Raw genomic sequence first — 115343 nt, forward strand, 5'->3', positions numbered from 1 at the left:
CCAATCTCCTGAATCGGCTTCTTCTTCGCCTCACGCGCAATTTCGATGTCAGATTTATAGCTCATTGGGTTTCGGTCCCTGATTGAATTCCGTGCAAACCCGACGCAGAACGCCGGCGCTGCTCACTCCATACCGTTGTGTACCAAATTGGTGGCTATGGATTCCGACATAATTGCGCCTTGAAACGTCGTAGCGTCACATCGGCGCCTTCCGATCGGAAATTGCGGTCCCTTATGGTGTCCAGGCTCTCTGATCGGGGACAAACAGTGTAAGCTCATCGGCTAGCTTCAGCTCTCCGGGTCTTTCGACCCAAGCCGTGACTCCCCGCCGTCCTTGCGCTGCAGGCTTGAAGGCCGCACCATATCCGGGCAAGTCAGCCTCGATCTCGCGCCCTGGCAGGATACAGGGCCGGTTTTCCATGTCGATCGTCAGCGTCAGGCCATTTTCCACCTGCAAACGAGACGAGGGCGGAATATGGGTGAAATCCGGAATGCCGCGCAAGACAATGCTGACACCCAGATGGGACGGGTCCAGCTTACCCAAGCCCATTTCCTGCGCGATGGCATCAAGTTCTTCTGCGGACAGGATCGATAACTGTCGCACATTGCGAATTTCGGTGCCCACCGGGTACAGGTTTTTGACCCGTACGCAAGAGGTACGATTCACGCCTTCGTGACGCGCGCCTTGATCACCCGAGAAACCCAAATCCAGACTGTCCACGGAATTGGCCCGGAGAGTTTTACCTGCTGGTACGTGGCCCAACCAAACAACTTCGCCCGTGAATTCGGTTTCGCGCAATACCGGCATATTTATCCCTTTTTCAGAACTGACATCTGATGCGGAATAAAGGGCAAACCTTCGCGATTGAAAAGAAAAAAGACCCGGGACAGGCCCGGGTCTTTGAAAGTTTAAGCCGTTGGTTCCGGCTCCATCCCGCCATCGGGCGGAGTTTTCTTAACCTTGGTTTTCGGAATGGCTGTCACGCTGGGGGCGCTGCCCTCATCAGGTTTGTCGCCCTCGTCATCGCTTTCGCTGGGCGGCTCGCCATTCATGACGCGTTTGATCTCGTCACCGGTCAGGGTTTCATATTCCAGCAGCCCTTGGGCCAGACGTTCCCATTGCTCGTTCTGTTCTGACAGGATCTGATGCGCACGCTCATATCCTTGCTGGATCAGGCGCTTGACCTCTTCCTCGATCAGTTCCTTGGTATGGGCCGAGACCGAGAACCCGGCAGTGTTGCCCGAATAGCCATCATGCGCTTCGGCATAGTCGATATTGCCGACCTTGTCCGACATGCCCCAGCGCATCACCATCGCCCGCGACAGTTGGCTGGCCTGCATGATATCGCCCGCCGGACCGTTCGAGACATGGTCCTCGCCATATTTGATCACCTCAGCCGCCTTACCGGCCATGGTCATGGCCAGCTTTTGCTCACACTCATCGCGGTGATAGTTCAGGCGGTCCATTTCTGGCAGTGACACCACCATGCCCAGCGCACCACCACGCGGAATGATCGTTGCCTTATAGACCGGATCACACAACGGCAGCGTCATACCAACTACGGCATGCCCTGATTCGTGATAGGCAGTCTTTTCCTTCTGGTCCTGGGTCAGCACCATCGAGCGGCGCTCGGCACCCATCATCACCTTGTCCTTGGCATTCTCGAAATCTTCCATGGTAACAAAGCGGCGACCGACGCGGGCGGCCATCAGCGCGGCCTCATTCACGAGGTTGGCCAGATCAGCACCCGAGAAGCCCGGAGTCCCGCGCGCGATGATGCGCAGATCGACATCAGGTCCGAGGGGTGTCTTGCGTGCGTGAACGCCCAGGATCTTTTCGCGGCCTTTAATGTCGGGGTTGCCGACAGTCACGTTGCGGTCGAAACGGCCTGGACGCAGCAGCGCAGGGTCCAAAACGTCCTTACGGTTGGTGGCCGCCAGGATAATCACGCCCTCATTGGCCTCGAACCCGTCCATCTCGACGAGCAACTGGTTGAGCGTTTGTTCACGTTCGTCATTACCCCCGCCATAACCGGCACCACGATGGCGGCCAACAGCGTCAATCTCGTCAATAAAGACGATACAGGGAGCGTTTTTCTTGGCCTGTTCGAACATGTCGCGGACACGGGATGCACCGACACCGACGAACATCTCAACAAAGTCCGAACCCGAAATGGTGAAGAAGGGCACACCCGCCTCACCCGCAATGGCGCGGGCCAGCAGCGTTTTACCGGTCCCCGGAGGGCCCACCAACAAAGCGCCTTTTGGAATCTTGCCACCCAGACGACTGAATTTCTGCGGATTGCGCAAGAATTCTACGATCTCTTCCAGTTCTTCCTTGGCCTCGTCGATGCCAGCGACATCATCAAAGGTTACACGGCCATGCTTTTCGGTCAGCATCTTGGCTTTGGACTTGCCAAAGCCCATCGCGCCACCTTTGCCGCCACCCTGCATCCGGTTCATGAAGTAGACCCAGACACCGATCAGCAGCAGGAAAGGAAGAAGAGTGACCAGGAAAGACTGAATGCCCGATTGCTGTTGTTTCACAGCCTGAACCGGGATGCTTTCATCGATCAGCAGTTTGGTCACCTCGGCATCGCCGGGCTTGATCGTGACATAGCTTGCGCCGCTTTGCGTGGTATAGCGAATTTGTTCGCCATCCAATGTCACGTTTTTGACTTCGCCGCCTTCAACAGCGGTCACGAAATCAGAATAGGTTCTTTCATTGCTCTGAAGCGTTCCACCTGGTCCGCTGAACAGATTGAACAGTGCAAGGATCAGCAAAAACAGAACGACCCAAAAGGCGATGTTACGAGCGTTGCCCAAGAAAAATCTCCCAAAAGATTTCGGCAGATGGGGATCTGCCGGGTTGATCTTTAAAATAGAGATGATTCAAGCAGGTTCAATGCGATAAAACCGAAGAGTGAAACTCGGGCTCTTCTGGCGTCAGTTCTGCAAGCCAACCATTTGAGAAACCCACCATAGGTGCAGATACCAAGACCTCTCCACTCCAGACGGACGGAGACGCCAGAAGCGCGGCGCGCGGTTTTCCAAGTGCACGCCAATCTGGCACGGCCTGCAAACCAGCCGCACCTAACGGGTGAACCTGCGCGTCGGGAATCGCCGGGCCAGACAGGATCCACCGTCCATCCCAAATCTGACCGGGTGCGCCGGGTGCGCTCTCAACGGCATTTAGCTCTCTGCAAATCCACATTTTATCGGCTTTTGGGATCAAGAGGCATCCACCAATCGTTGCCGCCTCACCCTGATCAATCGCGAGCAGCGCCCGGTCTGTTGCAGCCTGACGCGGTGGATATCCGCGGCCCGCAATCCAGCGGACACAACCTATAAGAAGACGACGTCGGATTTCCGCAGGCAGAGTGGAAAATCGCGCGCGATTGACACAGATATCGCCGCCATCGACACTCAGGACCTGACGGGCGGATTCCTGCGTAATCTGCTCTAATGCTTCACGGGCTTGAGCAAGGTTTTCAGCAACGCGGGACAGAGAATGCACCGAAATCCCAATTTCGGATAAGCCGGTCAACGCGTTGCGCGCCTTGATACGATCAAACCGCCGGTCGTGATTCGATGGATCCTCGATCCAATCTGCCCCAATCTCGGCAAGATAATCGCGCAGTTGTTGCCGGGTAATCCCCAACATCGGTCGCAGCAGCATGATCCCTTGATAGTTCCGCATTGCGGGCATGCCGGACAATCCCGTCACACCAGCAGCGCGCGCCAATCGCATCAGCATGGTTTCGGCTTGATCATCGGCGGTGTGTCCCAGGGCAATCGCGCCGATCTGCTTGTCACGCGCCCAGTCTGACAGCAACTGGTACCGGGCCTGCCGCGCCCTATCCTGCAGGTTACCTGTCTGGTCCCACCCCTGCCAGTGCAACGTCTCATGTGGAAGGCCCAGACCCTGGGCAAGCTGCGCCACCCAATCTGCCTCCGCCACCGCTTCGGGGCGCAGATTGTGGTTCACCGTGGCGACAAACAGCTCAACCTGTTCCTCTTGGGCGATGTGCTTCAACAAACTCAGCAAAGCAACTGAGTCACCGCCACCGGATACCGCAACACCTAGACGGCGCGGAAGGTTTTCCGGCAATCGCGCGCGGAGTTCGGATTTCAGGAGTGTGCCTTGTGTGGTCAAGTACAACCCAGTGACGTCATTTCCTGCGTGGCGCTGGAGACCAATGCCGAGGCCGGGAACCGGACGCTAACCTCGCTCAGTGTGATACACGCCTGTTCGGTCTGTCCCAGACGGCCCAGCGCAGCACCCAGTTCGAACAAAGCCTCAGGCGCATAGGCGCCTTCGGAATCGCCGGTGAAGCTGGCAAGGAATGCCTTTGCCGCTTCGCGGGTGTCGCCAATGCCCTCCAACGCCTGTCCGCGCTTTAGGTGTGCTTCGGGCGCAAGCGGGCTTCCGGGATATGATGTATCGAATACTGCGAACTGATCCGCGGCGGCCTGGAAGTTTCCATCGGCCAGCGCCTGAGCAGCGGCATTGAAATCCGCTTGCTCGCCTACTGCCAACTCACCCAGGTCGGCATCGGTTGGCGCTGTCGGAGCAGTAGGGGCTGCGGATGTGATGTCCGTTTCTCCGCCCAGAGTTGTTGTATCACCGAGCGTACTCAGGTCGCCGCCTTCCAGTTCGACCAAGCGAAACTCAAGATCACCGATGCGGTTGGTGCCGTCGGTTACAATATTCTGTACACGCTGGTTCAACTGCTCGGTCTGGCGCGTCAGGCGCTGCAACTCGGCCTCTATGGCATCAACGCGTTCAAGTATCGAACTGCCGGACAGGTTCGGGGCCGGAGAGCCGGTTGTTGAAAACTCGCGCTTGAGCCGCTGAATTTCCACATGCAGCACCGTCAGTTCCTGCCGGATATCCGCCAAGGTTTGCTGATCCTGTGCTTGTGCCAAACCGGCGGTCGCCAAAACTGCGGCCAGAACCCATCCTGCTAGTTTCATCGTCTTATCCCAAAGTTGATCCGGTCAGCACCGTGACTGCACGACGGTTTTTCGAATAGCAGTCCTCGGTGCTGCAAATCTCGATCGGACGCTCTTTGCCAAAACTGACAGTTGTCAGCCGGTTGCCCGCTACTCCGCGGGAAATCAGGAACTCGCGGGCGGCATTTGCCCGGCGCGCACCCAGTGCGAGGTTATACTCACGCGTGCCCTGCTCATCCGCATGGCCTTCGATCGTTGCCACAAAGTCGGGGTTGGCCATCAGCCAGTCGGCCTGCCCCTGCAGCACTGACTGCGCCTGCGGAGTAAGCGTCGACTGATCGACTGAAAACAGAACCCGGTCACCAACAGTTTGCTGGAAATATGCAGGCGAGCGCGGATCACTTGGAGAGCCCGCGGCCAGCCCGCCATTTGCGCCATTGCCAAAGCCGCCGCCCAGCGCAGACGGATCGTTATTGGTGCAGGCTGCCAACGCGCCAAACACACCTAGTGCTAGGATTTTGCCCAATACGTTCATCTCAGGTGCCTCGTTGTTTTTTCTCTTTATTGCCGTCTCTGTAGCATAGTGCAGGTTCCTTGTGAACTTTTCCTGCCAGCAGCCGTGATCAATTCTGCAGTGGACCCCATGACGGATCGCTGCCCCCATCCGGGGTGCGGATCGGGCGCAGGTTGCGTCCCGAGATATCAACCGAATACAGCGTCGCCCGGCCACTTGCGCCCTGGGTTTCTCGGGTGAACATGATCACGCGACCATTAGGGGACCATGTCGGTCCTTCGTCCAGAAACGACGAGGTCAGCAAACGCTCTTCGCTGCCATCTGTTCGCATGACACCGATATGAAATCGGCCTTTGTTCTGCTTGGTAAACGCAATCAGATCGCCACGGGGGGACCAGACCGGCGTTCCATAACGGCCCTGACCAAAGCTGATCCGCGTCGCCTCGCCCCCGTTTGCGGGCATGATGTAAAGCTGTGGCGTGCCCGAACGGTCGCTTTCAAACACGATCTGGGAACCGTCTGGCGAATAGCTGGGGGCGGTTTCGATCGCGGGCGTATTGGTCAGCCGCACGCTTTGCCCGGAAGCCAGATCCATTTTCCACAGGTCCGTATTGCCGCCCTGAATAAGCGAATAGACGATCGACCGTCCATCCGGCGAAAACCGGGGCGAAAAGCTCATCGTGCCGCCCTGGGTGTTCAACTCAGTCCGCCTGACCCGCTCGATATCCAGAACATAGATGCGCGGCTGACCGGATTCGTAGCTGGTATAGAGCAGTTGATCACCGGCAGGTGAAAAGCGTGGTGCCAGAACAATGGCGGCGCTGTCGGTCAGGTACTGCACATTCGCACCATCATAATCCATGATCGCCAGCCGTTTCAGGCGCTGGTTTTTGGGGCCGCTTTCCGAGACAAAGGCAACGCGACTGTCGAAATAGGCGCCCTCGCCCGTTACACGGCTATAGACTTGATCCGCCACTTTATGGGCCATGCGCCGCCACCCTTCAGTCGTCCCGGCAAACTGCAGACCGTTGCCCAGCTCCTGCCCAGAAAACACATCCCAGACCCTGAACCGCACCGTCAGGCGATTGCCCGACACATTCACAGCACCTGTCACCAAAGCCTCGGCATTGATGGCTTTCCAATCCGCAAACCGAACGGGATCTTCAAAGCTGGCCACTTGGCTGATGAAAGCATCAGACAGAATTTCGCGAAACAGCCCCGTTCCGGTCAGATCCGCCGCCACAACCCGCGAGATATCCTGGGCGTATTGGGCTGCCGCCGTACTATCGGGAACAAAACTTGGAACCGCAAAGGGCAAGGGTTCGATGATCCCCTGATCCAACTCCAGGCGGAGCGGCCCACTTTGGGCGTGAACGGGTGCCGACACCAGTGTCAGGCCAAGCAACAGGCTGGTCAGAAGTCTCATCATTTGATCCGCATCCTCTCGGGATTGAATGTAATCTCAATATCCTGCCAATGCTCGTATTTATCGGTTGGCAGGTCATATCCTTTGGCTCCACAGCGCAAAATGGCACGTCGAGCGGCCTCATAGGCTTGTCTGGCTGCGCCGTCAGAACCGCCTGAGCTGTCGATCATGCGCAAGCTGCCGCCAACCACCTTGCCATCAGGGGTCAACGAAAATCCGACAACAACAACTGTCTGCAGAGCATCCGTGGACAAGGACCCAACGTTCCAGCATTGGGAAACGGCCAATCGCATCGCGTCCTTTTCGCCGCTGGTCAAGGGCGGACCAGAGGGTTCACTCCCTTGTCCCAACGCCTCGGCCAGCGCATCGTTGATGGCTGTTTCCGTCTGCGCGGGCTCTGTGGGTTCGGGCTCGGGCGTCTCTGCCACTTCGGGCTCGGCCGGTGGCGTCGGGCGGTTGGGGCGGATCCGCGGGCGCGGCGATGTTCGGGGAGCGTTTTCTTTGGGCTCTTCCGCTTCGGTCACAATCTCGTCAGCCTTTTCCTCGGGGGCGGTCTGATCCTGCTGTTCCTGCGGGGTCTCGGCTCCCTCGTCCAAAGATACGGCCGGGGTTTCGATTTCATCAGGCGCGGCCTCGGGCGGAGGAGGCGCAACCGGCACCGGCGCAACATTCTCGGCCGGGCTGGGCTGTGCTTCTGGCCCAGAAGGCACCGTAAGGTCGACGATCTCGGGGGCGGGAGTGTCCAACACCGGTGGCTGTTCAATCACCACCGGCTCTGGCGGCGGCTCAACCGGTTCAGGCTCAGGATCCGGGTCCGGGTCGGATTCAGCAGGTTCCGCCTCTTGCAACGAAGGCTGCTCTTCCACTACCGGTTCCGACGCTGGATCCTCTTCTGTTGGGGCCTCAGGCGGCTGCAGCGCTGTTGGCGTCGGCACTTCGGGCGCATCCCGCTGAGCGGTCATTGCCGCAAATTGCTCAGCCGAAATGACCGAGACATCCTGCACAGCCATAGGTAATGGTTCGGACCGGAAGGTGCCGCCGAAAAATGCCCAACCAATCAGACTGACATGGGCAATCGCCGAGATCTTGGTGCCGGTATCCACCGTGCGGCCTCACTCTCCACCGTCGTCCAGTGTCGGGCCGCCCGTATCGGTCACCAGCCCCACATTGGAGAACCCACCCGCATTAAGCGCGCCCATTACCTGCATCACCTGCGCATAAGGGATCGCACCATCCGCGCGCAAAAACACTCGGTCGCTACTGCGTTCTGCTGCGATGGCGCGCAGTTTGCCAATCAGCTCTTCGCGCAGAATATCCGTGGTTTGGATTTGCACCCTGCCATCCGCGGTCAGCGTGACGGTCAAAGGTTCCTCGTTATCGCCGGGCAGCGCACTGGCCGCCGTTTTAGGCAGATCAACCGGGACACCAACAGTCAGCAAGGGCGCAGCCACCATGAAGATGATAAGCAGCACCAGCATAACGTCCACAAAGGGTGTGACGTTGATCTCAGCCATCGGCTGCGCGCGACCGCGACGCCGACCCCGCCGGCGTCCATTCCCGCCCGAGGATTGCTGTACCGCAGCCCCCATCTCAGCTGTCCAGCTGGCGCGACAGAATGGTGGCGAACTCATCGGCAAAGGCTTCATAGCCTCCAACGATCCGATCACTATCTGCGCTGAGTTTGTTATAGAAAATCACTGCCGGAATCGCGGCCAACAGGCCCAGGCCGGTGGCCAGCAACGCCTCGGCAATACCGGGGGCGACAACAGCCAGGTTGGTGTTCTGCTGCTCGGCAATCTCGATGAACGCATTCATGATACCCCAAACCGTTCCGAACAGACCAATGAAGGGTGCAGTTGAGCCGACCGTGGCCAGAATGGGCAGGCCCTTTTGCAGCGCCTCGGCCTCTTTCGCGATGGCCACATCCATCGACCGATCAATGCGTGCGGTGGCACCAGCTATCAGCCCGCCATCAGTGCGGTGCGAGCGGCGCCATTCGATCATGCCCGAGGCAAATATCTTCTCCGAACTGCCATCGGGTTGGGTACCGATCTGCTCGAACAGTTCATCCAAGGGGTTCCCGGACCAGAAAGCCTCATCAAAAACCTGAGCTTCACGCCTTGCAGCACGGTAATTGATCAGTTTCTGGATGATGATCCCCCAGGACCAGACTGATGCGCCAATCAGCATCAGCATTACCAGTTTAACGATAAAAGTCGCGCGGGCAAAAAGCCCCCACATGGAGAAATCGATCTCCTGCGCCAGCGCCAGCGTTTCAGCTTCCATGAACCTGCTCTTTGTTTTGCCTGACAGCCTTACGGCCTTGTTTTGTCAAACGCTAACGCAGATGGGGGCGAATTGCCAACAGAACCACCCGGGCCCTGCAATTTGTTACAACAATGCGCGAATCTCTGCCGGAAGGCGTACGGGCTTGCCCTGCGCATTCATACAGACGGCGGTAACGATGGCGCGAAAAATCTCCTCTTCGCCCCGTTTGACCACTTGCGCCATGATCAGACGGACACCGGACAGAGACTTGATTTCGGTTTCGATCTCCAGATCGTCGTCAAATTTGGCCGGGGCCAGGTATTCCGCCTCGATCCGGCGCACGACCCAAACGATACCTGCGTCACGCATGGCATTTTGGTCATTGCCCAGGCGCCGCACATAGTCCGACCGGGCGCGTTCGATGTATTTCAAATAGTTAGCGTGATAGACCACGCCGCCCATATCGGTGTCTTCGTAATATACTTTAACGGAATAGACGTGCTTCATTGCGGTAGATCCAATCTGGCAAACAATCTCAGCGCATGAGAGGCATCCTGCGCCGCGCCCGGCAGGACAGGATCGTATGCCGCCCGGATCAACCCGGCAATGTCTGGTCGCAATATCGTCGCGTCACCCGCCACTGCCAAGGGCGACTGGTTGCGAAAAGCGGTATCGGACCAGAGCAGCACCGTTTGCACCACCTGGCTGAGCGCAAGCGTTTCAGCGGGGATTTGCGACAATTCATTGTCCATCCGCAAAAACACAAAGGCCGCACGAATGGCGCCGTCTTCTTCAAAACGGAATATCCGGTACTGGTTGGCATCGGCCGCGATCAACCGATCAACCAACGGCCCCAGATCAGGGACTAAACGGTCCAGATCGGGCACTTCTGTCAGTTCTTTCCAGTCGCGGAAGAAAAAGACCATGCAGTTGGCCCCAAGCTCGGAGTCGGTTTCTGCCATCTGATGCCCTGCCAGTGTTACCACTGCCTCGAACGCGCCTTTGACCGTGGCCAAACTTTCATCTTCGACCCCAAAGACGATCGGCACGATGGGGCGGCCCCACCGCGCAAACAGGAACTCTCCGCTTTCGCGGGTGAACAGGGCTTGAATGTCGTCGGGTGTCACGCGCAATCCTCGGCAATCGGACAATGTTTGGCGAAACCCTTAAAAGCTCACACGCGCGGCTTCAACCAAACAGATCGTTTTGCCCCTTGGGTGCAGCCATGCCTAGATGCGTCCACGCCTTCTGCGCCAGCATCCGGCCACGCGGTGTGCGTTGGATCAGGCCTTGCTGCAAGAGGAAGGGTTCGATCACCTCCTCCAGCGAGTCCCGGCTTTCCGACAGAGCTGCCGACAAGGTTTCGATACCTACCGGCCCGCCCGCGTAATTCTCGGCGATCAGCTTCAGATACCGGCGGTCCGCGCCGTCCAGCCCCAGATGATCGACCCCCAGCCGCGTCAACGCCCCATCAGCCAAATCGCGGGTGATCCGTCCATCGCCTTCGACGATTGCGAAATCCACCACCCGCCGCAGCAGGCGCCCGGCGATCCGAGGCGTTCCGCGTGACCGGCGCGCGATCTCTCGGGCACCACTGTCATCAGCCGGTGCTCCAAGCTTGCGTGCGTTGCGGGTGACAATCTCGTGCAATTCATCAACGGTATAGAACTGCAGGCGTGTCGGGATGCCAAAGCGGTCGCGCAGCGGCGTGGTCAGCAGCCCCATCCGGGTGGTGGCCCCGACCAGAGTAAACGGCTGCAACTCGATCCTCACCGTGCGCGCGGCCGGGCCTTCACCAATCACCAGATCCAGCTCGAAATCCTCCATCGCCGGATACAGGACCTCTTCGACCGCTGGATTCAAGCGATGGATTTCATCAATGAACAGCACATCGCGCGCTTCCAGATTGGTCAGGATCGCCGCCAGATCGCCCGCCTTTGCCAGAACCGGGCCAGATGTCATCCGAAAATTCACCCCCAACTCACGCGCGATAATCTGCGCCAGCGTGGTCTTGCCCAGACCCGGAGGGCCATGGAACAACGTATGATCCATGGCCTCACCCCTTTGGCGAGCTGATTGAATAAAGATACGCAGATTGGCGCGCGCCTCGGCTTGACCGATGAATTCGTCCAGTCCCTGCGGGCGCAAGGCGCGGTCATTGTCTTCCGGCAACGGCTCGGGGCGCAGGGTGGGATCGGCATCTACCATTCAATCACCCTTTCGGAGCCAATAGTTTCAACGCAGCGCGGATCAGGTCCGCCTCACCCGCTTCGGGCAAGCTTGCCGCGGCTTCGGCCACGGCTGACGCGGCCTCGGACGGGCCGTAGCCCAGATTGGAGAGTGCCGACAATGCCCCGGCAGATGCTGCTGCATTACCTGATGCGCTTATGGTGGGCCGTTTTGGCACAGGTGTCGGTTCAGTCAGTTCCACCACATCCAGCGCGGGGCCATCCATTGCCTCGGTCACCGTGCCGCCCATGGCCATAACGCCGGGCGCCTTGTCTTTGAGGTCCAGCACGATCCGCTGCGCGGTTTTGGGGCCCACGCCCTTGGCTGCCTTGACCGCCCCCCAATCGCCCAGAGCAATCGCCCTGCTGACACCATCGGGGCCCAAGGCGCTGAGGATTGCTAGCGAAACCTTGGCCCCGACCCCTTGCACCGAGCACAGCAGGCGATGCCACTCCTTCTCGACCAGCGAAAGGAACCCGTAAAGCTGCATCAAATCCTCGCGCACCACCATGTCGGTGTAGATCGAGATCGCCTCACCCACGCCCGGCAGCGCAGCCATCGTACGGTCCGAGCAATAGACCAGATAGCCGACCCCACGCACGTCGATCAGCACGTGATCCGCCGCGCGGTAATCCAACCGGCCTGTCAGCTTGCCAATCATGCCCGCACCTGTTTCATCCGCGACTGTGGCGTTGCCCCATAAAAGGAATGACAGATCGCTATCGCCAGCGCATCCGCGGCATCCGCGCCCTTGGGCTGACAGCCCGGCAGTTGCAACTTGACCATATGAAGAACCTGTTCCTTTTCGGCATGGCCCACGCCCACAACCGTTTTCTTGACTCGATTGGGCGCATATTCCCCCACCGGCAACCCGGCCTGCGCCAGCGTCAACAGTGCCACACCTCGTGCCTGACCCAGCTTAAGCGTACCGGCTCCGTCCTTGTTCACAAAGGTCTGTTCGATGGCGGCCTGATCGGGCTGATGCTCGGCAATCACTTCGACGATCTGATTATGGAGCGATAGCAACCGCTCTCCCAGATCATCCCCGTCCGATTTACATAACCCATTGGCAACATGACTGAGACGGCTGCCATGTGATTCGATGACGCCCCATCCCAGGGTCCGTAGCCCCGGATCAATGCCCAGAATTCGCATATATAGCCTCGGCCTGCTCGGGTTTGTGTGTTCTTTTTTACCGACTAGCACGAAACAAGAACATTTTCCAAGCGAATTGACTGATGGTCAGATTGCGACACGGTCGTCCTGTCTCCGACAGAATGAGCTGATTGCGACTGAAAAATGTCGGGTTCCGACCAGCTTGATGAAGGCAAAATTGCCAATAAATTAAGGCGTTTCCATGTTTTTCGAGCATTGCAAAAAACGCATAGGACACATGCAATTTCTATGCTTGTGCAGTCAGAAAACCATCCCTAAATGCCCGTCAGATCGCAAGATCAGAGTTTAACACAAACCGGAAGGAAACAGGATATGGCTGCACTGGACACAACCCGCACCACCACTGGCTCATTTGGCCTCGTCGGCCGTATCGGCGCGACTTTCGCAATGGTCGTAAACGCCGTTGTCGAATGGAATGATGCCCGCGTTACACGCAACGCGCTGAGCGGTCTGTCGGACCGCGAGCTGGAAGATATCGGCCTGTGCCGTGGCGACATTGAAATCGTCGTGGAAGGCCGCCGCTAAGGCAAAGCAAACTTACCGTTGATTTTCCCCTTCTCCCTCGGGGCAAAGAAGAACGCCGCGTATCCCCGGATACGCGGCGTTTCTATTCAAAACGGAAGAAACTTAGCGGAGAACTTTGCTGAGTTGAGACGAGAGGGCCTGTGATACCGGGTCGATCTGCATGATCCATGCCCCCGCCTTCTCCACTTCGGTCCCTTGCGCAAGGCTATCGACACGATACTGGTAGGCCGACGACCCCAAGCTGGTCAGCAAAAGCGTTTTGAATGCGAACAGCCCAGCCAAGCAGATCAGCAGAGCCTTTGCAGGCACCGCGGACTGAACCCGCTGTGGTTTCATTACAACCAAGCCATCTTTGCGCATAGTCGCACGATAACCACGGGTCATCTTCGAATGTTTCTTGTTCAGCCGATGAACGCGCTGATCAAATTCAATTTGTTTTCCAGTCATGGCAGCCTCCAAATCAACCGCCCCCCAATTCCACGTCATTGACGGTAAAAACAGATTGCGACAAAAAAGAGGCGAAACTCCACAAAACTCCTGCAAATGGCCCGATTTTAGCCCTGTTTGGTTAAGACTAGCGACGTCCATTCACCAATTTGGTCATTTCTAGAGGCATTGAAACCATTTTGGAGATAAACGGAAACAACATCCTCGGCTTGCTCGTTAAGGATTCCCGATAGAATCGCCTTACCCCCGACCCGCAGATTCGCTGAAATTTCGGGCGCCAGGGCCACCAATGGGCCCTTGAGGATGTTGGCGAATATCAGGTCATAGGGCGCAAGAGATTTCAGCTCCGGATGATCGAACCCCGCAGCCTCGACACATTGAACCTTCCCTGACATGCCGTTTGCCTTCAGGTTGGCTTCAGCAACTTCGACAGCAACCTGATCAATATCGCTGGCGATGATGTCCCCCTCCCAAACACGAGCGGCGGCCATCGCAAGAACGGCGGTGCCGCAACCGATATCTGCAACTTTTGTCGCGGTAAAACCCTGATCGAGCAGAAAATCCAGAGCCTTGAGACACCCAAGGGTGGTGCCGTGATGCCCGGTACCGAAAGCCATTGCAGCCTCAATCAACAAAGGGATACGGCCTTCGGGCAGCTTGTCGGCATCGTGACAGCCATAGACGAAAAAGCGGCCGGCCTCGACAGGCGCCAATTCACGGCGGACATGGGCGACCCAGTCGGTTTCGGGCAGTTCCGAGATTACAAAGGGTTTGGATCCGAACGCAGCCGCCAGAACCGCCAGTGCCGTTTCATCCGGCGCTTCGGTGAAGTAACCGCCAATCTCCCACAGGCCCGAGCCATCTTCGACTTCGAATACGCCCACGCCCGTGGGTTCGGGATCAAGACGCTCCATGGCTTCGCCCAGACCATCGGCGGACTTTTTGCCGGTCAGGGTGGTAAGCGCGGTGAATGTGGGCATGGGAGCCTCCTGTGTCAGCTGACACAGCGCCTAGGGTGCGGGCCCGCGAAGGTCAAGCATTGGCAGCTATACCGCCGGAGCGGGCGCGTATTTCGACAGTATCGTCTCATTCCCAAGCTCTGGGTGGCGCGGGATCAGCAGCGACAGCGATAACGAAATCAACGCCATCGCTGCAGCCACTGCAAAGACCGCTCCGGGCGAGTACACCCAGAGCAGGCCCAGAAGCGCTGGTAGGAATACCGCGGCGATATGGTTGATCGTAAAGGCAACCGCTGCGGTTGGCGCAATATCTGCCGGATCGGCAATTTTCTGGAAATAGGTTTTAAGCGCCAGAGCCAGAGCGAAAAGCACATGGTCAATCACATAGAGAGTAGCCGCCAGAACAACGCCCCAACCGAACCAATAAATGCCGCCATAGGCTGCAAATACAACGGCCAGGCCTGCATATTCGAAAATCAAAGTGCGACGTTCACCGAATACGGACACAGCTTTGCCTAGCATCGGCGCAACCGAAATGTTGATAACCAGGTTGATCAAGAAAAGACCGGTGAGTTCGTGGACCTCAAACCCGAATTTCTCGACCATCATGAAACCGGCGAAAACGACAAAGATCTGACGACGCGCGCCCGCCATGAACTGAAGCGCATAGTACAGCCAGTATCGGCGGCGCAGCACTATTTTTTTGGTTTGCGGAGTCGGCGCGTCGAACTGCGGATAGGCGACCAGACAGAACAACGCCAGCAAAGCCGTCAGCCCGCCCGCAGCCATGAATACAGTGTTATAGGACAGATCGAACCGATCCCACGTCAGGACAATCAGCCCATAGATAACCAATGTCGAAGCTGATCCCATGGCGACCATCCAGCCCAGAAATTGCGGCGCTCGGTCCTTGGGCAACCACTGCAGCTGAAGGGATTGGTTCACGGTTTCATAATAGTGGAACCCGATCGAGCTCAGCAGTGTGACGAACAACAAGCCACCAAGGCTTGGGAACCACGCTGTCACCGCAGTCGCAACACCCAGCATGATCAGCGAGATCATCGCCAGCACCTGCTCCCGAACAAACAAGATCACGGCAATTACGCCTACAGCCAGAAAGCCTGGGATCTCGCGCACGGTATGCAGCAGGCCGATGTCGGCACCGTCGAAATTCGCCACTTCAATAACGAAATTGTTCAACAACGCGCTCCATGCGTTGAAAGCAATGGGCATGGTCAGTGCCATCACGAATAAAAGCGTGATGGGACGGCGCCAGAACGGAAGGCTTTGCGCCTCGGAAAGTGGCATGGGTTTCAGCATGAGAGTCCCTCTACGCCCATTTTCAGGTTTTGGCGAGTGGGAAGAAGGGCACGCACATTGGCTCTGCATGAATGCAGAGGTCAGTAGAAATTTTGCGGGTCAATATCAACGGTCAGCCTGATGTCACCCTTCAGCCGCAGCGGTGCTATCCAACGGGCGATGGCATCCTGAATTGGCGCTCCTTTGGGGGCTTTGACCAGCAGCCGCACCCTGTGTCGCCCGCGGATACGCGCAATGGGCGCAGGCGCAGGACCAAAGACCTGCGCACCGATCTGCCGCAACGGGGCGTCGTTGCGGGCCATGGCGTTGCCGATGTCAAAAACAGGACCGACCTCGAGGCCAGACAGAACGATACCGGCCATGCGTCCATAGGGGGGAACACCGGCGGCCAACCGCCCGGCGGCCTCGGCTTTCCAGAACCCTTCTTCATCGCCCGAAAGGATGGCGCGAATGACGGGATGTTCCGGTTGGAAAGTCTGTAACAGCGCTTGTCCAGGCTTATCCGCGCGCCCGGCGCGGCCAGCCACCTGCCGCATCAGCTGGAATGTGCGTTCGGCGGCGCGCAGGTCCGCCCCATGCAGGCTGAGATCGGCGTCAATGACACCCACCAGTGTCAGTTTCGGAAAATTGTGCCCCTTGGCCACCAGCTGCGTACCAATGACGATATCGGCGTCACCGGCAGCAATCTCTTCGATCTTTGCTTTCAATGCGCGCGCCGATCCGAACAGATCGGATGACAGCATGGCAATATTTGCCTCGGGAAATGTTGCCTCAGCCTCTTCAGCCAGCCGTTCGATCCCCGGCCCGACCGGGGCCAGCTTGCCCTCGACCTGACAGGAGGGGCAGACCTCGGGCATGGGTTTGGTCTCACCGCATTGATGGCACATCAGACGCTTGAGAAACCGGTGTTCAACCATGCGTGCATCGCAGTGATCACAGGCAATCTGCTCGCCACAAGCCCGGCACAGGGTGACCGGCGCATATCCCCGGCGGTTAATAAACAGAAGGGATTGTTCACCCCGCTCGATCCGCTGATGGACGGCCTGCCGCAGCGATGGAGAAATCCACGTCCCCGGCTGCATCTTCTCGGCCCGCATGTCGATGGGCTTCATCTCGGGCAACACCGCATCGCCAAAGCGCGAAGTCAAATCGAGCCGCTCATACTTGCCTGCCTCGGCATTGGCCCAGCTTTCCAGTGACGGCGTCGCACTTGCCAGAATAACGCGCGCGCCGCATATGGCGGACCGCAGCACAGCCATGTCGCGGGCGCTGTAATGCACCCCGTCTTCCTGTTTGTACGAAGTGTCATGTTCTTCATCGACCACGACCATCCCAAGATTGCGAAACGGCAGAAACAGGGCCGAGCGCGCGCCGACAACCAGCTGTGCATCGCCCTGCCCCACCATGCGCCAGACTCGGCGGCGTTCGGTCATCGTCGCGCCCGAATGCCACTCTGCCGGGCGCGCGCCGAAACGTGCCTCAACGCGCGTCAGGAATTCGGCGGTCAGGGCAATCTCGGGCAGCAGAACCAGCGCCTGCCGCCCCTGGCGCAACGCTTCGGCGACGGCCTCAAGATAAACCTCGGTCTTGCCCGACCCGGTGACGCCTTTCAGCAGGGTCGTGCCATAATCACCCGATCGCAGGCCAGATTGCAGGGTTTCCACTGCTGAGGCCTGATCATCGGTCAACGCCTTGCCCGGCAGATCCGGATCCAGATGTGGATAGGGCAGATCGCGCGGGCTGTCTTCTTCGCGAACCGCACCGAGTTTGACCAACCCCTTCACGACTGAAGAGGTCACACCCGCCTGTTCGGCCAGTTCCTTCAGCGTAAAGGCCAACCCGCCGTAGTCGCGCAGCACCTCCAACACACGGGTCCGCGCGTCGGTCACCCTGTCAGGGTCCCTGTCGCCAAGCCGATAGACCTTGCGCATCGAAGGCGGATCGCCCAATCCGGGTGCGCGCGTGGCCAATCGCAACATCGCAGGCATCGGGGTCAGCGTGTAATCGGCGACGCGCCCCAGAAACAGGCGCATCTCTTCGCGCATCGGCGCGACTTCAAGCACCCGGATCACCGAGCGGGCCTTGGCAAGGTCAAAGCCACCCTGCCCCGGCCCCCAGACCACGCCCAAGACCTTGCGCGGGCCCAGCGGCACCTCGACAAAAGCACCCAGAAAGCACCCGCCCTCGGGCGCCTTATAGTCAAGCGTCCGGTCCAGCGGTTGGGCGGTCAGCACCGCCACCAGCTCACCGTGGTCGAAAAACTCCTGAGTGCTCAATGCATATCCTTGGCAAGGGGTTCCAGCATGGGTCTCTTTGAGGTAAAGCCATCCGCGACCAAGGCCAACCCATCAAAGGACTGCCCGCATGAAATTCTTCGTAGACACAGCCGAGATCGACGCAATCGCCGAACTGAACGATCTGGGCATGGTGGACGGTGTGACCACCAACCCTTCGCTGATCCTGAAGTCAGGCCGCGATATTCTGGAAGTGACCAAGGAAATCTGCGATCTGGTCGACGGACCGGTCTCGGCCGAGGTCGTGGCAACCGAAGCCGACGAAATGATCGCCGAAGGTCGCAAGCTGGCCAAGATCGCCCCGAATATCGCTGTCAAAGTGCCGCTGACATGGGCGGGCCTGAAAACCTGCAAAACGCTTAGTGACGAAGGCCAGATGGTCAATGTGACCCTCTGTTTCTCGACCAATCAGGCGATTCTGGCCGCCAAAGCCGGCGCAACTTTCATCTCGCCCTTCATCGGGCGTCTGGATGACATCAACCTAGATGGCATGGACCTGATCGCCGATATCCGTCAGGTCTACGACAATTATGGGTATGAGACCGAAATCCTCGCCGCCTCGATCCGCACGGTGAACCACGTGACCGACAGCGCCCGCATCGGTGCCGACGTGATCACCGCACCACCCGCCGTGATCAAAAAGCTGGCCGATCATCCGCTGACCGATAAAGGCCTTGAAACTTTCCTGTCCGATTGGGCCAAAACGGGTCAGAAAATCCTCTGATTCTGCGCGAACCCGCGCGGCGCCCCTGGCGCCGCGCTCGGCCCAACTGCTTTGAATCTGATCTCGGATCAGATCTCTGCAGACCGGAGTTTTCCCGACCACATTCCCCGCGAAATTCAAATTGACGCTCATTTTTCCCGAGGCAGATCCGGCAAGCCGTGCTATAAGGCCAAAAAATAAAAAAGACCGGACAGGACATGAGCAGCAACACCATACTCAAGGACACCTTGCGCGAGGCGATTCTGGCCGAACCAGATGCCATTCTGGATGACAAGGACCTGATGCAGGCCCTCGTCACCGCAAATGAGCAGGCGCGCGGGAATAACGTCATCGACCTGCGCGGCATAGCCATGCAACGGCTCGAGGCCCGGCTGGACCGGCTGGAGGATACGCACCGCTCGGTCATTGCGGCAGCCTATGAAAATCTGGCCGGCACAAATCAGGTTCATCGGGCCATTCTTCGGCTACTTGAACCGGTCGGATTTGAGGAATTCCTGCATATACTTGGTGCAGATGTGGCTGACATACTGCGTGTCGAACGCATTACGCTGGTTCTTGAAACGACGGCAGTCCAGAAAGACCCGGCAATCTCAAGACTGGCAGGCGTTCTGGCCATCGTCGAACCCGGTTTCGTCGACAACTATCTGACCTTTGACCACAGCGGCCCAGCACGCGAGGTCGTCTTGCGTGAAATCATCCACCCCGCGCACAGGATATTCGGCAGTGATGCGGATCACCTGCGCTCCGAAGCTTGTCTGAGGCTGGATTTGGGCGAAGGCCGCCTGCCTGGCATGATCATCATGAGCGCAAAAGACCCCAGGCACTTTACGCCAAAGCTGGGCACGGATCTTCTGACTTTCTTTGCTGGTGTCTTCGAACGGTCGATGCGCCATTGGCTGTCGTGAGCCTTATTTCTCCGGCTTGTCGTGACGCACTGCGAAACTGGCTTGATGGCCTGGGGGCCTTGTCAGGCCGGTCCGAAAACACGCTGACCGCCTATCGGGGGGATGTGTCCGAATTTCTGTCCTTCATGACACTGCACCATAGCGAAAGTCAGGGGATGGCGGCGATTGCACGGATTACAATCTCGGACATGCGGGCATGGATGGCCGATCAGCGCGCATCCGGCGTTGGCTCGCGCTCGCTTGCGCGCAAACTTTCCGCTGTGAAAACCTTCTACCGTTGGCTTTCCGAGCGTGAAGGGTTTGAGCCGACCGCAGTTCTGTCGACGCGCGCCCCCAAATTTACCCAAAAACTCCCTCGACCCATGGCCGAGGATGCCGCACGTGCGATGATTGAAACGGTCGAGATGCAATCCGCCAGCGACTGGGTTTCTGCCCGCGACGTTGCGGTCGTTACTCTTTTATATGGCTGCGGTTTGCGTATTTCCGAGGCTCTCTCACTGACCGGAGCGGATACTCCTTTGCCCAACTCGCTGCGGATCACCGGCAAGGGAAACAAGGAAAGGGTCGTCCCGGTCCTGCCGGTCGCGCAAACAGCTGTAGATCAATATGTAAAGCTGTGCCCCCATACCCAATCCAGGGAGAAGGCGCTGTTTCGCGGGGTTCGCGGAGGCCCCCTGAACCCCCGAGCCATTCAGGGGGTGATGGCCAAAGCGCGCCAGCAGCTTGGGCTGCCCTCCACTGTAACACCCCATGCCATGCGCCACAGTTTCGCGACCCACCTGCTGTCTGCGGGCGGTGATCTACGCACCATTCAGGAATTGCTGGGCCACGCGTCGCTGTCCACCACCCAAGCATATACTGCGGTCGACACGGCGCGCCTGATGGAAGTTTACAACCGCACCCACCCAAAAGCCTAAGCAAACGCTATCCACATTGACCGGGCTTTTGGTTTGCATCTGGCCCGCGCATCATTCAAGAGACACCATGACACACAGATTCAAAGCTCTTTCCGTACATCTATTCACCGCGACCGGCGCCGTATTTGCAATGCTCGCCATGCTGGCCGCCGTCGAAGAGAAGTGGAGCCTGATGTATCTGTGGCTGGTCGTCTCGTTCATTGTGGACGGTATCGACGGCCCCTTGGCGCGGCACTATCACGTCAAAAAAAACGCCCCGGAATTTGACGGCGTGCTTTTGGATCTGATCATTGATTACCTGACCTATGTGTTCATCCCGGCCTTTGCCCTGTTCAAATCGGGCTTGATGGACGGCTGGACCGGCTGGTTCGCCATCATCGTCATCACCTTTGCCAGCGCCATGTATTTCGCCGACACGCGGATGAAAACGAAGGACAATTCCTTTTCCGGCTTTCCGGGCTGCTGGAACATGTTCGTCATCGTGATCTTCGCGCTCGAGCCCAATTTCTGGGTTATCCTGCTGCTGGTGACGCTGCTTTCGCTGGCGATGTTCCTGCCATTGAAGTTCATCCACCCAGTGCGCACAGAACGTTGGCGCAATGTGTCATTGCCGATGGCATTTGCCTGGACCTTCTTCGCCGGATGGGCTGCCTGGGTCGATTTCCACCCCGAAAGCTGGGCCCATTGGGGTCTGGTGATCACCAGCTTGTATCTGGTGTTCGCAGGAATTGCCCAGCAGGTGATCCCGCCGCGCAAAGCTTAAGGTCACAGGACCTCCTGCACCTCGAACTCGGTTCCGTTATGAGCGAACACATCACCCTGTTGCAGACCTGCCATCGCCAGGTAAATCGGGCTTTGGGTTGAGATGCCCATATAGGTTTTGCCGTCCACTTCGAACCGCGTGGTCGAGACGCAGACCACAAAGCGCCGGTTGTTGAACTTGACCACCGCACCCGGTTGCACCCTGTCGGTCAGATCAAAATCCGTATTCTCGATCACATCGATCTTGGCATGATGAGCATGAACCGGCGCATCGAAGGCTGCTGCCAGATCGGCATTCTCACGCGAGGCCGCGATGTCATCCTTGTCATGCCCTTCCCGGTCATCAAGCTGCGAATCTTTCAGGAAAGCGTCGTAATGCGCCTGCGCGGTCGCAAGCTCTTGCTCTTCAAGTGACATAAGGCGGTCGATGATGGCCTTTTTACGAGCTGCCAGGTCTGGTTGATCGGTCATACCATGCGATCCTTTGAAATCTCTATTTGAAACAAATTGGGCATCAACCAGCGGGATTGCAACAGAATTCCGCTTTCTAGATCAGCAGACCGGCGGCGCGTTCATGGCGCAACAGCGCGATCTTAGTTTCAATCCCGCCATCACCTGAAAACCCGCCCAGCCCATTTGCGGCCAGCACCCGGTGGCAGGGGATAATCACCGGAATGGGATTGGCGCCACAGGCCTGCCCCACCGGTTGCGGGGACTGACCGAGTTCCTTCGCGAGATCACCATAAGTTCTGGTATCGCCCAGCGGAATGGCAAACATCAGGTCGCAAACCTGGCGCAGGAATTCCGATCCCTCGACACGGTAAGGCAGATCGAACCTGTCCAACCGCCCCTGATCATAGGCGCGCAGCTGCGCGGCGGCCTCCTGCAACAGGGGCGTTACTTCGCCCTGATTGCCGCCATTCCAGATCAGGCGCGTCACCGCGCCATCTGTTTCTTCAACACCCAAAGTCCCGAAACGGGTCTCAACCGCAATCATTCCCATGCGAACAGGCTGACAGAAACCGCGCGCATCACAACCCGAATTCTGCGGATCCGGATCTTCATCTGGCCAAAAATACCTCGGAGCGCGAGGCAGAGCCTCGCAAAAGACTCCGCCTCTGCCGCAGAACGTCGACTAGTTCAGCGCGTCGTTACAGCGCCCGCACACGCCGTCATGTGCATGGCGCCCCACATCAGGCAGGGTTTTCCAGCAGCGCTGACATTTCTCGCCCTCAGCCTTTTCGAACACCACGGCCACGCCCTCGATTTCCGGCACGCGGAACGCCTCGGCCGGGGCCGGATCTCCGGTGACGGTCAAACCGGACGTGATGCACATGTCATCGACGTCAAACGTTGCCAGAAGATCGCGGGTTTCACCATCTTCGACATGCACGATCGGTGCGGCCTCAAGGCTGGAACCGATGACCTTATCCTGTCTCTGAACTTCGAGCGCGGCAGTCACAGCGCGGCGGACCCGGCGGATCTTGGCCATGCCAGCCTCAAGCTCGGTATTGCGCCAGTCGGCAGGCGTCTCCGGGAAGTCCACCAGATGGACCGAGCTGTCATCACCCGGGAAACGCTCCAGCCAGACCTCTTCCATAGTGAAGACCAGAACTGGGGCCAGCCATGTGGTCAGACGGTGGAACAGTATATCCAGCACGGTGCGCGCGGCACGACGGCGCAGATTGTCGCCGTCGCAATACAGCGCATCCTTGCGGACGTCGAAATAGAAGGACGACAGATCAACGGTTGCAAAGGTGAACACCGCACTGAACACGCCCTGGAAGTCGAAAGACGCATATCCTTTTCGCACCTGTTCATCCAAATCGGCCAGACGGCTGAGCACCCAGCGTTCCAGGCGCGGCATATCCGCAGGGTCCACCCGGTCGGCCTCAGAAAAATCAGCCAGCGAGCCCAGCATGAACCGCATGGTGTTGCGCAACCGACGATAGCTGTCGGCGGTGCCCTTCAGGATTTCAGGTCCGATCCGCTGGTCAGCGGTGTAATCGGTCTGAGCCACCCACAGGCGCAGGATATCGGCACCGTATTGCTTGATGACCTCTTCGGGCACGATGGTGTTTCCCAGCGATTTGGACATCTTGTTGCCCTTAGCATCCAGCGTAAAGCCATGGGTCACCACGTTGCGATAGGGCGCGCGGCCCTTGGTGCCGCAGGCCTGCAGCATGGACGAATGGAACCACCCACGATGCTGGTCGGTGCCTTCCATATATACATCGGCGATGCCGTCCTCGGTTCCGTCCTCACGGTCGCGCAGCACAAAGGCATGGGTCGAGCCCGAATCGAACCAAACATCCAGAACGTCGAACACCTGATCCCAGTCATCCGGGTTATAGTCATTGCCCAGGAAGCGCTCTTTCGCGCCGTCAAGATACCAGCAATCGGCCCCGTCCTGTTCAAACGCTTCTTTGACGCGCGCATTCACGCCAGGGTCGCGCAGCAGAAAATCGGGATCGGTCGGCAAAGCGCCCTTCTTGGTAAAGCAGGTCAACGGTACGCCCCAGGCGCGCTGGCGCGACAGAACCCAGTCTGGCCGGGCCTCGATCATGGAATACAGGCGGTTGCGGCCGGTCTGCGGGGTCCATTTCACCAACTCGTCGATCGAACGCAGGGCGCGTTCGCGGATGCTATCGCCCATTTCGCCCATGCCGTCGTCCAGTTTGCGGTCGACCGAGGCAAACCATTGCGGCGTGTTGCGATAGATGATCGGAGCCTTCGAGCGCCAGGAATGCGGATAGCTGTGCTTGATCTTTCCGCGCGCCAGCAACCCGCCAACCTCAACCAGCTTATCGATCACGGACTTGTTGGCATCACCCTCACCGCCCTTGCGGGACAGGATGTATTTGCCGCCAAAGAACGGCAGATCAGCGCGGAACGAACCATCGTCCATCACGTTATAAGTGATGACCTGCTCCAGCATGCCAAGATCACGGTAGAGCTCAAATTCCTCCATCCCGTGCGACGGCGCGCAGTGAACAAACCCCGTTCCTTCGGTGTCGGTCACGAACTCAGCCGCGCGGAAGTCACGGATGTCGTCCCATTCGCCATTGCCGCCCTTGGCCCCGGCCAACGGGTGGGCCAGTTGGACAGATGACAGCTCATCTGCTGTGACATCACGGACGCGGCTCCACTGGTCGTCATTCAGTCGGGCGCGGCCCAGCACGTCAGCGGCCAGATTGTCCGCCAGCAGGAACTTGTCGCCAACAGCAGCCCAACATTCCTCTGGCGCATCAGTGACTTCGTACAGCCCGTAGGAGATGTCCTTGCCATAGACCACAGCCTTGTTCGACGGCATGGTCCACGGGGTTGTCGTCCAGATCACAACAAACGCGTCATCCAGATCGCCCGCATTCACAACCTTGAACTTCACCCAGATGGTGAAGCTTTCCTTGTCGTGATACTCGACCTCGGCTTCGGCCAGCGCGGTTTTTTCAACCGGCGACCACATGACTGGCTTGGACCCCTGATAGAGCGTTCCGTTCATCAGGAACTTCATGAACTCATCCGCGATCACAGCCTCGGCGTGATAGTCCATGGTGATGTAGGGATCGGCCCAGTTGCCGGTGATGCCCAGACGCTTGAACTCTTCACGCTGGATGTCGATCCAGCCCTCGGCGAACTTGCGGCATTCCTGACGGAAGTCGACAACGTTCACCTCGTCCTTGTTCTTGCCCTTCTTGCGGTACTGTTCCTCGATCTTCCATTCGATCGGCAGACCGTGACAATCCCATCCTGGCACATAGCGCGCGTCGTGGCCCATCATCTGATGGCTGCGCACGATCATGTCTTTGATCGTCTTGTTCAGCGCGTGACCGATATGAAGGTGACCGTTCGCATACGGAGGGCCATCGTGCAGGGTAAAGGGCGTGCGGCCCTGTTTTTCACGCAGGCGGTCATAGACACCGATCTCTTCCCAGCGTTCCAGCCATGCGGGTTCGCGCTTGGGCAGGCCTGCGCGCATGGGGAAATCGGTTTTCGGCAGGTTCAGCGTGTCTTTGTAATCAGGTGTTTGGGTCGTGTCGGCGCACATTGGGGGCGTCCTTTGGATGATCTGGTCGTATTGGGATCGAAGCGGTCGGTGCGAGTTCTCAAACACCTTTGCCCGGCGTCTCAGTGGTCAGAGCGCCGGGGAAATAATTCGAATAATGATGGCCAGACGGGCATACATGGCCGCGCTTATAGGACGCCCACAGCTAATGGTCCAGAGGTTCCGCCCCTTGTGGCGATTGGCGCAGCTTTGCCCAGCGATTCAGCCACGCCAAACCGGCCAGTGCAAGCCCCAGCACCAGCAGCGAAAAGACCCGGATCAGGCCGCCCAGCCCGGCGATGTCGATCAGAAATACCTTTGCCACGGCCAGTCCGATCACAACCAGCCCCACTTTGCGCAACAGGTCGGACCGACGGGCCAAAGATTGATAAAACAGCGCCGCGCCTGCAATCAAAAGGGCCAAGGTATAGGTGTAAAGCTCTGGTTGGCTGACCCCAGCCTCGGCATACATGCCACCGGGACCCTGCCAGAAATGGCGAATAGAAGCACCCAGCCAATATGCTGCAAGCGCACCCGCAAGACCGAGACAGCCCTGCCGCAACCAAACCGGCATCTGTTCAATGCGCCAGGCTGACATGGCAAGGACCCCGGCAGGAAGAAGGTAGGCTATGGCAAGCGTGTTCATCAGCGCAGGCCCCAACACGGGATCACTGTGCACATAAAGAACGGGATTTGCCTCGGTCAGCGCTTGCGCGAGTCGGAACAGGGCATGGGCGGCAAAGAACGTCGCCAGCCCATAGCGGACATAGTTCAACGGCCCGCCCAAATCGAACCGCCGTATCTGTGCCGCCGCCAACAGCAGCCAGATCACCGCCATCAGGCCCAACCCCCAATGGCTATCCTCCATCCCGCCTTGACCGAACCCTTCCAGCCAGCGCAGCAGCAGCAATGACAGCAATATCCCCGCGGTTGCCCAGGCTGCGCTTTCCAGCAGCAAGATTGCAACGGGGCGGTTCAATCCCCGGATCAGGCCCCAGGCGAGAACATATCCAAGGGTGGCGGCGCCATAGACCAACGTCATTTCACCGACCGGCACCGTATTGGCCCAGTACAGGCCCGGGTTCAGGATTAGCCGCACAGTCACCGTGAAGACCCCGGCCCAGATAAACCAACTGAGCTGAGACAGGTTGAACCGACGATCCAGCGCGGCAGCGGCTACAACGGTCACAACCAGCGCAATCGTCAAGGCGCCAGAACTCAGCACGATGACACAGGCAAATGCAAGACAGGACAGCGCGGATAACGTGGCCAGCGCAGGACGTATACGTTGTTCACCATCCACGCGCGCATAGCGTTCGGCAAAGACCACCATCAAGGCACCCAGAGCCATTGCGTGCAGCCCCCAGAAATACGCGCCCAAAACCTCGGCCGGGCGCCAAGCGATCTCAAGAGCGATGGCAAGTATCGGTGCGGTTATTACCGCCCCAGCCGCCCAGACCACGCCATAGCGCCCCTGCTGCATCGACCGCCACGCCGCCGCAACTGACAGGGCTGCACCCAGTGCCACAAGCAATGTCACGACAAAGGGAAAATCCGCCTCGGGCGTTTCGGCATAGGTCTCAGCAAAACGCTGTGCGACCTTGCCCCGATCCCACCCCTGGAGAAATACGAGCCAGACAAGGCCAACAATCGGGAAAACACTGATATCCTGAAGTGCCCTCGCCCCGCTTGTCCAAACGATCATCGCAAAGGCCAGACCAGCCAAAAGCGTCAGGCTCAACCAGAACTCACCGGCGGAATCCGGCCAGTGCAGCGCCAGGATGGCCGAGCTGACCGCAACCGCACCAAATGCCAGACGCGTCGGAAACTCGGGCCATGCCTCGCCGCTTTGGCGTCGGGTCATTTCGCTGACCATCGGGCCGGTGTGATCAGGCCAAATTCGCCGGACCGGAATTGCAATAGTGATGAGCGCAAAGGCGGTGATGCAGGTCAGATAGCCCGGCTCTGTCATCGGTTCCGACAGGACCAGCAGCAGACACGAAGAATAACCTCCGACCAGTGTCAGAACCGAAATCCACGCCCATCGGCGGACGGTGTCTATGCCCAGGCCCAGAACCGTTATGGTTAGGAAGTAGCCATATAACCAGGTCGGATCATCCGAAGAGCCACCGACCAAGAATGGGGAGGCAAAGGCACCTGTCAGTCCGACAGCTGCCAATAGCGGACCATGGAACCAGCCCAAAACCAGCCCGACAGATGCAACGCCAATCATGGCGACAAGCGCAAATTCAGGGCCGATCAAGCCATATAGTTGCCGCGCCGCCAGAACGCCGCCAAACAGTGTGACCAGCCCCGCGCCTGAGAACACCGAGGGCAAATAGGCGCTCGCGGAGTCCACGCCATCGCCATAGCGCCTGCGAATGACCTCTCCGCTGACAATCAGCGCCGCGCCAAACAGCAATGCGGCAACGACACGTGCCGACGGCGGCAGCAACCCGTTCTCGACGCCGTATTGCACCAAGAAAATCCCCGCAAGTGCCAGCGACAGTGCCGAAACGACATAGAACCAGTTTTCCTGCAGCCATTCCTGCAGCAACGCGAAACGGTCAGAGCTGAAAACCAGTGCTTCTTGAGGAGATTGCGGGGGGATTGGCTGTTCGGTCTCAGGTTGGTCGGCTATCGGCCACACTGGAGGCGCTTTGGTCGGAATATCCTGCGCCTTGGGCTCGGGCTCTGTCGCGGGTTCTGGTTCAGTATTGGTGCCTTGTTTCAGTGACAGGATGTCCGCCTCTAACCGGACGACCCGCCGCCGCAACCGAACCTGACTGACAAGCAGCAGCACAATAGTCAAAGGAATAGCCAGCGCAACCAACGCAAGAAGGACCAGAAGGGATTCCAACCTGTTTCTCCTATCAAATTCTCTGCAGGCTAACCTGATGCATCAGGTAGAAACAGTCCGGAATACCGCGACATGGCCTGAAATCAAAACAGGTCTATCGAAGGGCGGGAAATCATGAGCCAGACTATGACCAAAACGGCCAGAAATGCGGGAATCCCACATGCAAACCAAAGCCGGAACAATATGAAATACGAACGCGGCAGAGCAGTATCGCGATCTGCCGCCTCTTGCGCGAGGTTCCGCATCTTTATCTGCATCCAGACGACCGGCAGCCAGAAGACACCAGTCAGGACATACAGCAATAGTGACAGCAGCACCCACCCTTCGACCAGTGACCAGCCCAATCTGAAGGCCAGCAAGCCACCTGAAATTGGCTGCAAAACAACGGCGGTTGTGGTGAACAGCATATCGGCCAGCACCACGATTGCCGCCGTCTGGGCAATGAAACGCGGGTCGCGTGACCGATGGGACATCAGCATGAAGAATGCGATTCCGGCCCCGGTTCCCAACAAGACGCAGGCCCCGATCACATGAACCCAGCGCAAGATCAAATCCGGGTCCATCATCGGCTTTTCACCATTGGTAGTGCGACCAGCGACAACATGATCGCGGGAATGACTTTAACAAGCGGTCCAAGCGGGTCGAGCCACAAGGCAGGAACCATAAATGAGGCCGCTAATAAGTAGAATACCGCCACACAAAGCTGAGCGATGCAGGCGCGTTCTGCCCATGGTCGCCAAAGGATCGCAAGCCCCAGACCGATATCGACACATGACCAGAACAGCACGCTGGCCACAGCGGCACCACTGGTCCAGCCCGCGACGGTTAGGACTTGCGTGGCTTGCGGCAGGCTCAGCAATCCGAAGACACCTGAAAGAACCCAGAAAAGGCTGAGCACCGCAACCGTCAACGGCATCAGCAACGACATCCGTGCAGCCAACCTGTGTTCGCGGGAACAGGCCATGCTGCGATAAATCTCGGGCATTGAGAGCATGGATTGACCCGTCGCCATGCGATAAGGGACCGGGTCACCAAGAACTCCGCTCGCCATGACTGTCATCGCGTTGCTGCGAAGGGGCGAACGCCACCCCAAGCGCCCAAGTTGATCGGCGCAACCGGCGGCGAATTTAGCAACCACAGCCGGTGCCGTTATCCGAACACGTGCCTTAGGGAACCCCATCCAATGGCGGGTTTCGTCCAGAACCTCGGACAGCGAATGAGCCTGATCCTCGACCAGATCATAGGTTCCCTGTGGCAACGTCTCATCAATGGCCGCCGCCACGGCGCTGCACAAATCGGCCAGTCCAACACATTGAACCAGCGTCTGCGGAAAGGCGATCGGTTGCACAAGCGGAATTGCGGCCAGCATGCGCAACAAGGTCGTTCCACCATAGTCAGTCTGCCCGATCACAAGGCCCGGCCTTAGAATCCACAGCCGCACACCACTGGCCTGCAAGGCGGAATCCCCGGAGGCTTTGGTGCGCATAAATTCCGTGTCGGCCTCTGGGCTGCTTCCGGTTGCAGAAATCTGTATCACGGCAATGCCGCGCGCGGCGCAGGCCTGCCCGAAGGCGGCAATCGCAGTGTGATGCACCGCCTCGAGATCGTCCTTTGGTCCGTCCTGCAACGCCCCGGCGCAGTTCACGATACAATCAAAACCTGACAGAATTTCCCGCCAATCGTGTGGGTGCGTGAGCTGGCGCAAATCTCCCTGAGCCAAAGACATCCCGGGCAGGATTTTCTCACCCAGGTTTGTATCGCGCACAAGGCCGCATACATTGGCACCTCGATCCGAAAGAGACCGCATCATCGCCGCGCCGATAAACCCATAAGCGCCTAGAACAAGTATATTTTTCCCAGAACCTTGCATCGGGCACCTTACCTGCTGAAGTTGCGCCCCAACCTAGCGGGTCGAGCGGCAGCCGTCTGCGGCACCGGGCAAACTGCGACAATTCCGACCGCTAGGGGTGAAACAGTGAACCGACGAAATAGGCGATTGCGGCAGCGGCCCCACCAATCAGCAGCGTTTCGATCCCTGACCGCCACCACGGAGCCAGCGACCAGCGGCTTTTGAGGGCACCAATGGCAAAGAAAACACCCATCGTCATCCAGGCCGAAGCAGCAAATGCCCGGTCCACCGAAAACAGAAACGGCAAAAGCGGTACCATGCCGGCCACAAGAAAAGCAAAAAACGTCGCCACCGCAGCTTTGCGCGGATGCGGATCGACGCTGCCCAGGCCATATTCTCCCTCGATCATCAGGTCGATCCAGTTGTCATGGTTTTCCGTGATCGCATCGGTGGCTTCGTCCAGCACACGGCCCGACAGTCCTTTCTGGGCTAAAATCTCGCGCACCTCGTTCCGTTCACCGTCGGGGTAAAGATGTATATGACGCTCCTCGATCGCGCGAATGCGCCGGATGTTATCCAGTTCAGCCTTGGTGCCCGAGTAATTCCCCGCCGCCATCGAAAACCCGTCAGCCAGCACATTGGCCAGCCCCAGCGCTATGATGATGAACGGTGACAGCCCCGCCCCGGCAACGCCCGCAACGATGGCAAAAGTGGTGACTGATCCATCGATCCCGCCGTAAACCACATCACGCAAAACGCCACGCCCCGGCGGCGCGTTGATACGTGCCGCGATTTCTTGCTGGCTGTGTCCATGGTCTGTCATGGGTGCCTCCTGCTTTGTTATGATGCGCGGCTGGCAGGAACGCTTTGTCTCAGGTCAAGTTTTCGAAAACAGCCCCGCCAGCGCACGCTTGATCATCGACCGGGTCGAGGGCTTGTGACGGTCCGAGAACGGTAAAGGACGGCAGACCTCCATCGCGGCCACGCCGACGCGCGCGCTAAGCGCCCCGTTAACCAGGCCTTCGCCAAACCGCCGCGACAGTTTGCTTAGGACAGAGCCGCCCAGCACCGGTTCCAGCAAGTCGTCGCCCATAGCCACGGCGCCGGTTGCAACCAGATGCACAAAGACCGCCCGGGTCAGGCGCCAACTGCCCAGAAAACCGGCCCGCCCACCATAGATCTCGGCAACGCGGCGGATCATCCGCAGCGAAGCGGCCAAAGCCGTCGCCACATCCGCAAGAGCCAAAGGAACCAGAGCGGTCACCGTCGCGACCTGACGCGCGGCGGCCTCGACTTCTCGACTGGCCGCGGCATCCAGAGGGGCCAGCAGCTCATCCTCGGCCAGAGCCATCAGATCTGAGGCATCGAAAGGCTCAGCGATTCGTTTGGCCAGCCTATCGCGGCCCCATCGAACGTCCTCGCGCCCGTTGTAAAATGCCAACAACCGGTTGGTTACGGCGCGGGCTTGCGTCAGATCCGCCTCTGCCAACGCGGTGTCTGCGGCGCGACGGATTCCATCAACACGCGAAAGCCGCCCGATCGCGGCAAGTTCTCGCAAAGCGATGATCAGGGCAACCAGCAGCAACGCGCCAATCAGGCCAGTTACGACCCATCCCAAAACCGGCGCGCGCAACAGCAAAGCGGTCACAAAATCCCATGCCGCCACCGAGACAACCGCGCCGATGACCGCCGCCGCCAGTCCCCAGAACCAGCGTGACAGGGCCGACGGTTTCCGTGCAGCCAGACGCGCGGCGGCCTGCATCGCCTTCCCCTGTGGTTCGCCCGCATCCGGAACGGGCGGTGCCAAAGCGACATCCGCAACAGGTTCCTCGGGATCAAGATCGATCAGAACCGGACCCTTAGCCATCAGCAGCCCTTTCTCTGTTCCAGACAAATTTGATGTCCGGCAGGTTTTCGTCATTATCGGCCCCGTCACCGCGGGCAATCTCGGCAAATCCGTTGCGCTCGTAGAATCTTCGCGCGCCATGGTTGGCCTGAAAGGCGAACAGGGACAGCTTTTGTCGGCCAGATTTCGCCTGATCCAACAGGCGCTGCCCAATGCCCTGATTGCGCGCTGACGCACGCAGGTAAAGCGAATGGACCTCTGAACCATTCAATGCCAGAAAACCAACTACACCATCCTCGTTTTCAGCAACGGTGATCCAGTCGCGATCAATCATCACGCCGCAAAAGGCGATGGTTTCGGCACAGGAATGCAGCTCTGGCATCCACTCATTTTCACAAGCAAAACCATGCAGGATTTCCCCCGTCGCGCCAGCATCCGTGCTGCGCGCAGGGCGGAGCGTTACGGTCATAGCCGGTCTCCGATCAGGAACTGGGCCGCGCGATCAAGCCGGATATGGGGCGGGCCGTCACCCGATCGCAGGGTCAGGTTCGCAGGCGCAAAACTCATGAACCCATAGTCTTCGCCCAGCCAGCTTTCTGCTCCGCTGCGGGCTGCCCCCAACAAATGAGCTGGGTCTTCGGGCAACTCACCGGGGTAGAAGGCCGCCTGCTTGCCATCAAGCAAAGTGCCCCGCACGCAGGAAAGCGGCACTCCTTCATGGGTTCGCATCTCTTCGGTTGTTGCCCGCAAAGCCGCCAGTGACACAGCCGAGGTCTCGGCCCCGGCAAAACTGGCGCGGTCACGGGCGTCGCGTGTCAACGCCTCCATGATGCTGGTCAGACGCGGATGCTGCAGGTGGTGCAAATGATCGGCCTTGGTGGCGGCAAATAAAATGCGCTCGACCCGTTTGCCCAGAAGATACTGGCTGAGCCACGCGTTGCGCCCCGGACGGAAGGCCGACAGGATATCTCCCATCGCTCGGCGCATATCCTCAACCGCTTTCGGCCCTTTGTGAATCGCACCCAGCGCGTCGACCAGAACAACCTGTCGATCGATCGGGGCAAAATGTTCGCGAAAGAACGGTTTGACCACGCGCAATTTATAGGCCTCATACCGCCGCGCCATTTCGCGGTGCAGGCTGTTACGGGTGGCGACCCCTTCGACTGGCAGCGGCGCGAAGGTCAGAACCGGTGATCCCGCCAGATCACCCGGCAACAGGAACCGTCCCGGCGTACAATCGTAGAACCCGGCATCGCGCGCCATGTTCAGATAGCCCGAGAACGCCTGCGCCAAAGATTGCGCCACCGGCTCATCATGTTTTGCCTCCGGCGCGACCGCTTTGGCCTGCGCCAGAAACTCTTGTGCCTCGGCCCGCTCTGTGATGCGGGTCAGCGTTTCGGTTGACCAGTCGTCATATGATTTGTCCAGCAGGGCCAAGTCCAGCAACCATTCGCCCGGATAATCCACAATATCCAGATGCACGGTTCGCGGCCCCTTCAGGCCAGACAGCAGACCGGCAGGGCGAACCTTGAACGACAGGCGCAGCTCGGACACGGCGCGGGTGCTTTCGGGCCAATGCGGGTTTGGCCCGGTCAGCGCAGCAAGGTGGTTTTCATAGTCGAACCGGGGCACGGTATCATCCGGCTGCGGCTGAAGGTAAGCTGCGTTGATCCGCCCCTCATGCTGCGCAACAAGGCCCGGCATTCGCCCACGGTCCAGCAGGTTTGCAACAAGCGAGGTGATGAACACCGTTTTGCCCGAACGCGCCAACCCGGTGACGCCAAGGCGGATGACCGGCTCGAACAGAGCTTCGGAAACGCTGTCGCCCACGGATTCCATGCCGCGCACAAGACTGTCTGCCATAGATGAGATGACCAAGCCGTCGCCCCGCTTTTATCGTTTCGCTCAAGATAGGTAGCCACCGTCCGACATGCCAGCGCTTTCGGGCCCCTTGCCCGCCGCCGCGCAGCAAGGTACCAGCAGCCCATGCCCAGATACGCGTTGAAAGTCGAATATCACGGAAAGCCGTTTGCCGGGTGGCAGAGGCAGAAAGATCAGCCCTCGGTTCAGGGGGCGATCGAAGAGGCATTGTCGCGGATACAACCCGGGGACCACACGATCGCTGCGGCAGGTCGCACCGATGCCGGTGTCCACGCGCTAGGACAGGTCGCCCATTGCGACCTGATCAAGGAATGGGACCCTTTCCGACTGTCCGAAGCGCTGAACTATCACCTCAAGCCGCAACCAGTGGCCATCGTGAAAGCCGCACGGGTGGACGATGACTGGCATGCGCGGTTCTCGGCGCTTGAACGGCAATATCTGTTTCGCATCCTGATGCGCCGCGCGCCTGCAACCCATGACGCGGGGCAGGTTTGGCAAGTTAGTCACCCGTTGGATATTGATGCGATGCAGGCCGCGGCGGACATGCTGATCGGACGGCATGATTTCACCACGTTCCGGTCCACGATCTGTCAGGCCGCCAGCCCGGTCAAGACGCTGGATGAATTGCGCGTGGAGCAGGTACAGGGCTTTTCAGGCCCCGAGGTTCATTTCCACGTCCGGGCACGGTCATTCCTGCACAATCAGGTGCGAAGCTTTGTTGGCACGCTGGAACGTGTCGGCGCCGGGTCTTGGACGCCCGAAGATGTGCGCGACGCGCTGCAAGCTGAGGATCGTGCCGCCTGCGGGCCGGTTTGCCCGCCACAGGGGCTGTATCTTGCGCGGGTCGGCTATCCGAACCCGGTGTTCGACTAAAGCGCGCGCAGTAAAAGGCCACCAGCTATCACCGCAATCAGCAACCCGGCGACCAGTTCGATGGTTGGGGCCAGCACCTGTGCAAACCGCGTCGCTGAGGCCGAGGCCAGCATCCCCCCGCGCAGACCGAAAGAGGTCCACCCTACCAGAGTGGTGACAGTCGCAGTGCCCAGCGCCATGCAGAACGCCCCGGCGATGCCAACGATGGCGATGCCCATCTGCCAGGTCAGGATCAACACAAACAGCGCCCCGGTACAGGGGCGTGCGGCGATTCCAGCGATCAGCAACGCCGCCTCGCGCAGGCTACCGACCTGCGCCACCTCATCCGCAGACGGACCATGCCGGTGGCCGCAATCCGAACAGGTTTCGTGATCGTGGTGATGATGATCTGCGCCGTGATCCCGGCTGCGTTTGGCAAAGCTCCGCAAGGCGCGAAACACTAGCCAAAGCCCGATCGCAGTGATCGCCCCATAGCTGACTGGGGCCATGATTTGCTCCGTTGTGTCGACCAGTCTTTCCCGAGACATCTGGAACACCAGCACACCGGCATAGACCAGAACAATCGCGGTTACGGCCTGTCCAAGGCTGGACAACACACTGATCGCTGAAAGCCGCCAGAACGCCACACGCCGACCAAGCCCATAGCCACCGATCAGGACTTTGCCATGCCCAGGACCGATGGCGTGGAAGAACCCGTAAGCGAAGCACACCGTCAACAAAGTCATGACCGCCTGAGGTTGTTCGGCGCGGGCAGCGCGCAGAGACCGCGCAATCTGGTTCTGAAATGCACGCTGTTCACCGGCAGCCCATGCCGCAAGTTGGTCAAACCCGCCGCTGAACCAGAACCAGAGCAGAACTCCGACCGCCAGAACAAACGGGACAATTAGGTATTTGGACATGAAATACGGATCTCGGTTGCAAAGTTTTCGCCCACCATCGGGATGTCATTTTCCTCAAGGTCGTAATTGGCATCCAGCGTCAGCAGAAACGCCTGCATTTGGGCAAGCTGTCCGTCGACATCCGGCTCGACGCGGTCAATCTGGCAGGTCTTACTCCCCGAAACCGTCACCGGGCGCGTCAGGTCATATGCGGTGTAATATGTCTCATCAAACGCCTTGGCCGATAAGGCGGTGGCCGGTACAGGCCCCCCTTCGACACTGCGCAGATGCGAGGTCACGATGCGCCCGTCCTCCATCAATGCTTTCGGCTCCAGTGGGCCAGAAAGCGGCAATACCTCAGCCTCGGACCAGACGACCAGATCGCCGTTATAGCCTTGATCCCACTGTGCATCGAACCCGGACAGGAAATCCTGTTCGCTTTCACTTAGAAGACCGTCGCCATCCTGATCCAGCTTCATGTCTTCGAGGACAAGCAATGAGTAGAACTCGTCATAGGCCCAGGTCACACGGACATGGGTCAGCTGCCCGGAATCGTCCACAATGAATTCGAGCCCCGTGTCGATAAAGACATGCGGGTGCGTCATCGCCGGGATCGGCAAACAGCAGGTCACTAGGGTCACAAGCCAGCGCATGGGCGAAAGATAGGGTGTCGGCCTGCGCCCGGCAATCCCATTTGGGCCGGGCGCGCAGAAGCTGGCCGATGGCTCAGGCAGGTGGGAACAACACAAGGGTCTGCAGGGCTGTTCCAACCGGCCCTTCGGTGTCATACAAAACCGATTGCGACATGCCGATACCCGAGGGCTGCCAATGGCAGACAGACTCGGAGGCCAGCCAATCCGAGACCGGCTCGCGGTGCACCTGAACCGTCAAATCGGTATTCATGAACCCCATCTCGGTTGTGGGGGCATTCCACGAAATGCCATTGCCGCAATCAGCCAGTGGACACAGCGCCTGAATCGGAGATTGCACCTCGTCCCCAAGCAACGGAGGCGTGCGCATCCAGATCGTTTTGGGACCGACGCCCTGATTTCCACCCTTGGGATAGAGGACATCGGAATAGGTCGCGAACCCCGGAAGATCGTGCCGAATTTCGCCGATGGGAAATGGGCCGTCCACCGTGTCCGCCAGTTGCGGAGATGAGAGAGCGACATTGGGAACCTGGCCAAGGTCGCGGCGGGCAAGGTGCATAGTTGTGGCTACGGCGCATAAAGTGTTGTCCAGATCGTGCACAGTAACCCGAGTGGTCGCTAGCGTTCTGGTGTGCCGCGTCGTCTCGGCCGCAACCCGCAACCCGGACAGGGGCAGCGGGCGCAGCAGATCGACCGTCAGCCGGGTCAGCATCTTGTCCGGACCAATTTCAGATTCCGCGGCGCGCACGATCAGACCGCTGACCGGACCAGCATGGCAATGTTCGGCAGACCACGGACCCCGCGCCGGGTCATTGCCGACAAAAACCCCATCCGCGCGTAGTCTGAAATAGGGCAACCTGGACATATCAGATTTCAAATCCACTTGGGACCTCAGACCTTTTCCTGTGTATGCTTTTTCAGCTCAGTCCGTGCGACCTGACGACGATGCACCGCGTCCGGCCCATCGGCCAGCCGCAGGGTCCGTACATGCGTCCACGCGGTCGCCAGCGGCGTGTCCTGACTTACCCCTTGCCCGCCATACATCTGCACCGCCTCATCAATCACTTTCAATGCGACCCGCGGTGCCACGACCTTGATCTGGCTGATCCATGGGGCCGCCGCGCGCGCATCGCCCTGATCCATGTACCAAGCAGCCTTGAGGCAAAGTAGCCGGGCCATTTCGATCTCCATCCGGCATTCGGCTATGATATCGAAATTCGCCCCAAGCTGCGCCAGCTTCTTGCCAAATGCTTCGCGTTGCAGCGACCGTTTGCACATCTGCTCCAGGGCCATCTCTGCTTGCCCAATAGCGCGCATACAGTGGTGAATGCGTCCCGGCCCCAATCGACCCTGAGCGATCTCGAACCCGCGCCCTTCGCCCAGCAGGATATTCTCGGCAGGCACCCGGACATTGGTAAAGCGAATATGCATATGCCCGTGCGGCGCATCATCATGGCCGTAGACTTCCATCGGGCGCAGCACCTCGATCCCGGGCGTTCCCGCCGGCACCACGATCATCGACTGGCGTTTGTGAACAGGCAAGTCATCACCGCCAGTCCGGACCATGACGATATAGACCTTGCACCGCGGATCACCGGCGCCTGAGGCCCACCATTTCTCGCCATTCAGAACGTAGGATTCGCCGTCCAGCACACAGGACATCGAAACATTGGTGGCATCAGACGAGGCGACATCCGGTTCGGTCATCAGATAGGCCGAACGGATTTGCCCATCGAGCAGCGGCTTGAGCCACTCTTGCTTCATCTTTTCGGACCCGTACCGCTCGAATACTTCCATGTTGCCCGTATCTGGGGCCGAACAGTTGAAGATTTCGGCACCCAGCGGGGTCTTACCCATTTCTTCAGCAAAAAAGGCGTATTCCACAGTTGTCAAACCCAGCCCTTTTTCACTGTCGGTCAGCCAGAAGTTCCACAATCCCGCCGCCTTGGCCTTGGCCTTCAACCCTTCAAGGATATCCGCCTGCCGGTCGGTATATTGCCAGCGGTCACCTTTGTTGATTTCAGCATGGAACTCTTCTTCCAGCGGCATGACTTCATTTCGGATCATCTCTGTTACGCGGGTCAGCAATTCGCGGTTTTCCTCGCGCAGGCCGAATGACATGTTCATGAGTTTTCTCCTCCGCCCCGACACACGGGCATTACCTTTGGGCCGAGAATGACTTAGCCACCGTCATGATGTCCAGTTGGGTGACGGGACGTCACCCACCCCATATGAGATTAAACGGGTGCAGTAACCGGAGACTGCCGACCGTATAGCCGTCAATAACCTGCGTCGCGCGCGGGTATAGCAACCCAATTAGGGTGCAAAAATCCAGTTACCATTGGCATCCTGGCACCTGCGGGTTCTGATCTCACGGGTCTGCTCGGCACTCGGAGGTCGGATAAAATGCTGCAGATGCACGCAATTATCGCGGACCTCGCGCACACGGACGGTGCCCTTGGCCCCGGTCTCGGTGCTGATCCATTCACTTTCGGCACCAACCTGCGGCAAACCACTGCCCAGCATGGTGTCTGTGGTTGCACTCAGCAATGTGAAATCATCCGGGCTCAACCCCGACTCTGCGATGATGCGCGACAGCGGTTTCGCGCTGCCGGCAACACCAATGCTCAGCACCAGAACACCTGCAACTAATAGTGATCCCCAAATTCTCATACCGCCTCGCAATTCTGCAACCAATTTACATTCAAGGATATACCCGGGAAGGCACAGGGCCAAGCCCTAGTCTGCAACCTTCAAATTATCCCGAAGAAACCTATTGCAACTCTGACGCTAGGCCATACCGAGCGTCCCTCGCATAGTGCACGAAACACGAACCAGAGGCATTTGATGGCACACCCGACTTATTATGCGCCCCATGGCGGACACCCCGGACAGGACACCCTGTTAACAGATCGCGCCATGTTCACCGAGGCCTATGCCGTTATACCCAAGGGTACGATGCGCGACATCGTCACCAGCTATCTGCCCTTCTGGGAAAACACCCGCCTGTGGGTTTTGGCACGCCCCCTTAGCGGGTTCGCCGAAACCTTTTCGCAATACATCATGGAGGTCCAACCCGGTGGCGGTAGCGATACGCCCGAAACGGACCCCGCAGCGCAGGCGGTGTTGTTCGTTGTCGAAGGGGCGGTCACATTGACGCTTGAGGGAAGTGTTCACGTTTTGGAAACTGGTGGATATGCCTATATCCCCGCTGGTTCCAAATGGGCGTTGCGCAACCATACGGAGCAGCCAGCGCGGTTTCATTGGGTTCGAAAGGCTTATGAGGCAGTGCCCGGCCTGCCCAAGCCGGACCCGATCATCACCAATGAGCAAGAGGTCGCCCCGATCGAAATGCCGGGTACCGAGGGTCGCTGGGCCACAACACGTTTCGCGGATCCGCAGGACCTGCGCCACGATATGCATGTGAACATCGTGACTTTCGAACCGGGTGGCGTGATCCCGTTTGCCGAAACCCATGTCATGGAACACGGGCTGTATGTGCTGGAAGGCAAAGCCGTTTACCGGCTGAATCAGGACTGGGTCGAGGTCGAAGCCGGAGACTTTATGTGGCTGCGCGCCTTTTGCCCTCAGGCGTGCTATGCGGGCGGTCCCGGGCGGTTCCGGTATCTGCTGTACAAAGATGTGAACCGCCAGATGCCTCTTTCACCAGGCGGGCGCTAGGATAAATTCGGCCTTGGCGGAACTCGGCAAGCGCGGTAATCTGATGGAATAACAAACGGTTTTAGTTCAGGAGATTGTACGATGGCACTGCGCAATGTAACGCTGGCACTGGCGGCTGCAATCGGCCTGACGGCCCTGGATGTGAACCCTGCAACCGCCAAAGAGACGAATACCGTCAACGTCATGAGCCGCACCTGGGCCATTACCCAGGTTTCGGAAGCTCCGGTCGTATACCGTGCCACACGTGATAACAACAATCTCAACCCATTCGGCCCCCCGCCCCGGCTGCGCACTGTTCAGGCCATCGCGGCTATTCAGCAGGCAACCGGGTGCAAGCCGATTGTGGCCAGCATGTACCAGAACATCTCGGGCCAGTTCTTTTCACAGGTCAGCTGTAACTGACCCGGACAGGAAACTGGCATTGAGGTTAATTCAAGCCCCTGCCATAGCTTGCGCATGAAACTCGCAATTAACGGATTCGGCCGCATCGGCCGCACGATTTTGCGGCAGCTTCTGGCCATGCCGCTCGGTCACGACATCGAACTGGTGCTGATCAACGATATCGCACCGCTAGAGACCTGCGCCTATCTGTTCAAGTACGACAGCACTTTTGGGCCTTATCCGGGCAAAGTGGAACAGGGAACTGCGCAACTGGTTGTCGATGGGCACGCTATTTCTGTTACACACAGCCCCAACCTTAGCCGGGTTGATCTGTCCGGTGTAGATGTCCTGATGGACTGCACCGGCGTTGCCCGGACATCGGATGTTGCCAGTCAGGGCCTGACCGCAGGGGCAAGGAAAGTACTGATTTCCGGCCCCTCGCCCGCGACCGAGGCCACAATCGTTCTGGGCGCAAATGAGGATCATCTGGGCAATGCGCGGATCGTGTCAAATGCCTCTTGCACCACCAACGGGCTGGCTCCGCTGGTCAAGGTTCTGGACGGGATCGCTGGTGTTGGGTCGGGCCATATGACCACCATTCACTGCTACACCAACAGCCAGCCGATGATCGACGCTCCGCGTGGTGATCTGGCACGGTCACGCGCCGGAGCGCTGTCGATGGTCCCGACCACCACCAGCGCTATGCACTTGATAGACGAAGTCCTGCCCCATCTGGCCGGGCGCATCTCGGGCGCGGCAGTCAGGGTGCCGACCGCAAGCGTCTCGGCAATCGATCTGATCGTGACATTGGAACGCGGGATGAGTGCCGAGGGTTTTGAAACCGCCCTGCGTGCAGCCGTTGCAGAGTCTCCCGTTCTGGGTTGGACGGATGAGCCGCTGGTGTCGTCCGATTTGCGGACGCGGCCGGAATCTCTGATCATTGCAGGGCCAGAAACCCGGCAGATCGGCGAAACTCAGGTTCGTGTTTTTGGCTGGTATGACAATGAATGGGGGTTTTCAGCCCGCATGCTGGATGTCGCTCGTATGATGGCCGACACATAGGCGGATCGCGACCTAACGCGATCCGCCGATTTTCATTTGGTTACTTGCCGGGAAGGCTGCCCGACCCGTGCCCCGACATGCCACCCGAAACTTCTTCGGTTGCCTCATCGGCCAACTCATCCGGCAGGATCAGATTCAGCACGATGGCGATCAGAGCCGCAGGCAGCAGCCCGCTTTTCATCAGGATGCCCAGAGTATCGGGCAAGTGTTGCACCGCACCCGGCTCTAGCTGGAGGCCGAACCCGATTGACAGCGCGATGGCAAAGATCACCATGTTGCGCCGATTCCAATCCACATCGGACAACATCGAAACACCCGCGGCAACAACCATCCCGAACATGACGATGACGCCACCGCCCAGTACTTCGATCGGAACGGTGCGGATGATCGCGCCAACCTTGGGCACCAGGCCGCACAGGATCAGAAACAAGGCGCCGATGGTGACGACATTTCGGCTCATGACGCCGGTCATTGCGATCAGCCCGACATTCTGGCTGAACGACGTGTTGGGTAAGCCGCCGAACACGCCCGCCAGGGCCGAACCGAAGCCGTCAGCATAGGTTGCACCGGTGATTTCCTTGTCCGTGGCTTCGCGCCCGGCTCCGCCTTTGGTCACACCCGACACATCCCCCACCGTCTCAACTGCCGAAACAAAGGCCATCAGACAGAACCCGATTATGGCGGCGAATGAGAACTCGAATCCATACTTGAAGGGCACAGGCAGGGCGAAAGTTGCAGCGCGGCTCCAGCTTGTTCCGATTGCCTCAAACGTGATCATGCCAACCATCAGGGCATAGACATACCCAACCGCAAGACCAATCAGAACGGCAGAAACCGAAAGCATTCCGCGCGTAAAGAACTTCAGCCCCAGCGTTACCACAACCACGACCAAAGCAGCCGACCAGTTCAGCGCCGAGCCGTATTCAGGCGTTCCAATGGCCGGAACCCCGCCGGCGGCGTATTGAATGCCGACCTTGACCAACGCCAGACCAATCATTGTCACCACAAGGCCTGTGACCAGAGGTGGCAAGGCAAAACGGATTTTGCCAATCACCGTGCCCAGCAGGGCATGGAACACTCCACCGATAATGACACCGCCAAACAATGCGGCCAGACCATCGACGCCTTTGCCAGCAACCAGCGGGATCATGATCGGCAGAAAGGCAAAGCTGGTGCCTTGAACAATAGGCAAAGCCGCTCCTACCGGGCCAATCGTCACCGTTTGCAGCAAGGTCGCGACGCCGGCAAACAGCATCGACATCTGGATCAGGTACAGCAGTTCGGGAAAATCGGGGGAGTTCGAACCGAACCCGAACCCGGCGGCCCCTGCAACGATGATCGCAGGCGTCACGTTCGAAACGAACATCGCCAGAACATGTTGAATGCCGAGCGGAACTGCCTTGTGCAGCGCCGGGGTATAATTTGGATCCCGAAGCTGTTCGGGTGTCCCTATTGAAGTGTCAGCCATGAGTTACTGTCCTCTCTGTCAGATTCACGGGGGTCTTACCGCTTATGCTGCGGCTTCATTTGGCTACGACACCACCTGATAAGGGGTATCGAACCAGTATTCTTCCAGGTTGGACCCATCGCCGATCCGATCAACAACGGCGAACAATCCAGGGCCATGCAACGGTGTCAAAACGCCGTGCCACGTCCCACGATGATAATTCACCACCTGACCGGGCCGGGTGACAAAGGCACACGGCTCGCCCGGCTGCCCGTCAACATCTCGTGCTACAATGACCAGAAAGGGTTGATGGGTCATGGGCACAAAGGCCTGACTGCCATCAGGATGCCGTTCAACCATATCCAACTGGTACGGCAGGGTTCGGGGGTTGGCGTTGAACAGGCTGATCCCGGCGCGGCCGCCCGCGAAATCAAGGGCCGCCCGGTCATGAAAACGCCCGCACTGGCCCTGGTTGATGATCTTGTCCGGGTCGCCCGATGCCTCGATCACATCTCCGAACGGGGCAAAAGCGTCAGGCGTTAAAGGAACAGTCCGGATCTGTTTCATGAAGGCAGCACATCCCTCAGGCGGAATTCGGCAATACGCTCGACCTGTCGGCAGGCCTCGGCGAATTCTGTGTCCCGGTCCTGATCTATCCGCCGCTGAAACGCCTGCTGGATAGAGGCTTTGTCATGATCGCGCACAGCGATAATGAAGGGAAATCCGAACTTGTCGGTGTAGCGCCTATTCAGATCGGTGAAGGCATCGCGTTCGGCATCCGTCAACGCATCCAGCCCCGCCGAGGATTGTTCCGCCGTGCTTTCCTGCGTCAGTCGCTTGGCCTGTGCCAGCTTGCCTGCCAGATCCGGGTGCGCGGTCAGCACGCCCAACCGCTCCTCATCAGAGGCCGAACGGAACATGCGCGTCAGTGCGTTGTGCAACCCGCCGGCAGTATCGTGAGCCGCGCCGAGTTCCAGCCCATGGGCGCGCTCTGCAATCCACGCCGAATGTTCAAAGATCCCGCCATAAGCGGCTACGAAAGCGTCCCGCGCCATTTCTGACGGCTTTGGACCTGATACAGGCGGGTGCTGCGCTGCCCAATGCTGGGCGATCTCCAGACGGGTCGCGAACCAGACATCCGAGTGCCCACGCGCATAATCCAGAAACCGTTTCAGCGCCATGACCCGACCTGGACGACCGATCAGGCGGCAATGCAGACCAATCGACAACATCTTGGGCGCACCGGCTTCACCCTCGGAATAAAGCGCGTCGAAACTGTCTTTGAGATAGGAATAGAACTGATCGCCCGAATTGAAACCTTGCGGCGTTGCAAAGCGCATATCGTTACAATCGAGCGTATATGGTACGATCAACTGGTCCCGGCCAGAGACCTGCATCCAATAGGGCAGATCATCCGCATAGGTGTCCGCCACATAGGCAAAGCCCCCCTCTTCGGCCACCAGACGCACGGTGTTCTCGGAACACCGGCCGGTATACCAACCATAGGGACGTTCCCCCACGACCTCGGTATGCAGGCGGATAGCCTCTTCTATTTGAGCGCGCTCTTCCGCCTCAGACATATCCTTGTGTTCGACCCATTTCAGGCCGTGACTTGCGATCTCCCAACCTGCGTCTTTCATGGCGGCAACCTGATCGGGCGACCGTGCCAGCGCCGACGCAACACCGTAAACGGTTATGGGCAAGTCCTTCATCAAGCGGTGCAGACGCCAGAACCCTGCCCGCGACCCATATTCATAGATCGATTCCATGTTCCAATGACGCTGGTCTGGCCATTGCGCTGCGCCGACAATCTCGGACAGAAAGGCCTCGGACGCGGCATCACCGTGAAGCACGCAGTTCTCGCCACCCTCTTCGTAGTTCAGCACAATCTGAACGGCCAGATTTGCTCCGCCAGGCCACTGGGCGTTTGGCGGGTTGGCTCCGTATCCGATCATGTCACGGGGATAGCGAGGGGGCTGCATGAATGTTCCGTCTCAGTTGTGTTACACTACCTACGCTTTACCGCAGAATTGGATGCAGTATTATCAAATCAATCCGAACGCTGTTTCCTTTTCTTTCGGCATTCCCAAAGTCTCGGGTTTCGCCCCAGACTGCGTCAATCAATGCTCGATTGCAGTTTGCGGTTTTCAACAGCCACTCGTTGCGGTGATCGGAATATGAGGAGAAACGCGTGGCAGGATACCTGACAACCCATGTTCTGGACACCGCCAAAGGCTGTCCCGCAGAGGGGCTGAAAATTGCTCTGTACGCGATTACCCAAGACGGACGCCACAAACTGGCTGAGATGCTGACCAATGCAGACGGGCGAACAGACAGCCCAATTCTACCTCAAGCAAACTTTGAAACCGGGGAATACGAGCTTGTTTTCAGCGCGGGTGACTATCTGCGCGCCTCTGGCCAAGCGGATGACGAACCGCTGTTCCTGGATGAGATTCCAATCAGGTTTGGTATGTCTGAAGCAGACGCCCACTATCATGTGCCGCTCTTGCTATCGCCATACAGCTACTCCACGTATCGCGGCAGCTAACAGACCGGGCGAACCTTCCGCCCGTCGATCGCCCCTGCCGGGCCTCCTCCTGTTGAGCCGGGCGCAGCACCTGTTGGGCGCGGCGCGGATAGTGACGGTTACAGCCCTTCGAGAAAATTTACGCGCGGCCGGGCGCTGTGGCAAAGCCACTGCGCCCGGCCCAACTGTTTTTTTGCGCCCATTGGGCCCAAAGACAAGCGGGAGCCTTTGCTAACCGTTGATGTCCGAGTTTTGCACAACCTTGCCAATTCGCGCGATCATGAAATCCATGAACAAACGCGCCTTGGGATCCTGGTGACGTCGATGGGTATAGAGACACGCCATCTGAACAGAGACAGGAGGTGTCTCCTTCGCAACCACCACCAGACGTCCTGCCTTGAGATGTTCCGCTGCCTCAAACACAGGTTTCATCGCGATCCCCTGCCCTGACAACGCCCAATCGGTCAAAACATCTCCGTCATCGCATTCAAACCGGCCCGACACGGCATAACGTCTTGGCCCGTCTGGAGTTTCTAGCATCCACTGAAACTCTGCAGCGCCGGGATACCGCAGGTTAAGACACTCGTGCTTGTCGGACACAAGATCGGCTCCGTTTTGCGGCATCCCCCTGCGTTTTACATAGTCCGGTGCAGCACACAGAACCCGTGCGCAATCCGCGATCTTGCGAATACGCAGGGTGCTGTCCTCGGGCTGACCAATGAAAAAGGCCAGATCCAATCCTTCGGTCGTCAGGTCCACTGACCTGTCGGTCAGGCGCAATCGCACATCAATTTCGGGGTATTCCGAGAGAAAATCCGGCACATGTGGGGCTAATAACCTGCGCCCGACGCCCAAAGGCGCGGCTACGAACAGTGACCCGCGGGGGGCTTCGGTCAGGTGAACAACCTGCGCCTCGGCTTCATCTACGGCATCCAGGACCGCAACCGCTCCGGGGTAAAACGCACGTCCCTGCTCGGTCGGGCTGAGGTTACGTGTAGTCCTCTGAAACAGACGCACGCCCAAATGATCCTCAAGCTGTGATATTCGCGCCGAAGTCACCGCCGGTGAAACACGCAAATCCCTCCCGGCAGCAGACATGCTGCCCAGATCATAGACACGAACGAAGGTGCGAATATTGTCGAGATAGGACATCTTATCGTTTTTTTTGATACAGTTTGACAATATACGGGAATACCGAAGAAAAGCCAGTTTGCCTAGGGTGACTATAACCTACTGGAGAGAACTCTCATGTTTGAATTCGCCGTGTTCTGGGATTGGATGGCATTTGCTGTGCGCTGGCTGCACGTAATCACTGCTATCGCCTGGATCGGATCATCCTTTTACTTCATCGCTCTGGACCTTGGCCTGAATCGGGATATCCCCGGCCCCGCAGACGGGGAAGAATGGCAGGTACATGGCGGCGGCTTTTACCATATTCAGAAATACCTAGTCGCACCCGAGCGGATGCCGGATCATCTGACCTGGTTCAAATGGGAAAGTTATGCCACCTGGCTTAGCGGAGCCGCGCTGTTGATGATCGTCTACTGGGTTGGTGGAGAGCTTTATCTGATTGATGCGCAAAAGGCCGATCTGGCGCTGTGGCAGGGCATTCTGATCTCAGCTGCCTCGTTGACTATGGGCTGGCTGATCTACGACTTCCTGTGCAAATCCGGTCTGGGTGAGCGCCCAACATTACTGATGGTGCTGCTGTTTGTCCTGCTGGTGGTGATGGGCTGGGGGTACAACCAGATATTCACCGGGCGCGCGATGATGCTGCATCTGGGCGCATTCACCGCCACGATCATGACAGCGAATGTATTCTTCATCATCATGCCGAACCAGCGCATCGTCGTAGACGACCTTAAGAATGGCCGCACCCCGGACCCGAAATACGGCAAGATCGCCAAGTTGCGTTCGACTCATAACAACTATCTGACCTTGCCAGTGGTTTTCCTGATGCTTTCGAACCACTACCCGCTGGCCTTTGCCACCCAATACAACTGGATCATTGCGGCGCTGGTATTTCTGATGGGTGTCACAATCCGTCACTACTTCAATACACGCCACGCCCGCGCCGGTGATCCGACCTGGACCTGGCTGGTGACCGCTCTGCTATTCATCGCCATCATGTGGCTGTCCACCGCGCCTATGTACAAACCTCTGGAGGAGGCCGAGGCACAGCCGCTCACCGCTTTTGAGCAGAAATACGCAGCAGCAGACGGGTTCGAACAGGCACATGATGTCGTTCTGGGGCGCTGTTCCATGTGCCATGCGCGCGAACCGGTTTGGGACGGCATCCTGTGGGCGCCAAAGGGCATTCTTCTGGAAACCCAAGGTGACATCGCCCGCAATGCGAAACAGATTTACCTGCAGGCCGGTGTCAGTCACGCCATGCCACCCGCAAATGTCACCTATATGGAACCGGAAGATCGCGCGGCGATCATTCGCTGGTTCCGCAATGCTGGCCTTTGAACTGGCACTGAGCCATCACTTGTTCCGTTAATTTTCTTGGCCAAACGATAAACGCTTCCCCTACACGATTACAGATGTTCTAACTATCCTTAAGGGGCCGCCACATCCGAAAAGGCGCCGAAATTAATTTCTAGTTGGGGCAGCTGGAGCCAATAGATGCAGCGAATAAGACAATGCAGCTTTGTGAGAAATTGTCTGTTCGGAATAGTCGTCGCCACATTGCCCACATCGCTGGCCGCATTGGAAACCGTCCTCACGGCACCGGGCGCTCCGAAAGCGCTGGTTGAACGGATCGAAGATACCGCATCGGTGACAACCGCAGAATCCCGCGGGCTGGACACGCCGCTTGAACTTTTGTCAGCGGCCCTGTCGGACTATACCACCATTGTTCAGATCCTTTATGACGAAGGCTATTTCAGTCCCGTCGTCAGCATTAAACTGGACGGGAAAGAGGCGGCGGAACTCAGCTCACTCAACGTGCCCAATCAGATCAACAAAATCGTGATTGCTGTTAAAACCGGCCCAACCTTCACATTTGGCCAGGCGGTGGTCCGGCCGATCGCGACCGAAACGGTTCTTCCCGAAGACTATGCGACGGGCAAACTGGCCACCACCGGCGCCATTCAGCAAGCCGCGTCAGCAGGCGTGCAGGGATGGCGTGACGCTGGTCATGCCAAGGCCGAGGTCAGCGGCCAGAAAGTCATTGCCCGCCACGCCCAGGCAAAGCTGGATTCCCGCATTGACCTCGCCCCGGGACCGCGTCTGAGCTTTGGAAAAATGTACATCAAAGGCGACAGCGATGTTCGCCACAGGTCCGTCGAACAAATCGCCGGCTTCCCAACCGGAGAGGTGTATTCCCCCCAGCAGGTGCAAAAGGTCGGAACCCGGCTTCGCCGCACCGGCACGTTTAATATTGTCTCGATCGAAGAGCACGACACTCCCAACCCTGATGGCTCCCTGGATTTCGATGTCTATCTTGAAGACATGCCCAAACGCCGCCTGACCTTCGGTTTGGAAGTGGCCTCGCGCGATGGGATGGAGCTGTCGACAACCTGGACGCATCGCAACGTGTTCCGCCGCGCTCAACGCCTGCGGTTTGAGGCATCGTTGCGCAATATTGGCGGGGCCGAGGATCTGGACGGGCGCATCGGGCTGCGGCTGGATCAGCCCGACCGGCTGGGCCCCGATGACAGCACGTTCTGGAGCGCCCTTCTGGAACGTCGCAACACCGACAATTACAACGTGACGGTGACGTCTCTGGCCTATGGTGCAAGACGCACATTTTCAGACCGCCTATACGCCGAAGCATCCGCCGGGTTTCAGTGGTCGGATGCAGATGACGCCTATGGCGACGGGCGTAAGTTCCGCTATTTTATCATGCCGTTCCGATCAGAATGGGATGAAAGGGACAGCAAGGTCAGCGCCACCAATGGCTATTACCTGGATGCCCGTGTGATGCCATTTGTAGGCCTGTCCGACACAGAAACAGGCCTCAGGATGTTTGCGGACGCGCGTGCCTATACCAGTCTGCGGACGCAAGGTCGTCTCGTGCTGGCAGGACGGGTCCAGATTGGGTCAATTGTAGGACCCGCCTTGGACGGGGTCACACCCGATTTCCTGTTCTTTTCGGGCGGTGCGGGCACTGTGCGCGGTCAGCCCTATGAAAGCCTCGGCATCCCTGTTGGCAATGAGGTTGCTGGCGGCAAGTCTTTCCTCGGGCTGTCCGGCGAGGTTCGCGGCAAGATCACCGAGACAATATCGCTGGTCGGGTTTTATGATTATGGTGTTGTAGACACGTCCTCTTTTGTCAGCAGCGCCGCTGAGAGCCATTCCGGCGCCGGGCTTGGGATCAGATACGACCTTGGCGGCTTTGGCCCCCTGCGTCTGGATCTGGCCCTTCCCGTTCAGGGCGACACCGGAGATGGTCTGCAGTTTTACATCGGAATTGGTCAGGCATTTTGACACATCGTTTCTCATATCCAGTTGTTGCGGCGGTTCTGCTGTGGGTGCCGTACCCCGTTCTGGCGCAGGACGAAGGCGGCAGTATGCTAGAGCAGTTTCTGCAGGATACCCTGTCCGGTGATGATCAGAACGTAACCGTCAAAGGCTTGCAAGGCGCGCTGAGCGCACGGGCCACAATCGCAGAGATCACGGTATCGGATGATGAGGGCGTCTGGCTGACCATCAAAGATGCCGAACTGGATTGGAACAGACTGGCCCTGATACGGGGGCGGTTCTCGGTCAATGCGCTGACAGCGCAAGAGATCGACGTAGCCCGCGCGCCGGGCACCACAACCAAAGATGCCCCTCCTCCTTCTGCGGAAACCCAGACATTCCAGCTGCCCGAGCTGCCTGTCGCAGTTGAAATCGGCGAAATCCGCGTGGATCAGCTGTCGCTGGGGCAGCCGCTGATTGGGGTAGCCGCCGACTTATCCGTCACCGGAAATCTGTCGCTTGCTGATGGAACGCTGGACACCAATCTCGACGTGGTGCGGTTGGACCGTGCCGGAGATGAGATCACATTGACCGCCGGGTTTGACAACTCGACAAGCGAGATCAATCTGGACCTGAACGTGGCCGAGGCATCCGGCGGGCTTATTTCGACCGCTTTGAACATTCCCGACAGCCCAACGATCGAGCTGACGGCAAAAGGCGCCGGACCGCTGACGGATTTCACCGCCGATATCGGGCTGAGCAGTGACGGGCAGCAGCGTCTGGCTGGGCAGGTTCGGCTTGGTTCGGCCCCTGACGACACTGCGGAAGGCATAGCATTTACCGCCGATCTGAACGGAGACCTGACACCCTTCGTCGGCCCTGCCATCGACCCGTTTTTCGGGGCGGACTCGCGGCTGTTCGTGCAAGGTCAGACCCTGCCCGAAGGGGCTCTGGACCTGTCCGATCTTCAGCTTGCTACGCAGGCGCTGAACCTAGAGGGGGAGTTGGCCCTGGCCGAGGGCGGCACATTGCAGTTTGCCGCCTTGCAGGGACGCATTACCCCGCCGCAGGGACAGGCGGTCACGCTTCCGGTTGGCGGTGGTGACAAAACGATCAAGTCCGCGCAGATCTCGACCTTGTTTGATCAGAAGAACGGCAATCTCTGGGATCTTAGCCTGACAGCAGATAGTTTCAAATCCCCCCAGGCCGAACTTGAGAGCATCCAAATTATCGCGCAAGGCGTGCTCGATCAGACCCTTGGATTTACGGTGAACGGTGATCTGCAGGCCAGCGTCACGGGCATAGATCTGACCGATCCGAACCTGAACACAGCCGTCGGAGACCGCATCACGCTGGACGGGCAATTTGAGTATGGCGATGACCAGTCGCTGACATTGTCCGGTTTCGAACTGGTCGGGTCGGATTACACTCTGGCGCTGGACACGCTGATTAGCGGATTAACCAGCGGATTGGCTGTTGATGGCAAAGCAACGCTGGACGCTACCGACCTGTCCCGGTTCTCTGGCCTTGCCCAGCTGGAACTGGCAGGGTCGGCGTCGGCAGAGGTTCAGGGCAAGGGCTCTCCGCTTGAGGGCAGCTTTGACGGCAAAGTGGTAGTTCAGGGCAACAACCTGTCGACCGGTCGCGACGATATCGACCCCGTGATCGCAGGCCAAACCACCATCACGCTGGACGCCAGCCGTGGAGGGGATGGCATTTCCATCCGCGAGTTTAATCTGGACGGTCAGGCCGCACAGGCGCAGGCCAGTGGCGAAGTGACAACCCCCGATGGCAATCTGACGATCGATGGTCAAGCCAGCCTTAGCGCGCCTGACCTCTCGGTCTTTTCCGGGCTGGCCCAGCGACAGCTGGGCGGGTCACTCAGCGCTCAGATGGACGGCAAAGGCACCCTGCAAACGCAAGATTTTGATGGCACGGCCAGCATTACCGCGCAGGATCTGCAGACAGGTATGTCCGACGTCGACCCTCTGCTGGCAGGCAAGACAGTGATCGCCTGGGATGGTGCGAAAACGGGAGACCTTATCGACATACGCAAAGCCACCATCAACGGACGGGCCCTGACAGCACAGGTGAGCGCGTCGATCAATGACCCAACCGGCAATCTGGTTCTTGATGGTCAGGCACAGGTGACTGTCCCTGATCTTTCGCTATTTTCGGACCTCGCGGGCCGGGATCTTGCCGGGTCGGTTACCGCGGATATCAATGGCAACGGAGCTTTGTCCAGCCAGACCTTCGACATAGCCGGCGATGTCGATGCGCAGGACGTCCAGATTGGCATCAGTCTCGTCGACAAACTGATCGAAGGTCGAACGACGCTGCGTGTCGATGCCGAGAACAGTGATCAGGGTCTGAATGTCCAAAACTTCAAACTGCGGGGCACCGCCTTGACCGCAGACGCTTCGGGTCAGGTCAGCAAAGAGACCGGTGGGCTGAGCTATTCGGTAAAGCTGGACGATCTTGCGCGGATTTCCAAGACGTTGTCAGGACCACTCACATTGGAAGGCAACGCCGCGCCAACAGCTTCAGGCCTTGAAGGAAGAGTCAGCTTGCGTGGGCCGGACAGTTCATACGCGTCGCTGACGGGGTCTGTCGGCTCTGACGGATCGGCAGACTTGGACTTTGACGCCGAGCTAAACAAGGTCGAGCGTTTCGCCCCAGACTTTCCAGGTACAATCACCGCCAATGGGACCGCAAAGCGCAAGGCAGGCGTCTGGACCATCAACTCTTCGGCGCAGGGTCCGGCACAGATCACCGGCGAAATCTCGGGCACGTTCGATGAAACCACAGGAAACGCCGATCTGAATGCGCAAGGCGGGGTTAATATCGGTATCGCAAACCTGTTCATCACCCCCAACCAAATCGACGGGACTGCGCGGTACGACCTTAGCTTGAATGGCCAACCCTCGCTTGAGGCGCTCAGCGGGTCGATCACGACCTCTGGAACCTCGTTGGCGATACCGGGTGCCGGTCAGACCATTACCGGCATCAGCGGCGCGGTCGAGTTGGCCAACAACCGCGCCAACATCTCCCTAAATGGTGGAACCCGCGCCGGGGGTAATTTCACCGTCGCGGGCCCGATTGACCTGACGCCTCCGTTCAATGCGCAAATTACGACCACGCTCAATCGTCTCGTGCTGACGGATCAGCTTTTGTACGAGACGATCCTGAACGGGCAAATCGCAATGACCGGAGCTTTGGCTGGCAACAGCACAATAGTCGGGCAAATTACATTCGAGGAAACCAATATTAACCTCGCCGCCGCCTCGGGTGCGGTTGGCGCTGCGCCCATACCAGAGATCGAACATATCAACGAAAACGCGGCCAGCTATCGGACTCGGGAACGAGCCCGTTTGGTTAAACAGGACGATGCCACCCAAAGCGATTCCCGTATTGCGCTGGACATCGCTCTGCTCGCCCCCAAAGCCGTGTTTGTCCGAGGTCGAGGCGTGAATGCCGAACTCGGCGGACAGCTGTACATAGGCGGTACAACAACCTCGATCATTCCTTCGGGTCAGATCGCTCTAATCCGAGGCAATTTCGACATTCTGGGCCGCAGGCTGGCCCTGACAAAAGGGATCGTGACCCTACAAGGCGACTTGACACCCTATATCGAATTTGAATCCTCAAACAGCACCTCGGACGGGACCGCTACAATCGAAATCGCCGGGCCGCTGGACGCCCCCGAGGTCAACGTGTTCTCGGATCCGGAACGGCCAGCAGAAGAGGCGCTGGCCATGCTGTTGTTTGGCAACCGTTTCTCTGAGCTGTCGCCCTTTGTCATTGCCCAGATGGCGGCTTCGCTGGCGCAGCTCAGCGGTGCAGGAGGGGATGCGACCAAGGGTCTGAGGGAGTCGACCGGTGTCGACACAGTCGATATCGGAGCAACGTCAAGCGGCGGAATTTTGGGCGCCGGGGCGTATCTGGGTGACAATCTCTATACCGACTTTAACGTGAACACCGAAGGAAATACCGAAGTGAACCTCAATCTGGACGTCACCGATAATATCACCATGCGCGGAACCGTTGACGGGCGGGGGGAAACGGGATTGGGTGTCTTTTTCGAGCGCGACTACTAATCCTGCGCGGAACTCTGCATCTGTGGCAACAGTTTCGGGCCAAATCACAGGAAGGCAGGGAATTTCATTAACCCCTTTACTATCAACTTCTTAACATGACAGCGAATGCACAAGTCGCTCTATTCATTTCGTGCGACACGAATTTTCATTGCCGTTCGTTTCGAATTTTTGACGTTTCGTACCAATTTCATTGCCAGGTCCGTGCCTATGCAGGAAAAGAAGGCAGCGCCTGGTTTTGCGGCGTCTTTATCGAGTGACTTGTTGACCAGTACAACCTGATTATAGAGGGGGGAAAACTCAAAATCGGGGAAAGCAAAAGATCAAAATTCAAGTCTTTTCATTACTAAAAATATTGAACTGCCCACCTTCCCATCCACTGCGTATTCTGTACCCAGCAGCGATGGGAAGGTGGATTATCTAAACGAACCGATAAGCCGGATGTTTCTGCCGAACGATGTCAGGTTTGTTGTGGTGAAGCTTTGACTGTTGCCGGGCTTTCCGCTGACGCCATCTCGGACAGCCAATCACGCACGGCGCCGTGCCGGCTACGGGCGATGGCGATCTTTTTGCCGCAGCCCAGAACCAGATATCCGACTTCATTCAGGCTTTTGGCAATATCCACACACCGATTGGCAACCCAAAAGGACCGATGCACCTGTAGGCCGTAGCATTCTGGCATTTGCGATAGGATGCCTTTGAACGTTGAACGCACCAGCACTTCTTTTTCATCTACACGCAGGGTGACATAGTGCTGCTGAGCCTGAACGAACAAGATATCCTTGGCCAAAAAATTTTGCCCATTGGCGGACACTAAACCATTGGCCACAGGAACACAGGATTCTACTCTGCTATCCGGCTCGTCCTCGGGTTGCAGATCGCCGGCGCGCAGGCGGGCCAGATAAGGTGGAAAAACCCAAACGATTACGATCACTTCAATTCCAACGATGAGAAAGTACTGAGGCAGCAAAAGCGGCGAGTTTTCAAAGCTGAAAGACAGAAACGTACTGAAAACCATTGTCGTTGCGAATTGGGCAAACTTCATCGCCCCATACGCAATGGGAAAACATGTCAGCGGGGTGAAAAACCGTTTGATGCCCAGATATCGGCTGCAGACTGCCTCAAAAAGCAACATCAGCACCACCGAACCCATATACCCCAGCAATCCGCACATCCAATAGATCGTGCGCCCCAGCCCGGTTAGCGGTTCAGCAAACAATGACGGCGTCGCACCAATGAGCAGCAGCAGCAAAGCAGGCAGAAACATCAGGAAGTTTCTGGACAGGAAAAAACTAAGGACTTCGCTCAGGATCGCATCAACCGACATACCCGGCAATACGACAAACGAAAGCTCAGCCTGTTTCAAATCGTTATACACGTCTTGCGGTTTCATTCAGCCCTTGTTGCTCTGATCGCACTACTACCATCTATTTCGGCTTCGGCGCCTAGGCCCGACTGCCCACAGGTTCGGGCCCTGCGCAATCGGTTCCCCAATTTCGTTTCCAAACCCAATCAAGACCTAACCTGACGACCGCAAAATGGGCGCTTTGGTGGCGTTTTCTTAGGCTCAAAATTGCTGAAACCAGAGAAATATGGCGCAAATGGCGCAAAGCTGAGTGGGAAATGCCTATTTCCGCGTTGACGTCGCGGAAACCTAAAAGGGCGACCTCGTAAGGCCGCCCTCAAAAATTCTACTCCGACACTCTTACTCAGCCGCGATTGCGTCTTCGATCTTTTCAACGCGAATGGCTGAGAATTTGAACTCAGGGATTTTACCATAAGGGTCGATGGCCGAGTTGGTCAGGATATTCGCCGCCGCCTCAACATAGGCAAAGGGGATGAACACCATGTCCTCTGCAATCGCCCGGTCAGCACGCACCATGATCTCGATCGAGCCGCGACGGGTGGTCAGGCGAATGGTCTCGCCCGGTTCAATTCCCATCAGCTTCAACTGGCGCGGGTTCATCGAGCAGTTGGCCTCTGGTTCAACCGCATCCAGCACCGTGGCCCGGCGGGTCATTGACCCTGTGTGCCAATGTTCAAGCTGACGACCCGTGGTGGCGATCATCGGATACTCCTCATCCGGCGCTTCATCCGGCTGGATCACACTGGCAGGAGTGAACTTGGCCCGCCCATCGGCACGAGGGAAGCCATCACCAAACACAATCGCTTGGCCCGGATCGGTCTCAGACAGCGACGGGTAGGTGATTGTTTCGGTCTCCAGCCGCTCCCAGGTGATGTTGTCGAGAGACTCCATCGTCAGCTTCATCTCGGCAAACACTTCGGACACATCCGAATAAGACCAGTTCAGACCAATGCGCTGCGCAAGTTCGATGGTGATTTTCCAATCCTCGCGCGCCTCGCCCGGAGGCGCCACAGCCGGACGCACTCGTTGTACCTGACGGTTGGTGTTCGACACGGTGCCGTTCTTTTCATACAGCGCCGAGGCAGGCAGGATGATGTCGGCGTAGTTCGCCGTTTCGGTCAGGAAGATGTCCTGCACGATCATCAACTCCAGCTTGGCCAGCGCGTCCCGCGCGTGGCCTACATCGGGGTCGGACATGGCTGGGTTTTCACCCTGAATATACATGCCCTTGATATTGCCCGCATATGCTTGATCGATGATTTCAGTGACGGTCAGGCCTTTTTCGTTCGAGAAATCCTCAGATCCCCAGACCGAGGTGAACTGTGCCCGGATGTTGTCATCGGTCACCGTTTTGTAATCGGGCAGGAACATCGGGATCAGGCCCGCGTCCGACGCGCCCTGCACATTGTTCTGACCGCGCAGCGGGTGCAGGCCCGCGCCGGGTTTACCAACGTTGCCGGTCATCAACGCCAGCGAGATCAGGCATCGCGAGTTATCCGTACCGTGGATGTGCTGACTGACGCCCATACCCCAGAAAATAAGCCCGGCCTTGGCCTGTGCAAAGATGCGCGCCACGCGGCGCAACTGATCGGGTTCGATACCGCAGATCGGGGCCATCGCTTCGGGGGTGAAGGCGCGCAGGTGTTCCTTCTCGGCCTCCCAGTTCTCGGTCCAGCGGTGGATGTACTGGCTGTCATACAGCTCTTCCTCTACGATCACGTTCATGATCGCGTTCAGCATCGAGACATCGGCACCGGGGCGGAATTGCAGCATCTCATCGGCAAATTTACGCATGCCGACACCACGTGGGTCCATCACGATCAGCTTGCCGCCGCGCTTGGTGAACTGCTTGAAATAGGTCGCCGCAACGGGGTGGTTCTCAATCGGGTTGGCCCCGATGATGATGGCCACATCCGCGTTTTCGATCTCGTTAAAGGTTGCGGTCACAGCACCCGAACCGACGTTTTCAATCAGCGCCGCCACCGATGAGGCGTGGCACAGACGCGTGCAGTGGTCGACATTGTTGTGCCCAAATCCCTGACGAATGAACTTCTGGAACAGATATGCTTCTTCGTTGGTGCATTTGGCCGAGCCAAAGCCCGCGACATTGCGTGGGTCCTGATCGCGCAACACCTTCAGTCTGGAGGACGCCAGGTCCATCGCCTCTTCCCAGGTCGCTTCGCGGAAATGGGTCGACAGGTTCGAAGGGTCGACATTCAACCCCTTGGCGGGCGCATCCTCACGCCGGATCAGCGGTTTGGTCAGGCGGTGTGGGTGGTGGATGTAGTCGAAACCAAAGCGGCCTTTGACGCACAAGCGGCCTTCGTTGGCCGGGCCGTTGATGCCTTCGACATACTTGACCTTGCCGTCCTTGACCTTCAGCGAGACCTTGCAGCCGACGCCGCAGAACGGGCAGACGCTTTCGGTCTCGGAATCATAATCCTTGCTGTCGCCCTGCTGCTTTTCGTCCAACACAGTGGCTGGCATCAATGCACCGGTCGGACAGGCCTGAACGCATTCACCACAGGCCACACAAGTTGAATCGCCCATCGGGTCGTTCTGATCGAACACCACTTGCGCGGTGTGACCACGCCCGGCCATCCCGATCACATCATTGACCTGCACATCCCGGCAGGCCCGGACGCAGAGGTTGCAGTTGATGCAAGCATCCAGATTAACCCGCATCGCGATATGGCTGTCATCCAGCAACGGGATTTTCTCGGCCTCTTTGGCAGGGAACCGGCTGTTGCTGACATCGTTCAGTTCGGCCATGTCCCAGAAATGGCTGGATTTATCGTGCGCCTCTTCGGGTTGATCGGCGACCAGCAATTCCATGACCATTGCGCGCGATTTCTCGGCACGGTCGCTGTCGGTTTTCACCACCATGCCGTCCGCCGCAGGGCGAATGCACGAAGCGACAAGAGTGCGCTCGCCTTCCACCTCGACCATGCAGGCGCGGCAGTTGCCGTCGGGTTTATAGCCCGGCTGCGGCTTATGACACAGGTGCGGAATGGTGAACCCCTGCCCCTTGGCGGCTTCCCAGATGGTCCAGCCCTCGGGGACGGTGACGTCATCGCCGTTCAGGTTGAAGGTGACGGTCTTGGTTGGGCTTGCATCAAGCATGGCTCTGTCTCCCTCAGATTTCGTCAGCGAAATGTTTCATGACCAGGCGGATCGGGTTCGGGGCCGCCTGCCCCAGACCGCAGATCGAGGCATCGCCCATGACCTGACACAGGTCTTCCAGTAAATCCTGGTCCCACGTGTCAGCCTGCATCAGCTTAACCGCCTTTTCGCAGCCCGCCCGGCAGGGCGTGCACTGGCCACAGCTTTCATCTTCGAAGAACCGCAGCATGTTCAGCGCCGCATCGCGGGCAGTGTCCTGATCGGACAGAACCACCACAGCGGCGGATCCGATAAAAGTGCCATGTGGCTGCAGCGTGTCAAAATCCAATGGGATATCGTCCATCGACGCAGGCAGCAGACCCGAGGATGGACCGCCGGGCTGATACGCCTTGAAGGTCTGCCCTTCGACCATGCCACCAGCGGCCTCAATCACGTCCAAAATGGTCGAACCCGCCGGCAGCAGGTAAACACCCGGCTTGGCCACCCGCCCCGAGATTGAATAGCTGCGCAGGCCCTTGCGACCATTTTTTTCGACAGAGTTCAGAATCTGCGGCCCTTCGCGGCAGATTTTCGACACCCAATAGAGCGTCTCGACATTGTGCACCAAGGTCGGACGGTTAAAGACCCCAACCTGCGCCACAAACGGAGGCCGGTGACGCGGCAAGCCTTTCTTGCCTTCGATCGACTCGATCATCGCGGATTCTTCGCCGCATATATAGGCACCGGCGCCCCGGCGCAGATCGATATATCCCTTTTCAACCAGGCCAGCTTGTTCCAGCTCGGCAATCTCGCGGCGCAGAATTTCCAGCACCGCCGGATATTCATCGCGCATGTAGATAAAGCAGGTCTCGGCCTCGACCGCCCATGCGGCTATCAGCATGCCTTCAAGGAAGACATGCGGCGAACGTTCAAGGTAATAGCGGTCTTTGAACGTGCCAGGCTCGCCTTCATCGCCATTCACGGCCAGATGACGGGTGCCTTCGTTCATGCGAACGAAGCCCCATTTCTTGCCGGACGGGAAGCCAGCTCCACCCAGACCGCGCAAGCCCGAGGACAGGATGTCTTCCTGTACTTTCTCCCAATCACCGCTCTCGCGCAGCTCTTTCAGCTTGGCATAGCCGCCGTTTGCTTCATATGCCGCAAAGGTTTCATAGGCGGGCAAATGGGCGTGGGTATCATCCGCAGCAATCGCCGCCTGCACCTTTTCAGGAGTGGCATAGTCGATATGGTTATGCCCGATTTCCAGCACCGGCGCAGTATCGCAACGACCCATGCAAGGCGCACGCAGGACACGGACGTTGGAAGGATCAAGACCGTCTTCCAACGCCTTTTGCAACTGCTGGGCACCGGCCATTTCGCAGGACAGGGAATCGCAGACGCGGATGGTCAGCGCGGGCGGCGGGGCTTCATCCTCTTTCACCACATCGAAATGGGCATAGAAGGTGGCGGTCTCATATATCTCGGCCTGACCAATCCGCATCTCGACTGCAAGCGCGGCAATGTGGTCAGCGCTGATATGGCCGTGTTCGTCCTGAACCAGATGCAGAAATTCGATCAAAAGGTCGCGACGGCGGGGGCGATCCCCCAGCAAGCGCGCAATCTCGGCCGCCGCCTCATCCGTGAACTGACGGCCTTTGGGCGTGTGCCGCCCCTTGCCTTTACCTGACTTCCAGACGCCCTTTGGCGCGCCTGATGGCTTGGTATCTAATGGTGCCATGATGCCCTCCGATTCAGGCCCCGTGTCTCATCAGACTAGCATATCGTCAAATCGCATATTTCAATCGCACGATAACGACACCTTATCACCGCAAAGACGTCACCACCGCGCGCAGCGCTCCAACCGTTGGCAGTTCCGGATCGCGTGTCAGGGTCGCCAGACAGATAGGTTTGCTGACCACCGGATCGACCAAAGGCAGAACCTTTGTTCCCTTCAGATCCCCCAACGCCCGTACCAACACGCGTGGCACCACTGTGGCCGCCAATCCCTCACGCGCCATAACCATTGAGGCAGTGAACCCGCTGGTTTCCGCGACCACATGAGGATGCAGGCCCTGTTCGGCGAAAATCCGGTCTAATATGCGGCGGTTCTGCATCTGCGGTTCAAGTAGGCTGACCGGAAATTCGGCGACCCGTGCCCAGGGAATTGGCCCCGTCTCGTCTGTCATATGAGACGGGATCAACAGGACATAGGTTTCTTCATACAGCGACTGTACCTGCCGCAAATCGGTGCCGATACTGTCGCCATATGTGATGCCCGCATCCAGACTGCCTTCGTCCAGCCGATGTTGAATGGCCGTAGCCGACATCGTTTCGATCCGAGTGATGATGCGCGGATGCGCCTGCTGCAGACGCTTGATCAACCGGCCCGTAAAGGCGATTGCAGTCGGGATCACGCCCAGTATCAGAGTCCCCGTGATTTCCCCCTTTGCCGCCTGCACCTGCTGTTCCAAGGCCTTGGTGTCGTCCAGAATGCGCCGCGCCCGCTGGACAATCATCTCGCCCTCTTCGGTCAGGCCCTGAAACCGGTTGGCGCGGCGGACGATGGACACGCCCAACCGATCCTCTAGGTTGCGAATACGCATTGAAAACGCAGGCTGGGAAATCCCGCATTCCTCGGCTGCCTTTGCAAAATGCCGGTGCCGCGCCAAAGCGCTGAGCAGTTGCAGGTCGCGGATTTCGATCATGTGGCGGCATCACTCATATCAGGTCGGTGCCGACACTAGCGGAATTCCTTGGGATGAGGAAAGCAGGAGTTAAACCCGGCCCCTCAACTCCGCATTCAACATCATGCGCCAAACGTTGCCACGCAATGTCTGAAGGACCCCGGCGCTTTGGAGGTGTTCCTCTTTTTGTAGCCCGCTACTGGTGATGCTGTTTGATGTTTCTTCGCTCACCTCTGCGAGAATGAAACCACTGCAGGTCTGTTCGAGGCATACCCCCGGTGAGGCGTTCCTCGAACAGGCTTTTCACGTCGCTACGTGGGATACATCTTTGTCTGGTGAGTATATGTCCAAGATGTTCCAATGTCCGGTCGTTGGTGTCGGATTATTGATCATTGGGACATCAAGAACAGTGGGTTTGCCGCTGGCTATCGCCGCTTCCAATGCGGGCAACAGCTCGTCAGCAGCGCCCAGCCTGTGCCCCTCTGCGCCGTAGGCCCGTGCAATTTCTGCATAACCCGGTCCGTTGGCCGGCGCTTCGGCCGACCCTGGGAAGGTTGTACCATAGGTTAAACCGTAATGCGCCTTCTGAAGACCTGCGATCGTGCCGAAGGCGTTGTTGTTCATAACCAGCCAGATGATACCCAGATCAAGCTCGACCGCAGTCGCAAGCATCGACGGGTTTTGGCCGAAACCACCATCACCAACCAGGCTGATCACCACGTGATCAGGTGCTGCCAGCTTCGCGCCGATCGCGCCCGGAGGGCCAAAACCCATTGTAGCAAAACCACCTGGGGTCAGGATCGAACCGGGTGTCAGGATGTCGAACTGTTGTCCGACGCCGTTCTTGTTCCATCCGACGTCCGTCGTGATGATGGAATCCTCGGGCAGTGCCTTGCGGGTATCTGCCAGAATACGCTCGGGCATCATCGGAAACGCTGATGAGGTGGCCATTTCCACATTGCGCGCTTTGAAGCCCATCCGGAAATCAGCAATCTTTTGTTCAACAGCGGGGCGCTTGAAACCGCCCGGATACATTTTGCGGGCAACCCGGTTGAGGACGCGCAACGCGGCCTTGGCATCCGCAACAACGCCGATCTCGGTGGGATAGTTCCGACCGATCTCCTGCGGCTCAATGTCGATATGAATGACCTTCGATCCGGGAATGTTGAACGTGTAGCCAGGGTACCAACTTGAACAATCAGCCTCTTTGAACCGAGTGCCTACGGCAAAGATGTAGTCCGCGTTCAGGCAAGACTGATTAACCAACTCGGTGCCCCAAAACCCGGTCATTCCCAAAACAAGCGGATGGTCGTCCCGCAGGGCGCCTTTACCCATCAAGGAATGCGCGACGGGCAGTCCCATGTGTTCAACGAACTCGCGCAGTTCCTCGCTGGCCTGTGCCAGTAGGATACCACCTCCTACATAGGCGACCGGATTTCCGGCTTTGGCCAACGCTTCGACAATCTCTCGCGCTGTCTCGTCGTCAATCGACGGTTTCTTGAGCGCGCGCGTGTTGTCGCGGATACGGTCGAAACTGTCCGCGGGGATCACCTCTGAAAAAATGTCCATAGGGACATTGACCAGCACCGGTCCGGGCTGACCACTTTCGGCCAGATGGAACGCCTTCTCCAGTATCTCAGCCATCAGGTCAGCGCGGTCCACCCGCCAGGCGCGTTTGACAAAGGGGCGATAAATCTCCCACTGGGCAGCGTCCGCGTGCAGGTTAACCTCCTGATGCGGATGCTTGCCATAGTAATGCGTAGGAATGTCACCCGCGATCACGACCATGGGGATACAATCCAATGCCGCATTGGCGACCCCGGTGGCGCAATTAGTTAGTCCCGGGGAGAGATGGGACAACACCACCGAAGCCTTGCCCGTCACGCGCGCATAAGCGTCCGCCGCGTGGCTGGCGATCTGTTCGTGCCGTACGGTGACGAAATCGATGGGACTTTCCGCCAGCGCAGCCAGAACCGCGATATTCGTGTGGCCGCACAGGCCGAATACGTGCTTGACCTCACGGCGTTCGAGAAAGTCAACGATGTGTTCGGCAACGGTTTTGCCTTCCAGTTTCGCTCGGTCCATCACGCGACCTCCTGTCCGTAGAATTCACCGAACAAGTCCGCCTCCGAGGGGCGATCCTCAGGGATCGGGCGGCTGACCCAAGTGTAGTTCATCATATGTTTCATGGTGACGTTTTCATTGGTGATATTGCCGCCCCAGATGCCGCAGCCGAGGCTGCTGGTCATAGGCATGCCATTGGTCCAAGCACCAGCGTTGGCCTTGGACTGAGGCTGTCGAACCATCATGCGGCTGACCGGAGCCAGACGCGCCAACCGATCGATGTGATCGTCGTTGTGGCTATAAATCCCGCAAGAATGGCCCTTACCTCCGGTGTTGTAGATCTGGCTGACCGTTTCCAGCGCGTCATCGAAAGTGTCAAAGTGGTAAAGCGCCATCAGCGTGGTCAGTTTCTCCTTCGAGAACTTATGCTGCGGCCCGATTTGCCCCTGATTTTCAACCATCAGGAATTTGCGATCTTCTGGGATCGAGAAACCGGCGACTTTGGCCGTTTGCTGAGGCGGACAGGCGATGGTCGGGAACGTACGGTTTCCTTTCTCATCCCACATGGCTGCTTCAAGCATGGCCTTCTCTACGTCAGAACAAAGATAACCACCTTCGGCTTCAAGCGCCTTAACCATATCATCGTAAACCGAGCGCTGAATGATAATGTTGCCATCTGCCGAACAACCAGACCCAAAGTCAGACGTCTTTGAAATCCGTGTATTCTGGGCAGCGATATCCAGATCCGCAGTTTCATCAATGACTATAGACGAATTGCCTGCGCCGACACCGTAAGCCGGACGCCCTGAACTATAGGCCGCTTTGACCATCGGCTTCCCACCTGTGGCCAGCGTCAGATCACAAATCTCCATCAGGTGCTGGGTAAGAGGGATCGAAGGTTTGCGGATCGATTGGAACAAGTTTTCCGGGGCTCCTGCTGCTCGACAGGCTGCGCGCATAACCTCGACGATTTCATAGGTCGTGACTGCTGTGCGTGGATGCGGGCTGAAGATGACCGCATTACGGGCGTTAGCGGCGGAAACACCGGTCACCGGTGGTGTCATCGCCGGGTTTGTCATTGGGATCAGGGATGCGATCACACCCGCAGGCTTGGCGTATTTCACCAGGCCTTTTTCCTCATCAACCTCGACGATCCCAGTCGACGGGGTGCGCAGGACATCGCGCAGTACCATGTGTATTTTGAACCGCTTTGCAGGGCGTCCTTCGCGGTCACCAATGCCGCTTTCGTCCACCCCCTGCTGAGCCAATCGCGTAAAGGTTTTTTCGTTCCCCGCGTACCACGCTATGGCCTGAGACAGACGGTCCAGCCTGTCCTGTTCCCAATCCTCGATTTTGGCCATGGCCGCGCGGGCACGTTCCAACATATCAGCCGCCAGTCGGCGGTCGTCTTCAGTGAGCTCTTTGCCCATGATGATCCTCTTGGTGTTTTAGAATTGCTGCATTGGGCATACGGCGCTGAGATCGCGCCTCACCGAATGTTCGCTTGGCGTGGCTCAGACAGCGACGCGCGTGCTCTTCGTATCCCAACTCGGCAACGCGGCTTTGGTTGGGCAGTTCAATGGAATAGTCGACAGGGGGCATCCGCTCGATGATGCCGGTGAAATCAATCCAACCTTCACCGGGATAAAGCCGCGCATCGCGGGCCAGTTGGATCATGCCCTCACGCGTATCCGCGATGCCTGGTAGACAGTCAGAGATATGCAGAAAGTGAAACAAGTCCGAGGGGACGTGCAGCAGTTCTCCCAGATCCACCCGGCTTAGGTGCAGATAAAGCGTATCGACCAGGATACCGCCATTCGGCTGATCGGAGGCGCGGACAATATCCAGCGCCTCATCCAGAGTACGCAGGCGTGAAAAGCTGGGGAACTCCAGATCGACCGTCAGCCCGTAGGGCGCGGCCAGTTCGCAGGTCTCGGAATAGACGTCAATCAGGAAGTCGCGATCATCGCGGGTGTTGGTCCACGCGCTCATGATCATACGCTTTGCACCAAGCTCTCCGCCTATTTCCAGAGAGGGTTCAAAACTGCGCGGGTCGACATCTTCGGTGATGCGCGCAAGCTCGACATCAAGAACTTTCAAGCCCGTCGTGGAAAGAGCGGTTTTGGTGGCCTGCACCTGTGCCTTGTCGATCGGGGATTGAGTAAACTCACCGGGCACATGCATCGGAATGAATCGCGGGCTGACGGCATCGTAACCGGCCCGGGCAGCAATGTAGACTAGCTCGGGCGGCGTGCAGCCGATCAGCGTCAGATGCGCCAAGGAATAGAGAGAGAGGCATGAGCCGGCCTCTTCGGGTTTCACCATGAACGACAGCTCCATACGTCTGCGAATCTAATTTTCATCATACTTAGTAAAAAATATCTGATATTTTTTAAAATATCAACTCTTAGCGACGCGGCTTAAAGTGAAACCACCGGACGGGCTCCCGAGCGGGTTTAATTATTTTTTTACAGCGACTTATATGGCAATCCAATCGCTCTAAACTGGCGAGGCCCCACAGAGGCATCGTTAAATCGGACGCGTCTGCGCCGTGATCATCACCGGAATAGGCAGGCCAATCAGCCAGAACCCTGGCGCCATCAAGGCGCGCAGGCTCTGGCGATGCCGTATTGATCGGACTTGGTGCGGTTTTCTAGAAGATCGAGGTTGCCGCAGATCATGACTTTGGCATTGGGAATTTTTGAATGTGGTTTTAGATCGACATCGTTTACACGACCAACGCCAACAGGGCCGGACCGGAAAGATTTCGATGTCTCACATCTCATCATTCCTGTCTTCGTAGAGGGGTAAGTAATTCGGGGGCATAGGGCCTTTGTTCCGACCGCCCTGGTTCATCTGTTCCCAGGCGTGGGCAAGTATTCCAACCGAACGGGACAAGCAAAACAGCCCCCGCGACAGGGGCGCGGGAAAGCCAAGTTCGCAAAAGATCACGGCTGTCGCGCCATCGATGTTCATCGCAATCGGCCGACCGCCCCGTTGACTACCAAGTTCGGCCTGAACCCCTTCTCCGATGTCTGCAAAGCGACCTGAAACGGTGCCTTCATTTGCCGCATTGCGAACGAGCTGCATCAGCCGGGGTGCACGCGGATCGACGGGCTTGTGAAACCGGTGTCCGAAACCTGAAACGATCTTGCCGTAAGTCTCGCGCCAACTGTCCAGACCATTCCGAACAGCATCATTCAGCGATGCCCCGGCATCTATGCGATCGGCGATATCATAATAAAGCTCGGCGCACTGCTCGCCTGCTCCGCCATGTACATCGCCCAGCATATTCACTGCAGTCGCCATCGCATTATTGAGACCTACTCCACAAGTAGCAGCCATGCGCGCAGCCGCAATCGAGGGAGCCTGCGGGCCGTGATCCACACCGGCGACCAGAGCGGCCTCAAACAGGCGCGCCTGAGCATCGCCCGGCAGATCGCCTCGCACCATCATCCAGATCATCTGCGGAAAGGATACATTCCCGATCAGGTCCTCTATGGCGTTGCCACGAAATGCGATGTACCCGGGCTTCATATCGATGATGGAGGTGCGCCACCATTGGCGAACGGCGCGCTCATCACTTGTCATGTTTTCATCCAGTGCGCTCATGGCGTTTGCACCTCTTTCGCCGCCTGAGTTTTCCTTTGCGCGGCGAGGCGAATAGGGGCGTTGCGCGCGCCAAAACCTGCATATCCAGCGCGGCGTTCAACGATTTCAAAGAAAAAGCCGTTGAAAACGGGACGGCTATAGATCTGAAAATACTCTGCTCCCCCCGCGCGATCATAGAGGATATTGCCCCCACGCAGTTGGGTGATCAGGTCGTCACTCACCCCAAAAGTCGCCTGCAGATCTGCATAATAGTTTTCTGGAATAGTCAGGCTGGGGAAACCAGACTTAAGCAGTTGAGCAGAGGTTTCAAAAATATCGTCGGACTGGAAGGCGATATGTTGAACACCTGCCCCAAAGCCTTCTTCAAGGAACGATGCCGCCAGCGTTCGGCGACCGACGGCCCCGTTCAAGTTCAGACGCACTTCGCCTTCGGGGCTTTCGATGGCCTGGCTTTGCACGACGCCCGACGGGTCGGCCACGTTCACGATTGGCGACTTTGCCATGTCGAAGGTCGAGATGTAATACAGCAGCCAGCTTTGCATTTCATCGTGGCGCATTGTCTGTGCCAGATGGTCGATACGGCGCAATCCGGCGGGTTGCATGGCTTTGGTTTTGGCAACCGGCTCGAATTCGATATCCCAAACCCGATGCAGATCGGATTTCTCATCGATGAAATGAACGACGTTGCCACCAACACCACGGATTGCAGGGATATCCAGCTCTCCTGTTCCCACCGGTTGTAAGAAATTCGGGGCGCCCAGCGCGGTTGCACGTTGAACCGTCTGATCCGCATCTTTGACACGCAATCCCATGTCACAGACCGATGGACCATGGCCCAGAAACGCCGAATGGGCAAAGCCTTCTTTTTCGGTATTCACAACGATGTTGATCGCGCCTTGCCGCCACAATTCGACAGACTTGGTGACGTGCTTTCGCTCCATTCGAAAACACATTGCTGACAGCAAGTCTGCCAGTTGTGCCCCGCTTGTTTCATCGGCTGCAAACTCTACGAATTCGAAGCCGGACGCATAAACGCGTTCTGGCAGGTTTGGGGTTCCAAAGTCTGCTTTCGGCTCGGTCCGTGATACCTCGTCCAAAAGGTTGACCAGGGACCTATAGCTGTCCCGGGCCAGTGTTCGGGCACCGGGCTGTGCCGCCGCTTCGTTCACACGGGCGATAGACCAGGGTCCTATGTATCCTGCTCTGGCCAGCACGCGCACAAAGCCAGCAAGGTTAAGTGATCCAAGCCCAGGTAGAAGCCCGAAGTGCCGTTTGAGTCTGCGAATATCCATCTCAAGCCGGGGCGCATCGGACAGTTGCACATGGAACAGTCGCTCTCCTGGAATATCCCTAAGGCGGGCGGGTTTGGAACCGTCAGCGAGCGAGAAGAAAGAGTTTAAAGCCAGTCCAAAGTAAGGGCTGTCAATCGCCTCGACGACGCGCAACGCCTGTTCGTCCGAGCGAATGAGATCGGACCACGGCAAACCCATATAGGCCAAGCGAAGCCCCTTCCCTTTTGCAATCTCGGTCGCTTCGCTGAGGTCTGAGATCACCTGATCCTCGGTGGCAGCAGGGTCCACTTCGAATGCAGAGCCAATTAGCAGCAGATCCGTTCCCAACTCGCTCATCAGATCGAGTTTGCGCTTCAGCCGATCAAAGGCACGTTCCCGCTCGCTGTCGGCCTGGCCTTCAAGGTTATGGAAGGGTTGCAGCAGACAAATCTTCAGTCCGAGATCTGATGCAATGTCCCGAATTCGCGATGGTGGCCCGTCATAAGCGGTCAAATCCGGTTCATGCAACTCGACACCGCTAAAGCCCGCGTCAGCGATTGCACTTAGTTTTTCGGCCAGATCACCGGGGATCGACGTTGTCGAAACCGAGAGACACATTACCCCTGATACCCAAACATACGCGGCAACCACAGAACCAGATCGGGCATCAGCATCATGATCACCAAGGCGAAAATCAACACCGCCAAGAAGGCCCAAATCTCGGAAATGATTTCACGCAGTGGAATATCCGAAACAGCATTAATTACGAACAGCAGAATCCCGTAGGGCGGCGTGATCAGACCGATCATCGAATTCACGACGACCAGCACACCGAAATGCACCAGATCAATACCAAGCGCTTCGCAAGTGGGGATGAACAAGGGCACAATCACCAGAATGATCGTTGTCGCGTCCAAAACGCACCCCAGGGCAAGGATCAGCAAGTTGACGAGGATCAAGAAGACGATCGGACTGACATCCGAACCTTCCAGCAGCGCCGAGATAGACTGTGGGATTTGCTCCTGAATCACGATGAAGTTCAAAATGAACGCGCCACCAATGACAACTCCAACCGCTGCAGAAGAACGGGCGCTGTCAACGAAGACCTGATAAAGGCCACGGAACGACAAGGCGCGATAGAAGAACCCTGCCAGCAGCAGGGCATAGAGTGCGGCCACGGCCGCGGCCTCGGTCGGTGTCGTGACACCCCCGTAGATGCCATAGAGCAGGATGGCGGGCATTAGCAGCGCAGGAAACGCATTGGCGGTTTTGGCGGGCAATTCGCGCAACGGAACAGGTTCTTCCAAGGCAAAGTTCCGCTTTCCGGCCAGATAATAGTTCATCGCCATGAGGACGACGCCCATTATCAGTCCCGGCAGAATACCGGCCAGAAATAACGAACCGATAGAGGCCTTGGAAACAAGCGCGTACAATACCATCGGGATTGAGGGCGGAATGATAGGGCCGATTGTTGCCGAGGCAGCCGTGATTGCGGCTGCATAGCCTCGGCTATAGCGGCCATCTTTGGTCATCATCTCAATGATGATTTTACCAATTCCCGCCGCATCCGCGACAGCAGAGCCGGACATGCCGGAAAAGATCAGAGATGCCACTACGTTTACGTGTCCGAGGCCACCCTTGAAACGCCCGACCGCCGCAACGCAGAAGTTCAGCAGTCGATCCGTGATCGACCCCGCATTCATGATATTGGCGGCGACAATGAACAAAGGCACGGCAAGCAGGATCGTGCTTTTGTAGAAGCCTTGTAGGATCTTCTCGCCCGCTAGGGCGACATCCAGTCCGGCCGTGCCTAAATATACCAATGAGGCTAAGAGGATGGAATACCCAATAGGTGTCCCAATGCCCGCCAGAAGAAAAAGAGCGAGCAGGCAGGAAAGAAGTTCGATACTCATTTATTAGCTTCCTCGTCGTCTACGACGTCGACACGGGGATGATCGTCAACCACGTTGTACCCAACGACCAGTTCCAACTCTGTTTTTGGAGGGCCATTGCGCAAGACGTCGAAGAATAACCACGCGTATCGCGCTGCTACGACCAGCATGAATACCGCATATATCGAAAACACAGTGCGCAACGGTATCTTCTCGCCCGAGAACGGATTGCGGACAGTCGCTGTCTTGCGGATTTTCATCCAGTCGATGTAGTCCCAGGTCGGCAGGAAGCTATAGAGCATCCCGATCACAATCGCTGCGGCCGCCAGCATTGCAAAGATCTGGCGAACGCGCGTCGGCACCGAAAGATAGATGATGTCGAACTTCACATGATCCCGTTCGCGCACGATAAAGGCGCAGCTGAAGAAGATCACCCAGACCCAAAGAATGCCGATCAATTCTAGCGTCCAACCGGCGGGTGTAAAAAAATACCGCAAGAGAATTTGCAGAAGGAAGATCAGGAAGATTGCCGCCAGCATCCCGCCGGCAATCGCTTCGGTCAGTCGGGAGAACCCCTTGATAAAGGCCTTCATTGCGGTTCTCCCTCTCTTGTCTTGCTGGACTTAGTTGCCCAGAGCGTTAATCCGATCCAGAACCCCCTCGGGCCAAGAGTCAGCGAATTCGCTGTCCAGATACATGGACTGTACCTGATTGCGGAACGCAGCGAGATCAGGTTCGTAAATCTCCATCCCTTGCTCTTTCAGGAAGCTGACAAGGTCCTCTTCTTTCTGAAGCTGCTTTTGGCGACCAGATTCCGCGGCTGCGTCTGCGGCTTCCTGAACTTTAGCCTGCTGTTCCGGTGTCAGCCCGTCCCAGACACCCTTGCCAATGGCGATATAGTTAAGGTCCACCAGATGCGACGTTAGAACGATCTGATTGGTCACTTCATAGAACTTGGCGTCCACCACGGTCGGCAGTGGGTTGTCCTGACCGTCAACCGCACCTGTCGATAGAGCGGTGTAAACCTCTGAGAAGGCCATTGGCGTCGGGGCTGCACCCAGAGCCTTGCCTAGAAATTGCCATGCGTCTGTGCCCGGCATCCGAAGATTCACGCCGTCCAAGTCCGCTGGTGTCGTCACGGTCAGTTCATCTTTGGGCTGGCGCAGGTTCACCTGACGTCGGCCCAGATACATAACCGACAGGAGTTTAACACCCAGCTCTTCCTCAGCCTTTTGCTTGAACGCATCCATCAAGGGATCGGTAAAGACAGCCACCTGATGCGCGGCGTCCTGGTGGACATAGCCAGCAGTAAAGATCGAAAACTCGGGGAAGAACTGCGCGAGTTCCTGCGCCGAGGTAATCGACATTTCCAGGTTGCCCCGGCTGATGGCGTCAAGTTCGGTGCCCTGTGCAAAGATTGTGCCGTTATAGCTGGGCTCATAATTTGCGAACTCGGCAACCATTGGCGCGAAGACATCTGCCATGGCGACCGAGCGCTGGTCGGTCTCCGATCCTGATGTTGCGAGGCGAAGTTGCACTTTGTCTTCCGCCAGCGCACCACTTGTTGCGCTAAACAGAACACCGGTTGCGACCAGGGCTGATACTGCAGCCCTACGGGTAAGTTTGGTAATCACTTTGCTCCTCCCTGAGACATCATGAAGCTTCTTTTTTGCGATTCAGAGTTTTGACCTATTTTGGACATTTTGCAAGATTTTTTACAAAATATCAGATATTTTATACTACTGATACATTTGCCTTTGGCGTATTTTGCAGGCTTTTTATCCTGACCTTCTCGCCCATTCTGCAGGAATTCTGTATAGCTTCAATGACTTGAAGTGTTCTGAAGCCTTCCCATCCGGACACAATCGGATCTGCTTCGTGCCGAGCAACTTCAACAAAGTGCCTGAGTTGATTGACCAGCGGATCAGATGCACCCTTCTTCAACACGGTTGATGAGATTGGCGTCCACCAATCCCGATGATCACCTTGGTAGTTCCATAGTCGAAGATCAGGTACGGACAACGACCCATGAGAACCACCGATCATGTAGCTACTCTCCGCTGTCGACGGATAGATTGGATATTCCTGAGACGTCATCTCCCAGCTCCACGGGGCGACGATGCTGTCGGACACGCTTATGGTCCCAATCGCTCCGCTTTCAAACGTCAACAGCGCCCCGGCGACATCTTCGTTGTCATAACCGCGTTGCGATGAAGCCGACTGCGCCTGTACCGTCACGACCTCTCCGGCCAGATACCGCAGAAGGTCTACATCATGGACAAGATTGACCGAAATGGGTCCTGCACCGGGTTTCTTTCGCCAGGGCGCGGCATCAAAATATTCGTCGGGCTTATAGAACCAGCAATTCGCATGGACAGCACGAACATCCCCAATCCTCCCATCAACAATAGCTTCTTTGGCTGACTTGATCAGGGGGTTATGCCGACGATGATGTCCGACCATCAGAGGCACATTGGCCCTCTCCGCTTCCTGGACAAGCTCCAGTGCTGCGGCAGCTTCCACGGCGATCGGTTTTTCGACGAGAACAGGACACCCATGTCCCACACATGTAAGGCCTTGTTCGACATGAAGCGTCGTAGGGGTCGCAAGCACAGCGCCGTCCGGCGTCTGAGTTGCAAACATTTCCTCAAGGGTCTCGTAGCATGCCACCCCGTGCTCAACGGCGTAAGCACGGCCTTCGTCACTGGGATCGACGACCGCAACAAGGTCAACATGGCGCAACGCCCGGATAGCGTCTGCGTGGCGGCGTCCAACAAGGCCAATGCCAACAATGGCAATGCGAAAGTTCTTAGACACTTTTGCTTCCTTCCGGATGGTTCGAAAAATCCCGAAACCGACATTTGCGACTGAGCTGCATTGCTCAATTTGGACATGAAGGTATTGGGGTTTTCGCGATTCCGCAATAATGTATGATATTTTTATTTTTACCATACATCAGTTGGGATTGCTGATGTCTCCGAAAAATGCTAATTGAACGAAGAAACTGAGAATATCGGGTGAAACGCATGGCGAAACAGCCGTCTACGATAGGTGCAAGCACCTATCAGCGCATCAAGCGGGATATCATCTTCGGGGCCCTGCAACCCGGTTCCAAACTGAAGCTGGACGCATTGAAGGAACGCTATGCGGCGAGCCTTTCGACACTTCGTGAAACCCTAAACAGGCTTGCCAGCGATGGGTTTGTCGAAGCTCCCGAACAACGGGGATTCCTGGTTGCGCCGGTCTCCCGAGAAGACCTGACCGAAATATCAGAGCTGCGTGTCCTGTTGGAATGCCACGCGTTGGAGTTGTCCATTGCGAACGGCGACACGGATTGGGAAGGCAACCTCGTTGCCGCACATCACAAACTGCACCTGATAGAACGGCAACTTCTCAAGGGCGACGAATCCGAGAAAGAAACTTGGAAACGTTATGATTGGGAGTTCCACCAAGCGATGATCGCGGCCTGCAACTCCAAGAACCTTCTGTCTCTGCACTCGATCATCTACGACAAATACTTACGTTATCAGATGCTCGTGCTGACCAATCGTGGCGAAGAAGCCATCAAGGAGCATAAGGGTATGTTCGATGCAGCATTGGCCAGAGACGCGAACACGGCAAAGAGGTTATTGGAAGACCACATTCGAAATGGCCTCGCGCATACCTTGGAGGCTATGTGACCTCTCGCCCCCTTTACTGTGACACCGGTACTTTTAAGCTAAGAGCTGAATACGGTGATGCAGTGCTTCCGATGGCGTCTCAGGATCTAGTTAGAAATCTACATCTTCAGCGTGCCCCTGAGCAGCTCTGATCAGCTTTCCATCATCCGATGATGGTAAAGCGCTTCTTCTCGCTCTCTTCGACAATCCTGTGCAGTTCCTCGAACCGATCCTTGTTCCCATTGGTAATGCCAAGTTTGGGCCTTAGCTGTTTGCGCATCTTTTCATTACGCAATAACGGATTGCGCGAAACGGAGCTTGATTGCCGACGCAGCGGTTTGTCAAAGCGAGATAGGTTCCCTCTTACAAAACTGCTGCGTGCTTGGCTGCATCAAAGGCTGTCGGGTCAGCTTGTACGTTGCTTGTAATACGTATCTTTATGGACAATCAGCCCGTCTCGGTAGGTCAGGATGTCAACGCTTAGAAACTCTTCTATTGAACCATCCTTGTGCACGGCTGTACGGCGATATTCGCAATAAGCCTTGTTGCCGGAAATAGCGCAGTCGAGCGTTTCCCAATGCACGTTCGCGACCTTTTCAAACAGGGCTGCAAAAGCACCACGAATGGTTTCGGCTCCTTCCAGACGCACGCCATATTCTTCGGGGCCAACAGCGTGATCAAATGTAGCGTCGGTTGCGAAGTGTCTCATTACAGAATCAATGTCATTGGCGTTAAACGCGTCACCGACAGAGTCGACTAGGTCTCGGGTCAAATCGGTCATGATTTCGGTCCTTTTCCTTGAAGCATATCGCAAGTGTGTTTGAAGAAGGGGCTCGCCGGGTCGACCAGCACATTCAGTTCGTCAAAGTGATCCACATCGGGCACGAAATAGAGACCCATCTTGCGGTCTGCTGTTTCGTATTTTTCGACATACATTCGAGCCTGCCTGTGGAACTCATCGGTTTCCGCGCCGCCGACGACGACCAGCTGAGGGGCATTGGTACCCGGAGGGTGCTTGGTCATCGGGCTTTCGGCCTGGGCTTCTGCCGGATCCATTCGGATGCCCGCATTCAAAGCCTCGGTCAGGCGGACCGGCTCAAGATAGCTGAGCGGTGAGACTGGAATGCCAGATTTAATCAGGTCTGCGGGCAAGTCATCGTCAAATGCCGGCCAATCGGTCGCCATCATCATCTGGGTAATATGGCCGCCAGCGGAATGGCCCATAACGCAGAGACGGTCTGGATTGATGCCCAATGCGCCCGCGTTGCGCCAGACAAAGGACATGGCCTCACGCGCTTCTTCTGAAATTCTCGTGATGGTCACAGACGGGCAAAGATCGTATCCGATGACAACAACATTGAACCCCGCCTCAACAAACGGCGGCGCAATGAAGCTGTAGATCGATTTGTCGCCACGCTGCCAATAGCCGCCGTGGAAATAGACCAATGTCGGTGCGGCGGTGTCCGCGCAGCGGAAGACATCCAGCTTTTGTTTTTCACCTTCTCCATAGCGGATATCTAGGCTGCAATCGGATGTTGCACGCGCGTGCGCGCTGTCGCGGCTCCACCCGGGAATGACGGTCACTTCATAGTCCGGCCGCCCAGCCCGCAAATTGTACTGCGCGTCGAATTCGTCAGGGCTGAACCGAGTGTGGAAAGTCAGGTGATCACTCATGATACTGCCTCCGATTGGGGCGCGGAAAAGAACGCGCCGCGACAAAAGACCAGCGGAGGAACGGGTGCATGGGCATAGTTCACGACACGTCCCAAGAGTATTTCATGATCACCCGCATCAACCCGGTTGTGCACGGTGCATTCCAGATGCGCAGATGCACCGGGGACCAAAGGTGTCTTGGCCCCAGGAGTCCATTCCGTATCGGCAAACCGGTTTTCCACATTGCTGGCAAAATGCAACGCCAAAGCTTTCTGATCCGCGGACAGGATGTTGACCGCGAAATGATCTGACCTGGACAGCGTCGGGAACACGCGACCCGATTTTGCGACACAGACAGAGATCACAGGCGGTTCGAGTGAGACCGAGGTGAAGGAGTTGGCGGTCAGGCCCCATGGCATGCCCTCGGGGTCATAAGCGGCCACGATTGTGACCCCTGTCGGAAAAGCGCCAAGCGCACGGCGAAAGTCACGCAAGTCCATCACAGAACTCCTTCACTGACACAGGCCTTTTCAAGGGCGGCCCACTCATCCGGGTTTGTGCCGAAATGACGCATGACGTGACCCCGGTATGCGGGGCGTTCCGCCAATCGTTCGTACCACGCTTCGACATTGGGCAACGGTGGGCGGTCGACCTCGACATTGAAATAGCGATACGCCACGCAACCCAGCGGAATATCCGCCATGGTAAAGCTGTCGCCACAGACATAGGCCTTATCCGCAAGGTGCTGATCCAGAATGGTCAGCGCTTCATGCGCCTCATCGCGAAGTTTGGCGATCTGTTCCTGGTCCCGTTGGTCGGATTGGGTGCGCACAGTTGCAAAAAACAGGTAAATCACCGGCCCGAAGGCGCGGCTGGCGGACCACTCCATCCATTGATCCGCGATGGCGCGGGTCTGTAGGTCAGAGGGGCTAAACGTTCCCGCGCCGTACCGGTCGCAGAGATACCGCACAATGGCGAGGCTTTCCCAAAGCGCGAAATCCCCATCGCGGATCGCCGGGATCATTTTGTTGGGATTGATCTGCGCGTACATATCAGTGTCGAGCTTGCCAAAGCTGCCCCCGGCCAGTTGCAGCGTATAGTCCAATCCCAACTCATTGGCTGTCCAAATCACCGGAATAACGTTTGACGAATAGGGCCGCCCCCAAATCTCAAGCATGCTCCAACATCCTTTTCTGCGCGATGGATTGTGTCCCGAATTTTGGAACGACATGCTCAAACAGTCGATGCCAACTGGACAGGATTTTCTCGTAGGGAACGCCCGTGTATTGCTGCATCAACATGAGGTGGTCGAGGCCGATGGTTTCCTGCCGCTCGGCAAAACGATCCGCTACATATTCGGCGTCACCAACCACAATGATCCCGCGTTTATTGAGGAAATCGAACCAATCCATCTCTTCGTCCTCAGAAGTCATCTCTTCACCGACATCAAGATAGCCATGTTTTGTCCACTCGCCCTTGGGGCGCGACCCGCCGAGGAATTCGTAATAGGCATTGATCGGGCCACGAATGGTGTTCACCGCCTCCTCCATGCTTTCACCGACATAGAAGGCCGTGCAGACGCCAACGCCTTCCCCTGGTTTCACATTGCGCCCTTCACGTTTGGACAGCGCCTCGCGGTAGGGTTCCCAGCAGGCCAGTGTCGCCTTGGGTCCAGCGGCCATCGAGATCACACCCCACCCTTTTTCACCAGCAAGCTTGAATGTGGGAGGCGCATTCGACATGAGCCAGACCGGCGGGTGCGGATCAGAATACGGGCGTGGATGCACGTATATCGCTTTGTACTCGCCATTCTCGTCGTGATAGCGCGGGTCCAGCGGTTCAAAAAAACGGTTGGTTTCTTTCCAGCCTGGAACTGGGAACTCATAGAACTCACCTTGATGGGTGAAGGCCTCGTTGGTCCACGCCTTAAGAATAATTTCCAGGCTCTCTTGATAGAGGCGCATCACCTTGGCGTTGTCGCGCCGATCCGCATCCGAGTTGAACTGGATGGTCGAGCGCTCATTGATGCCCTTGGCGACACCAAAATCGAACCGGCCCAGCGACATGTTATCCAGCATCGCCGCGTCTTCGGCCACGCGCAATGGGTGCCAGTCCGGCAAAATGATGGGCGCCGTTCCAACCCGCAGTTTTGTGCAATGAGCAGCCACATGCGTACCCATCTGGATCGGGTTGGGCGGCGCGTTCATATAGCCGTTATGGGCAAAGTGATGTTCTGTGAACCAGGCGGTCGTGAATCCAGCCTGCTCTGCCAGCGAACATTGTTCGAGGATCATCTCCAATGTCCGGGTCCAGGGAATCGTCTCACCAGGACTGAAATTGGCAATCAAATCAAAGCGCATAGCGATCTCCCGGACAGATGTGATAAGTTGAATTATTACCCAATTTTCAACTAAGTTGAATTTTACTCGAAAAATCAACAAAAATCTCTTATCCCGAATGCATGAATAGCAACGTTACTGATACTGACACTCAACGGCTTGGCAGCGAAATCCGCGAAGTGCGCAAGGCGCGTGGCCTGACGTTACAAGACCTTTCGGAAACGGTATCCTGCTCGACGGCGTATCTGAGCCGGATCGAGCTGGGATCAGCAAAAGCATCGGCGGAGCTTCTGCGAGAGATCAGCGAAGCGCTCTCGGTCGATCCCAACTGGTTCTTTCCCAAGCAATCGGGTGCCGGACCATTGGAGCGCAAACACGTCGTACGCAAAGAAAATCGCAGGGCGCTTTCCAACATGTACACGCGAACAACCCAAGAGTTGGGATTCGAAGACGAACTGCTATCCAGCACACTATCCGGACAATGCTATCTGATCCTGTCACGGTTCCGCCCAGGAGCCGGTACACCGCCTGAACCCCAGGAAGGTTATTCTTTCGAGGGCGAGCAACATGCGATCGTCTTGAGTGGCGAAGTGGAGCTGCGCCTTGGTGAAGAAATCATAGTTCTTCGCAAAGGCGACAGCTTTTCCTACCCTTCAATGATCGCGCATCGGTTCCGCAACCGGACTGACAAAGAGGCCACAATGGTCTGGGCGATGTCGCCAATACGAATTACTTGGTGATTGTTGGCCAGCTATCACTATTGTGAGAATTGCTTTTGATACAAAGCAACTGATAATGGCATTCGGAAAAGCCCACAGATCTGACCTAACTGCTTGGGCCAAAACCAGTCATTTGGTCAATAGAGACAACAGTTGGCTTTGTCCTGCGACCTGGAAATTCGACCACTAATCGTCGCCACGGTCTGCATGAATGGTTATCCTTTCCGCTGAACAGCGGCACCAGATCCTCCACTCGCGCTGCATTTGAGACGCTGCGTGCGCTTGCAGCTCACCAACGCGATCTCGCTCTCTTCGATATGACCATCGACAGTAAATTGTGCGGCTGTGACTTGGTCACGATTGAAGTCTTTTATGTCCTGGCTTCTGGTCAGCCCCATGAGCAGGCTTCAGACCTGCAAAGCAAGACTCGGAGACCCCTCCATTTCGAGATTCTTGAAGGAACCAGAACCTCAGTCGAGAGGTGAATGGAAGACGAACCTAGGGTCGGGTTTGATTACTTTTTAGCAGGGCGTTTCCATGAGCGTTTGGGCATTTCAATGCGCAGATCGTGCGTGATTGGGCCACGTCTATAGGTTTTTCGAACTCGTTGGTGCTGTCGTGTTGCTCTGCAGCGGAATTTGGTCTCTGTTGCAAGAAAGCCGTCTTATGAGAGGTCACAATGCCCCAAGCATCCGCCACCAATCGTCGTATTGTTCTCGCCAATCGCCCAACCGGACAACCGGACGAGAATACATTGCGCCTGGAAACCACGAGCGTTCCTGAACCTGGACCAGACGAAATGCTGGTACGTACGGTGTACCTGTCGTTGGATCCTTACATGCGTGGCCGAATGAATGACGCAAAATCCTATGCCGAACCCGTTCCGATTGGCGGTGTTATGACGGCGCAGGTCGTCGGGCAGGTGGTCAAATCCAACATCGAAGGATACGAAGTCGGTGAGTATGTGCTCAATACAAGCGGGTGGCAGGATTTTGCTCTCTCAGACGGAACGCAGGTCGTTAAGTTGGGGAAATCCCCGGACAACCCGTCTTGGTCGCTCGGAATTCTCGGAATGCCAGGCTACACGGCTTATGCCGGGCTTCTGAAAATCGGGGAGCCAAAAGCCGGTGAAACAGTTGTTGTGGCTGCCGCAGCCGGCCCGGTAGGCGCAACAGTCGGTCAGATCGCAAAGCTAAAAGGATGTCGCGTAGTGGGCATCGCAGGCGGTTCTGAAAAATGTGCTCATGTAGTCGAAAACCTTGGATTTGACGCGTGTTTGGACCATCGATCTGATGATCTGGCGGCGCAACTGCGCGAGGCTTGTCCAAGTGGAATTGACGTGTATTTCGAAAACGTTGGCGGCAAAGTTCTCTATGCCGTATTGCCGCTCTTGAACCCGTTTGCACGGGTGCCCGTCTGCGGGATTGTATCCTGGTACAACCTGCCCGGCCTACCGGACGGCCCGGATATGGGCCCTGCGATCATGGGCACGATCCTGCGGATGAAAGTCAGAATGCAGGGTTTCATAATCTTCGACAACTTTGGTGCCGACGTGTATCAGGAGTTTGTCCGCGATATGACGGCTTGGCTCAAAAACGGTTCAATAAGCTACAAGGAACATGTGGTTGAGGGGCTTGAAAATGCTCCGGAAGCATTCAATCAACTGCTGGCCGGCGGTAACTTTGGAAAGATGGTCGTAAAAGTTGGTTAGCCGGACACGCAGCCAGACATTGCATCGTTCTTTGGATGGTTCCATCGTCAAAGTAACGGCCCAAAGCTGCAGTTGAGCCAAAGGTTCGATCTTCTCGGCTGATCCCGAAATCTGCCATTCGGGCTACTGGAAGGATGCGCCACTTTCAGAAGTTTAGTCGCACGCCACGGCATTCGGATGACGCTCGACAGGGATTTTGCGTGGGGGCACATTGCTCTGGGAGGCGTGTATGTCGCCAGCGGCGACGCAAATACAGCCGTCGACGCTGTGCATCAGTCACTTATCCTCGAACCTAACGGATACGAGGCTAACCTCTTCATGGGTTTCTATCTCCAGTTTGCGGGGGACGCCGCAAGTGCCGTGGACTATCTGTTGATCGCCAAACGTCTTAGTCCTGTGCAGACTTACGCGTAGACGCTGCCCTATGAATGTTCGCTCCAGCAACCCGGACTCTAGGTTGGTGCATCTCACCTTAGTGCAGACTGGGCTGATCGTGTTGAAAAACTCCGATTTTCGTGAAGATGGGTGAAATACTTGCTTGCAGGAGGCCTTTCCGAGAATTCGTCGAGGGGGAACTCGCGTTGACATTGTCCGGAGCTCTCAGGGCCCCTACCAAGCACAGGGTTTCAATTTAGCCGCCGTAACGGATTCTGGCGGAAAAATGCAGCCGTCAGATACTCGAGTTTTTCAACACAATCGGCTCATAGCGGCCATCGAAGCAAACGCAGCATTCGATGATATTGTAATACGTCAACGTCGGGTTGGCGCTGACGTCAGACATCTCCCATCCCTCTTCAGGCGGAATTTGTCCGGCACCTTGCATGTAAATTTTCTGCTCCGGATCGCCGAAGAAGCCGAGACAGAAGCCTAGTGAAACCGCCTGCGCCACTTCGCGGAGCGCATCCACAAAGGCCGGGTCTGTGTCCTGACTTTTATCGGCAAAGATGACCGGAAAGCCTGCTGTGCGCGTGGGCCTCCGGCTTGTGCGCCAAGGACTCCGCTTGCAGGCCATGGCAGTTCCTGATGACGTGCCGGTCCGCAACGGCCTAGACACAATGGCCGACAACCGAAAGATTGCCCAAAAAAAAGAAAGTGTTGCGCCATACATTCAACTTATGGATAGTTGATCCCACTCGAAATGTTCTACGGGCGGACAAAGGCAAGCAAAGCCTCTCGCTTGGTGCTTGTCTGCGACCAACTCAAGTTTCACTGTTAGCGAATGTGAGGGAGTGACCGATTATGCCAGTTTCGTATTTGAACAGGGCCGTCGCGGCCGGGTTCCTGATTTTAAGCATTGGGATTGCGCCGGCGCTTGCCCAAGAAGGCAGCGCGGGCGGCAAGCCGAACGTTCTCGTCATTTGGGGCGACGACATCGGCCAGTCCAATATCTCCGCATACACAATGGGGTTGATGGGTTATCAAACGCCGAATATCGACCGGGTTGCCAGAGAAGGTATGATCTTCACCGACTACTACGGTGAACAATCCTGCACGGCTGGCCGGTCATCCTTTATCATGGGCCAGTCGGTCTTCCGCACCGGCCTTTCCAAGGTCGGCCTGCCCGGTGCCAAGGAAGGTATGCAGATCGAAGATCCCACCATTGCCGGCCTCCTCAAAGCCGAAGGCTATGCCACCGGTCAATTCGGCAAGAACCATCTGGGAGACCGGGATGAACACCTTCCGACGAACCACGGTTTCGATGTGTTTTTCGGAAATCTCTACCATCTGAACGCCGAAGAAGAGCCGGAAAACGAGGACTACCCGAAGGATATGGTGTTCGCAGACGGCACGACGTTCCTTGAACGGTTCGGTCCGCGTGGTGTTTTGAACGTGACCGCGACCTACGGCGAAAATGAAATCACGCAGAATATCGAGGATACCGGGGCTCTGACCCGGAAGCGGATGGAGATTGTGGACGACGAGACATCAGATGCTGCAATTGCCTGGATGGAGGAACAGACCACCGCCGGCACCCCTTGGTTCCTGTGGTGGAGCGGCACACGGATGCATTTCCGTACCCACGTCAGCGAAGAGAACCGCGCGTTCGCGGATGAGTTATACAATGGGGAAAAAGCTGATGAATACACTGCCGGCATGATCGAACACGACATGGATATCGGCAAGTTCCTCGAAAAGCTTGACGAACTCGGCATCGCCGATAATACCATCGTGTTCTATTCTACTGATAACGGCGTCCATATGAACACATGGCCGGATGCCGGAATGACCCCGTTCTGGGGCGAGAAGAACACCCAGTGGGAAGGCGCCTGGCGGGTGCCTGCTATGGTCCGCTGGCCCAGTAATATCGCGCCCGGAACGATCTCGAACGAGATCGTGCATCACATGGATTGGCTGCCAACATTCCTGGCCGCTGCAGGCAATGAAACCATCAAGGAAGATTTGCTCGAAGGCATCACCGTTCCGGAAATGGCAGGCCGCGAGTATCGCGTCCATCTCGACGGCTACAACCTATTGCCAATGCTCAAGGGTGACACGGACAAGAGCCCGCGTAATGAGATCTTCTACTTCACTGACGACGGCGACCTCGCGGCGATCCGGCTCAACAACTGGAAGATCACCTTCCTCGAGCAGAAGGCCTGGGGAACTCTCCGGGCCTGGATGGAGCCGCTGACGCCGCTGCGCGTGCCGCTGATCTTCAACCTGCGCCGCGACCCTTATGAACGCGGTTACCGGACGTCGAACACCTATTACGACTGGCTGATGGACCACGCCTTCATGCTGGTGCCGGCCCAGGCTTATGTTGGGCAGTTCCTGGCAACCTTCGAAGAATACCCGCCACGGCAGGAGGCGGCTTCGTTCAGCCTCGACAAGGTAATGGAGAAGCTGTCGCAGCCGGGCGGCTCGCAGTAGACTCATCCCACTTCGTCCCGACGGAGTATTCCGTCGGGGCGCCTAATTTTCCGGTTGCCTCGGCATCCCTTTCCCTGCATTTGCGGAGGTTGTCCCTATGCGTGCTCTGCTAATTTCAATTCCTTTGACAATTCTGTTTGCATCAGCTCCGCTCGCTGACCCTTTGCCGTCTTGGACGGATACGGCCACCAAGGATCGGATCATTGCGTTTGTCGAAGGCATAACGGACCCGGATTCACCTGATTATGTCACCCCGGCCGCGCGTATTGCGACCTTCGACAATGACGGCACGCTCTGGGCAGAACAGCCGGTCTACTTTCAACTGCTATTTGCCATCGACCGATTGAAAGAAATGGCTGCCGCTGATCCCGGGGTGCTCACGTCTGACGTGCTGCGGGCCGCAGTCGAAGGCGACATGGAGACAGTGGCCGCCTCGGGCACTGAGGGACTGTTGGAAATCGTCTCCACCACCCACTCCGGCCTGACGGTGGACGAGTTCCAGGCGGTCGTGCGCAGCTGGCTGGACACGGCCAGGCATTCCGGCACAGGCCTGGCCTATGACCAAATGGTCTATCAACCCATGCTGGAGCTCTTGACCTATCTACGCGATGAAGGCTTCCGTACCTACATCGCCTCAGGCGGCGGCCTGCATTTCATCCGGGTGTTCTCTGAAAGCGCCTATAACATTCCGCCCGAGCAGGTCATCGGATCCATCGGAAATGGCAGTTATTCCGCCGGGGACGGACCGCCGCGGGTGATGAAGGACCCCGGTTTATTCTTCATCGACGACAAGGCAGGTAAGCCCGTTGCTATCGAGGCCCGCATCGGGCGCCGGCCGGTGATCGCAGTGGGAAATTCCGATGGAGACTTCCAGATGCTTGAGTGGACTACTGCGGGCGATGGTGCGCGGCTGGGCATCCTGCTGCACCATACTGACAGCGAACGCGAATACGCTTACGGCCGTGAAAGCCATATCGGGCAGCTTGCACGCGGACTTGATGAAGCAGCCAGCCGCGGTTGGCTGGTAATCGACATGGCCCGTGATTGGGAGCGGATCTGGCCGAGCCGCGAATGAAGCCCTGCACCATCCCTGTCCATGAACGACCCAGAAAATCGGATGGCCCTCTGAAAATGCAGATTGTAGTCTTGATCCTTCTCTTGCTGCTGGGTCTGCCAGCGATGGCCCAGAGCCTTGACGGCTACTTGGGGTCGGATCGTTGTACCGGTTGCCATAAGGACAGTGCCGCAGGCTGGGCAGGATCGCATCACGCTCAGGCCTGGACAACGCCGTCGCAGGAGACGGTCGCAGGTGACTTCGGCGGAACGGCCTTTCACCATGACGGTATGACCGCCCGGTTTCAGACAGGAGCTGAGGGCGGATACTACGTCGAGGTGATCGAAAAGGATGGATCGCAGGCGGAATACAAAGTGCATTCGGTTGCGGGGATCGAACCGCTGCAGCAATATCTTCTCGAGACCGAACCGGGGCAGCTGCAGAGTTTTGACGTGGTCTGGGACACCGAAGAGGGGAAGTGGTTCCACCTTTATCCGGACCAGACCCTGCCCCCGTTGGATGGTCTGCATTGGACGGGTCCCTACAAGACCTGGAATGCGCGCTGTGCGGAGTGCCACGCCACCGGGTTCCGCAAAAACTACGACGCACGCCGTTTAAGCTATGCATCAACCCAGGTCGAAATAGGCGTTGGCTGCGAGGCCTGCCACGGACCGGGAAAGGACCACGTTGATTGGGCTGATACGTGGGAAACGACAAGGACACCGCCGCCCGCAAACCATGGATTTCCTGTGGATTTCGCCGATCCTCGGCAGGCAGTCGAACAATGTGCGACGTGCCATTCCAGACGCGAAGCCAACTTGGACGGCAACCCGGTGCCAGGCACGCGTTTTCATGATGCCTACACGCTCGCACTTTTGCGCCCAGGACTTTACCACGCGGACGGGCAGATCCAGGACGAGGTCTATGTCTACGGCTCCTTTCTGCAATCTAAGATGCACGCTCGGGGCGTGACTTGCCTGAATTGCCACGGCGCACACAGTCTGGACCTGAAGGCAGACGGCAACGGCCTTTGCACCCAATGCCACAGCCCAGCGGGTAATCCGGACTTCCCAACACTCACAGCAGCGGACTACGACAGTCCTGCACATCACTTCCACCCGGAAAACAGCGCCGGAGCGAAGTGCCAGTCCTGCCACATGCCAGAACGCGTCTACATGGGCAACGACTGGCGCGCCGATCACTCCTTCCGCATTCCCCGGCCGGACCTTTCGCCAGTGACGGGAGCACCGGATGCCTGCACCGCCTGCCACCGCGGCCAGGACGCAGCCTGGGCAGCTGCACAGATTTCCGCTTGGTATCCAGACGACAGAAACCGTGGCCGGCATTACGGGGAGGTGCTGGCGCGGGGGCGTGCCGATGCGGCAGCGGCCGCTGGCGACTTGACAGCGCTGGCGCAGAATACCAGCCAGCCGGGCATCGTGCGGGCCACTGCGCTCTGGCTTCTGGAGCAGTCCAACGACCCGCTGTTCGCCGCTAGGCTGACGGACCTGCTGCGGGACCCGGATCCGCTTGTCCGCGCTGCCGCGGCCTCTCTGCAGCGCCTCGCACCGCTTCAGGAAAGGGGCAAGCGCCTGGCCGCTGTCTTTGCCGACCCTGCCCGCAATGTGCGCATGGCCGCTGCCCGCGCGATGCTGGGTGATACGGAGAACCGCCTCCAGAATGGAACCGCCAGAGAGCTGCAAGCCGCCATGGCTGAATGGCAGGATGCCATGGCAAACCGGCTCGATTTTCCTGAAACCCACCTCCAACTGGGCGGTGTGGCACTGACCATGCGCAACATGGGCATGGCCACATCCGCGTTCCGCGAGGTGGTGCGGCTGGATCCGCAACGGCTGGATGCATGGATGATGCTGGCCAGGATCACAGCGGCAACCCAAGGACGCGTTGCTGCCGCCGCGGTTGTGGCAGAAGCTCTGTCAGCCAATCCGGAACATCCCGCACTTCTGGCCGCACAGGCAGAGCTGGAAGGAAAACCTGCACTGCAAGGAGATAGCGAGTGACTGCTCTTGCCAGAATCCGGAACCTCAGAGCGGACCGCTGAGCTGCTCAGCTTCTGCTATCTCTGAAGCCACACGGCACACAATGAAATGTTAGCTCAAAAGGCACTGCCTTTTAAAAACGATCTTGACCGCAATCGTGCCGGCAGTTGCCGGCATCCGGGCCCGCGTCTGCTCAGAATACTGACTGGAACTACGAGGCAACGATCTACCTGTTCGCGCCCGAGACCAAAACCGCAATCGATACACCCTCAGGGCAGATCAAGGGCGCACTCATGTTTGGCGACGCGCTTGAGAATCTGGACTTTGCCTTTATGGGAGCCTTTGCCGCCAGTAACGGGAAATGGAGCTTTCTCACCGACTATATGTACACGGACCTGTCCTTCGGCAACGAGATTGTATCTTTGGTACTAGAGATGCGCCGCAACGCGTGCCAGCCCTCATTGGTGGCGGCAGACATCCACGGCATTTCTTCATGTAAAGAAGATACTGTCTCGTCCACCCAGTGCTCGCCTCTCGGCTCCACCAAGCGAACCTCATTCATTAGTGGGCGCAGTCGTTGGATTTCTTTCTCCGAGAGATGCCCAAGACCTGAGGCTTCAGCCCTGTGTTGTGGGATGCGCTGAACTAGATTTTTGATGCGCCGCTTGTCATCTCAAGTTAGCGCGACACTATCCGATAGTTCGCGAGCAACTTTATCGAAATCATCTCCGCCGAGATCGACCGAATGTTCATCGTCTCCGATGAATTCTCTGGCCAGCCGCGTTTTGCGCTATTTCTTCAAATATTCAGTGAATCGATGCGTGAGTGCACGATTTTCAAAGTTGGGATCCGTGGCAAGTAGGAGTTTGATGGTCTTCATAGCAGTTCCCTCATCTATCCAGTGAGACAAACCGACCGAAAACGAGCGCAAAAGAAGATAAATTATCAGCAGCTACCGGTCGGCCCTAACAGGGGCAGATCAGAAAAATCGTATGAGAAAGATATGCTGTGATGTCGTCATAGAATGAAACAGCCCTATTGCCGGACGCACGCTAATACCTTCGTACTATTGATACTGGCTGAGAAAGCATCTGTTAAGAAACATCAAACGCTTTCCCGCCCCTATGATAACAAGGGGATTTTGATACTTGGGCGACAAAGACCTTGTCTTTGGGCGAAAAAATCGCTGATTTGGGTCTCAATTGCTTGGTGTATCAACAACATGTGGCGCTCCATCTGACATTACCTATCCACACATGATAAACCTTTTTAATTCAAATCACTCATATCACAGCGGCACGGTATACTGACCAAAAAATTCGTAATGAACTACCTTCTTTTCATGGAGCGACCGATTGCCTCGTCGCACCCCTTTAAAGGCAAATCCCCACTCGGTTGCTCAAGAGACCGAACCGACAATCTGAATAGAAGCGCCTTATCAATGATCCGGCGAGCCGCCGTTCGACAAAACATTACTAAAAGTCAGCTGCGCGGACAAAGGGTGAATTCGCTGCAGTGGCACCAAGGTATGCAATCTCGAGTAACCGGCCGCATATGCGCGGCCGGTGTTTCGATTTTACCGATCTCTGAGGAGATTTTCAGGTCGGCTCCGCTTCACCGGTGGGTGGGATGTTCAGCCGGCCTCACCAAATCCTTTCGGTACTGGCAGATCAGACAATGTCGCTGCTCGTTTTTGTAGGGCCCGCCCGATGACCACGCGGCTGATTTCTGTCGTCCCGTCCACAATCCGCAGCATTTGTGCAAGACGGGACAAACGATCCAGTCCATAAGGCTGCAACAGCCCCATGCCGCCCAACACTTGCGTGCAGGTGTTCGCAGCCTTCACGGCGGCATCTGGCACAAACCGTTTGGCATGAGCGGCCATCAGAGGGCCTTCGGGTGTGCCAAGGGATTCTGCCGCTTTGCGATAAAGCAGCTTGGAGGCTTCAAGATCGGTTGCAACCTCGCCCAGCATCCACTGGATCCCGTCCAGATCGAGGTTCTTGCCGCCAAACATCTTGCGGTTCTTGGAATAGGACAGAGCCGTATCCAAGGCAGCTTGCATCAATCCACAGCATCCTGACGCAATCGACACACGGGCGATATCGATCGCCATGAGCGAGCCTTGCAAGCCCTGACCGATTGGCAGGATGATGTTGTCTTCGCTCACCACGACCTTGTCCATGTACATCTCGGCCAGAGGCAGGAAGTTGTAGGATGGGGTATCGTAGAGCGGACCAAAGCTGAGGCCCGGAGTGTCGGCCGGGATGGCAATCATCGCCATATCCTTGTGGCCGGGTGTGTCACTGGTTTTGACCACGGTGAAATAGATGTCAGCCTCGGTCGCCAAGCTGACCCATGCCTTCGCACCGCTGATCGTCCAAGTGCCGTCATCATTGATCACGGCGCGCGAATACATGTTTGTTGCGTCCGACCCCGATTGCGGTTCGGTCAGTGCAAAGTTCGCCAGCTTGCGGCCCGAGGTCAGATCCCGCGCCCATGTTTCCTTGAAGGTATCTGTGCCATAGCCGCAGCCCGCGAAGGTACAGATGTTATGCATCGACAGGGCAAAGGCATAGGCGCCATCGCCCAGTCCCAGTTGTTCATAGACCTGAATACCTTCTGACAGCAGCAAGCCCTGACCACCAAACTCCTCGGGGGCGTAGAGCCCCGTCAGGCCAGCGGCTCCGGCCTTGTCAGACGCATCACGGGGCCACTTCTTTGCGGCGTTCCAGGCGTCCACATTGGGCAAGATGACCTGCTCGGCATGGTCACGTGCGGCTTGGAGTATGGTGGCGAGTTTGTCTGACATTGGTCGGTCCTTTTGTGAGCGGCTCTTTTCACATGACGCCACACATCAGCAGCTGCTGAGCAGGCAGCGGGTCAAGCTTCTAGAGGAGAACCAGGTGAGAACGCCATGTATTGCGCAATATTTAGCAGGAGAAACTTCTTCACTCTATCTCGCGTGGTGACAGGGTATTGTCCAAAAGTGACAAAAAGCGCGTCTCAGATATTCGTCCTGCGATACGAACTGGGGGTGCTGCCGGTCCAGCGTTGAAAGGCCCGGTGAAAATTGGCTGCCGAGGAAAATCCGACATCAAGTGCGATGGCCTCAACGCTTTTGCGCCCCGCCTGCAGGTCGCGGATTGCGATGTCGCGCCGCAGGGCATCCTTTATGGCCTGAAACGACGTGCCATCCGCGTGTAGCCTGCGGATCAGGGTGCGCGGGGTCATGTGCATTGCGGATGCTGTCTGTGTCAAGGTCGCCGAATCCCAACCTGTCTGACCCAGATACGTGCGCACCCGCAGCGATTGGGTGTGTTCGCGGGAAGAGGTAAAAATCCAGTCTCGCGGCGCGTTTTGCAAAAACCGGTCAAGATCAGCTGTGCTTCGTGTCTGCACAGGGCCCATTACATTCGGATCAAACGCGATGGCGGTGGCGGGTTGGCCAAACCGCAGTGGTGCAGGAAAGATAATCGCGTAATCCTGATCAAAGTCCGGGCGATCAAACGCGAAATCAACGGCCTTAACCGGAACCTCATGCCCTGCCAGCCAAGACATGAGCCCGTGGGCAAGTTTGAGGATCAGCATATGTCCAAACCGCTGAAGCGGCACTTCGCCTTGTGGTTTCAGGGTAAGCACCAACGCGCCTTCAGCGTCATCCAGAACAAACTGATAATCATCCAACAGCAAGTTCCAGAAGGTCGAAAACCGGTAAAGAGCCGATGACAGAGACGTGGCCTCTCTGACAGTCGTCAGAAGGTGTTGTAGAGCCCTTGGCCGGACGGGTCTGCTCCAAAGCCCCATCATCTCATCACCGGTCTCAACTGCGGCAAGTTGATAGAGGCAAACGATCTGATCCAGCGTGACGCGACCATTCGGCGAGCGCGTATCCGCGTTCAGACCGGACCGGCTAAGCAGCGCCGCCATCTGCGCCTCTGGGCACAGGGCACGCAGCGCCGCCAGCCAGTCATCGACAAACTGGCTGGAAACCGTGGAAAGGATCGTTGGCGTAACATTGGTCATAACACGTCAGGAGGTATCACCAATTCCGGGTGACATGAAATGCGGCACATGCAGATGTCGACCTTCGCAGATGACAGAATGTCAATGTCTCAACCACATAACGCTCTGCTTGAACTCATTTCAGTGGGTTCAGGTGACTTCGAACAACGCTGCGGCCCCCATGCCTCCGCCAACACACATGGACGTAACCACGTATTTTACACCACGACGCCTCCCCTCAAGCAGAGCGTGCCCGACTTGTCTCGCGCCTGTCATACCATAGGGGTGGCCAATCGATATCGCACCGCCGTTCACGTTGTAGATTTCGGGATCGATCCCAAGATGGTCGCGGCAATACAGAACCTGGCAGGCAAAGGCTTCGTTAAGCTCCCAAAGGCCGATGTCTTCGATGCGAAGACCTGCATTCTTCAGCAGCTTTGGAATGGCATAGATCGGGCCGACACCCATCTCTTCCGGTTCGTTTCCTGCAACAGCCATGCCGCGATAAATACCTAGCGGTGTGAGGCCCCGCTGCTCAGCCATTTTGCCTTCCATGAGCACACAAGCCGAGGCACCGTCAGAAAGCTGGCTTGCGTTTCCGGCAGTGATCACGCCTCCTTCGACAACCGGGTTCAGCTGGCCAAGTGTTTCGGCCGTCGTACCCGGCCTGTTGCCTTCGTCTTTTGACAAGGTCACTTCTTCCAGGGTTTCCTCTCCGGTTTCGCGATTCTTGACCCGCTTTATCGCAGTGATCGGGACAATCTCGTCATCAAAGGCGCCAGCAGCCTGAGCCCGGGCCGTCCGACCTTGGGAAAGTGCAGCATATTCATCCTGGGCGTCACGACTGATCCCATATGCCTGCGCCACATTTTCCGCCGTCATCAGCATCGGCATATAAGCATGTTCAGATTGGGCGATAACGTTTGGATCTTTCTCATCGCCCGCCCATTTCAGATAGGCATTCTGCAGGGTGGAAATATTTTCCTGCCCGCCTGCCACGGCGACATTCTGACCATCCACAATGACCTGCTTTGCAGCCGTCGCAATGGCCATCAACCCGGAGGAACATTGCCTGTCGATCGTCTGTCCTGCCACCGTATTGGGAAGGCCCGCCGCCAGCGCCGACAAACGAGCGACATTCATGCCTGCTGTCCCCGCCGTAAGGACCGATCCGATCACGACATCTTCGATCGTACCGGGGTCCACGCCTGCACGTTCAACAGCGTGCTGAATGGCGTGCCCCATCATGGTAGGGGATTTAATGTTGTTCAGCGCACCCTTGAAGGCAACCCCAATCGGGGTTCGGGCGGTTGAGACGACAACGGCTTCTCTCATGATTTTTCCTTTTTGGCATCAAAATACGCGGTAAGTGTCACGCCCGAGGTTGCGAGTTCTTCCAACAAAGGCGCAGGCGTGAACCACATCTCGCCATAGGCGCCAAGCGACTGCCGATAGTGGTTCATGCGCCCCAGAATCTGGCTTAATCCAATCTCGTCGGCATAGTGCATTGGGCCGCCGCGCCAGTTCGGAAAGCCATAGCCATTGGCCCAGATCAGGTCGCAATCACCCGGGCGCGTTGCAATGCCCTCTTCAAGGATCAAGAAGCCCTCGTTGATCAGGGGGAACAGACAACGTTCAAGGATTTCCTGATCGTCGATTTCCCTGCGCTTCACGCCATGCAAGTCCGCCAAATGGGCACTGATTTGAACAATCTCAGGGTCTTCGACCCGTGTCCGCCCCTCGTAGACATAGCTTCCTCGCCCGGTTTTCTGACCCAGTCGGCCTAGTTCAAACAACCTGTCCTGCACAGCCTGGTATGTCGGGTCATGCGCGATTTCACTACGCCGTTCCTGACGCACGCGTGCGCCCACATCGACTCCGGCCAGATCTGCCATCGCATGAATGCCCATGGCCATGCCGAAGCCTTCAAGGACGTTATCCACCTGTTTCGGTGTCGCCCCCTCTAGAAGCAGACGGGATCCTTCGCGGAAGTATGGTTCCAGCATCCGGTTTCCAACAAAGCCGTAGCACACGCCAACCGTGACAGGGAGCTTTCGGATCTTCTTTGCGACCATGATTGCCGTTGCAATGACATCGGGAGCGGTCTTGGCGCCCCGCACCACCTCTAGCAAGCGCATGACGTTCGCCGGGCTGAAGAAATGGAGACCAATCACATCCTCCGGACGGGACGTGACCGCAGCTATTTCATCAAGATCCAACGTCGATGTGTTTGAGGCCAGTATCGCGCCGGGTTTAGCGTGCTGGCCCAACGCTTCGAAAATCTGGCGTTTGACATTCATGCTTTCAAACGCCGCTTCAATGATCAGGTCGGCCTTCGCAAGGTCTGCATAGCTAAGCGTCCCAGTGGCGTTGGCGGCGATTGCCTCTGCCCGATTGGCACTAAGCCGCCCTTTTTGGGCCGCGCGTTGGAAATGCTCCCTGACCTGATCCAGCCCCTGTTCCAGCGCAGTTTGTGTGGTTTCCAGAAGCGTGACCGGATACCCCGCCTGCAGAAAGGCGATGGCAATGCCGCGCCCCATTGTTCCGGCACCGATCACGGCGACCGATGAAATGCTACGTGGTTGGTCAGCACGGGTAACGCCGGGAACCTTGGTGCATTCACGCTCTGCAAAGAACAGATGCCGCCCCGCGCGCGATTGAGGTGTGTCGAGCAGTTCAGCGAAACCCACCTTCTCTTGTGCCGACCCCTCGGCCAGCGGCATTTCGCACGCGGTCTCGATGGACACCAAACATCGTTCAGGGGCGACAAGGTTTTTGGACGTGTGCGCTATCTGGTCTCGGAAACCCGTCAGATATCCCTTCGGATCAGGGTGTGTGACGGTCATATCCGCACAACTGCGTTTTGGATCGCCCTCATGGCTGACACGGGTGGCAAAACCCAAAACATGCGCGCGAAAATCCTGGTTGTTTTCAAACAGTGCGTCGACCAGCCCGCAAGACAGGGCATATTCGCCTTTCACGGGATCACCCGAGAGGATCATTTGCGTTGCCGCTTCCAGCCCGGCAATCCGGGGTAGTCGCTGGGTGCCGCCGGCACCAGGCAGCAGCCCCAGTTTGATCTCAGGTAGGCCCATCACCGCATCCGGCGTGGCGACACGGTAATCACAGGCAAGCGCAATCTCCAGCGCGCCACCCATAGCGGGACCTGCTATCGCGGCGATAATAGGTTTCTTGCTGGTTTCAATCGTTACACACAGGTCTGGCAGGTCCGGCTTGTCCCAGACTGCCCCTGTACGAAACTCAGCGATGTCAGCGCCGCCGCAAAAGAGCGGCAGAGCCGAGCATAGAACGATAGCTTTGACCTGTTCATCGGCGTCCAACTCGTGGATGGCCGAGGAAAGCGCCTGCCGCATCTTCAGGCCAAGAGCGTTCACTGGCGGGGCATTCAGCTCAATGAAAGCGACACCCTCGGTGTGTTTAATGGAAATCATGTTTGGAAACCTCAATTGGACTGTTTGGCAAGATCTTGTTCGATCTCTGCCCAATCGTCGAAGTGGATTACATTGCAGGGTGAATTCACGTTCTCGAGCCAGACAAAGACCGAGATGAACGGCTGGTCATAGACCCGGGTGGCATGGGGCTCGCCAGCTGCGTTCCATATAAGTGATCCAGCCGGATAATCCTGCCAATCGCGAGTGCCAAACCGCCAACCAGATTTCTCGGACAGGTTCAGATAAAGCTCTGGCGCATCGTGGTTGTGGTCCCGATACAGCGTCCGTGGACCCAACATGAAAATGCCAAGGCTGAAATCGGGATGATGATGCCCACATGCGTCCGGCCCAATCAGCAAAGTATGCAGGTTACACTTTGCATATCCTTCGCCCAAATCGGCATCAGGTGGATAGAATTGGGCGTTGTCTTCGCGCCAGGCCAGATCCTCTTTGGCAGCTTTCAGACAACGTGCGATTTCTTGCAATTCGGGGGCGACAATCCCGGCGATGGCGTTCTTCAGAACCTCATCGTGCCGGGTTCCTTGGGGAGGTAAATCAATGAGCCTCTCACCCTTCAGGTCCATGGCTGCCAGCTTGTCCAACGTCAGATCAACGCCGCGCGTGGCAGCTCTGTGAGCCTGCAGATAGGTGACAATGGATTGAATAAGCGCCTGAATACGGCGTTGTTTGTCTGTCATGATTTAAAGTCCGAGCGCGTTGAAATATCTTTCCGCACGAGTTTCTTGTCGAGCTTGCCGACGCTGGTTTTAGGTAGGCGGGCGACAAAGATTATCTCGTCTGGAACTGCCCATTTTGAGATCTCGCCTGCGTCAACCCGCGACTGGATTTCTTCCATGACTCTCAAGCGCACAATATCCGGGTCGGCATCCTTTGCGGCTTGAGCGACCAACACTGGCCTTTCGCCCCATTTCGCGTGCGGCAGCCCGATTGCTGCGACGTCCTCAACGCCGCTGCAAGACGATGCTATGTTTTCCAGTGCCAGTGAAGATATCCATTCGCCGCCGGTCTTGATCACATCCTTGAGGCGGTCAGTAATCTGCAACGATCCATTCTCGCGGATATACCCAACATCCCCGGTATGCAGATACCCAGCGTCCCAAAGCTCATCCGAGGCTTGCGCATTATCCAGATAGCCTTGTGTCAACCAGGGAGCCCGAGCAACAACTTCGCCGGTTGTTTCGCCGTCATGTGGAACGTCCTGCATATCCGGTGTCACAACACGAAGGTCGACAAGCGGGCCGGGAAAGCCGGTTTGCGCCTGCACCTCTGGATCGTCGCTGGACAAATCGGCCACCGTCAGAAACGGACAGGTCTCGGACATCCCATAGGCCGCATGCAAGGATATGCCTGCCGCCGCCGCCCGGTCCTGCAAATTGCGCGGCAAAGCGGCCCCGCCAATGATCACTTTCCATCTGTCCAGGTCAATTTGTGGGCAGCCCGGATGGTCGAGCACCATTGACAGAACCGTGGGCACGCAGTGGGAAAAGGTGACGCCTTCGTCTGCAATCAATCGTAAGATTGTGTCAGGGTCATATCGACCGGGATAGACCTGACGCAGCCCCAGCATCGTTGCGGCATATGGAAATCCCCAGCCGTGGACGTGAAACAAGGGCGTCAGCGGCATGTAGACGTCGCCGCGATGAAATCCGGCGTTTCCGGGCCACGCTCCGAAGCCGGCGATCAGGCCCAACGTGTGAAGGACCAACTGCCGGTGTGAATAGCTCACCCCCTTGGGATTGCCGGTGGTCCCGGTCGTATAAAACAGGGTTGCGGTTTGGTTTTCATCGAAGTCCGGGAAGTCAAAGCTGTCTGGGGCCTCGCCTATCCACTCTTCATATCCTTCTCCGTCTCCAATCGGCACGATGGTGATGTCCCGATCAAAGCCCGATTTGATACCCTCTATGAGCGACATGAAATCGCGGTGCACGATGATCAGATCTGGTTGCCCATGGTTGATCGTATAAAGAACCTGAGCAGGAGATAGTCGCACGTTGATCGTGAAAAGGGACGCGCCCATCATCGGGATCGCGAAAAAACACTCAAGATAACGGTGCGTATCCCAATCCATGACACCGACGCGCATACCCTCATGTATCCCGCTCGCCTTTAAAGAATTGGCAAGTTGGCGCACGCGTTTGCCCAAGTCCGCATAGCTCAACCGCATTTCGGTGCCGCTGACGATCTCTTGGCTGGCTGACGCGAGCTGGGATCCGGCCAGCAAGTGTTTAATCAGCAACGGATAGCCATATGCATTTGGCGAAGGTGAAAGTGGTGGCATGAAGGTGGAATCCCATAACATCTCTATCTGCTAATCTGGCATTTCTCACCCAGTTGAAGAATTGAAAGAAATTTCCTTTCATCAAGAAATTCTAACCGATCACATCGCACCGCGAATTGCGTGCTACCCCCTGACAGGTTATGAAAAAGAGTATCAATACCCTGCTATATTCGCGCCCGTCGTCGGATAACTCTGCTTGAGGGTAAGCAGAATTGATTTCATCGAGGAGATGCAGCAATGACCACTCACATGCCCACGCTGGTTTCACTGCGCGCTTTTGAGGCGGTGGCGCGTCACAAGAGTTTCCGAAAGGCCGCTGACGAGATTTGTGTGACGCATGCGGCAGTCAGCCACCAGGTCAAAGCATTAGAAACAACAATCGGTGTTAAACTACTGGAACGCACAAGCCGTTCGGTCGAGCTAACACCGGCTGGCGAGCAATATTACCCGCCAATACGCGAACACATTCAGGGAATCATCAAAGCCACTCGGCGCATCCAGACACCTGAGGAACCGGACGTGTTGCTCGTTCAGTCCTACGCAAGTTTCAATACAATGTGGTTACAGCCCAGATTGGCAGACTTTCTTCAGGATAATCCGGACACACGCGTGCGCATCGTCTCTACCTTTGAAGACGGTGATTATGACATGCACCGGTTCGATGTGGGCGTGTTCAACGCGCCACCATTTGACAAACGGTTTGACTATAGCCCCTTGTTCGAAACGGATATCTACCCGGTATGTGCTCCGGAGGCCTTGAAAGCCGCAAGCGGTGGAATGCCGCTGGAAGAGCTAAGAAATTTCCTGTTGCTGAGTGTCCCAAACACATGGAATGAGCCGGATGACTGGGACTGCTGGTTGGATGCGGCGGGCTTAGATCGCGAAACGATGAAATTTGGCTCTGTTTTCGACAATTACCCGCTGGTCCGTGAAGCTGTTCTAAAAAATCACGGTATCAGCGTCGCAAGAGCACCGTTTTGCACGCGTGACCTTGAAAGGGAGCGCCTGGTCAAACCGTTTGATATTTCGGTGCCCGAGCCAGGCAGCTGGTATCTGGCGACGCAAAAAGAACGTGCACCCAACCCAAAGCTCGATACGTTTGTTGACTGGCTGTTCGAACAGATCGAAGCCGACCCAACCATGCGGCTATTTCGGGCCTGATCTGATGAATTCCAGCTTTGTCGTCAGCGCGCGTCAGGACTGACGTGCGCCTGCTTCGGATGCGACGCGAGGGACGAGTGCGCGAACCAGTTCAGTCATATCCAGTGAGCCGACTGTCTTCTCCCCATCCTTGACGACATAGGCGTGTGACGTATCCCCGCCGGACCGCGCGATCATGCTTTCGAGCGTGTCGTTCACGTCCACTTCGCCATGGGCATCTTCTGGCACTTGGCCACCGTCCAGCGGGGTCATGATCGAGCGGACCCGCAGAACCCGTGCTCGGTTGATGTCGCTCACGAAGTCTTCGATGTAAGGATCGTTGGGGTTCAACAGAATATGCTGCGGCTCGCCCTGCTGCACGACAAAGCCGTCTTTAAGGATCACAAGGTGATCGGCCAGCTTCAACGCCTCATCTAGATCGTGAGTGATGAAGATGATGGTCTTGTGCAGCTCTTTTTGCAGCTCGAGCAGCAGGTCCTGCATGTCGGTTCGGATCAGTGGGTCAAGAGCCGAGAAAGCCTCGTCCATCAGCATGATCGGTGTGTTCGCGGTCAGCGCCCGGGCAATGCCCACACGCTGTTGCATCCCACCGGACAATTGCGCTGGATAATGGTTCTCGAACCCGCTCAGACCCACGCGATCCAGCCACTTGGCGGCTTCACGGTCGCAAGTCGCCTCGTCCTCGCCGCGCACCGAGAGCGGCATGCCTGCGTTCTTCAGCACGGTCTTGTGCGGCAATAACGCGAACTTCTGGAACACCATCGACATCTTTTCCTGTCGAGCATGGCGCAACCCGTCCTCGGACAGTTGCATCACATCCTCACCCTGCACGATGATCTCGCCCGCAGTGGGTTCGATCAATCGGTTCAGGTGGCGGATCAGCGTGGATTTGCCCGAGCCTGACAGGCCCATGACAACTGTGATTTCGCCCGCCTGCATATCGACGTTGATGTTGTTGAGACCCAATACGTGCCCGTGCCGTGCCAACAATTCTTCCTTGCCCATGCCTCCTTTGACATGCTGCAACACGTCCTTGTCGCGGGTGCCAAAGATTTTATAGAGCCCGGACAGGCTGACCATTGGTTGTGTCATCGAACAGGCTCCTTAGTGTTTGACTTGGGTTTTATCGACCCGTGTGAGAGCTGCTTTGGACACGCGATCAAGGATCACTGCGAGCAGCACGATGCCGATGCCAGCGACGATGCCCACACCCAGTTCAAGGTTCCGGATACCGCGCAACACGTTCACGCCCAGACCGGGTGCCGAAACAAGAGAGGCGATCACGACCATGGCAAGGCTCATCATGATGGTCTGGTTTATTCCGGCCATGATATTGGGCAACGCCAAAGGGAGTTGCACCCGCAACAGTTTCTGGCGATCTGTCATGCCAAAGGCATTGGCCGCCTCAATCACGTCCCTGTCGACAAGCCGGATGCCCAGATCGGTCAGGCGGATCACAGGGACAATCGCGTAAAGGATGATTGCAATCCCGTAGAGTTTGGATTCCGTGACCGAGAACAAGAAAATCAGAGGGATCAGGTACACGAAGGTCGGCAGGGTCTGCAGCAGGTCGAGTAACGGAACCACGCTTTTTTGCAATCGGTCAGATTTCGACATGGCAATGCCAATGGGTACACCGAACAGCACCGATATCGTCGTACATACAAAGATGATCGACAGAGTCTGCATCGCCACATCGTAGTGGTCTACGACGGCCAGCAGCATAATCGAGACGGCGACGAAGATCGTCACAGGGCGCGAACGCGACGCGTACCAGGAAATCGCCACCAGAAGCGGGACCATGATGAACCATGGCGTCGCTTCAAACAGCCAAAGTGCGCCATCCAATATCCAGCTCAATGGCTGTGTGATCGGGTCCAGAACGGTTTTCAGGACCGGTTTGGCTGCCAGAAACCCTTCTTCGATCCCGTTGGTTACATCGCGCGACTGCCATATGCGGTTGCAGCTTTCGTGCAGATTATCAAACGAGGGAATTGGAATGAGCGGCCCAGAGGCCTCTTCTCCTCCTGCTTGCGCCGCAAGGTCCGCCAGCGAAAGAGGCGCTTTATCGTCTGGCGTGCCACACCATTCGCTCAAACCCAATGCGCTGAATAACTTGTCATAGAAGGCCATTTATCCCACTTTCCGATCTTCTTCAGTGCGTTAGGGGCATCACTGAGGATGCCCCTGTTCGTGCAGTTTACTGCAGCAATGCGGAAAGTTTGTCGCGCGCAGCATCGTTAAGCCACGCCCCCCAGACATCCTTGTAGGTCGTCAGAAAGTGCACAGCACCTTCATCGTAGGAGGCATTGTTGTCCTCGACCCATGCCAGCGTTTCGCCCATCTGTGCGTTGGTGAAGGACAGATTTGTCATCAGTTCAGAGATTTCTGCGTTTTCGGCCATGAATTCCTTGGAAAGAACTGTAACCACTTCGCTGCGGGGGAAGGCGCTCATTGCTGGCGTCTCGCATTCCGCCGTGATGTTGCAGGCATGCTTTTCAGGGTCATGGGGGCCCATTTCGACCAGGGTCATCGGGTATTTGCCCAATACCGATGTCGGTGCCCAATAGAAGCCGAACCACGGCTCTTTGTTTTCGTAGGCGGCCGCGATCGAAGCCGCAAGGGTTTCGCCTGATCCATGCACGAAGTTTTCAATGCCTGCATCAATCAGCCCGCCTGCCTTCATCAGGTTGGTGCTGACATTCAGACAGGTCCATCCCTCGGGGCAATTGTGAAAGCGATTTCCGACGAGTTCGGGGTTGGCTGCGATGCCTTCAATTGTTGCCAGTTCCGGATGCTCCTCCACAAGGTAGTTCGGAACAAAGAACCCTTCGACACCGCCATCTGACAGAACTTCGGTCACAGGAATGATTGCACCTGAGTCAACCAGCCCTTGGTAAGCCGGCGCGCCGTTTGTCCAGATTTCAGTCAGAATATCGGGCTCTCCTGTCTCGGAAACGGATGCCAGCGCAGGGTTGCTCGAGAGCGGAACCGTGGTCACTTCGCAACCATAGCCTTGCTCCATCAGAAACTTCGAGACCGCGGTCACAATTTGCGCTGACCCCCAATCGGCCTGCATCAGTGATACTTCACCGCATTCGTTTGCCTGGGCCGCCGAAGCGGTGATTGCCGCAGCAAATACACACCCGAGACCCGCTGATATCTTGAACATTTATTTCCTCCTTGTCATCGGCGAAACAGGGGCAGAGAAACGCTCCAATCCAAAATTCGCCTTATTTGTAGCGATGATTTGTACCGATAGGCCCAAGAGTAAAAAACTGAAAAGAATTTTGAATCATGTACAATTGCTTACAGGTAGAATGTCACAGCCAAGCTCGTGCACAGTGAACATCGTTCCAACGAATACGTGTTAGATGCAATTCTTTGTGTGACATATACAGGTGAGTTCTCAGATCTTTTTTAAGAGACAGAACGAGGTGTCATCACACTCAGGGATGCCCATTCAGGACACGTCACTTTCATTCGAGCGAGATGCAGCATTGAGTCAATGTGGGCGCCCTACGGTCATTTGCTTCTTTTGCGATGAATGTCCGATATGGCCCGCTTCACTAAATTCAGCAGTCAGAACGGATATCATGACCGAACGCTGATTGGGCTTTCTTCACTCCCAGAAAGGTATTTGCCACCGCCCGATAGAGGCGATGGCAAACTTTTAGTGGTCAGAATTGCAATTTAAGCTGGTCAAATTGCAAACTGTTGTTGGTTTTCACAACAACAAACCCACTACTTCAGATCACCCGCATTTAGAGTGACCGCAGCTACGGCAGGTCATGCATCCTTCGATCATCACCATGTCGAACTGACCGCAGGACGGGCAGGCTTTGCCGCGGGGGCCGTCGAGGTTGACCACTTGCGCCTGAGGGTCGGATTTCAGCCCCATCCCTTCGCCCTCAAGGAAGCCTATATTGATCAGGTGCTGCTCGATCACTCCGCCAATCGCGGCCAGGATCGAGGGGATGTATTTGCCTTTCACCCAGGCCCCGCCACGCGGGTCGAACACCGCCTTGAGTTCCTCGACCACAAAGGACACATCACCGCCCCGACGGAACACGGCCGAGATCATGCGGGTCAGCGCAAGCGTCCATGCATAATGCTCCATGTTCTTGGAGTTGATGAATACCTCGAACGGACGACGGCGGCCGCCAATGACAATGTCATTTATGGTCAGGTAAATCGCATGCTCGCTGTCGGGCCATTTCAACTTATATGTTGACCCCTCTAGCGATTGTGGGCGGTCCAGCGGTTCGGACATATAGATGACATCGCCGCCATCAACCTCGTGCGGCGCATCCGCACTTTCTCCAGGAGCTTTGTCGGCACTCTCTGATACGGTCAGAACCGACCCCGTCACATCGTTGGGGCGATAGGTCGTGCACCCTTTGCAGCCCTGATCCCAGGCCTGCATGTAGACATCTTTGAAAGCGTCAAAGCTGATATCCTCGGGGCAGTTGATCGTCTTGGAAATCGAGCTGTCGATCCATTTCTGTGCCGCCGCCTGCATCTTGACATGATCAGACGGAGGCAGCGTCTGCGCGTTGACGAAATAGTCGGGCAGGTCCTTATCACCAAACTTGTCGCGCCACATCTGAACAGCGTAATCCACGACTTCTTCTTCGGTGCGTGAGCCATCTTTTTGCAGGACCTTGCGCGTATACGCATAGGCAAAGACCGGCTCGATCCCCGAAGAGACGTTGCCCGCGTACAGGGAAATCGTCCCCGTCGGGGCAATCGACGTCAGCAGCGCGTTGCGGATGCCGTGTTCGCGGATCGCATCGCGTACGTCGTCATCCATCTGCAGCATTGTGCCGCTGGCCAGGTACTTCTCGGCTTCGAACAAGGGAAACGCCCCCTTTTCCTTTGCCAAATCGACCGACGCCAGATACGCGGCGCGGGCGATTGCGTGCAACCAGCGCTCGGTCTGACGCGCCGCCTCGTCAGAGCCATAGCGTAGACCCAGCATCAACAGTGCATCGGCCAGCCCGGTGACACCCAAACCAATGCGGCGTTTATCTTGCGCCTCGGCCTCTTGTTCGGCCAGCGGGAATTTCGAGGCGTCGACCACATTGTCCATCATGCGAACGGCGGTGGCGACCAGCTCTTGCAGCGCGGCCTCATCGAGATGTGCGGCATCCTCGAACGGTCCGGCCACCAGACGCGCCAGGTTGATCGAGCCCAACAGACAGGCGCCATACGGCGGCAGGGGCTGTTCACCGCAGGGGTTCGTCGCCGCGATGGTCTCGACATAGCTGAGGTTGTTGGCCGCATTGATCCGATCGATGAAGATCACACCTGGCTCGGCATAGTCGTAAGTGGCCTGCATGATCTTGTTCCAAAGATCGCGGGCCTGGATGGTGTGATAGACCTTGCCATCAAACACCAGTTCCCACGGGCCATCGGCCTTGACTGCCTCCATGAACGGATCTGTCACCAGAACCGACATGTTGAACATGCGCAGACGTGCCGGGTCGGATTTGGCGGTGATGAACTGTTCGATATCGGGATGATCGCAGCGCATGGTCGCCATCATCGCCCCGCGGCGCGACCCCGCAGACATGATCGTCCGGCACATCGCGTCCCACACATCCATAAAGCTCAGCGGCCCCGAGGCGTCCGCCGCCACCCCGTGTACATCCGCCCCACGCGGACGAATGGTTGAGAAATCATAGCCGATCCCCCCACCCTGCTGCATGGTCAGGGCGGCCTCTTTCAACATATCGAAAATACCGCCCATGCTGTCTGGTATGGTTCCCATGACAAAACAGTTGAACAGGGTCACCCGGCGCGCAGTGCCCGCACCGGCAGTGATGCGTCCGGCGGGCAGATATTTGAAATCCTCCAACGCCTCAAAGAACTTGTCTTCCCAATGAGCAGGGTCCTGTTCCACGCGGGCCAGATCGCGAGCGATACGGCGCCAGCTGTCTTCAACCGTTTGGTCTATGGGCGTTCCATCCGCCTGTTTAAAGCGGTATTTCATGTCCCAGATCTGCTCGGCGATGGGGGCGGCAAAGCGGCTCATTGGTGATTCCCTGTCTTGAAAGAGGTATCCAGATTAGCCCAATTCGCACCTTCACCACAACACCTTGATGAAGCGGTGCAGAAGGCTACAATATAAAGGTAGCCTTGGGACGACTCTGTGGGAAAGCTGTGGATAAGTACGTAAACCTCATAAAACTGTCCGTCGGATCAGAAAGCGTCGACACGCTGATCGCATGGCAGGAGAGTCGCATGCCTCTTTACGAGGACGGATTGCCGCGCCACGTGACACGCATGTGGCCCAAACGCGAGGCAGAGATTCTGATTGGCGGATCAATCTATTGGGTGATCAAAGGCGTTGTGCAATGCCGTCAGCGCATCCTACGAATGGACGAAGTGATCGGGGATGACGGCATTCGCCGCTGCGCCATTATTCTGGATCCTGAGGTTCATCGCACCCAGAACGCCCTGAAACGCCCCTTTCAGGGGTGGCGTTATCTCAAACCCGAGGACACCCCCGCCGATCTGCCAAAAACCCGCGCGCAGGACGATGCCCTGCCCGATGATCTGAACCGCGCGCTGGCGGATATCGGCGTGCTGTAATCAGGCCAGACGGTCGAGCACCTCAGTCAGAACATCTTTGTCTTCGTCCGTATACTTGGCCACCCGGCTGCGCCATAGGGTTGCCTGCGATTGCAGGATCAGCCCGTCTGTCAGGATTTTCAGGTGGTTGGCGCGCAGGGTTTCCCCCGTTGATGTGATATCGGCAATCGCTTCGGCGGTTTCATTCACTACCGTGCCTTCGGTCGCCCCCTGGCTGTCGACCAGCGTATAATCGGCCACGCCCGCATCTGTCAGAAATTCACGCACCAACCGGTGGTATTTGGTGGCAATCCGCAGGCGGTGGCCGTGGGTCTTGCGAAAAGCCGCCGCCGCCGCGTCAAGGTCATCAAGCGTGTCCACGTCGACCCAGCAGGCTGGCGTAGCGATGATCAGATCGGCCTTGCCAAACCCAAGCGGAGATACTTCTTCGACCTGCTGTTCCCAGCGCGGCAGTTTTTCATGCACCAGATCAATTCCGGTGACGCCCAGATGAATGCGACCAGCAGCCAATTCACGCGGAATTTCCCCCGCCGATAACAGGATCAGCGAGACACCCTCGATCCCTTCCACCTTACCGGCATATTCGCGGTCCGACCCACTGCGAGACAGGGTGATGCCGCGCTTTTCGAACCAAGAGAACGTCTTTTCCATCAACCGGCCTTTTGAAGGCACGCCCAGTTTCAGGCTCATTGCGCGTCCTCCTTAATCTCCAGCATCAGATCCGGGCGGATCACGCCGCCAACGGCCGGAATTTCTGCCCCTTTGCCCAAGTGGCGGGTCAACGCGTCATAGCGGCCCCCGGTGGCAATGGGTGGCAGGTCCGGTCGGCCCTCGGCGTAGAAACCAAAGACAAACCCGTCATAGTATTCCATTGAGGTCCGGCCATAAGCCGCCTCGAAATCCAGCCGATCCACATCAACACCGCGCGCTTGCAAGGCCGCGATCCGCGCCTCAAGCCGGTCCAGTGCCGGGGTGATCTGCGGCAAGTCCACCGCCACATCGCGCAGCTGTTCAAGCGCAAAGGGCATGGTTTCGCGGACGTTCAGCAGGGTTTCCAACCCGGCCAGTTCGTTGTCGGAAATCGGGGGCGTATCGCGATCCTCGCGCAGGGCTTCGATCCGGGCCTTGATCTCGGATGCGCGGCGCTTGCCGATCATCGGCGCGTCGGTTGCCAACGGGTCGGCGGCCTCAAGCAAGGTCTTGCGCCCCTCGGGCCCTGGTTTGCGCCCTGCGAAACGGTCCAGCAAGACGCGAAAACGGCGGGGCCGCCACAGATGGCGCATCAGGGCCGCCTTGCGCCGGTCGGAAGTCCTCAGCCCCTGGACAGCAGCGGTCAGAATACCGATATCCCCGGTTGCCGCCCGCAGGGGCAACCCACGCAGTTGCAACGCAAACAGCGAAAACACTTCGGCATCGGCACTGGCCGGATCGGTGCGATCAAACACCTCATACCCGACCTGGATATATTCATTCGCGCGATCAGGATCGTGTTCCTGCCGTCGAAACACCTCACCCGAATAGGTATAGCGCGCCGGTTCGGCACCGTCGGACATGTGCATCTGCACCACCGGCAGCGTGAAATCCGGGCGCAGCATTTGTTCACCATGCAGCGCATCCGAGGTCACGTAAGCACGGGCGCGAATGTCTTCCCCATAGAGGTCCAGCAACGTTTCAGCCGGTTGCAACAGAGGCGGATCAACAACCCGGGCACCTGCGGTCTCGAAACGCACGCGCATCATCGCGGCGCGCGCCTGTATCTGAGTACGGTTGGCCATGGCTCAGTCCTGACTGTCCAGAATTTCGCGCACCTTGGCGACCAGATCACCGCGCGGCACCTCGAACTGGCTGGGGCGTTCTTTCCATTCCTCAAGCGTGGCGCTTTCGGCGATCTTGGCACCGAGGATCAGGTCCTTGATCTGCAGGATCCCGTTCGCCTTTTCGTCGCCGCCTTCGATCACCGCAATGGGTGAGTTCCGTTTGTCCGCATATTTCAGCTGATTGCCAAAGTTCTTGGGGTTGCCCAGATACACCTCGGCCCGGATGCCCGCATTGCGCAACTCGGCCACCATGGCCTGATAATCCGCCATGCGGTCGCGATCCATGACGGTGACAACCACCGGCCCCTTGTCCTGTGCGCTGATCCGCCCCTTTTCGCGCAGGGCGGCCAGCAGACGGTCAACCCCGATCGAGACGCCGGTCGCGGGCACTTCCTGCCCGGTGAATCGCTTGACCAGATCGTCATAGCGCCCGCCGCCTGCGACAGAGCCGAACTGCCGCTTGCGGCCTTTCTCGTCAAAGATATCAAAGGTCAACTCGGCCTCATAGACCGGACCGGTGTAATAGCCCAACCCACGCACGACCGATGGGTCAATCTCGATCCGATCCGCGCCATAGCCGCCGGCTTCCAGCAAGGTCCCGATCTGTTCCAGTTCGCCAATGCCATCCGCACCGATTTGGCTGTCACCCACGGCGGCACGCAGATTGGCCAGCGTTCCTGCGGTATCTGCAGCTTTGGAGGTCAGGAAGGCGATGACCGGTTCTGCCTGATCATCGCTTAGACCCACGCCGTCGATGAAGGCACCTGACGCGTCCAGACGACCCTTGGTCAGCAATTCGCGCACGCCTGCTTCGCCCACCTTATCGAACTTGTCGATGGTGCGCAGCACGCTGTCACGGGCGGCGGCGTCTTCGCCCAGACCCATCGCCTCGAGCACGCCGTTCAGTACCTTGCGATTATTCACCCGCACCAGATAGTCACCGCGCGGGATGCCCACGGTTTCCAGCGTATCCGACAACATGGCGCAAATCTCGGCATCCGCCGCCATTGATGCGGTACCCACCGTATCCGCATCACATTGATAAAACTGACGATACCGCCCCGGGCCTGGCTTTTCGTTGCGCCAGACCGGACCCATCGCATAGCGGCGATACGGTGTCGGCAGATCGTTGCGGTGCTGCGCATAGACGCGGGCCAATGGCGCGGTCAGGTCATAGCGCAGGGCCATCCAATCGCCCTTGTCGTTCTCATCGAATTCCTGCCAGGCAAAGACGCCTTCGTTCGGACGATCTACGTCAGGCAGGAACTTGCCCAGCGCTTCGACCGTTTCGACCGCGCTGCTCTCCAAAGCATCAAAGCCATAGCGATGATAGACACCCGCGATAGTCCGCAGCATCTCGGTGCGCTGCGTAACTTCCTCGCCAAAATAGTCGCGAAACCCCTTCGGCGTTACGGCCTTAGGGCGGGGCTGTTTCTTGGGCTTGGCCATTTGGGGCGTCCTTGGGCGTTAAGTGTTCCGCGCGCGGTCTATCCCATGGCCCGTTTCGGGGCAAGGCGCGCTTTCGCTGGCCTTGCACAGCCGGTGCCGTTATGACCGGCCCGAGACAGGAGTTTCCAATGCAACATCTGGAAGAGCAGATCGCCCATCTGACCCGCACGGTCGAAGATCTGAACACAATCGTCACGCGCCAGCAGGATGAGATCGACAACTTGACCCGCCGGGTTGAGGTGCTGATGCGCCGCGAAGGTGAACGGGCACAAGAAGGATCAGGCGGCATCATCCTAGGAGACGAACGCCCGCCGCATTACTGAGCGATTACAAGCCGAGCGTCGTTTTCACCGCATTGTCGACAACCCCGCCCAACAGGGCATGCTGGTCCTCGGCGCAGCCCTCTCTCAATGCGGCTATGAATGTCTCGCGCAGTTTCGCTTTGTCCTCGTCCGTGCTTGCGTGATCATTGATATCAATCTGGCGGTTATAGATCGACAGCGCTGTCATCTTCTCGACAACCGCAAAGATATAGGCCTCATCACCGTCCGCCTCTTCAACCACCGTTGCACATGTATGATACATGACGGGCAATGCGTCCTGAACCATTTGTTCAGCAGTTTCATCGGCGATGGCCATGCCCGGAACGATCATGCACAGGCTTGCGAGAGCGGTTTTCATTTGGGTCACACGCATCGCAATCATTTCCAGTTATGCCCAATAAAGGCCCCGGCCACGCCGCCGATTGCCGCGCCCTTGCCATCACCAATCAAAGCACCGACGCCCGCCCCGATCAACGCGCCTTCGATGGTGTTCTTTTTCTTCTTGTTGTCCGCCACGCTTGCCGAGGCTGTGACCAAGGCCATCGACGCGGCCAATATCAATGTTCGAAAACCGAAATGTGGGATCGTCATATGGTTGCCCTCCTGTGGCATCACCAGAAAATCTCTTTCAGTCCTCAGCCTACCCGGCGGGCGAATGTCAGGCAACTTTTCCGGGGCGGTCAGATTTCCTCGACCGACATCACACCGTCCAGCGACTTGATCGCCCCTTTGATCTGCGGGTTGATCGGGAATTCCTGGCCAAGGTCCATCTCGACATCTCCCGGCAGGCCAGGATCAAGCAGGCACAGATGGATAGGCCCTTTCGCAGCCCCCTTGGCTGCGCCAGCGGCATCTTCCAGAACTTTGGCAACTGTGGGCAGAACCTGCGGCTGATCAACAAAAATGCGCAGCCCGGTCGCCCCTGCCTCGGCCACGACCGCATCTACCGGCCCGACGGACCGGCCTAGAAGTTTGAGTTGATCGGCCTCCATCGTTGCTTCGGCGGTCAGCACCACCTGTGCACCGGTTTCCAGAAACTCACGGGATTTCTCCAGCGTTTCGGAAAACAGTGTGACCTCATAGGCACCTGTAGGGTCAGAAAGTTGGGCAAAGGCAAACCGGTTTCCGCGCGCAGATTTCCGTTCCTGCCGCCCAGCCACTACACCGGCCATCTTGGCGATCAGCGGACCCGAGCGTGCCTTTTCCATCACCTCATCCAGTGTCAGTACCTGCTTGCGTTTTAGGGCAGGCATATAATCATCCAGCGGGTGGCCGGACAGGTAAAATCCGATGGCCTTGAACTCTTCGCTCAAACGCTCGGCAGGCAACCAGTCCGGCGTCGGCGAAAGGCGTGGCTCGGGCAGGTCGTCGCCCGCCTCGCCGAACAGCGATACCTGGTTCGAGTTCTTCTGATCGTGGATCGCAGCTGAATATTGCACCAGTGGATCAAGGCTTTCGAAGACGCGGCGGCGGTTCTTGTCGAGTTCATCAAACGCGCCAGCACGCGCTAGCATTTCCAAGGGCCGCTTGCCGACCTTCTTCAGATCAACGCGGCGGGCAAAGTCGAAGAGGTTGACGAACGGTTTGCCTGCACGTCCTTCTACTACCAAATTCATCGCCTCAACGCCGACGTTTTTCAACGCGCCCAGCGCGTAAACCAGATGCTGATCCACCACGTCAAACGTGGATTGCGAGCGGTTCACGCAGGGCGGTATGTAAGGCAGTTCCAACCCTTTGCGGACTTCCTCGAAGTAAACCGCCAGCTTGTCAGTCAGATGGATATCGCAGTTCATGACGCCGGCCATGAACTCGACCGGGTGGTTCGCCTTCAACCAGCCGGTCTGATAGCTGACCACGGCATAGGCGGCAGCGTGGGATTTGTTGAAGCCATAGTTGGCGAATTTATCCAACAGGTTCCAGACCTCGGTCGCCTTAGCCTCGTCCACGTCATTCTCAGCAGCGCCTTTGAGGAACTTAGGCCGCTCGGCATCCATCGCCTCCTGAATTTTCTTACCCATCGCGCGGCGCAACAAATCCGCTCCGCCAAGGCTATAGCCCGCCATTTCCTGAGCAATCTGCATAACCTGTTCCTGGTAGACGATAATGCCTTGGGTTTCGTCCAGGATATGGTCGATGGAAGGATGCAGCGTGTCCCGTTCGCTCAGCTTGTTCTTGACCTCGCAGAACTTGGGGATGTTCTCCATCGGGCCCGGACGGTATAGCGCGACGAGGGCGATGATATCCTCGATACAATCCGGTTTCATCCGCTTGAGCGCATCCATCATGCCCGAGGATTCCACTTGGAACACCGCTACGGTCTTGGCCGCTGAGTAGAGTTTGTAAGTCGCTTCATCATCCAGCGGGATGGCGTTAATCTGGTTCGCGGCCCCTTCGGCGGCTTCGTACAGCTCGGTGCCATCAGCAGCGATGTGCAGGTCGCGCCCGGATTTGAAGATCAGATCCATCGCATTCTGGATCACGGTCAGGGTTTTCAGGCCCAGAAAGTCGAATTTAACCAGACCGGCCTGTTCTACCCATTTCATGTTGAATTGGGTCGCAGGCATGTCGGAACGCGGATCCTGATACAGCGGCACCAGCGCATCCAGCGGACGGTCGCCAATCACCACACCAGCCGCGTGGGTCGACGCGTTTCGCAACAGCCCCTCGACCTGCTGGCCATAAGTCAGCAGACGGTCCACAACCTCCTCGTTACGCGCCTCTTCACGCAGACGCGGTTCGTCTTTAAGCGCCTTTTCAATCGAGACGGGTTTCACCCCTTCGACCGGGATCATCTTGGACAGACGGTCCACCTGCCCATATGGCATCTGCAAAACCCGCCCGATGTCACGCACGGCGGCCTTCGACAGCAGCGCGCCAAAAGTTATGATCTGCCCAACCTTGTCGCGCCCATATTTCTGCTGCACGTAGCGGATCACCTCTTCGCGGCGGTCCATGCAGAAGTCGATATCGAAGTCAGGCATCGATACCCGTTCGGGGTTCAGGAAGCGTTCGAACAGCAGCGAATAACGCAACGGATCAAGGTCGGTGATCGTCAGCGCATAGGCCACCAGCGACCCCGCGCCCGAGCCCCGCCCCGGCCCAACCGGGATGTCCTGATCCTTTGACCATTGGATGAAATCGGCAACGATCAGGAAATAACCGGGAAACCCCATGCCCTCGATGATGTCCAGTTCGAAATCCAGCCGCTTCTGATACTCTTCAGGGGTTACCGCATGCGGGATCACGGCCAGACGTTTCTGCAGACCTTCATTGGCGATGCGGCGCAGCTCGGCCACCTCGTCATCAGCGAATTTCGGCAGGATCGGATCGCGGCGATAGGCCATGAACGCACAACGCCTTGCGATCTCGACCGTGTTTTCGATTGCTTCGGGCAGATCGGCGAACAGGGTCGCCATTTCCTGCTGCGACTTGAAATAATGCTGTGCGGTCAGACGGCGGCGGCCATCCTGCTGATCGACATAAGCGCCCTCGGCAATACAGATCAGCGCATCATGCGCTTCGTACATGTCCGTGGTTGGGAAGTAGACATCGTTGGTAGCCACCAGCGGAAGGTTCTTGGCATAGGCCATTTCAACATGGCCGCGCTCGGTCAGACGTTCGGCCTCGGGCTGACCACCCTCGCCTGGATGACGCTGTAATTCGACATACAGACGATCCGGGAACATGGTTGCAAGGCGATCCACCAAGACCTCGGCCGCTGGGCGCTGCCCTTGCTGCAACAAGCGACCCACCGGTCCGTCGGGGCCGCCAGACAGGCAGATCAGACCATCCGAGCGCCCTGCCAGTTCATCCAATGCCACCTGCGGCAACTGCCCGCCCTTGTCCACATACAGGCAAGAGCTGAGCTTCATTAGGTTTTCATACCCGGCCTCTGACTGCGCCAGCAGCACCAGCGGCGCGGGGGCTTTCGCTTTCTCGCCCGGTTGCGCCGGCAGATAGGTCAGATCGACCTGGCACCCCATGATCGGCTGAACGCCCGCTCCGCTCGCGGTGACCGAAAACTCCAACGCAGAGAACATGCTGTTGGTGTCCGTGACGGCGACGGCGGGCATCTCAAGCTTTTCACACAGACCAGGCAGCTTTTTCAGCCGCACGGCGCCTTCCAGCAGGGAATATTCGGTGTGAACGCGGAGGTGGATGAATCGTGGAGTGCTGCTCATGCCGCCCACGCTATCGCAGCCGGTAGTGGTACAAAAGCCTGAACCGTAGGTTCGGATTGCCAAAAAAACATGCGTTGATTGTTCGGGAAATCCATAAGGTGCTTCGGACTCTGAGGATGAAACATGCTACAAAACCTTTTAGTTTCAAGGTGATGAACATCGAAACCACATGAAACACAAGGATCGGACCAATGAAATGATACATCAGAAGCGCGGTTTTTCTTGCCAGATTGGCTGCGCTGTTTCTAACATCTAGTGGCAAGCTATCCGCCCGCACTCTTTCTACGTCGCATCGAAGGAGAGCATTCAGAGGCGCAATTCGGTAACGCGACGGGTTTCACGAATGGATATCACGTTTCTTCTGAACGGAGAGACAGTGGAGTTGGCGAATGTCGATCCGACAGTCACCTTGTTGGATTGGCTGCGCGAGGATCGCTCTCTGACCGGCACCAAAGAGGGCTGCAACGAAGGTGATTGCGGTGCCTGCACTGTCATGGTGACGGATCAGGGAGGAGCCAAAGCTCTAAACTCCTGCATTCTGTTCCTGCCTCAGCTCCACGGCAAAGCGGTGCGCACCGTCGAAGGCGCCAGCAGCCCGGACGGGAAGGCCCACCCGGTTCAGCAGGCAATGGTTGATCTGCACGGGTCGCAATGTGGCTTTTGCACCCCCGGCTTTGTAATGTCGATGGTGGCCGGGCATGCGAATGGTGCAACCGATCACGACACACAGCTGGCCGGGAACCTGTGCCGCTGTACGGGCTATGTGCCGATTATCCGTGCCGCCAAAGCCGCCGAAAAGCACCCTGTTCCCGTCTGGGTCAAGGACAAGCCTGACGCAGCACCCGCCTCGTCTCCTATGCTGCCGCGGTCCTCGGACGAGCTTGCCGCCATTTATGCCGAACACCCAGAGGCCACCCTGGTCGCTGGCGCGACCGATGTAGGCCTTTGGGTCACCAAACAGTTGCGCGACCTGAAAACAGTAATCTTCATGAACGGTTGCGATGATCTGAAACAGATCACGGTTACAGACGATGAAATTCACCTTGGTGCCATGGTCGATATGAACCGCATGGGCGAAGCGCTGGGGGATCTGCACCCCTCTTATGCTGAAATGATCCGCCGCTATGCCAGCGTACAGGTGCGGCACGCCGCAACCGTCGGCGGTAATATTGCCAATGGGTCACCAATCGGTGACAACCCACCTGCACTGATTGCCCTCGGCGCCAGCCTGCACCTGCGCAAAGGTGACACAAGGCGAACGCTGCCCTTGGAAGAGTTCTTCATCGACTATGGAAAACAGGATCGCGTACCCGGAGAATTCGTCGAAGCCGTAAGCTTCCCGCGCCAGGCGGATCGGTTGAAATGCTACAAGCTCAGCAAGCGGTTTGATCAGGATATTTCGGCCGTTTGTGGGTGTTTCAACATTACCGTTGCAGAAGGTACCGTCACTCAGGCGCGCATCGCATTTGGCGGCATGGCGGGCGTTCCGAAACGCGCCACTCAAGTCGAAGCTTCGTTGACCGGCAAGCCATGGACAGCTGCTACCGTTCAATCCGCTCTGACGATGTTTGCCGAGGATTACGCGCCAATGTCAGATATGCGCGCCTCGGCTCATTACCGCCTTGAGACGGCGAAAGCGATGCTGGAACGTTATTTCCTTGAAGATCAGGGCCAGGTAACCAATGTGCTGGAGGTGTCGGCATGAGCGTGACAAAACCACTGCCTCATGACGCCGCGCCGCTACATGTGTCCGGTTCGGCCCGCTATGTGGACGATATCCCAACACCAAAAGGCACGTTGCATCTGGCCTTTGGTCTCAGTCCCATCGCCAAGGGCACAATCGCCGCGATTGACCTGTCTGCAGTCAAAGCTGCCGACGGTGTCGTCATGGTGATGACCGCCGAAGACCTGCCCTTTGCGAATGATGTCTCACCGTCCATTCACGATGAACCTTTGTTGTCGGACGGCTCTGTCCACTATATCGGGCAGCCCGTATTTTTGGTTGTCGCCACCAGCCATCTGGCCGCGCGCAAAGCTGCACGACTGGGCAAGATCGACTATACTGAAGAAACACCAATTCTGACGATTGAAGAGGCGCTGGCCGCCGACAGTCGGTTCGAGGACGGCCCGCGCATCTACACCAAAGGTGATGCAGACGCCGCCATCGCAGGCGCGGCGCATGTGATCGAAGGCAGTTTTGAGCTTGGCGGGCAAGAGCATTTCTATCTGGAAGGTCAGGCTGCACTAGCGGTGCCGAATGAGGGTGCTGATATGCTGGTCCACAGTTCAACCCAGCACCCGACTGAGATTCAGCACAAAGTGGCAGAGGCTCTGGGCGTTCCCATGCATGCTGTGCGCGTTGAAACCCGGCGCATGGGCGGCGGGTTCGGGGGCAAGGAAAGCCAGGGCAACGCTCTGGCTGTTTCCTGCGCAGTGGCTGCGCGGGCAACCGGCACAGCCTGCAAGATGCGCTATGACCGCGATGACGACATGATCATCACCGGTAAGCGGCATGCCTTTCGCATTGGCTATAGGGCCGGGTTCGATCAGGATGGGCATATTCAGGGGGTATCCTTTCTGCACCATGCCATATGCGGATGGGCACAAGACCTGTCGCTGCCCGTCGCGGACCGGGCGATGCTGCATTCCGACAATGCGTATCTGCTGCCCAATGCGCGGATCGAAAGTCACCGGCTGAAAACCAACACCCAATCTGCCACCGCCTATCGGGGGTTTGGAGGCCCTCAGGGTATGGTTGGAATCGAACGCGTCATGGACCACGCCGCGCATGAGCTGGGTCTGGACCCGGTCGAACTGCGCCGCAGGAACTATTACGCTGCCCCGGCGGGTACCGATGACCATGCCCCTGATCGCAATGGCGGCGATACGCCAAACACCACCCCTTATGGCATGGAAGTCGAAGATTTCGAACTTCACGGCATGACCGAAGCCTTGTTGAATTCCAGCGACTATGCCGCGCGCAAGGCAGCAATTCAGAAATGGAATGCCGAGAACAGCGTGATCAAAAAGGGCATCGCCTTCTCTCCGGTCAAGTTCGGCATTTCCTTCACTCTGACCCATCTGAATCAGGCCGGCGCGCTGGTGCATGTGTACCAGGACGGGTCCGTGCACCTGAACCATGGCGGTACCGAGATGGGCCAGGGCCTGTTTCAAAAAGTGGCCCAGGTTGCCGCCTCACGCTTTGGTATTCCGCTAGAGATGGTGAAGATCACCGCCACAGACACGGCCAAAGTGCCGAACACCTCGGCAACGGCGGCATCCTCGGGAAGCGATCTCAACGGCATGGCGGTGAAAGCCGCCTGTGACACAATCCGCGACCGGATGGCAGAGTATCTGGCCGAGCGACATCAGGCCGACCCGTCGGCTGTCACCTTCGGGGATGGTCATGTATCGGTTGGTGAGGAACGCTATACCTTTGCCGAAGCGGCTGCGCTGACCTATCAGGGCCGCATCAGCCTTTCGGCCACCGGCTTCTATAAGACACCCAAGATCGAATGGGACCGGATCAAAGGCCAAGGTCGTCCGTTTTTCTACTTCGCCTATGGCGCCTCGATCACCGAAGTTGCCGTGGACACACTAACCGGTGAGAACCGCATCTTGCGCACGGATATCCTGCATGACGCGGGCGCGTCGCTGAACCCTGCGCTGGATATCGGTCAGGTCGAAGGTGGCTATGTGCAGGGCGCGGGTTGGTTGACGACCGAAGAACTCGTCTGGGATGGCACAGGCAATCTGCGCACCCATGCGCCATCGACCTACAAGATCCCGGCTTGTTCCGACCGCCCCGACATCTTCAACGTTGCGCTTTGGGAGGCTGAAAACCGTGAGGACACGATCTATCGCTCGAAAGCAGTAGGCGAACCTCCATTCATGCTTGGGATATCCGCCTGGCTGGCACTGTCGAATGCGGTGGCGGCCTGCGGAAACAGCTACCCCGCATTGGATGCCCCCGCCACGGCAGAAGAAGTCTGGCATGGTGTCCAAAGGATGAAGGGGGACGACTGATGGGATTTGACCTTGAGACTTTGAGGGAGGCGGTCAAAACCCATGGGCGCGTGATCCGGGTAGTCATCGCCGGGATCAAGGGCTCGTCCCCACGTGAGGTTGGTGCCGCAATGCTGGTCTGGCAGGACGGGCAA

Annotated in this window: 98 protein-coding genes (1 of these 98 running past the window's edge); 26 read left to right on the forward strand and 72 right to left on the reverse strand. The window is 57.4% G+C overall.

What is annotated here, in order from left to right; all coding sequences use genetic code 11:
• Positions 1 to 231: 231 nt before the first annotated feature.
• From AC2FLG_RS05560 to ruvC, 14 genes are all read right to left on the reverse strand, one after another.
• A complete protein-coding gene (locus tag AC2FLG_RS05560) occupies positions 232 to 807 on the reverse strand; it encodes an MOSC domain-containing protein (RefSeq protein ID WP_496701055.1) in 576 nt (191 codons plus the stop codon).
• Between the two features lie 101 nt (positions 808 to 908).
• On the reverse strand, positions 909 to 2825 hold the full coding sequence (ftsH, locus tag AC2FLG_RS05565; RefSeq protein ID WP_142640196.1) for an ATP-dependent zinc metalloprotease FtsH: 1917 nt from the start codon (positions 2823 to 2825) through the stop codon (positions 909 to 911).
• A gap of 76 nt (positions 2826 to 2901) precedes the next feature.
• Positions 2902 to 4155 carry a tRNA lysidine(34) synthetase TilS gene (tilS, locus tag AC2FLG_RS05570; RefSeq protein WP_496705369.1) on the reverse strand — a complete coding sequence of 418 codons (1254 nt, stop codon included), beginning with the start codon at positions 4153 to 4155 and terminating at the stop codon, positions 2902 to 2904.
• On the reverse strand, positions 4152 to 4976 hold the full coding sequence (gene ybgF, locus AC2FLG_RS05575; RefSeq protein ID WP_496692338.1) for a tol-pal system protein YbgF: 825 nt from the start codon (positions 4974 to 4976) through the stop codon (positions 4152 to 4154). Before ybgF ends, tilS begins: the two co-directional genes overlap by 4 nt.
• A gap of 4 nt (positions 4977 to 4980) precedes the next feature.
• Complete coding sequence (gene pal / locus AC2FLG_RS05580; protein ID WP_281973807.1) at positions 4981 to 5490, reverse strand: peptidoglycan-associated lipoprotein Pal; 510 nt, start codon at positions 5488 to 5490, stop codon at positions 4981 to 4983.
• An 88-nt stretch (positions 5491 to 5578) separates the two neighbouring features.
• A complete protein-coding gene (gene tolB, locus AC2FLG_RS05585; RefSeq protein WP_496705371.1) occupies positions 5579 to 6898 on the reverse strand; it encodes a Tol-Pal system beta propeller repeat protein TolB in 1320 nt (439 codons plus the stop codon).
• Complete coding sequence (gene tolA, locus AC2FLG_RS05590; protein WP_496705373.1) at positions 6895 to 7998, reverse strand: cell envelope integrity protein TolA; 1104 nt, start codon at positions 7996 to 7998, stop codon at positions 6895 to 6897. The genes tolB and tolA overlap by 4 nt, the downstream gene beginning before the upstream one ends.
• A 9-nt stretch (positions 7999 to 8007) precedes the next feature.
• Positions 8008 to 8484: a protein TolR gene (tolR, locus tag AC2FLG_RS05595; protein WP_142640204.1), complete on the reverse strand. Its 477-nt coding sequence runs from the start codon at positions 8482 to 8484 to the stop codon at positions 8008 to 8010.
• A 1-nt stretch (position 8485) separates the two neighbouring features.
• The gene (gene tolQ / locus AC2FLG_RS05600) at positions 8486 to 9181 is read right to left on the reverse strand and encodes a protein TolQ (RefSeq protein WP_142640185.1); all 696 of its coding nucleotides are present in this window, start codon (positions 9179 to 9181) and stop codon (positions 8486 to 8488) included.
• Between the two features lie 105 nt (positions 9182 to 9286).
• Complete coding sequence (ybgC, locus tag AC2FLG_RS05605; protein WP_142640183.1) at positions 9287 to 9670, reverse strand: tol-pal system-associated acyl-CoA thioesterase; 384 nt, start codon at positions 9668 to 9670, stop codon at positions 9287 to 9289.
• Complete coding sequence (locus tag AC2FLG_RS05610; protein WP_496705375.1) at positions 9667 to 10290, reverse strand: hypothetical protein; 624 nt, start codon at positions 10288 to 10290, stop codon at positions 9667 to 9669. The genes ybgC and AC2FLG_RS05610 overlap by 4 nt, the downstream gene beginning before the upstream one ends.
• A gap of 61 nt (positions 10291 to 10351) precedes the next feature.
• Positions 10352 to 11371 (reverse strand): Holliday junction branch migration DNA helicase RuvB, encoded by a 1020-nt coding sequence (gene ruvB / locus AC2FLG_RS05615; RefSeq protein WP_142640179.1) that lies wholly within the window; start codon positions 11369 to 11371, stop codon positions 10352 to 10354.
• Between the two features lie 4 nt (positions 11372 to 11375).
• Positions 11376 to 12053, reverse strand: coding sequence for a Holliday junction branch migration protein RuvA (gene ruvA / locus AC2FLG_RS05620; protein WP_271952277.1), 678 nt, complete (start codon positions 12051 to 12053; stop codon positions 11376 to 11378).
• Positions 12050 to 12547: a crossover junction endodeoxyribonuclease RuvC gene (ruvC, locus tag AC2FLG_RS05625; protein WP_142640175.1), complete on the reverse strand. Its 498-nt coding sequence runs from the start codon at positions 12545 to 12547 to the stop codon at positions 12050 to 12052. The genes ruvA and ruvC overlap by 4 nt, the downstream gene beginning before the upstream one ends.
• A 333-nt stretch (positions 12548 to 12880) precedes the next feature.
• On the opposite strand from ruvC, the gene AC2FLG_RS05630 reads away from it, so the two are divergent.
• Positions 12881 to 13093, forward strand: a complete 213-nt coding sequence (locus AC2FLG_RS05630; protein ID WP_142640173.1) for a DUF1127 domain-containing protein — start codon at positions 12881 to 12883, stop codon at positions 13091 to 13093.
• 102 nt (positions 13094 to 13195) lie between these two features.
• Here AC2FLG_RS05630 and AC2FLG_RS05635 read toward each other — a convergent pair whose 3' ends face one another.
• The 4 genes from AC2FLG_RS05635 to AC2FLG_RS05650 all read right to left on the reverse strand — a co-directional run bounded on the left by AC2FLG_RS05635 (position 13196) and on the right by AC2FLG_RS05650 (position 18095).
• On the reverse strand, positions 13196 to 13540 hold the full coding sequence (locus AC2FLG_RS05635) for a hypothetical protein (RefSeq protein WP_142640171.1): 345 nt from the start codon (positions 13538 to 13540) through the stop codon (positions 13196 to 13198).
• Positions 13541 to 13647: 107 nt separating this feature from the next.
• Positions 13648 to 14520: a 50S ribosomal protein L11 methyltransferase gene (locus AC2FLG_RS05640; RefSeq protein WP_496692331.1), complete on the reverse strand. Its 873-nt coding sequence runs from the start codon at positions 14518 to 14520 to the stop codon at positions 13648 to 13650.
• A gap of 66 nt (positions 14521 to 14586) precedes the next feature.
• Complete coding sequence (locus AC2FLG_RS05645; RefSeq protein WP_496705377.1) at positions 14587 to 15819, reverse strand: MFS transporter; 1233 nt, start codon at positions 15817 to 15819, stop codon at positions 14587 to 14589.
• 80 nt (positions 15820 to 15899) lie between these two features.
• Entirely contained in the window at positions 15900 to 18095 is a 2196-nt protein-coding gene (locus tag AC2FLG_RS05650) for a primosomal protein N' (protein ID WP_496705379.1), read from the reverse strand.
• Positions 18096 to 18183: 88 nt separating this feature from the next.
• On the opposite strand from AC2FLG_RS05650, the gene fsa reads away from it, so the two are divergent.
• The 4 genes from fsa to AC2FLG_RS05670 all read left to right on the forward strand — a co-directional run bounded on the left by fsa (position 18184) and on the right by AC2FLG_RS05670 (position 21422).
• Entirely contained in the window at positions 18184 to 18837 is a 654-nt protein-coding gene (fsa, locus tag AC2FLG_RS05655; protein ID WP_496705381.1) for a fructose-6-phosphate aldolase, read from the forward strand.
• 197 nt (positions 18838 to 19034) lie between these two features.
• Positions 19035 to 19742, forward strand: coding sequence for a DUF484 family protein (locus tag AC2FLG_RS05660; protein ID WP_496690474.1), 708 nt, complete (start codon positions 19035 to 19037; stop codon positions 19740 to 19742).
• Entirely contained in the window at positions 19739 to 20659 is a 921-nt protein-coding gene (locus AC2FLG_RS05665) for a tyrosine recombinase XerC (protein WP_496705383.1), read from the forward strand. Before AC2FLG_RS05660 ends, AC2FLG_RS05665 begins: the two co-directional genes overlap by 4 nt.
• Positions 20660 to 20726: 67 nt before the next feature.
• Positions 20727 to 21422 (forward strand): CDP-alcohol phosphatidyltransferase family protein, encoded by a 696-nt coding sequence (locus tag AC2FLG_RS05670; protein ID WP_271952286.1) that lies wholly within the window; start codon positions 20727 to 20729, stop codon positions 21420 to 21422.
• Positions 21423 to 21424: 2 nt separating this feature from the next.
• On the opposite strand, the gene AC2FLG_RS05675 is transcribed toward AC2FLG_RS05670, so the two are convergent.
• The 10 genes from AC2FLG_RS05675 to AC2FLG_RS05720 form a co-directional block, all read right to left on the reverse strand.
• The gene (locus tag AC2FLG_RS05675; RefSeq protein ID WP_142640155.1) at positions 21425 to 21892 is read right to left on the reverse strand and encodes a GreA/GreB family elongation factor; all 468 of its coding nucleotides are present in this window, start codon (positions 21890 to 21892) and stop codon (positions 21425 to 21427) included.
• A gap of 76 nt (positions 21893 to 21968) precedes the next feature.
• A complete protein-coding gene (locus tag AC2FLG_RS05680; protein WP_496705384.1) occupies positions 21969 to 22424 on the reverse strand; it encodes a methylated-DNA--[protein]-cysteine S-methyltransferase in 456 nt (151 codons plus the stop codon).
• Positions 22425 to 22556: 132 nt separating this feature from the next.
• The gene (gene ileS / locus AC2FLG_RS05685; RefSeq protein ID WP_496705385.1) at positions 22557 to 25469 is read right to left on the reverse strand and encodes an isoleucine--tRNA ligase; all 2913 of its coding nucleotides are present in this window, start codon (positions 25467 to 25469) and stop codon (positions 22557 to 22559) included.
• A gap of 163 nt (positions 25470 to 25632) precedes the next feature.
• Positions 25633 to 28326, reverse strand: coding sequence for a DUF2339 domain-containing protein (locus AC2FLG_RS05690; protein ID WP_496705386.1), 2694 nt, complete (start codon positions 28324 to 28326; stop codon positions 25633 to 25635).
• Between the two features lie 83 nt (positions 28327 to 28409).
• Positions 28410 to 28889: a DUF2269 family protein gene (locus AC2FLG_RS05695; RefSeq protein ID WP_496705783.1), complete on the reverse strand. Its 480-nt coding sequence runs from the start codon at positions 28887 to 28889 to the stop codon at positions 28410 to 28412.
• Positions 28889 to 30196 (reverse strand): SDR family oxidoreductase, encoded by a 1308-nt coding sequence (locus AC2FLG_RS05700; RefSeq protein ID WP_496705388.1) that lies wholly within the window; start codon positions 30194 to 30196, stop codon positions 28889 to 28891. Before AC2FLG_RS05700 ends, AC2FLG_RS05695 begins: the two co-directional genes overlap by 1 nt.
• A gap of 91 nt (positions 30197 to 30287) precedes the next feature.
• Positions 30288 to 30998, reverse strand: coding sequence for a VIT1/CCC1 transporter family protein (locus AC2FLG_RS05705; protein ID WP_281973820.1), 711 nt, complete (start codon positions 30996 to 30998; stop codon positions 30288 to 30290).
• Positions 30999 to 31052: 54 nt separating this feature from the next.
• Complete coding sequence (locus tag AC2FLG_RS05710; protein WP_281996070.1) at positions 31053 to 32042, reverse strand: YcjF family protein; 990 nt, start codon at positions 32040 to 32042, stop codon at positions 31053 to 31055.
• Positions 32035 to 32490: a GNAT family N-acetyltransferase gene (locus AC2FLG_RS05715; protein WP_496705390.1), complete on the reverse strand. Its 456-nt coding sequence runs from the start codon at positions 32488 to 32490 to the stop codon at positions 32035 to 32037. Before AC2FLG_RS05715 ends, AC2FLG_RS05710 begins: the two co-directional genes overlap by 8 nt.
• On the reverse strand, positions 32487 to 33899 hold the full coding sequence (locus tag AC2FLG_RS05720; protein ID WP_496705392.1) for a YcjX family GTP-binding protein: 1413 nt from the start codon (positions 33897 to 33899) through the stop codon (positions 32487 to 32489). The genes AC2FLG_RS05715 and AC2FLG_RS05720 overlap by 4 nt, the downstream gene beginning before the upstream one ends.
• A 108-nt stretch (positions 33900 to 34007) precedes the next feature.
• Between AC2FLG_RS05720 and truA the strand changes: the two genes are divergently transcribed.
• A complete protein-coding gene (gene truA, locus AC2FLG_RS05725; protein ID WP_282022399.1) occupies positions 34008 to 34775 on the forward strand; it encodes a tRNA pseudouridine(38-40) synthase TruA in 768 nt (255 codons plus the stop codon).
• Here the strand turns inward: truA and AC2FLG_RS05730 are convergent.
• The 5 genes from AC2FLG_RS05730 to AC2FLG_RS05750 form a co-directional block, all read right to left on the reverse strand.
• Positions 34772 to 35674, reverse strand: a complete 903-nt coding sequence (locus AC2FLG_RS05730; RefSeq protein ID WP_142640132.1) for a nickel/cobalt transporter — start codon at positions 35672 to 35674, stop codon at positions 34772 to 34774. The genes truA and AC2FLG_RS05730 overlap by 4 nt on opposite strands.
• On the reverse strand, positions 35659 to 36306 hold the full coding sequence (locus AC2FLG_RS05735) for a DUF1007 family protein (RefSeq protein WP_281996060.1): 648 nt from the start codon (positions 36304 to 36306) through the stop codon (positions 35659 to 35661). Before AC2FLG_RS05735 ends, AC2FLG_RS05730 begins: the two co-directional genes overlap by 16 nt.
• A 73-nt stretch (positions 36307 to 36379) precedes the next feature.
• The gene (locus AC2FLG_RS05740) at positions 36380 to 37186 is read right to left on the reverse strand and encodes a thioesterase family protein (protein ID WP_282022397.1); all 807 of its coding nucleotides are present in this window, start codon (positions 37184 to 37186) and stop codon (positions 36380 to 36382) included.
• Between the two features lie 8 nt (positions 37187 to 37194).
• The gene (locus AC2FLG_RS05745; protein WP_496694652.1) at positions 37195 to 38430 is read right to left on the reverse strand and encodes an acyl-CoA dehydrogenase family protein; all 1236 of its coding nucleotides are present in this window, start codon (positions 38428 to 38430) and stop codon (positions 37195 to 37197) included.
• A gap of 189 nt (positions 38431 to 38619) precedes the next feature.
• On the reverse strand, positions 38620 to 38976 hold the full coding sequence (locus tag AC2FLG_RS05750; protein ID WP_496705395.1) for a hypothetical protein: 357 nt from the start codon (positions 38974 to 38976) through the stop codon (positions 38620 to 38622).
• A 174-nt stretch (positions 38977 to 39150) separates the two neighbouring features.
• On the opposite strand from AC2FLG_RS05750, the gene AC2FLG_RS05755 reads away from it, so the two are divergent.
• From AC2FLG_RS05755 to AC2FLG_RS05765, 3 genes are all read left to right on the forward strand, one after another.
• Positions 39151 to 39984 (forward strand): bifunctional allantoicase/(S)-ureidoglycine aminohydrolase, encoded by an 834-nt coding sequence (locus AC2FLG_RS05755; RefSeq protein ID WP_496692319.1) that lies wholly within the window; start codon positions 39151 to 39153, stop codon positions 39982 to 39984.
• A gap of 81 nt (positions 39985 to 40065) precedes the next feature.
• Entirely contained in the window at positions 40066 to 40386 is a 321-nt protein-coding gene (locus AC2FLG_RS05760) for a hypothetical protein (RefSeq protein WP_496705397.1), read from the forward strand.
• A gap of 54 nt (positions 40387 to 40440) precedes the next feature.
• The gene (locus tag AC2FLG_RS05765) at positions 40441 to 41427 is read left to right on the forward strand and encodes a type I glyceraldehyde-3-phosphate dehydrogenase (protein ID WP_496705399.1); all 987 of its coding nucleotides are present in this window, start codon (positions 40441 to 40443) and stop codon (positions 41425 to 41427) included.
• 40 nt (positions 41428 to 41467) lie between these two features.
• On the opposite strand, the gene AC2FLG_RS05770 is transcribed toward AC2FLG_RS05765, so the two are convergent.
• The 3 genes from AC2FLG_RS05770 to puuE form a co-directional block, all read right to left on the reverse strand.
• The gene (locus tag AC2FLG_RS05770; protein WP_142640116.1) at positions 41468 to 42895 is read right to left on the reverse strand and encodes a nucleobase:cation symporter-2 family protein; all 1428 of its coding nucleotides are present in this window, start codon (positions 42893 to 42895) and stop codon (positions 41468 to 41470) included.
• A 63-nt stretch (positions 42896 to 42958) separates the two neighbouring features.
• The gene (locus AC2FLG_RS05775) at positions 42959 to 43441 is read right to left on the reverse strand and encodes an ureidoglycolate lyase (protein WP_496705401.1); all 483 of its coding nucleotides are present in this window, start codon (positions 43439 to 43441) and stop codon (positions 42959 to 42961) included.
• Positions 43438 to 44856 carry an allantoinase PuuE gene (gene puuE / locus AC2FLG_RS05780; protein ID WP_496703822.1) on the reverse strand — a complete coding sequence of 473 codons (1419 nt, stop codon included), beginning with the start codon at positions 44854 to 44856 and terminating at the stop codon, positions 43438 to 43440. The genes AC2FLG_RS05775 and puuE overlap by 4 nt, the downstream gene beginning before the upstream one ends.
• A 209-nt stretch (positions 44857 to 45065) precedes the next feature.
• On the opposite strand from puuE, the gene uraH reads away from it, so the two are divergent.
• Positions 45066 to 45422, forward strand: a complete 357-nt coding sequence (uraH, locus tag AC2FLG_RS05785) for a hydroxyisourate hydrolase (RefSeq protein WP_142640109.1) — start codon at positions 45066 to 45068, stop codon at positions 45420 to 45422.
• A gap of 210 nt (positions 45423 to 45632) precedes the next feature.
• Here the strand turns inward: uraH and AC2FLG_RS05790 are convergent, their stop codons facing one another.
• Positions 45633 to 46553, reverse strand: coding sequence for a LysR family transcriptional regulator (locus AC2FLG_RS05790; RefSeq protein WP_281973831.1), 921 nt, complete (start codon positions 46551 to 46553; stop codon positions 45633 to 45635).
• Between the two features lie 96 nt (positions 46554 to 46649).
• Between AC2FLG_RS05790 and AC2FLG_RS05795 the strand changes: the two genes are divergently transcribed.
• The 3 genes from AC2FLG_RS05795 to AC2FLG_RS05805 all read left to right on the forward strand — a co-directional run bounded on the left by AC2FLG_RS05795 (position 46650) and on the right by AC2FLG_RS05805 (position 53905).
• Positions 46650 to 47873, forward strand: coding sequence for a urate hydroxylase PuuD (locus AC2FLG_RS05795; protein ID WP_496692314.1), 1224 nt, complete (start codon positions 46650 to 46652; stop codon positions 47871 to 47873).
• A 156-nt stretch (positions 47874 to 48029) separates the two neighbouring features.
• Positions 48030 to 49835: an autotransporter assembly complex protein TamA gene (locus tag AC2FLG_RS05800; RefSeq protein WP_496692313.1), complete on the forward strand. Its 1806-nt coding sequence runs from the start codon at positions 48030 to 48032 to the stop codon at positions 49833 to 49835.
• Complete coding sequence (locus AC2FLG_RS05805) at positions 49832 to 53905, forward strand: translocation/assembly module TamB domain-containing protein (protein WP_496705403.1); 4074 nt, start codon at positions 49832 to 49834, stop codon at positions 53903 to 53905. The genes AC2FLG_RS05800 and AC2FLG_RS05805 overlap by 4 nt, the downstream gene beginning before the upstream one ends.
• Positions 53906 to 54362: 457 nt before the next feature.
• Here the strand turns inward: AC2FLG_RS05805 and AC2FLG_RS05810 are convergent, their stop codons facing one another.
• The 13 genes from AC2FLG_RS05810 to AC2FLG_RS05870 all read right to left on the reverse strand — a co-directional run bounded on the left by AC2FLG_RS05810 (position 54363) and on the right by AC2FLG_RS05870 (position 72845).
• A complete protein-coding gene (locus AC2FLG_RS05810; RefSeq protein WP_496705405.1) occupies positions 54363 to 55295 on the reverse strand; it encodes a LytTR family DNA-binding domain-containing protein in 933 nt (310 codons plus the stop codon).
• A 312-nt stretch (positions 55296 to 55607) separates the two neighbouring features.
• Positions 55608 to 58391, reverse strand: coding sequence for a formate dehydrogenase subunit alpha (gene fdhF, locus AC2FLG_RS05815; protein WP_496705406.1), 2784 nt, complete (start codon positions 58389 to 58391; stop codon positions 55608 to 55610).
• A gap of 13 nt (positions 58392 to 58404) precedes the next feature.
• Positions 58405 to 60108 carry an NAD(P)H-dependent oxidoreductase subunit E gene (locus AC2FLG_RS05820; RefSeq protein ID WP_496705408.1) on the reverse strand — a complete coding sequence of 568 codons (1704 nt, stop codon included), beginning with the start codon at positions 60106 to 60108 and terminating at the stop codon, positions 58405 to 58407.
• An 85-nt stretch (positions 60109 to 60193) separates the two neighbouring features.
• Positions 60194 to 61075, reverse strand: coding sequence for a LysR family transcriptional regulator (locus tag AC2FLG_RS05825; RefSeq protein WP_142640095.1), 882 nt, complete (start codon positions 61073 to 61075; stop codon positions 60194 to 60196).
• A 282-nt stretch (positions 61076 to 61357) separates the two neighbouring features.
• A complete protein-coding gene (locus AC2FLG_RS05830) occupies positions 61358 to 63139 on the reverse strand; it encodes a thiamine pyrophosphate-binding protein (protein ID WP_496705410.1) in 1782 nt (593 codons plus the stop codon).
• The gene (locus AC2FLG_RS05835; protein WP_496705412.1) at positions 63139 to 64548 is read right to left on the reverse strand and encodes an aldehyde dehydrogenase family protein; all 1410 of its coding nucleotides are present in this window, start codon (positions 64546 to 64548) and stop codon (positions 63139 to 63141) included. Before AC2FLG_RS05835 ends, AC2FLG_RS05830 begins: the two co-directional genes overlap by 1 nt.
• Positions 64529 to 65458, reverse strand: a complete 930-nt coding sequence (locus tag AC2FLG_RS05840; protein ID WP_496705414.1) for a sugar phosphate isomerase/epimerase family protein — start codon at positions 65456 to 65458, stop codon at positions 64529 to 64531. The genes AC2FLG_RS05835 and AC2FLG_RS05840 overlap by 20 nt, the downstream gene beginning before the upstream one ends.
• 435 nt (positions 65459 to 65893) lie before the next feature.
• The gene (locus AC2FLG_RS05845) at positions 65894 to 66730 is read right to left on the reverse strand and encodes a citryl-CoA lyase (protein ID WP_496701101.1); all 837 of its coding nucleotides are present in this window, start codon (positions 66728 to 66730) and stop codon (positions 65894 to 65896) included.
• Entirely contained in the window at positions 66727 to 68619 is a 1893-nt protein-coding gene (locus AC2FLG_RS05850; RefSeq protein WP_496705416.1) for a bifunctional sugar phosphate isomerase/epimerase/4-hydroxyphenylpyruvate dioxygenase family protein, read from the reverse strand. The genes AC2FLG_RS05845 and AC2FLG_RS05850 overlap by 4 nt, the downstream gene beginning before the upstream one ends.
• Positions 68619 to 69914: a TRAP transporter large permease gene (locus AC2FLG_RS05855; RefSeq protein ID WP_496705417.1), complete on the reverse strand. Its 1296-nt coding sequence runs from the start codon at positions 69912 to 69914 to the stop codon at positions 68619 to 68621. The genes AC2FLG_RS05850 and AC2FLG_RS05855 overlap by 1 nt, the downstream gene beginning before the upstream one ends.
• Positions 69911 to 70486, reverse strand: coding sequence for a TRAP transporter small permease (locus AC2FLG_RS05860; RefSeq protein WP_496692302.1), 576 nt, complete (start codon positions 70484 to 70486; stop codon positions 69911 to 69913). The genes AC2FLG_RS05855 and AC2FLG_RS05860 overlap by 4 nt, the downstream gene beginning before the upstream one ends.
• Positions 70487 to 70516: 30 nt before the next feature.
• Positions 70517 to 71527 (reverse strand): TRAP transporter substrate-binding protein DctP, encoded by a 1011-nt coding sequence (gene dctP / locus AC2FLG_RS05865; protein ID WP_496705418.1) that lies wholly within the window; start codon positions 71525 to 71527, stop codon positions 70517 to 70519.
• A 100-nt stretch (positions 71528 to 71627) separates the two neighbouring features.
• Positions 71628 to 72845 carry a Gfo/Idh/MocA family protein gene (locus tag AC2FLG_RS05870; RefSeq protein ID WP_496705419.1) on the reverse strand — a complete coding sequence of 406 codons (1218 nt, stop codon included), beginning with the start codon at positions 72843 to 72845 and terminating at the stop codon, positions 71628 to 71630.
• A gap of 74 nt (positions 72846 to 72919) precedes the next feature.
• On the opposite strand from AC2FLG_RS05870, the gene AC2FLG_RS05875 reads away from it, so the two are divergent.
• Positions 72920 to 73573: a GntR family transcriptional regulator gene (locus tag AC2FLG_RS05875; protein ID WP_496692299.1), complete on the forward strand. Its 654-nt coding sequence runs from the start codon at positions 72920 to 72922 to the stop codon at positions 73571 to 73573.
• 385 nt (positions 73574 to 73958) lie between these two features.
• Here AC2FLG_RS05875 and AC2FLG_RS05880 read toward each other — a convergent pair whose 3' ends face one another.
• The 5 genes from AC2FLG_RS05880 to AC2FLG_RS05900 are packed head-to-tail and all read right to left on the reverse strand — an operon-like array spanning position 73959 to position 77565.
• Positions 73959 to 74333 (reverse strand): nuclear transport factor 2 family protein, encoded by a 375-nt coding sequence (locus tag AC2FLG_RS05880; protein WP_496705420.1) that lies wholly within the window; start codon positions 74331 to 74333, stop codon positions 73959 to 73961.
• Positions 74330 to 75226, reverse strand: coding sequence for an alpha/beta hydrolase (locus tag AC2FLG_RS05885; protein WP_496701111.1), 897 nt, complete (start codon positions 75224 to 75226; stop codon positions 74330 to 74332). Before AC2FLG_RS05885 ends, AC2FLG_RS05880 begins: the two co-directional genes overlap by 4 nt.
• The gene (locus AC2FLG_RS05890; RefSeq protein WP_496705421.1) at positions 75223 to 75705 is read right to left on the reverse strand and encodes a flavin reductase family protein; all 483 of its coding nucleotides are present in this window, start codon (positions 75703 to 75705) and stop codon (positions 75223 to 75225) included. The genes AC2FLG_RS05885 and AC2FLG_RS05890 overlap by 4 nt, the downstream gene beginning before the upstream one ends.
• The gene (locus AC2FLG_RS05895) at positions 75705 to 76382 is read right to left on the reverse strand and encodes a glutathione S-transferase family protein (RefSeq protein ID WP_496692296.1); all 678 of its coding nucleotides are present in this window, start codon (positions 76380 to 76382) and stop codon (positions 75705 to 75707) included. The genes AC2FLG_RS05890 and AC2FLG_RS05895 overlap by 1 nt, the downstream gene beginning before the upstream one ends.
• Positions 76375 to 77565: an LLM class flavin-dependent oxidoreductase gene (locus AC2FLG_RS05900; RefSeq protein WP_496705422.1), complete on the reverse strand. Its 1191-nt coding sequence runs from the start codon at positions 77563 to 77565 to the stop codon at positions 76375 to 76377. Before AC2FLG_RS05900 ends, AC2FLG_RS05895 begins: the two co-directional genes overlap by 8 nt.
• A gap of 101 nt (positions 77566 to 77666) precedes the next feature.
• Here AC2FLG_RS05900 and AC2FLG_RS05905 point away from each other — a divergent pair, with 101 nt between their 5' ends.
• Both AC2FLG_RS05905 and curA read left to right on the forward strand, forming a co-directional pair.
• Positions 77667 to 78284 (forward strand): helix-turn-helix domain-containing protein, encoded by a 618-nt coding sequence (locus tag AC2FLG_RS05905; protein WP_142638879.1) that lies wholly within the window; start codon positions 77667 to 77669, stop codon positions 78282 to 78284.
• A gap of 658 nt (positions 78285 to 78942) precedes the next feature.
• The gene (gene curA, locus AC2FLG_RS05910) at positions 78943 to 79974 is read left to right on the forward strand and encodes an NADPH-dependent curcumin/dihydrocurcumin reductase (RefSeq protein ID WP_496705423.1); all 1032 of its coding nucleotides are present in this window, start codon (positions 78943 to 78945) and stop codon (positions 79972 to 79974) included.
• A 670-nt stretch (positions 79975 to 80644) separates the two neighbouring features.
• Here curA and AC2FLG_RS05915 read toward each other — a convergent pair.
• A complete protein-coding gene (locus AC2FLG_RS05915) occupies positions 80645 to 81082 on the reverse strand; it encodes a hypothetical protein (RefSeq protein ID WP_496705425.1) in 438 nt (145 codons plus the stop codon).
• Positions 81083 to 81213: 131 nt separating this feature from the next.
• On the opposite strand from AC2FLG_RS05915, the gene AC2FLG_RS05920 reads away from it, so the two are divergent.
• The 4 genes from AC2FLG_RS05920 (at position 81214) to AC2FLG_RS05935 (ending at position 86543) form a co-directional block, all read left to right on the forward strand.
• Positions 81214 to 82845 carry an arylsulfatase gene (locus tag AC2FLG_RS05920; RefSeq protein ID WP_496705427.1) on the forward strand — a complete coding sequence of 544 codons (1632 nt, stop codon included), beginning with the start codon at positions 81214 to 81216 and terminating at the stop codon, positions 82843 to 82845.
• A 97-nt stretch (positions 82846 to 82942) separates the two neighbouring features.
• Positions 82943 to 83920, forward strand: coding sequence for an HAD family hydrolase (locus AC2FLG_RS05925; RefSeq protein ID WP_142638883.1), 978 nt, complete (start codon positions 82943 to 82945; stop codon positions 83918 to 83920).
• 56 nt (positions 83921 to 83976) lie between these two features.
• The gene (locus AC2FLG_RS05930; RefSeq protein WP_496705429.1) at positions 83977 to 85920 is read left to right on the forward strand and encodes a multiheme c-type cytochrome; all 1944 of its coding nucleotides are present in this window, start codon (positions 83977 to 83979) and stop codon (positions 85918 to 85920) included.
• 272 nt (positions 85921 to 86192) lie between these two features.
• Positions 86193 to 86543 (forward strand): hypothetical protein, encoded by a 351-nt coding sequence (locus AC2FLG_RS05935; RefSeq protein ID WP_496692288.1) that lies wholly within the window; start codon positions 86193 to 86195, stop codon positions 86541 to 86543.
• A 989-nt stretch (positions 86544 to 87532) separates the two neighbouring features.
• Here the strand turns inward: AC2FLG_RS05935 and AC2FLG_RS05940 are convergent.
• The 6 genes from AC2FLG_RS05940 to AC2FLG_RS05965 all read right to left on the reverse strand — a co-directional run bounded on the left by AC2FLG_RS05940 (position 87533) and on the right by AC2FLG_RS05965 (position 95655).
• Positions 87533 to 88711: an acyl-CoA dehydrogenase family protein gene (locus AC2FLG_RS05940; RefSeq protein ID WP_074738250.1), complete on the reverse strand. Its 1179-nt coding sequence runs from the start codon at positions 88709 to 88711 to the stop codon at positions 87533 to 87535.
• 194 nt (positions 88712 to 88905) lie between these two features.
• Entirely contained in the window at positions 88906 to 89925 is a 1020-nt protein-coding gene (locus tag AC2FLG_RS05945) for an AraC family transcriptional regulator (protein ID WP_282022449.1), read from the reverse strand.
• A 129-nt stretch (positions 89926 to 90054) separates the two neighbouring features.
• Entirely contained in the window at positions 90055 to 91239 is a 1185-nt protein-coding gene (locus AC2FLG_RS05950) for an acetyl-CoA C-acyltransferase (protein WP_496701128.1), read from the reverse strand.
• Positions 91236 to 93356 carry a 3-hydroxyacyl-CoA dehydrogenase NAD-binding domain-containing protein gene (locus AC2FLG_RS05955; RefSeq protein ID WP_496705432.1) on the reverse strand — a complete coding sequence of 707 codons (2121 nt, stop codon included), beginning with the start codon at positions 93354 to 93356 and terminating at the stop codon, positions 91236 to 91238. Before AC2FLG_RS05955 ends, AC2FLG_RS05950 begins: the two co-directional genes overlap by 4 nt.
• A gap of 11 nt (positions 93357 to 93367) precedes the next feature.
• Complete coding sequence (locus AC2FLG_RS05960) at positions 93368 to 94054, reverse strand: dimethylsulfonioproprionate lyase family protein (protein WP_074738242.1); 687 nt, start codon at positions 94052 to 94054, stop codon at positions 93368 to 93370.
• Entirely contained in the window at positions 94051 to 95655 is a 1605-nt protein-coding gene (locus AC2FLG_RS05965; RefSeq protein ID WP_496705433.1) for a fatty acid--CoA ligase, read from the reverse strand. Before AC2FLG_RS05965 ends, AC2FLG_RS05960 begins: the two co-directional genes overlap by 4 nt.
• A 237-nt stretch (positions 95656 to 95892) precedes the next feature.
• Here AC2FLG_RS05965 and AC2FLG_RS05970 point away from each other — a divergent pair, with 237 nt between their 5' ends.
• Positions 95893 to 96816, forward strand: a complete 924-nt coding sequence (locus AC2FLG_RS05970) for a LysR substrate-binding domain-containing protein (protein ID WP_074738240.1) — start codon at positions 95893 to 95895, stop codon at positions 96814 to 96816.
• 33 nt (positions 96817 to 96849) lie between these two features.
• Here AC2FLG_RS05970 and AC2FLG_RS05975 read toward each other — a convergent pair whose 3' ends face one another.
• The 4 genes from AC2FLG_RS05975 to AC2FLG_RS05990 form a co-directional block, all read right to left on the reverse strand.
• Positions 96850 to 97908, reverse strand: a complete 1059-nt coding sequence (locus AC2FLG_RS05975) for a quaternary amine ABC transporter ATP-binding protein (RefSeq protein ID WP_074738238.1) — start codon at positions 97906 to 97908, stop codon at positions 96850 to 96852.
• Positions 97909 to 97920: 12 nt separating this feature from the next.
• The gene (locus AC2FLG_RS05980; protein ID WP_074738236.1) at positions 97921 to 98949 is read right to left on the reverse strand and encodes an ABC transporter permease; all 1029 of its coding nucleotides are present in this window, start codon (positions 98947 to 98949) and stop codon (positions 97921 to 97923) included.
• A 67-nt stretch (positions 98950 to 99016) separates the two neighbouring features.
• Positions 99017 to 99988: an ABC transporter substrate-binding protein gene (locus tag AC2FLG_RS05985; protein ID WP_496692282.1), complete on the reverse strand. Its 972-nt coding sequence runs from the start codon at positions 99986 to 99988 to the stop codon at positions 99017 to 99019.
• Between the two features lie 582 nt (positions 99989 to 100570).
• Positions 100571 to 102853, reverse strand: a complete 2283-nt coding sequence (locus AC2FLG_RS05990) for an adenosylcobalamin-dependent ribonucleoside-diphosphate reductase (RefSeq protein WP_142638886.1) — start codon at positions 102851 to 102853, stop codon at positions 100571 to 100573.
• 128 nt (positions 102854 to 102981) lie between these two features.
• Between AC2FLG_RS05990 and AC2FLG_RS05995 the strand changes: the two genes are divergently transcribed.
• Complete coding sequence (locus tag AC2FLG_RS05995) at positions 102982 to 103413, forward strand: DUF1489 family protein (RefSeq protein ID WP_496705435.1); 432 nt, start codon at positions 102982 to 102984, stop codon at positions 103411 to 103413.
• On the opposite strand, the gene hisG is transcribed toward AC2FLG_RS05995, so the two are convergent.
• Genes hisG through hisS form a run of 3 tightly spaced genes read right to left on the reverse strand, consistent with a single transcriptional unit; the run spans position 103414 to position 106679 of the window.
• Positions 103414 to 104103 carry an ATP phosphoribosyltransferase gene (gene hisG, locus AC2FLG_RS06000; RefSeq protein WP_496703847.1) on the reverse strand — a complete coding sequence of 230 codons (690 nt, stop codon included), beginning with the start codon at positions 104101 to 104103 and terminating at the stop codon, positions 103414 to 103416. It lies immediately after the preceding gene.
• Complete coding sequence (locus AC2FLG_RS06005) at positions 104100 to 105188, reverse strand: ATP phosphoribosyltransferase regulatory subunit (RefSeq protein WP_496705437.1); 1089 nt, start codon at positions 105186 to 105188, stop codon at positions 104100 to 104102. Before AC2FLG_RS06005 ends, hisG begins: the two co-directional genes overlap by 4 nt.
• Before the next feature lie 3 nt (positions 105189 to 105191).
• Complete coding sequence (gene hisS, locus AC2FLG_RS06010) at positions 105192 to 106679, reverse strand: histidine--tRNA ligase (protein WP_496705439.1); 1488 nt, start codon at positions 106677 to 106679, stop codon at positions 105192 to 105194.
• A gap of 128 nt (positions 106680 to 106807) precedes the next feature.
• On the opposite strand from hisS, the gene AC2FLG_RS06015 reads away from it, so the two are divergent.
• Positions 106808 to 107002: a SlyX family protein gene (locus AC2FLG_RS06015; protein ID WP_142638896.1), complete on the forward strand. Its 195-nt coding sequence runs from the start codon at positions 106808 to 106810 to the stop codon at positions 107000 to 107002.
• A 4-nt stretch (positions 107003 to 107006) separates the two neighbouring features.
• Here the strand turns inward: AC2FLG_RS06015 and AC2FLG_RS06020 are convergent, their stop codons facing one another.
• The 3 genes from AC2FLG_RS06020 to dnaE form a co-directional block, all read right to left on the reverse strand.
• On the reverse strand, positions 107007 to 107360 hold the full coding sequence (locus AC2FLG_RS06020) for a hypothetical protein (RefSeq protein ID WP_271952542.1): 354 nt from the start codon (positions 107358 to 107360) through the stop codon (positions 107007 to 107009).
• A gap of 20 nt (positions 107361 to 107380) precedes the next feature.
• Complete coding sequence (locus AC2FLG_RS06025) at positions 107381 to 107593, reverse strand: YMGG-like glycine zipper-containing protein (protein ID WP_271952544.1); 213 nt, start codon at positions 107591 to 107593, stop codon at positions 107381 to 107383.
• Between the two features lie 89 nt (positions 107594 to 107682).
• Complete coding sequence (gene dnaE / locus AC2FLG_RS06030; protein ID WP_496705441.1) at positions 107683 to 111183, reverse strand: DNA polymerase III subunit alpha; 3501 nt, start codon at positions 111181 to 111183, stop codon at positions 107683 to 107685.
• Positions 111184 to 111526: 343 nt separating this feature from the next.
• On the opposite strand from dnaE, the gene xdhA reads away from it, so the two are divergent.
• The 3 genes in view from xdhA to xdhC are tightly spaced (each overlapping or abutting the next) and all read left to right on the forward strand, a layout consistent with a single transcriptional unit that may run on beyond the window.
• Positions 111527 to 112888, forward strand: a complete 1362-nt coding sequence (gene xdhA / locus AC2FLG_RS06035; protein ID WP_496705443.1) for a xanthine dehydrogenase small subunit — start codon at positions 111527 to 111529, stop codon at positions 112886 to 112888.
• Positions 112885 to 115209: a xanthine dehydrogenase molybdopterin binding subunit gene (xdhB, locus tag AC2FLG_RS06040; RefSeq protein ID WP_496679390.1), complete on the forward strand. Its 2325-nt coding sequence runs from the start codon at positions 112885 to 112887 to the stop codon at positions 115207 to 115209. Before xdhA ends, xdhB begins: the two co-directional genes overlap by 4 nt.
• Positions 115209 to 115343, forward strand: partial view of a xanthine dehydrogenase accessory protein XdhC gene (xdhC, locus tag AC2FLG_RS06045; protein WP_496701144.1) — the 5' portion only. 801 nt of this gene lie beyond the right edge of the window; only the first 135 of its 936 coding nucleotides appear in the window; its start codon is at positions 115209 to 115211; its stop codon lies off the right edge, out of view. The genes xdhB and xdhC overlap by 1 nt, the downstream gene beginning before the upstream one ends.

It is taken from the genome of Ruegeria sp. CDSA193, from assembly GCF_059611885.1.

Excerpts from the sequence above, each read along its gene's own strand:
- AC2FLG_RS05840 (WP_496705414.1), bottom strand. The coding sequence starts at position 65,458 with ATGGAGCTGTCGTTCATGGTGAAACCCGAAGAGGCCGGCTCATGCCTC.
- AC2FLG_RS05830 (WP_496705410.1), bottom strand. The coding sequence starts at position 63,139 with ATGGACCGAGCGAAACTGGAAGGCAAAACCGTTGCCGAACACATCGTT.
- AC2FLG_RS05710 (WP_281996070.1), bottom strand. The coding sequence starts at position 32,042 with ATGGCTAAGGGTCCGGTTCTGATCGATCTTGATCCCGAGGAACCTGTT.
- fdhF (WP_496705406.1), bottom strand. The coding sequence starts at position 58,391 with ATGCTTGATGCAAGCCCAACCAAGACCGTCACCTTCAACCTGAACGGC.
- AC2FLG_RS05745 (WP_496694652.1), bottom strand. The coding sequence starts at position 38,430 with ATGAACATGTCATTCGGCCTGCGCGAGGAAAACCGCGAATTGCTGACC.
- AC2FLG_RS05755 (WP_496692319.1), top strand. The coding sequence starts at position 39,151 with ATGGCACACCCGACTTATTATGCGCCCCATGGCGGACACCCCGGACAG.
- AC2FLG_RS05965 (WP_496705433.1), bottom strand. The coding sequence starts at position 95,655 with ATGCCACCACTTTCACCTTCGCCAAATGCATATGGCTATCCGTTGCTG.
- AC2FLG_RS05915 (WP_496705425.1), bottom strand. The coding sequence starts at position 81,082 with ATGTATGGCGCAACACTTTCTTTTTTTTGGGCAATCTTTCGGTTGTCG.
- AC2FLG_RS05990 (WP_142638886.1), bottom strand. The coding sequence starts at position 102,853 with ATGAGCCGCTTTGCCGCCCCCATCGCCGAGCAGATCTGGGACATGAAA.
- AC2FLG_RS05885 (WP_496701111.1), bottom strand. The coding sequence starts at position 75,226 with ATGAGTGATCACCTGACTTTCCACACTCGGTTCAGCCCTGACGAATTC.
- AC2FLG_RS06020 (WP_271952542.1), bottom strand. The coding sequence starts at position 107,360 with ATGAAAACCGCTCTCGCAAGCCTGTGCATGATCGTTCCGGGCATGGCC.
- xdhB (WP_496679390.1), top strand. The coding sequence starts at position 112,885 with ATGAGCGTGACAAAACCACTGCCTCATGACGCCGCGCCGCTACATGTG.
- AC2FLG_RS05970 (WP_074738240.1), top strand. The coding sequence starts at position 95,893 with ATGACCACTCACATGCCCACGCTGGTTTCACTGCGCGCTTTTGAGGCG.
- AC2FLG_RS05560 (WP_496701055.1), bottom strand. The coding sequence starts at position 807 with ATGCCGGTATTGCGCGAAACCGAATTCACGGGCGAAGTTGTTTGGTTG.
- AC2FLG_RS05930 (WP_496705429.1), top strand. The coding sequence starts at position 83,977 with ATGCAGATTGTAGTCTTGATCCTTCTCTTGCTGCTGGGTCTGCCAGCG.
- AC2FLG_RS05925 (WP_142638883.1), top strand. The coding sequence starts at position 82,943 with ATGCGTGCTCTGCTAATTTCAATTCCTTTGACAATTCTGTTTGCATCA.
- AC2FLG_RS05920 (WP_496705427.1), top strand. The coding sequence starts at position 81,214 with ATGCCAGTTTCGTATTTGAACAGGGCCGTCGCGGCCGGGTTCCTGATT.
- AC2FLG_RS05835 (WP_496705412.1), bottom strand. The coding sequence starts at position 64,548 with ATGGGCAAAGAGCTCACTGAAGACGACCGCCGACTGGCGGCTGATATG.
- ybgC (WP_142640183.1), bottom strand. The coding sequence starts at position 9,670 with ATGAAGCACGTCTATTCCGTTAAAGTATATTACGAAGACACCGATATG.
- AC2FLG_RS05940 (WP_074738250.1), bottom strand. The coding sequence starts at position 88,711 with ATGTCAGACAAACTCGCCACCATACTCCAAGCCGCACGTGACCATGCC.
- tolQ (WP_142640185.1), bottom strand. The coding sequence starts at position 9,181 with ATGGAAGCTGAAACGCTGGCGCTGGCGCAGGAGATCGATTTCTCCATG.
- ruvB (WP_142640179.1), bottom strand. The coding sequence starts at position 11,371 with ATGGTAGATGCCGATCCCACCCTGCGCCCCGAGCCGTTGCCGGAAGAC.
- AC2FLG_RS05960 (WP_074738242.1), bottom strand. The coding sequence starts at position 94,054 with ATGACAGACAAACAACGCCGTATTCAGGCGCTTATTCAATCCATTGTC.
- AC2FLG_RS05875 (WP_496692299.1), top strand. The coding sequence starts at position 72,920 with ATGGCGAAACAGCCGTCTACGATAGGTGCAAGCACCTATCAGCGCATC.
- AC2FLG_RS05820 (WP_496705408.1), bottom strand. The coding sequence starts at position 60,108 with ATGGCACCATTAGATACCAAGCCATCAGGCGCGCCAAAGGGCGTCTGG.
- AC2FLG_RS05645 (WP_496705377.1), bottom strand. The coding sequence starts at position 15,819 with ATGCTGAAACCCATGCCACTTTCCGAGGCGCAAAGCCTTCCGTTCTGG.
- AC2FLG_RS05980 (WP_074738236.1), bottom strand. The coding sequence starts at position 98,949 with ATGGCCTTCTATGACAAGTTATTCAGCGCATTGGGTTTGAGCGAATGG.
- AC2FLG_RS05905 (WP_142638879.1), top strand. The coding sequence starts at position 77,667 with ATGAATAGCAACGTTACTGATACTGACACTCAACGGCTTGGCAGCGAA.
- AC2FLG_RS05975 (WP_074738238.1), bottom strand. The coding sequence starts at position 97,908 with ATGACACAACCAATGGTCAGCCTGTCCGGGCTCTATAAAATCTTTGGC.
- hisG (WP_496703847.1), bottom strand. The coding sequence starts at position 104,103 with ATGAGCCTGAAACTGGGCGTGCCTTCAAAAGGCCGGTTGATGGAAAAG.
- AC2FLG_RS05860 (WP_496692302.1), bottom strand. The coding sequence starts at position 70,486 with ATGAAGGCCTTTATCAAGGGGTTCTCCCGACTGACCGAAGCGATTGCC.
- tolB (WP_496705371.1), bottom strand. The coding sequence starts at position 6,898 with ATGATGAGACTTCTGACCAGCCTGTTGCTTGGCCTGACACTGGTGTCG.
- AC2FLG_RS05750 (WP_496705395.1), bottom strand. The coding sequence starts at position 38,976 with ATGAGAATTTGGGGATCACTATTAGTTGCAGGTGTTCTGGTGCTGAGC.
- ileS (WP_496705385.1), bottom strand. The coding sequence starts at position 25,469 with ATGTGCGCCGACACGACCCAAACACCTGATTACAAAGACACGCTGAAC.
- AC2FLG_RS06015 (WP_142638896.1), top strand. The coding sequence starts at position 106,808 with ATGCAACATCTGGAAGAGCAGATCGCCCATCTGACCCGCACGGTCGAA.
- AC2FLG_RS05935 (WP_496692288.1), top strand. The coding sequence starts at position 86,193 with ATGTTTGGCGACGCGCTTGAGAATCTGGACTTTGCCTTTATGGGAGCC.
- AC2FLG_RS05675 (WP_142640155.1), bottom strand. The coding sequence starts at position 21,892 with ATGACCGATCAACCAGACCTGGCAGCTCGTAAAAAGGCCATCATCGAC.
- dnaE (WP_496705441.1), bottom strand. The coding sequence starts at position 111,183 with ATGAGCAGCACTCCACGATTCATCCACCTCCGCGTTCACACCGAATAT.
- ruvA (WP_271952277.1), bottom strand. The coding sequence starts at position 12,053 with ATGATTGGCAAGCTGACAGGCCGGTTGGATTACCGCGCGGCGGATCAC.
- AC2FLG_RS05825 (WP_142640095.1), bottom strand. The coding sequence starts at position 61,075 with ATGATCGAAATCCGCGACCTGCAACTGCTCAGCGCTTTGGCGCGGCAC.
- AC2FLG_RS05680 (WP_496705384.1), bottom strand. The coding sequence starts at position 22,424 with ATGGGAATGATTGCGGTTGAGACCCGTTTCGGGACTTTGGGTGTTGAA.
- AC2FLG_RS05640 (WP_496692331.1), bottom strand. The coding sequence starts at position 14,520 with ATGCCCACATTCACCGCGCTTACCACCCTGACCGGCAAAAAGTCCGCC.
- fsa (WP_496705381.1), top strand. The coding sequence starts at position 18,184 with ATGAAATTCTTCGTAGACACAGCCGAGATCGACGCAATCGCCGAACTG.
- AC2FLG_RS05985 (WP_496692282.1), bottom strand. The coding sequence starts at position 99,988 with ATGTTCAAGATATCAGCGGGTCTCGGGTGTGTATTTGCTGCGGCAATC.
- AC2FLG_RS05730 (WP_142640132.1), bottom strand. The coding sequence starts at position 35,674 with ATGTCCAAATACCTAATTGTCCCGTTTGTTCTGGCGGTCGGAGTTCTG.
- ruvC (WP_142640175.1), bottom strand. The coding sequence starts at position 12,547 with ATGCGAATTCTGGGCATTGATCCGGGGCTACGGACCCTGGGATGGGGC.
- AC2FLG_RS05635 (WP_142640171.1), bottom strand. The coding sequence starts at position 13,540 with ATGACTGGAAAACAAATTGAATTTGATCAGCGCGTTCATCGGCTGAAC.
- tolR (WP_142640204.1), bottom strand. The coding sequence starts at position 8,484 with ATGGGGGCTGCGGTACAGCAATCCTCGGGCGGGAATGGACGCCGGCGG.
- AC2FLG_RS05715 (WP_496705390.1), bottom strand. The coding sequence starts at position 32,490 with ATGACCGTAACGCTCCGCCCTGCGCGCAGCACGGATGCTGGCGCGACG.
- ybgF (WP_496692338.1), bottom strand. The coding sequence starts at position 4,976 with ATGAAACTAGCAGGATGGGTTCTGGCCGCAGTTTTGGCGACCGCCGGT.
- AC2FLG_RS05945 (WP_282022449.1), bottom strand. The coding sequence starts at position 89,925 with ATGACCAATGTTACGCCAACGATCCTTTCCACGGTTTCCAGCCAGTTT.
- AC2FLG_RS05845 (WP_496701101.1), bottom strand. The coding sequence starts at position 66,730 with ATGAGCGCACTGGATGAAAACATGACAAGTGATGAGCGCGCCGTTCGC.
- AC2FLG_RS05855 (WP_496705417.1), bottom strand. The coding sequence starts at position 69,914 with ATGAGTATCGAACTTCTTTCCTGCCTGCTCGCTCTTTTTCTTCTGGCG.
- AC2FLG_RS05870 (WP_496705419.1), bottom strand. The coding sequence starts at position 72,845 with ATGGTAAAAATAAAAATATCATACATTATTGCGGAATCGCGAAAACCC.
- AC2FLG_RS05670 (WP_271952286.1), top strand. The coding sequence starts at position 20,727 with ATGACACACAGATTCAAAGCTCTTTCCGTACATCTATTCACCGCGACC.
- pal (WP_281973807.1), bottom strand. The coding sequence starts at position 5,490 with ATGAACGTATTGGGCAAAATCCTAGCACTAGGTGTGTTTGGCGCGTTG.
- AC2FLG_RS05630 (WP_142640173.1), top strand. The coding sequence starts at position 12,881 with ATGGCTGCACTGGACACAACCCGCACCACCACTGGCTCATTTGGCCTC.
- AC2FLG_RS05695 (WP_496705783.1), bottom strand. The coding sequence starts at position 28,889 with ATGGACCCGGATTTGATCTTGCGCTGGGTTCATGTGATCGGGGCCTGC.
- AC2FLG_RS05705 (WP_281973820.1), bottom strand. The coding sequence starts at position 30,998 with ATGACAGACCATGGACACAGCCAGCAAGAAATCGCGGCACGTATCAAC.
- AC2FLG_RS05890 (WP_496705421.1), bottom strand. The coding sequence starts at position 75,705 with ATGGACTTGCGTGACTTTCGCCGTGCGCTTGGCGCTTTTCCGACAGGG.
- AC2FLG_RS06005 (WP_496705437.1), bottom strand. The coding sequence starts at position 105,188 with ATGGCCAACCGTACTCAGATACAGGCGCGCGCCGCGATGATGCGCGTG.
- AC2FLG_RS05660 (WP_496690474.1), top strand. The coding sequence starts at position 19,035 with ATGAGCAGCAACACCATACTCAAGGACACCTTGCGCGAGGCGATTCTG.
- AC2FLG_RS05760 (WP_496705397.1), top strand. The coding sequence starts at position 40,066 with ATGGCACTGCGCAATGTAACGCTGGCACTGGCGGCTGCAATCGGCCTG.
- AC2FLG_RS05950 (WP_496701128.1), bottom strand. The coding sequence starts at position 91,239 with ATGAGAGAAGCCGTTGTCGTCTCAACCGCCCGAACCCCGATTGGGGTT.
- truA (WP_282022399.1), top strand. The coding sequence starts at position 34,008 with ATGCCCAGATACGCGTTGAAAGTCGAATATCACGGAAAGCCGTTTGCC.
- AC2FLG_RS05770 (WP_142640116.1), bottom strand. The coding sequence starts at position 42,895 with ATGGCTGACACTTCAATAGGGACACCCGAACAGCTTCGGGATCCAAAT.
- AC2FLG_RS05795 (WP_496692314.1), top strand. The coding sequence starts at position 46,650 with ATGTTTGAATTCGCCGTGTTCTGGGATTGGATGGCATTTGCTGTGCGC.
- hisS (WP_496705439.1), bottom strand. The coding sequence starts at position 106,679 with ATGGCCAAGCCCAAGAAACAGCCCCGCCCTAAGGCCGTAACGCCGAAG.
- AC2FLG_RS05955 (WP_496705432.1), bottom strand. The coding sequence starts at position 93,356 with ATGATTTCCATTAAACACACCGAGGGTGTCGCTTTCATTGAGCTGAAT.
- AC2FLG_RS05800 (WP_496692313.1), top strand. The coding sequence starts at position 48,030 with ATGCAGCGAATAAGACAATGCAGCTTTGTGAGAAATTGTCTGTTCGGA.
- AC2FLG_RS05810 (WP_496705405.1), bottom strand. The coding sequence starts at position 55,295 with ATGAAACCGCAAGACGTGTATAACGATTTGAAACAGGCTGAGCTTTCG.
- puuE (WP_496703822.1), bottom strand. The coding sequence starts at position 44,856 with ATGCAGCCCCCTCGCTATCCCCGTGACATGATCGGATACGGAGCCAAC.
- AC2FLG_RS05850 (WP_496705416.1), bottom strand. The coding sequence starts at position 68,619 with ATGTGTCTCTCGGTTTCGACAACGTCGATCCCCGGTGATCTGGCCGAA.
- AC2FLG_RS05700 (WP_496705388.1), bottom strand. The coding sequence starts at position 30,196 with ATGCAAGGTTCTGGGAAAAATATACTTGTTCTAGGCGCTTATGGGTTT.
- AC2FLG_RS05765 (WP_496705399.1), top strand. The coding sequence starts at position 40,441 with ATGAAACTCGCAATTAACGGATTCGGCCGCATCGGCCGCACGATTTTG.
- AC2FLG_RS05895 (WP_496692296.1), bottom strand. The coding sequence starts at position 76,382 with ATGCTTGAGATTTGGGGGCGGCCCTATTCGTCAAACGTTATTCCGGTG.
- AC2FLG_RS05775 (WP_496705401.1), bottom strand. The coding sequence starts at position 43,441 with ATGAAACAGATCCGGACTGTTCCTTTAACGCCTGACGCTTTTGCCCCG.
- curA (WP_496705423.1), top strand. The coding sequence starts at position 78,943 with ATGCCCCAAGCATCCGCCACCAATCGTCGTATTGTTCTCGCCAATCGC.
- AC2FLG_RS05735 (WP_281996060.1), bottom strand. The coding sequence starts at position 36,306 with ATGCGCTGGCTTGTGACCCTAGTGACCTGCTGTTTGCCGATCCCGGCG.
- AC2FLG_RS05790 (WP_281973831.1), bottom strand. The coding sequence starts at position 46,553 with ATGTCCTATCTCGACAATATTCGCACCTTCGTTCGTGTCTATGATCTG.
- AC2FLG_RS05880 (WP_496705420.1), bottom strand. The coding sequence starts at position 74,333 with ATGACCGATTTGACCCGAGACCTAGTCGACTCTGTCGGTGACGCGTTT.
- AC2FLG_RS06025 (WP_271952544.1), bottom strand. The coding sequence starts at position 107,593 with ATGACGATCCCACATTTCGGTTTTCGAACATTGATATTGGCCGCGTCG.
- xdhA (WP_496705443.1), top strand. The coding sequence starts at position 111,527 with ATGGATATCACGTTTCTTCTGAACGGAGAGACAGTGGAGTTGGCGAAT.
- AC2FLG_RS05900 (WP_496705422.1), bottom strand. The coding sequence starts at position 77,565 with ATGCGCTTTGATTTGATTGCCAATTTCAGTCCTGGTGAGACGATTCCC.